Consider the following 104,939-nt stretch of genomic DNA (forward strand, 5'->3'; position numbering starts at 1 on the left):
CCTCCGCCACACCGGCCGCGACTACCACCGGCCCCTACGAGCCCTCGGCCTCACCTGACGAACCCAGACAGATCCCGATCATGCAATGACCCTGGCGACGATACCGTCCGGAAAAGATTCGCTATCAGCCCTTACTTCTTCATACGTTGCGACTGACGATTCTGGCCGCAGGTATGGAGCGGAAGCGCATGAGTTGGGATTGCATATTCGGAGTGCATTTACGAATTTCGAGGCGTTGATTATCTCCGGGACGTACTTCGGATGCTGCGTGGCACCTTCCACACGGCCGTTGAGCATGGTGTCAGCGGGGGGGGGTGCCTCTATGTCTTTCGTCAAGCGAGGCGTGGGGTTCTGGGTTCGTAGAAGGTGCTGTCGCGGAGCATCGCGAAGAGCACGTTGATCCGTTGCCGGGCAAGGCGGAGGAGGGCCTGGGTGTGGGTCTTTCCGCGGGCCCGGCAGCGGTCGTAGTAGGTGCGGGAGGCGGGGTCGTGCAGGGCGGCGAACGCGGAGAGGAACATCGCGCGTTTGAGCTGTCGGTTGCCGCCTCTGGGTGCGTGTTCGCCGTGGATGGAGGTGCCCGACGACTTCGTCGTTGGGGCGAGGCCGGCGTAGGAGGCCAGGTGGGCGGCGGTGGGGAAGCTGGTGCCGTCGCCGACGGTGACCAGCAAGGTGGCGGCGGTCCTGACCGCGCCCCTGGAATCGAGGTCAGGACCGGGGAAAGAGGGTGAGCCTCCAGCAACTGCCCGATCTGCGCTTCCAGAGCTCGCCGTTGCTCATGAACAGTGCCGAGCGAACGGGCCAGGGATGGGATCACGACGTCGAGGGTGCCGGTGCCCGGGACGACGACGGTCTGCTCGTCGAGCGCGTCAAAGACCTCGTCGATCAGCCTGGTGGCCATGCGGGGGGCCTTGGGACGGATCACCTCGACGAGCCGGCGGCGACCGGCTTTGCGCAGGGCGGCTGGAGATCCGTGGCGTTCCAGCGGCCAGGTCACCGCGCTGTGGTCCAGACGGGGGCCAGGAATGCGCTCCAGGCTGGGGTGGAACTGGGTGAGCAGGCCGCGGATCCGGTTGGAGGTGCGGGTGGCCTCGGTCGCGAGGTCCTGGTCGAGGCCCACCAGCACGGTCAGTTCGGCGGTGATCTCGTCGGTCAGCTGAAGCGAGCGCAGGGTGTGGGGCATCGTCCGGGCGGCGTCCGCGATCACCGCGGCGTCTTTCGCGTCGGTCTTCGCCTCGCCGGGGTAGAGGTCGGCGATCCGCCGCATCGCAAGCCCGGGCAGGTGGGCGACCTTGCAGCCGGCATCCCGGGCGACCGTCAGGGGCAGGGCGCCGATCGAGGCGGGCTGGTCCACGACCACCAGTACGGTGCCGAACGTCGCGGCCGGCTTGTCGAACACGGCCCGCAGCTTCGGTTCGGTGTTGGGTGGTTGCTTGTCGAAGACCTTCTTGCCGGCCGGGGTGAGCCCGTGCCCGTGATGGGCGCTCTTGCCGACGTCCAGGCCGAGGAAGACGCCTATCTCGTCGTTGTCGTTCAAGCCGTCCTCCCGAACGGGGTTGGCGCGGTGCCGGCCGGGGCGTTGGCGTCGTATGCGCGCATCCACGTTATGCAGACCTGCCGCCCGAGCGGCCGGGTGTTGCGCCGGGTCAGGCGGTAGTCGGGCCTCTCATCAGCGTCTCCAACGACGCCTCTCGGGCCCGGTGACACCACCCCCCCCAGGTCATCGGTTCGACAGGGGGGAACAGTCATGCCGGGCCCGGAGGCCAGCGGCCCTCTTGCAGGACCGCGAAGAACATAACGGGGGGGGGCAGGCAGAGCGGCAGCGGCAAGACCGTCTCGGACGGTAGGGGGCGATCCTGGAGCCGGATCAACGCGATCACAGCGAGGTCAGGGCAGGGGCAGATTCTGTTCGGGAGCAAGCGGTTCTGAAGCAAAGCGGGCCCGCCCGGCACTCCAGTAGTGAGCATGCAGTGTCACATAGGGGCGCCCCTCTGGCCTATGTACGCTGAGCAGGCTTGCAACTCCTAACATAATGAGCGGAGTTGTCGGTGGGTGCTGAGGTAGCAGGCGAGTTTGAGGAATGCCTCGTGTATTTCGGCTCGCCGTTCCCAGCGAATGCGCAGGCGGCGGAAGCCGTCCAGTCAGGCGAAGGTCCGCTCAACCGCCCACCTGTAGGTGCCCAGCCCGGTGCCGTGCCGCGGTGAGCAACGGCCGGCACGATGCTGCGGGCGCTGAGACCTGGGCACGGTAGACGTCGTGGTCGTGGAGGTGCCATGCTCGCCGGTGATCAGGTGATGTTTCGAGCCGGCCCTGACGTCTCAGCACGATTCAGTTCCGGCTCCTGCCAGCAAACTCGGTAGCCATTTTAAATGACATCTCACCCGCAGGATTCGAGTGACCTTTCTTCGAGATCCTCCCATTGCCACTTCGGGGCAATACTGCTGTCTATGTCGCGATCCAATTTTTCGGTCGACGAGTTTCCCACCATGTGCCACAAATGATCTACGGTATCACGGTAAGTGAGCACCCAAGAGTACTTCTCCTCAGGGTCAGGGTTGGATCCTGGACTATACAAGAGGTGGTAAGCAGTACACGGGCGCAGCACGTCGATAAATATTTGCTTTACGACGAGAGAGCTGACGTTGGCACGCTCATGCAGGGTCACCTTCGTTTTGCGGACGGCATACAATTCACGATTTTCCAGCACTATTTTTGCTCGAGATTCCGTAGCGTTCGGCGGACTTGAGTACATCGACACCTTAGGGACTGCCTCCGCCTGCGCCAGACTCTCTTGCCGCTTTTCGAGCTGATTCTGCTCATGAGATATTCTCTGCTGGTCATCGGATACTTTTTGCTGATTTGTGCAGGTTGCGGCGGCCACTATTAGAGCGCCAATTGCAGCCAGGGCAGCGACTACCTCCGAAGGTGCACGAAGAGTGCTGCCAATACTGCGCATCCGGTCAGAGACGCTTCGCTGAGGAGGAGGATCGGACATTGAATTCTCCTATTCCACAGGCTGCATTCCATTTTACACTGGTCGCCTCAATTCGGCATGCGGATCAAGGGGTCTGCTGGCCCCTTGACTCCCCAGGGCTGCTCTAACGTGCGCGGATGCAAACCCACGCGTAGTATCTGCAACCGGCCCCATGAACCCGTTTATCGAATTCAGGCCTAGTAACGCAAAGAAGCTCCCGATGAGGCTTCGCCCCGTTCCTTCACCTGCAGTGGCCCCGAGACCCGAAGGCCAGCCTCGGGGAGGGGAAGAACAGGCTCATGGGGCAGTGGACAGTGTCGACCGCAGTCGCCGCACTAGGCATGCCGGTCCAGGGGGCCGAACAGGGGACCAATCGACGCAGTCAGCCCCGGACCCTCCTGGACGGTAACGGACCGTGCCAGCCAGAGGATACGCAGGTCGACGAGCCCACAGGCAGGTCATGGGTGGGCTGATCGCGTTCGGGACGCAGACGTCATGGACTGTGGTGCCGCCGGGCCGTCTGTGGGCCGTCGAGGGGCGGCCCACAGCGACCAACAACGACCAATGACGGCCGTTCGATCACAGGTCAGCGCTGCACCGACGTCGATCGTGGGAGGTCGCTCTGGGCCGCCGCCACTTCCTCCGCAGCAAGCGCCAGGAGTGGGAGGAGTACCGCTCCGAGGTGACGGCTTTCGAGCTGCGGAAGAACTTGCCGGTGCTGTAGGGGCAGGTCACGCGGATACCTTGTTGGTTTGACTTCTCAGGGCCGGCGATCTATATCCGCCGGCCCCGAGGCTGCTTTCTGGGCTCGGGCCGTCTCTATGGGCTGTCCCGCAACGATCTTGGCTCTGAGCTGAGTTGAAGCGCGATAGGTGTCACAAAGGCAGGCTTGTTGTCACCGAGGTCGGCGGCCCCTCTCCCTTTACGGAGAGCCTTGACCGCTGAACCCGGAGTCGTGTCCCCCGGCGGGCCGATGTGGTCGGCGCTCCGGAAGCCGTGTGATCGCGGCGCTCACTGCCAGCCCGAGCGTGACACCGACAGCGGAGCCAACGCTCTGCGCCCAGGCATCGTCGAGGGAGCCGGGCAGGACGGCTCTTGTGAGCCGGCCGGCAGCCGACAGGACTGTTACCGCGGCCAGTGTGGCCGTCCAGCGGTACCGCACCCCGTCGATGATGTCGCCATAAAAGATGAGCAGCAGTGCCATGCCGAACTCGTCGTCCCAGCCGATCGCGGTGAGCCCGGCCCCGAAGGCAAGCGCGAACAGCCAGAGCCCCACCAGTTGCCGGGCGAACGTGGGCGGCTGCCGTCTTGCACCACGCGGGGGCCAGAAGAACCGTGTGATGCGCTGGACGATCGCGTACTTCTGCATGACTCGCGTCCCGATCCCCCGGGGTAGCCGACTTCTGCCGGCGCTCAGTAGTGGGACGCACAGGAGCAGGACGCGGTTGTGGTGAAGTGTCGTCTCGGGGAGCCAGAGTCTGTCGATCTTCGCTTCTGGTGACAGAAGGGCTGCCGAATGAGCATGTGTGACAAGCCGCGTGCCTTGCTTGTGACAACCAGGCCGCTTCAACCGGTCCTGTACACCGGATCTTCTGCCTCCCCTGGTGACAACTTCCGTCCTTCGGCTCACGAGTACACCGAAGTGGTACACATCCTGTACCTTGGGGGTATGGCCCTGAAGCGCACGAACGTCTACGCCGACGACAGCGACCTTGCCCTGATCAAGGAAGCCGCCGCCCGTCTGGGCGTCTCCGAGGCCGAGATAATCCGCGAGGGCATCCACCGCATCGCCTTGGCACGCCGCGTGTGGGACGAGCCGTTCGTCTCCGACGAGGAGACCTTCGACCTGGGCGGGCCCGTCGCAAGGGACGACGCCCGGACGGCTGTGACGCACGGCTACGAGGCGCGGGAGCGCAGGAACGGAGGGCGCGCGGCGTGATCGCCGTCGCCGACACCTCCGGAATCCTGACGCTCTTCAACCGCTCCGACCCCGACCATCAGGCAGCCAGGAAGGCCGCTGACCAGTGCGGCTTCCTCGTCGCCACGCCCTTGGCGCTGACCGAGGTGCACCAGGTGGCCACCAGTCGCGCCGGACGCGCCGCGGCAGATGGGATCCTCCGCTCGCTCACGGCACGGGTCCGGCAGATGCGGCTGGTCCTGGCGCCGTCCACGCCGGAGATCCTCGACGCGGCTCTCGACGTACGAGCACGGTACGCATCGCTGGACCTCGACCTGGTGGACGCGGTGAACGTGGCGCTTGCCGCCGAGTACGGCACGGACGCCGTCCTGACCCGGGACCTTCGTGACTTCCGGACCGTCCGTCCGCTCGGCGGCAGGCACACCCACTTCCGGATCCTCCCCGACGATCTCTGAACGTGGGGTCAGCCGGTGAGTGGATCCGTCACGGTGTCTGCTCCGCCGAGTCCGTCATGAGTTTGTGCAGCGGCTTCGTGGCGCGTTCGCGGTATTCCTGGATGGCCCAGCCGTTGCCGTCCGGGTCTGTGAAGTGCATGAAGGTGCCGCCGTCCTGGGGGGCGTACTGGACGGGCTCGCTGACATCGAGGCCCCGGGCGGTCAGCTCCTCGTAGGCCGCCTTGGCGTCCGCCACGACCAGTTGCAGGCCGTGGTACGTGCCCGGCTGCGGTGTTCCCGTCGGGATGGGGATCCCGTCGGCGAGCGCGATCGAACAGCCGGAACCGGGGGGTGTCAGCTGGACCACGCGGGCGCCCGGCATCACCTCGGTGTCGAGGTCGACGTGGAATCCGACCTTGTCCTGGTAGAAGGCCTTCGCCCGGTCGATGTCGGTGACGGGAAGCGTGATCACTTCAAGGGCCATGTCCATGGAACGACTCCTTTGTCGTACGCATTGTCGTAGGCGTTTGTCGTAGGCGTTTGTCGTAGGTGTTCGTCGTGAGTGTTCGTCCTGGGCTTTGTCGTAGGCGTTGTGCCGTCAGGTCGAGCGTTCGTCGAACCGCCAGCGGGTCTGACTGAACGGCTCTCCCTTACCGAAGCCGAAAACGGTCCCGGGCGCCACCGAGAAAACAAGGGCCTTCCCGGCGCCGTGGTGGAAGTGCCCGTCGCCGACCTCGAAGTGCCAGAAACTGCCGTACTTGCGCTCCCACGCCCCGGCCAGCGCACGCAGCCTGTCGTCGTCGGAGACCCGGACCGCCTCGCCCTCCACCACGAGGTCGTACCCCTTGTCCCAGGTGTTGGTGCCCGTGGTCAGTACGACGCTCGGGTTCAGGGCGAGGTTGCGTGCCTTGCGTTCCTCCGGCCCGGTGCAGAAGTGCAGCGCCCCCTCCGCCCACACCGTCGGCAGCGGGGTGACGTGGGGCCGGCCGTCGGGGCGTACCGTCGAGATCCAGAACAGCTCGGCCTCGGCCAGCATCGCCTCGGCCTCCGACCAGGGGCGTGCGGTGGCGGTCTCGTCGCTGTAGCGCGCGTCTACTTCGGCCCGTGGTTCCATGAGCTCTCCTCCTGCGACCTGGCGGACCCTGCGGCCTGGCAGATCCCGTGCCCTGGCGGATGACTGGATGATTCCTCACCGGGACAGACCCCGCCCGCCGACGGAACTCATCGGTCCGGCGGCCACCGAGAGGGCCGACGGTCACCGCGTGGGCCGACGGCCGGTCACTGGACCTCCGCCTCCGGGAACATCCGGGCCACGGCGGCCGTCCGGCTCGACACGCCCAGCTTGCCGAAGGCGTTCTCCAGGTGCTTGCGGACGGTGCTCGGGGAGACGACGAGCTGCTCGGCGATCTGCGGGGTGGCCAGGCCGCGGGCCACGCAGCGCAGGACGTCCAGCTCGCGCCGGGTCAGCCGCACACGCGGTCCGCGCCTGAGGGCGGCCTCCTGGTAGAGCGTGTACAGGTGCGGTGCCATCAGCCGCAGCGTGGTCATCTCGTGCTCGGTGAAGGGCTTCGCGTCCTCGCGCAGGAACTGGAAGACCCGGGTGCGGTTGGGCGCCGTGGGCAGGGCGACGGCCGCGATGCACTTGAAGGGGCTCAGGCACTCGGTGTAGATCGGCAGGTTCGTCAGCTCGCGCACCGACATGAAGTCCGTCATCTGGTGCGCTTCGGGGCTGCTGTGCGGGCCCGCGACCCACGTGCACTGCAGATGCTGGTGCCGCCAGCGCCAGTACCCGTCCAGCGAGCCGTCGTCCCCACCCATGTTGCCCCAGTTGTCGTACGGGGTCTCCTGCTCGTTGACGTGGATCCGCGTCGGGATGTCCAGCTCCGAGAAGCAGGCGCAGTCGCAGGGGATGAGGCGCTGCAGCCCGAGCAGCAGTGACTGCGGAGGTACCGCGTCCGAGAGGTCGTGGCGGGCCTCGTCGAGGACGTCCGCCATCCGCCGCAGATGGGTCTCGGCCGTCGTGCCGGTCGCTGTCATGACGGCCTCCCGGGGCCGGTTCTCGCCTGTCGCGAATGTACTCCCCTTGCGTGCCGCGGTGGGCGGGAGATTCGCCAAATGACGAATGGGCCAAGGCCGTTGGCGGGCGCAGTCTCGAAGAAGACGGCCACCTCGACCGTCGGAAGAGACAGCCGAGACTGACAGGACAGAAGAGACAAGTGCATCCCATGCATGCTCACCAGCGCACCCATGACGCCCGTACGCACCCGTACTCGTACCCCCGACTTCGCCATCCCGCGACCCTCGTCGGCGGCGCCACCGCTCTCGTCGCCGCGCTGCTCGCCGCCGGGTGCGACAGCGCGCCCGACGCCACCACCGGGGCGGCGGACGACCCGGCGTTCTCGACCGTGCGGTTCGAGCTCGGTCCCCGCGGTGGCATCCAGGTCTCCGGGGCGTCCCGGGACGCCGTCGCACCGGCCGGCGCCCACCCGGCGTCCGCGGGCCGGGCGCACGCGTTCGACCGGCCTGACGGCAGACTCCTGGTCGTGCTGCGGCACTGGCCCGAACCGGGCGCCGAGCGGGCCTCGCGCGGCCGGGTGCCGCGGCTGCCGCCCCTCGACGAGGCCGCGGTCGAGACCGCGTTCCTGGTCGACACCGCGAACTGGGTGCGGGCCGACCTCGACGGACACCCGCTGCAGTGGCTCCGCCGGGACACCATCCGGATCGACACGACGAACGTCGCCACCGGGGACACCACCCGCCTCACGCTGTCCGCGCCGCACGGGGGTCGGTACGGGCAGCCCGCACCGCCGGCGGGCAACCGTTCGTGCGAGGGCCTGGACGACTGGGCCACGCGCGACGCGGTGCTCCCGGAGGTCGAGGCGGGCGCACCCCTCGCCGACGTACTGGCACGGCTGCGGAAACAGTGCCTCGACGTGCAGTACGCGTCATTGCCGGGCAGCGCGCGCCCCGGCACCGTGGAACAGGTCCTGGTCCCGCTCGCCGGCCGGCCGGACGCGCTCGTGGCCGTGCCGCCCGTCGGTGGCGTCGAACTTCCGGGCCGTACGGCGGGCAGCACGGTGCCCGTGGACCCCCGCCGACCGGCGACGATGGTCGTGGCCCGCTGAAACCGCCGGCCCGCGTCCAGGCGCTTCCCTCAGGCTCTCCGGTTAGGCTCAGGGCCGTACGACCTTGATCCCGTGGGAGGAACTGGAGGCCGGGGATGATGGTGCCGGGGCGCCGGAGCAGTACCTTCTCGCGGCTGCTGCGGCACGGGTTCACCGATCCGTCCGCCGCCGAGCGGCTCATGGAGAGCGCGGAACTCGCGCCGATACGGAACGATCCGGTGCTGCTCGACGCGCTCGGAGCCACCGCCGATCCGGACCTGGCGCTGCTCGGGCTCGTACGGCTCGTCGAGGCGCAGGACGGTCACACGGCCCAGCGGGAGCTGCTCGACACGCTGATCGCGGCCAAGCCGCTGCGCGACCGGCTGCTCGGGGTGCTCGGCGCGTCCGCCGCGCTCGGTGACCACCTCGCGCGGCATCCGCTCGACTGGCAGGCCCTCGTGATGTACGAGCCGCAGGACCTGCACCCGGGCACCCCGGAGTTCGAACGCGGGCTCGCCGAGGCCTCCGACCCCGTGACACTGCGCGTCGCCTACCGGCGGTGCCTGCTGTCCATCGCCGCGCGTGACGTGTGCGGGACGACCGATGTCGCGCAGACCGCCGCCGAGCTCGCCGATCTGGCGACCGCCACCCTGCGGGCCGCGCTCGCCATCGCCGGGTCGGCCGCGCCGGAGGACGCCGCGTTGTGCCGGCTCGCGGTGATCGCCATGGGCAAGTGCGGGGGACACGAGCTCAATTACGTCTCCGACGTGGATGTCATCTTCGTCGGGGAGGCCGTCGACGGAGCCGACGAGGGCAAGGCGCTGCGGGCCGCCACCCGGCTGGCCTCGCATCTGATGCGGATCTGTTCGGAGACCACGGTGGAGGGGACGATCTGGCCCGTCGACGCCAACCTTCGGCCCGAGGGGCGGAACGGGCCGCTCGTCCGCACGCTCAGCAGCCACCTCGCCTACTACCAGCGGTGGGCCAAGACCTGGGAGTTCCAGGCCCTGTTGAAGGCCCGGCCAGTCGCCGGGGACCTCGACCTGGGGGAGACGTACGTCGCCACGCTCGCGCCGCTCGTCTGGCAGGCCGCCGAGCGGGACAACTTCGTCCCCGACGTGCAGAAGATGCGGCGGCGGGTGGTCGAGAACATCCCCGTCGCCGAGATCGAGCGTGAGCTGAAGCTCGGTCCCGGCGGTCTGCGGGACGTCGAATTCGCCGTGCAGCTGCTGCAGTTGGTGCACGGGCGGGTCGACACGTCGTTGCGCAGCGGGACCACGCTGGACGCGCTGAAGGCGCTGGCCGCGGGCGGGTACGTGGGGCGCGTCGACGCCGTGCTGCTGGAGGACGCCTACCGGTTCCTGCGTTCCATGGAACACCGCATACAGCTCTTCCGGCTGCGGCGTACGCATCTGGTGCCCGAGGACGACGTCGATCTGCGGCGTATCGGGCGGTCGTTGGGGCTGCGCACCGACCCCATCGCCGAGCTGAACCGGGAGTGGAAGCGGCACGCCTCCGTGGTGCGGCGGCTGCACGAGAAGCTCTTCTACCGGCCGTTGCTGGACGCCGTCGCCCAACTCGCGCCCGGCGAGAGCCGGTTGAGCACGAACGCGGCTCGGGAGCGGCTGGTCGCGCTGGGGTATGCCGATCCCGCCGCCGCGTTGCGGCATCTGGAGGCGCTCGCCTCCGGGGTTTCCCGGAAGGCCGCCATCCAACGGACCCTGTTGCCTGTTCTGTTGGGCTGGTTCGCCGACTCCGCCGACCCCGACGCCGGACTGTTCAACTTCCGCAAGGTGTCCGACGCGCTGGGCAAGACCCCTTGGTATCTACGGCTGTTGAGGGACGAAGGGGCCGCCGCCGAGAACCTCGCCCGGGTGCTGTCCGCCGGGCGGCTCGCGCCCGACCTGCTGATGCGGGCACCCGAGGCCGTGGCGCTGCTCGGGGACGGGGACGGCGGCGGGCTCGAACCCCGCAGCCGGGCCCATCTGGAACAGGAGATCCTCGCGGCCGTCGGGCGGGCCAGCGGTGGCGAGGCCGCGGTCACCGCCGCGCGTGGCGTGCGGCGGCGGGAGTTGTTCCGTACGGCCGCCATCGACATCGTGAACTCCTACGGGACCGACGAGACGCCGGCCAACGCCGACCAGGGCGCGCTGGTGGATCTGGTCGGCGGGGCCGTCTCGGATCTGACGGCGGCGACGCTCGCGGGCACGTTGCGGGCCGTGGTGCGGGACGGGTGGGGGGACAGCCTGCCCACCCGGTTCGCGGTCATCGGCATGGGCCGCTTCGGGGGCCATGAGCTGGGCTACGGGTCCGATGCGGATGTGCTGTTCGTGCACGAGCCCCGGGAAGGGGTCGACGAGCAGGAGGCGTCTCGGGCCGCGAACTCCGTTGTCTCGGAGATGCGGCGATTGCTGGAGGTGTCCAGTGCGGATCCGCCGCTGCTGATCGACGCGGATCTGCGGCCCGAGGGGAAGTCCGGGCCGCTCGTGCGGACGCTGAAGTCGTACGAGGCGTACTACCGGCGGTGGTCCCTCGTGTGGGAGGCGCACGCCCTGCTGCGGGCCGAAGTCGTCGCCGGGGACGAGGAGTTGGGGCGGCGTTTCATCGAGCTCGTCGATCCGTTGCGGTATCCGGCGGAGGGGCTCGGTGAGGACGCCGTGCGGGAGATCCGGCGGCTGAAGGCTCGGATGGAGTCCGAGCGGATGCCTCGCGGGGCGGACCCGACGCTGCACTCCAAGCTGGGGCGGGGTGGGCTGTCCGATGTGGAGTGGACCGTTCAGCTGTTTCAACTGCGGCACGGGTGGGCGGAGTCCGGGTTGCGGACCACTCGTACGCGGGAGGCTCTCGCGGCGGCCTGCGCGGCGGAGCTGATCTCCGGTGAGGACGCTTCGACTCTCGACGAGGCCTGGGTTCTCGCCACTCGGGTGCGCAACGCGGTGATGCTGGTGCGGGGGCGGGCGGGGGACACGTTTCCCTCCGACAGTCGTGAACTCGCTGCCGTGGGGCGGTACCTGGGGTACGGGCCGGGGCATGTGGGGGACATGCTCGATGACTATCGGCGTACTACTCGGCGGGCGCGGGCTGTTGTCGAGGAGTTGTTCTACGGGGCGGCTGAACGGTAACGGCAGCGGAGTCTCCGTCCTCGGTCCTGCGCGTGCGGGTCATCGCCACGCCGGTCAGGACCACTGCCATGCCCGCCCAGATGCGGGCGCCCGTGGACTCGTCGAGGACCAGGGCGCCCAGCGCGACGGAGACGACCGGTAGCAGGTAGCCGACCGTTGCCGCGCTGGTCGGGCCCTCGTCCGCGATCAGGCGGTAGTTGAGGTAGAAGGTGACGCCCGTGCCGAGGACGCCCAGGGCGGTGAGCGCCAGGAGGCCCGTGGCGTCGGTGTGCAGGGGGCCGGCGGCGGGGACGGAGAGAGTCGTCCAGGCTGTCGCGGCCAGGAGTTGGGCCGCCGACATGGCTATCGGCACGCCACGGTCGGTGAGTTTGCGGGCCATGTACGCGAAGGCGACGGCGTAGCTCGCCGCGGCGGCGAGGAGGGACAGCGCGCCCCAGGTCAGCAGGCCGGCCGAGCGCTGCCAGGGGGCGAAGATCAGGAGTGTGCCCGCGAAGCCGAGGAACAGGCCGGTCAGGCGGGTGCGGCCCAGTCCGCGGTCGGTGCCCAGGAGGATGCCGAGCAGCAGGGACCACAGGGGAGTTGTCGCGTTCAGCACGCCCGCGATGCCCGAGTCGACCGTCTGCTCGCCGATGCTGAACAACGCGAAGGGGATCGCGTTGCAGAAGAGGGCGGCGATGGCGAGGTGGGTCCAGGTCGCGCGGTCGCGGGGGAGGCGCTGGCCCGCCGAGCGGGCCAGGAGGAGGAGTACCCCCGTGCCCAGGGCGCAGCGGGTGATCGTGATCTGGGCAGGGGACAGGCCGTGGTTCAGGGCCAGCTTGATCCAGAGGAAGCCGGATCCCCAGAGGAGGGCCAGGGCGGCCATGCGCAGGGTCGATGTGAGCGGCATGCGTCCACGGTCCGGCAACTCTGGAATAAGGACAAGTGAAGGATCTTTCAGACACTGTTAACCTCTCCTACATGCTTGATGTGCGACGCATGCAGATGCTGCGGGCCGTGGTGACCAGTGGGTCCGTGACGGCGGCCGCCGCGCGGCTCGGCTACACGCCGTCCGCCGTCAGCCAGCAGATCGCGGTCCTGGAGAAGGAGGCCCGTACGCCCCTGCTCGAACGGGTCGGGCGCGGTGTGCGGCCCACCGCGGCGGGGCTGATGCTCACCGAGTACGCGGACGTCATCGGGCGGCAGGTCGCCGAGGCCGAGACCGCGCTCATCGACTTGTTGGAGGGGCGTACGGGGCGGCTCGCCGTGCGGTACTTCGCCACGGCGGGGGCCGCGCTGGTGGCTCCCGCCGTGGCGAAGGTGCGGGCCGAACACCCCGGCGTGCAGGTCGAGTTGAAGCTCGTCGACTACGAGGACTCGCTGCCGGACGTGAAGGAGGGGCGGGCCGATCTGGCGCTCGTGGTCCGGCCCACGGAGGAGGCCGGGACCGACGGGGTGCGGCTCGTGCGGCTGCTCGACGATCCCTACCTCGCCGTGCTGCCGAAGGGGCATCCGCTGGCCGGGCGGCGGACCGTCGCGCTGGCCGACCTCGCCGAGGAGCCGTGGGTGGGCAGCGAGTGGCCCGGGCCGTGTCTCGACGCTCAGCTCTCGGCGTGCGAGGCCGCCGGGTTCCGGCCGCGGTTCGTGGTGGACAGCGGGGACTACGCGACCGCGCAGGGGTTCGTCGCGGCCGGACTGGGCGTGAGCCTCGTGCCCCGGCTGGGGCTGGGCAGCCGGCATCCGGGCGTTGTGGTGCGGGAGGTTCGGGGACCGGAGCCGGTGCGGTCGATCTTCGCCGCCGTGCGGGAGGGTGCGCCGCGGTCACCGGCCCTGCGGAGCTTCCTGGATGCGCTGCGGGAAGCCGGGGGCGCGACCTGAAGGCGGCTTGAGGAGGGGCGTGCCTAAGTCTTTGTCGGCAGCAACGACCGCCTCCGCGGCGCCTCCGGGACCAGTTGCGGCAGCGCGTACGGCATGGATCCGTACCAGAGCCTCGCCACCGCGTAGCCGAAGGCCAGGCAGATCATGCCGCCCACCGCGTCCAGCCAGAAGTGGTTGGCCGTGGCGACGATGACCACCAGGGTCAGCGTGGGGTAGAGCAGGCCCAGGACACGGACCCACGGCACCGAGGCCAGGGCGAAGATCGTGAGGCCGCACCAGAGGGACCAGCCGATGTGCATGGACGGCATCGCGGCGTACTGGTTCGACATGTTCTTCAGGTCGCCGGAGGCCATGGAGCCCCAGGTCTGGTGGACCACGACCGTGTCGATGAAGTCGCTGCCGTTCATCAGACGGGGCGGCGCCAGCGGATACAGGTAGTAGCCGACCAGGGCCACACCTGTGGTGGCGAAGAGGACCATGCGCGTTGCCGCGTAACGGCCGGGGTGGCTGCGGTAGAGCCACACCAGGACGCCCAGCGTCACCACGAAATGCAGCGTCGCGTAGTAGTAGTTCATGCCGACGATCAGCCAAGTCACCGAGTTCACGCCGTGGTTGACGGACTCCTCCACGGCGATGCCGAGGTGGTGCTCGACCTTCCAGATCCAGTCGGCGTTCTCCAGCGCCTTCGTCCGCTGCTCGGGGACAGCGTTGCGGATCAGTGAGTACGTCCAGTAACTCACCGCGATCAGCAGGATCTCGAACCAGAGCCGGGGGCGGCGAGGCGTACGCAGGCGGCGCAGGAAACCCTGCCCCGCGCGGCTGTTCGCCTCGCCCGCGACGGGCTGGTGTGCGGCCTGCTCCTGGCCTTCCAGTGTCGTCACGGTGCTCTCACCCATAGAGACAGAGTCTGCCAGATAAGCCCTTCCCGACCGATCATCCCTCGGGTGGGTCCTGGCCGCACGTTCTACGCCCTGAGTAGGTGGGGCACTACCCCTCAGGCACGATTTCGGTCCCCAGGAGCCGAAGCGGTGGAACCCCGCACCACCAGTTCCGGCATGAACACGAACTCGCTGTGGGGCGCCGGTGTCCCGCCGATCTCCTCAAGCAACGTACGCACCGCGGCCTGGCCCATGGCCGGGACCGGCTTACGGACCGTCGTGAGGGGCGGATCCGTGAACGCGATCAGGGGGGAGTCGTCGAAACCGACGACGGAGATGTCCTTGGGGACGTCGAGCCCACGCTGCCGCGCGGCCCGTATCGCACCGAGCGCCATCATGTCGCTCGCGCAGACGACGGCCGTGCAGCCGCGGTCGATGAGCGCCGCGGTGGCCGCCTGGCCGCCCTCAAGCGTGTACAGCGAGTGCTGGACCAGACGCTCTTCGATGTCGGCCGCGGCCAGCCCCAGCAGGTCCTGCATCGTCCGGACGAAACCCTCGATCTTCCGCTGGACCGGCACGAACCGCTTCGGGCCCAGCGCGAGCCCGATGCCGGTGTGTCCCAGCGACACGAGGTGGGTGACCGCGAGCGCCATCGCCGCCCGGTCGTCCGGCGAGATGAAGGGCGCCTGCACCTTCGGCGAGAAACCGTCCACGAGGACGAACGGCACACCCTGGCCGCGCAGTTGCTCGTAGCGCTGCATGTCCGCGGAGGTGTCCGCGTGCAGCCCGGAGACGAAGATGATGCCGGCGACGCCCCGGTCGACCAGCATCTCGGTCAGCTCGTCCTCGGTGGAACCGCCCGGAGTCTGGGTCGCGAGGACCGGCGTGTAGCCCTGCCGTGTCAGCGCCTGGCCGATGACCTGGGCCAGGGCCGGGAATATCGGGTTCTCCAGCTCCGGGGTTATCAGCCCGACGAGCCCCTCGCTGCGCTGCCGCAGCCGTACGGGCCGTTCGTAGCCCAGCACGTCGAGCGCGGCGAGAACGGACTGGCGGGTGGTGGCGGCGACGCCCGGCTTCCCGTTCAGGACGCGGCTGACGGTCGCTTCGCTCACCCCCGCCTGGGCTGCGATGTCGGCAAGCCGTGTGGTCACAGGACTGGACTGTACCGGCCGGGTCTCGCCCTGCCCACCGAACGAACGACGGGTGCGGGCACTTGACCGGCCCGCCCGGGGCTGCTGCGTCATCGCGTTCCCTCGTGATTCTGGTCGGCATTGCGGTCCGTGCCCGTTGCGTACGCCGTGTGCGCCCGCGGGAAATAGGGGGCCCTGCGAGGGTTCCCTGCAAGACGCCGACGGGCCGATGATCCCCGTGACCGATCGGTATGGCAAGACCTTGCAGAGTCTTGCACAGCGGTCCCGTGCCCGGTGAACGCCCATGAATCAAGGCGCAGGACGGTCGAGAAGAGGTCACGACCGAGTAACTGTCGGTCGGTCTTGCATATTTTTGCTGCAAGGCCTTTCGCGACGCTTTCATCGCTGTTACGTTCACGTCGCCCGGCGGCGGCAACGGTGCGGTCGGAGAGTCGGCGGGGACGGCGGACGGGGCCGTTCCCTCAAGCACACGGGCTTTCACCCTCAAGGAGAACTCATGCGGCGTGGCATAGCGGCCACCGCACTGGTGGCGTCCCTCGCCCTCGCGGCGACGGCCTGCGGCGGCGACAGCGACGACAGTGGCAACGCGGACGGCCCGGTCACCATCACGTGGTGGGACACGTCCAACGCCACCAACGAGGCACCGGTCTACAAGTCCCTCGCGAAGGAATTCGAGAAGGCCAACCCGGGCATCAAGGTCAAGTACGTCAACGTGCCGTTCGACCAGGCGCAGAACAAGTTCGACACCGCCGCCGGTTCCAAGGGCGCCCCGGACATCCTGCGCTCCGAGGTCGGCTGGACCCCCGCGTTCGCCAAGAAGGGCTTCTTCCTGCCGCTCGACGGCACCGAGGCCCTCACGGACCAGGCCAAGTTCCAGCCCAGCCTGATCGAGCAGGCCAAGTACGAGGGCAAGACGTACGGTGTGCCGCTGGTCACCGACACCCTCGCGCTGGTCTACAACAAGAAGCTCTTCGAGAAGGCCGGCATCGACGGGGCGCCCACCACCTGGGCCGACCTCAAGACCGACGCCGCCACCATCGAGAAGAAGACGGGCGTCGACGGCTACTGGGGCTCCACCCAGGCCTACTACGCGCAGTCGTTCCTCTACGGCGAGGGCACCGACACGGTCGACGCCGACGCCAAGAAGATCACTGTCGCCTCGCCCGAGGCCAAGAAGGCCTACAAGACCTGGCAGGGCCTCTTCAGCGGCAACGGCCTGCACAAGGCCGACACCACCGCCGACGCGTACGCCCACATCCAGGACGCGTTCGTCAACGGCAAGGTCGCCTCGATCGTCCAGGGCCCCTGGGAGATCACGAACTTCTACAAGGGCTCGGCCTTCAAGGACAAGGACAACCTCGGCATCGCCAAGGTCCCGGCCGGCTCCAGCGGCAAGGCGGGCGCCCCGACCGGCGGCCACAACCTCTCCGTCTACGCGGGCTCGGACAAGGCCCACCAGGAGGCCTCGCTCAAGTTCCTGAAGTTCATGACCTCGGCGAAGTCCCAGGAGACGATCGCCCTCAAGAACTCCACGCTGCCGACGCGCGACGACGCCTACACCACCGAGGTCAAGTCCGACCCGGGCATCGCCGGCTACCAGGGCGTGCTCTCCGCCGCCCAGCCGCGCCCGGCGCTCCCCGAGTACAGCTCGCTGTGGGGTCCGCTCGACACCGAACTGCCCAAGATCGCCGGTGGCAAGGAGTCGCTGGACAAGGGCCTGGGCACCGCGGAGACCGCGATCGCCAAGCTGGTGCCCGACTTCAGCAAGTGACCCGTGTGGCCGTCGGATCCGCCGGGCCCCTGCGAGCCAGGAGTCAGAGGGGACGGATCCGGCGGCCACCGGCCGTGTCTCCACAACGTGCGCCCAACCCCTGATTTTCCAGAAGGTGTCGAACCATGACAGTCGTCATCGACCGCGCGACCGGCAAGCGCCGCGGTGAGCGGGCTCCGCGCCCCGGCCCGCTCCAGCGCCTGAAACACTCGTACCAGCGGTACTGGTACGCGTACGCGATGATCGCCCCGGTCGTCGTCGTGCTCGGTGTGCTGGTGCTCTATCCGCTGGCGCGGGGCATCTATCTGACGTTCACCGACGCCACGAGCCTCAACTCGGCCCGCACGATCGGCGTCAACCACATCGACGCCACCTACAAGTTCATCGGCCTGGACAACTACGCCGACATCCTGTGGGGCCCCACCGCGTACGACCGCTTCTGGTCGCACTTCATCTGGACGATCGTGTGGACGGCCCTGTGCGTGCTGCTCCACTACGTCATCGGCCTCGGCCTGGCGCTGCTGCTCAACCAGAAGCTGCGCGGCCGGACCTTCTACCGGCTCATCCTCGTGCTGCCGTGGGCGGTGCCGACCTTCGTCACCGTCTTCGGCTGGCGGTTCATGCTCGCCGACGGCGGAGTCATCAACTCCATGCTCGACGCGGTGCATCTGCCCACACCGCTGTGGCTGGAGGACACCTTCTGGCAGCGGTTCGCCGCGATCATGGTCAACACCTGGTGCGGTGTGCCGTTCATGATGGTCTCGCTGCTCGGCGGCCTGCAGTCCATCGACGGAGTCCTGTACGAGGCCGCCGAGATGGACGGGGCCAACGCCTGGCAGCGTTTCCGGCACGTCACTCTGCCGGGGCTGCGGTCGGTCAGCTCCACCGTCGTCCTGCTGGGCGTCATCTGGACGTTCAACCAGTTCGCCATCATCTTCCTGCTCTTCGGCGACACCGCCCCGGACGCGCAGATCCTCGTCACCTGGGCCTACTACCTGGGCTTCGGCCAACAGCCGCGCGACTACGCGCAGTCCGCCGCGTACGGCGTGCTGCTGCTCTCCATCCTGATCGTCTTCACCTCCGTCTACCGCCGCTGGCTGGCCCGCAATGAGCAGCAGCTCGCGATCTGAGGCAGGAGTCCCCATGAGCACCACCACAGTCAAGCCCCCCGCCCCGGCGGACCGGGACCCCGCGGACACCGCCCCGGCGGGCCAGGGTCCGCGGCGTGGCGAGCGCGGCCTCGCCGGCTCCCTGACCTCGCACGGCATCCTCGTCGTCGCGAGCCTGATCGCGCTCTTCCCGATCGCCTGGCTCGTCTATCTGTCCCTCGGCCCGGACAAGGACGACTACCTGCACCCCGGGGGCATCCTCGGCAAGATGACGTTCGACAACTACTCGTTCGTGCTCCAGCACACGCCGTTCTTCGACTGGCTGTGGAGCACGCTCCTCGTGTCGCTCGGCACGACCGTCATCGGCGTCCTGGTCGCGGCAACGACGGGTTACGCGGTCTCCCGCATGCGCTTCCCCGGCTACAGGAAGTTCATGTGGGTCCTGCTCGTCACCCAGATGTTCCCGGTCGCCGTGCTGATGGTCCCGATGTACGAGATCCTTTCCGAACTCCAGCTCATCGACAACTACTTGGGCCTGATCCTCGTCTACTGCTCGACCGCCGTGCCGTACTGCGCCTGGCTGCTCAAGGGGTACTTCGACACCATCCCCTTCGAGATCGACGAGGCCGGGCGCGTGGACGGGCTCTCGCCCTTCGGTACGTTCGCGCGGCTGATCCTGCCGCTCGCCAAGCCGGGCCTGGCCGTCGCCGCCTTCTACAGCTTCATCACCGCGTTCGGCGAGGTCGCCTTCGCCTCGACGTTCATGCTGTCCGACACGAAGTACACCTTCGCCGTCGGTCTGCAGAGCTTCGTCAGCGAGCACGACGCTCAGCGCAACCTGATGGCCGCCACCGCGGTGTTGGTGGCGATCCCGGTCTCCGCGTTCTTCTACCTTGTGCAGAGGAACCTGGTGACCGGGCTGACCGCGGGCGGCACGAAGGGGTGACCTTCGCGTCGGCGCCCCGGGCCGGCGGTCGCGGTGTCCTCCCCCAGCCTCCGGCCGGGGGGACCCCCAGACCCCGCTGACACCGCGGCCGCCTCTCAGTCGTCCCACAAACGAAGAAGACATGCGCCACCACGGCGACTCCATGACCCGATCCCTGACCGAACTCCTTTACGCCTCAAGGATGTTATGAGCCTGCACTCCGCCGACCCGGCCCCGGCCTCCGCCCTCACCACCGTCGTCGACCGTCGCGACTGGTGGCGCGACGCGGTGATCTACCAGGTCTATCCGCGCAGCTTCGCCGACAGCAACGGCGACGGCATGGGCGACCTGGAGGGCGTACGTTCCCGACTCCCGTATCTGCGCGACCTCGGCGTGGACGCCGTGTGGCTCAGCCCCTTCTACGCCTCGCCGCAGGCCGACGCCGGCTACGACGTGGCGGACTACCGGGCCGTGGACCCCATGTTCGGCAACCTGCTCGACGCCGACGCGCTGATCCGCGACGCCCACGACCTCGCCCTGCGGATCATCGTCGACCTCGTGCCCAACCACTCCTCGGACCAGCACGAGTGGTTCAAGCGGGCCCTCGCGGAGGGACCGGGCTCACCGCTGCGGGAGCGCTATCACTTCCGCGCGGGCAAGGGCGCGGACGGTGAACTGCCGCCCAACGACTGGGAGTCCATCTTCGGCGGCCCCGCCTGGACGCGGGTGACCGAGCCGGACGGTACCCCGGGCGAGTGGTATCTCCACCTCTTCGCGCCCGAGCAGCCCGACTTCAACTGGGACCACCCGGCCGTCGGCGACGAGTTCCGCTCGATCCTGCGGTTCTGGCTCGACATGGGTGTCGACGGCTTCCGTATCGACGTGGCCCACGGGCTGGTCAAGGCGGACGGACTGCCGGACCTTGGATCCCACGACCAGGTGAAGCTGTTGGGCAACGATGTCATGCCGTTCTTCGACCAGGACGGCGTCCACGAGGTCTACCGGGCCTGGCGGATCGTCCTCGACGAGTACGCGGGCGACCGTATTTTCGTAGCCGAGGCATGGACGCCGACCATCGAGCGCACCGCCAACTACGTGCGCCCCGACGAGCTGCACCAGGCCTTCAACTTCCAGTACCTGAGCACCCATTGGGACGCCGAGGAGCTCCGGTCCTGCATCGACCGCACCCTCGACGCGATGCGGCCCGTGGGCGCGCCCGCCACCTGGGTGCTGTCCAACCACGACGTGACCCGGCACGCGACCCGGTTCGCCAACCCGCCCGGGCTCGGCACCCAGATCCGTACCGCCGGAGACCGCGAGCTGGGGCTGCGCCGGGCGCGCGCTGCCACGCTGCTGATGCTCGCGCTGCCCGGGTCCGCGTACCTGTACCAGGGCGAGGAGCTGGGCCTGCCGGACGTCGTCGACCTGCCGGACGAGGTGCGCCAGGACCCGGCGTACTTCCGGGGCGCGGGCCAGGACGGGTTCCGCGACGGGTGCCGGGTGCCGATCCCGTGGACCCGGGACGGCTCGTCGTACGGCTTCGGCGGCGGAGGCAGCTGGCTTCCGCAGCCGTCCGGCTGGGGCGAGTTGAGCGTCGAGGCGCAGAGCGGCGTCGCGGGCTCGACCCTTGAGCTGTACCGGTCCGCGCTGGCCGTACGGAGCGAGCAGGGCGACCTCGGCGCGGGCGACCGTGTCGAGTGGCTGACGGCGCCCGAGGGCGTACTCGCCTTCCGCCGCGGGGCGTTCGTCTGCACCACCAACACCGGCGGACAGGCGGCGACCTTCCCGGCGTACGGGCGGGTGCTGCTCACGAACGGCGAGGTGACCGTGACGGACGACGGCGAGGCGAAGCTGCCGGCCGACACCACAGTGTGGTGGATCGCTGACTGACCGTTCATCAACTCGGGGGTTCTGCAAGAACTTTCCGGAATTTTCAGAAGCCCGCCTTCCGCTTCGGGAGGCGGGCTTCTACTATCTGGCGCACCGCATGGCTGTTGAATCTTGCAGCAAGAACCTTCAATGGAGAAGGGACCCCCACACATGGCCAAGTACACGGCCAGGAGAGCTCTGTCCGGAGCGCTCGCACTCGCCGCCGCCGCGTTCGTCGTCCCCGCGAGCACCGCGGGCAGCGCGTACGCCTCCCCGCCCGGCACCAAGGACGTCACCGCCGTCCTCTTCGAGTGGAACTTCGCCTCGGTCGCCAAGGAGTGCACCAACCGACTGGGCCCCGCCGGTTACGGATACGTCCAGGTCTCGCCGCCCGCCGAGCACATACAGGGCTCGCAGTGGTGGACCTCGTACCAGCCCGTCAGCTACAGGATCGCCGGCCGGCTCGGCGACCGTACGGCCTTCCAGAGCATGGTCAGCACCTGCCACGCGGCCGGTGTGAAGGTCGTCGCCGACACCGTGATCAACCACATGTCGGCGGGCAGCGGCACCGGTACGGGCGGCTCGTCCTACACGAAGTACGACTACCCGGGCCTGTACTCCTCGCCCGACTTCGACAACTGCACCTCGCAGATCAGCAACTACCAGGACCGCGGCAACGTCCAGAACTGCGAACTGGTCGGACTCGCCGACCTGGACACGGGCGAGGAGTACGTCCGCGGGGCCATCGCCGGGTACATGAACGACCTGCTCTCCCTCGGTGTCGACGGCTTCCGCATCGACGCGGCCAAGCACATCCCGGCCGCCGACCTCGCCGACATCAAGGGCCGGCTGAGCAATTCGTCCGTGTACTGGAAGCAGGAGGCCATCTACGGCGCCGGCGAGGCCGTCCAGCCGACCGAGTACACCGGCACCGGCGACGTCCAGGAGTTCCGGTACGCGTTCGACCTCAAGCGGGTCTTCAACAACGAGAACCTCGCCTACCTGAAGAACTACGGCGAGGGCTGGGGCTACATGAGCAGCGGCGTCTCGGGCGTCTTCGTCGACAACCACGACACCGAGCGCAACGGCTCCACGCTCAGCTACAAGGACAACTCCAACTACACCCTGGCCAACGTCTTCATGTTGGCGTACCCGTACGGCACGCCCGACATCAACTCCGGCTACGAGTTCTCCTCCACGGACGCGGGCCCGCCCAACGGCGGTACGGTCAACGCCTGTTGGCAGGACGGCTGGAAGTGCCAGCACGCCTGGCCGGAGATCCAGTCGATGGTCGCCTTCCGCAACACCGCCCGGGGCGAGTCGCTCACCAACTGGTGGGACAACGGGGGCGACGCCATCGCCTTCGGCCGCGGCAGCAAGGGCTTCGTGGCCATCAACCACGAGTCGTCCGCGCTGACGCGCACCTACCAGACCTCGCTCGCGGCGGGCACGTACTGCGATGTGCAGGCGGGCGCCACGGTGACGGTGAACAGCTCGGGTCAGCTCACGGCGACCCTCGCCGCGAACACCGCGCTCGCGGTGTATTCGGGCAAGTCCAGCTGCTGACAGCCGAGGTGCGCGGCTCCCCGCGCCCCTACTTCAGGGGTGCGGGGAACCGCGCGGTCTTCTGTCTGTGACCGGTGCCGACCGGGACAGTCGCTGAAACTTCTTTCCACCCTTTGCAGGCCTCTTGCTGAAAGTGTTTCAGCGGCGATACGGTCACGCGGATCCGTAACCGCAAGGAGTTCAGGCCTGTGATACCAAGATGGCCGGCGCCCAGGGTGCGCCGTACCGCGCAGCGCAGACGGATCGCGGCCGTCGCCGTGGCCGCTCTCGCGGCAGCGCTCGTCCAGCCCCTCGCCGCGCGCGCCGCGGCCCCGCCCGCACCCCCGTCGGACGCGGCACTGGCCAAGACGTCCGCCCGCAACGACCTGACCCGCGAGCAGTTCTACTTCGTCCTGCCGGACCGTTTCGCCAACGGCGACACGTCGAACGACAAGGGCGGCCTCACGGGCTCCCGCCTCGAAACCGGGTACGACCCCACCGACAAGGGCTTCTACCAGGGCGGCGACCTCAAGGGTCTGACGAAGAAGCTCGACTACATCAAGGGTCTCGGCACCACCGCCATCTGGCTCGCGCCGATCTTCAAGAACCAGCCTGTGCAGGGCACCAGCAATGGGGGCACCTCCCAGACGGAGTCTGGGGGAGCCTCGGCCGGCTACCACGGTTACTGGATCACCGACTTCACCCAGGTCGACCCGCACTTCGGCACGAACGCGGACCTGGAAAAACTCATCGACAAGGCCCACGACAAGGGCATGAAGGTCTTCTTCGACGTCATCACCAACCACACGGCCGATGTCGTCGACTACAAGGAGAAGTCCTACTCGTACCTCTCCAAGGGCGCCTTCCCCTATCTGACGAAGGACGGCGAGCCCTTCGACGACGCCGACCACGCGGACGGGGCAGCCGGTCAGGCGGACTTCCCGTCCGTCGGCTCCGGCTCCTTCCCGCGTACGCCCGTCGTGCCCGCCGCGAAGAAGAACGTCAAGGTCCCGTCGTGGCTCAACGACACGTCGATGTACCACAACCGCGGCGACTCGACCTTCGCCGGCGAGAACTCCACGTACGGAGACTTCGGCGGCCTCGACGATCTTTGGACCGAGCGTCCCGAGGTCGTCAGCGGCATGGAGAAGATCTACCAGCGGTGGGTCAGGGACTACGACATCGACGGCTTCCGGATCGACACGGTGAAGCACGTCAACACGGAGTTCTGGACCCAGTGGGCCACCGCCCTCGACGCGTACGCGGCCGAGCGGGGGCGTGACGACTTCTTCATGTTCGGCGAGGTGTACTCGGCGGACACCTCGATCACCTCCCCGTACGTCACCGAGGGCCGCCTGGACTCGACGCTGGACTTCCCCTTCCAGGACGCGGCACGGGCGTACGCCTCCCAGGGCGGCAGCGCGAAGCGGCTCGTCTCGGTCTTCGGGGACGACTACAAGTACACGACCGACAAGGCCAACGCGTACGAGCAGGTCACCTTCCTCGGCAACCACGACATGGGCCGCATCGGCACCTTCCTCAAGCAGGACAACCCGAAGGCGTCCGACGCCGAGCTGGTGAAGAAGGACAGGCTCGCCAACGAACTGATGTTCCTCGGCCGCGGCAACCCGGTCGTCTACTACGGCGACGAGCAGGGCTTCACCGGCGCGGGCGGCGACAAGGACGCCCGTCAGACCATGTTCGCGTCCCGGACGGCCGACTACCTGGACGACGACGAGCTGGGCACGGACCGCACGCACGCCGAGGACGCGTACGACACGAGTGCGCCGCTCTACAAGCAGATCAGTGCTCTCGCAAAGCTGCGCAAGGCCAACCCGGCCCTCGCGGACGGCGTCCAGACCGAGCGGTACGCGGCCGACGGCGCCGGCGTCCACGCCTTCTCCCGCACGGACGCGAAGACCGGCATCGAGTACGTCGTCGCCGCGAACAACGCCGACAAGGCGAAGGAGGCGACCTTCGCGACCGGTTCGGCGGGCATGACGTTCCGCGGGATCTACGGGACGGACGGCACGGGCGACGGGGGCGAGTCCCTCAAGAGTGGCTCCGACAAGAAGGTCACCGTCACCGTCCCGGCCGGTTCCTCGGTCGTGTTCAAGGCCGCGGGCAGGCTCGCCCCGCCCGCGACCAAGCCGACTCTCACGCTGAAGGCCCCCGCCGAGGGAGCCACCGGCACCGTCGAGATCTCCGCGGACGCCGACGGCGGACAGCTCAACCGGGTCGTCTTCGCCGCCCAGGTCGGGAACGGCAAGTGGAAGACGCTCGGCTCCGCCGACCACGCCCCGTACAAGGTCACCCAGGTCGTCGGCAAGGACGTACCGGCCGGAACAGCCCTGCGCTACAAGGCAGTTGTGATCGACTCCGCCGGGCGTACGGCGAGTACGACGGCAGCCTCCACCACCGGCACCCCGCCCGCCGAGGAGATCCCGAGTGCCTCCTCGCGCGAGTACGCGGTCGTCCACTACAAGCGCGAGGCCGGCGACTACACCGACTGGCGGCTGTACGCCTGGGGCGACCTCGCCGACGGCGAAGCGACCACCTGGCCCGAAGGGCACGACTTCGTCGGCCGGGACGCCTACGGGGCTTTCGCCTACGTGAAGTTGAAGCCGGGCGCCTCGAACGTCAACTTCCTCGTCATCGACAAGGACGGCAACAAGGACGTCTCCGCCGACCGCACGATCGACGTCACCAAGACCGGCGAGATCTGGGTCGAGCAGGGCAAGGAGGCCGTACGGACCGAACGGCCGGCCGCCGACTACCCGGCGCCGGACAGGACCAAGGCCGTACTGCACTACCAGCGCGCCGACGGCAACTACGACGGCTGGGGACTGCACACCTGGACCGGCGCCGCGGACCCCACGGACTGGTCGAAGCCCCTGGAACCGGTGAAGACTGACTCCTATGGCGCTGTCTTCGAGGTGCCGCTCACCGAGGGTGCCACCAGCCTCAGTTACATCATCCACAAGGGCGACGAGAAGGACCTGCCCACCGACCGGTCGCTCGACCTCACGGCCGACGGTCACGAGGTGTGGCTCTTGAACGGCCAGGAGAAGTACCTCCTTCCGCAGCCCGCGGGCAGCGCCGCCGCGCTCGACCTCACCACCTCCAAGGCGGTCTGGATCGACCGGAACACGGTCGCCTGGAACGGCAACGAGGCTGCCGCGTCGACCCAGTTGCTCTACTCGCGCGACGGATCCATCAAGGCCGAGGACGGCGCACTCACGAGCGACGACGAGCGCTGGCTGCGGCTCGGCAAGGTCACGCTCACCGACGCCCAGAAGGCGAAGTTCCCGCACCTCAAGGACTACCGGGCCTGGTCCGTCGACCCGCGTGACCGCGACCGGGTGCGCGAGGCGCTGCGCGGCCAGCTCGTCGCCTCCCAACGGGCCGCGAACGGAGCCGTGTTGGCGGCCACCGGCGTCCAGATCGCGGGCGTGCTCGACGACCTGTACGGCGGCGCCACGAAGGCGGAACTCGGGCCGACGTTCGACAAGGGGCGGCCGACGCTCTCCGTGTGGGCGCCCACCGCGCAGGACGTGAAGCTGGAGATCGGGGACACCGGCACGTCACCGAAGACCGTGCCGATGAAGCGGGACTCCGCCACCGGCGTCTGGTCCGTGTCCGGCCCCAAGTCCTGGCAGAACAAGGCCTATCGGTACGTCGTGAAGGTGTGGGCGCCCAGCGTCCGCGAGGTCGTCACCAACAAGGTCACCGACCCCTACTCGGTCGCCCTCACCGCGAACTCCGAGCACAGTCTCGTCGTCGACCTGGGCGCCAAGTCCCTTGCCCCGAGCGGCTGGTCGGGCCTGCGGAAACCCAAGGCGGTCCCGCTGAAGGACGCGCAGATCCAGGAGCTGCACATCCGGGACTTCTCCGTCGGCGACAGATCGGTCCCGGCGAAGGACAAGGGCACCTACCTCGCCTTCACCGACAAGGACAGCGCGGGCTCCAGGCACCTCAAGAAGCTTGCGGAGTCCGGGACTTCGTACGTCCATCTCCTGCCCGCCTTCGACATCGCCACCATCCCGGAGAGGAAGGCCGACCAGTCGACGACCGACTGCGACCTCTCCTCCTACGCCGCCGACTCCGAGAAGCAGCAGGAGTGCGTGGCGAAGGTGGCCGCGAAGGACGCGTACAACTGGGGCTACGACCCGTACCACTACACGGTGCCGGAGGGCTCGTACGCCACCGACCCCGACGGGACGGACCGTACGGTCGAGTTCCGGAGGATGGTCAAGTCGCTGAACGAGGACGGTCTGCGGGTCGTCATGGACGTGGTCTACAACCACACCACCGCGAGCGGCCAGGCCGACACGAGCGTGCTCGACAAGGTGGTCCCCGGCTACTACCAGCGGCTCCTCGCCGACGGCAGCGTCGCCACCTCCACCTGCTGTGCCAACACGGCGACCGAGAACGCCATGATGGGCAAACTGGTGGTCGACTCGATCGTCACCTGGGCCAGGGAGTACAAGGTCGACGGCTTCCGCTTCGACCTGATGGGCCACCACCCGAAGGCCAACATCCTGGCGGTCAGGAAGGCCCTCGACGCGCTCACCCCCGCCAAGGACGGTGTCGACGGCAAGAAGATCGTCCTCTACGGAGAGGGCTGGAACTTCGGTGAGATCGCGGACGACGCCCGTTTCGTCCAGGCCACCCAGAAGAACATGGCCGGAACCGGCATCGCCACCTTCTCCGACCGGGCCCGTGACGCCGTGCGCGGCGGCGGTCCCTTCGACGAGGACCCGGGCGTCCAGGGCTTCGCGTCCGGCCTCTACACCGACCCCAACTCCTCGGACAGCAACGGCACTTCGGCCGAGCAGAAGGCCCGCCTCCTGCACTACCAGGACCTGATCAAGGTGGGACTGTCCGGCAACCTCGCCGAGTACACCTTCACCGACACCGCCGGCAAGGAGGTCAAGGGCTCCGAGGTCGACTACAACGGGGCGCCCGCCGGCTACGCGGACGCGCCCGGCGACGCCCTCGCGTACGTGGACGCCCACGACAACGAGTCACTGTTCGACGCGCTCGCGTTCAAGCTGCCCAAGGGAACCTCGGCCGCCGACCGGGCCCGGATGCAGGTCCTCGCGATGGCCACGGCCTCGCTCTCACAGGGCCCGGCACTGTCCCAGGCGGGCACCGACCTGCTGCGTTCCAAGTCGCTCGACCGCAACTCGTACGACAGCGGCGACTGGTTCAACGCGATCCACTGGGACTGCCGCGACGGCAACGGCTTCGGGCGCGGGCTGCCGATGGCCGCCGACAACGAGTCCAAGTGGCCATACGCCAAGCCCCTGTTGACGTCCGCAGGCCTCAAGGTGGGCTGCCCGCAGATCGAGGGCGCCGCCGCCGCGTACCAGGACCTGCTGAGGATCCGTACGAGCGAGAGCGTCTTCGGGCTGGGCACCGCCGAACAGGTGCGGTCGAAGCTGTCCTTCCCACTGTCCGGGAAGGACGAGACACCCGGGGTGATCACCATGCAACTCGGCGATCTCGTCGTGGTGTTCAACGCGACCCCCGAGAAGCAGGAGCAGCGGATCGCCTCCCTGGCCGGGACGGCGTACGGACTGCATCCGGTGCAGCGGACGGGAGCGGACTCCACCGTCAAGTCCTCTTCGTACGATCCGGAATCGGGCAGTTTCGCCGTTCCGGGGCGCAGCGTGGCCGTATTTACCCGGACCGCCTGACAAGGCACTATTTTGGTGGGGCGGAACCCGAACTCTGTTCCGCCCCACCACCGTGCCCCGGGGGCCGCGCAGATGGACGGCAACGCCAACAGGACGCGCACCACCGTGCTGATCGTCGACGACGTGCCGGCCAGTCGCTATGCCCTGGGGGCGGTGCTGCGCCGCGCCGGTCACCGGATCGTGCCCGTCGCCACCGCCGGCGAGGCGCTCGTCGAACTCGACGTACGGCTGCGCGCGGGATCCCTGCCCGACGTGGCCCTCATCGACGTCGGCCTGCCGGACATGAGCGGTTTCGAACTGTGCCGCAGGCTCAAGGCGCAGCCGCCCATGTCCACGCTGCCCGTCGTCCACTTCTCCGCCGCCGCCGTGGCACCCGCCGACCGGTGCGAGGGCCTGGAAGCCGGCGGCGAGGCGTATCTGACGGTGCCCGCCGAACCCGAGGAGATCCGGGCCGTCGTACGGGCCGCGGTGCGCGCGGCCCGGATGCGCTCGGGCGCCGAGACGCTCGTACGCCGGCTGACCCTGCTGTCCGGGATGATCGTCACCGTCCAGGCCGCGCGCAACCTCACGGAACTCGCCGACGCGTCCGCCGAGGGCGCCGCCCGGCTCACCGGCGGCCCGGCCGTCGTCTTCGTCCTCGGCCCGGACGGCGAGCTGTACTACAGCACCTCCAAGGGCCGCAGCGTCTTCGCCGTGCCGGACAGCGACGCGCAGGAGGCCGTCGTCCGGCTGATCGGCCAGATCGGCAAGGGGCGCACCGGGGTGTTCCGCACCGTCGTGCCCGCGCACCTGTGGCCCATGGGCTTCTTCCGGCCCGGCGTCCGGGACGACGCCCGCCTCGTGCTCACCCTGACTCAGGACGGCAGCGCACCGGTGTGCTTCGCGACGCCCCTGTACATACCGCGGGCCGGTGAACCCGACGACGCGGAACTGGTCGGCCGTCTCGCCCAGGCCACCGCGCTCGCCGCCGAACCCCTGCTGATGTACCAGGTCGAGCGCCATGTCGCCCTCACGCTCCAGCACAGCTTCCTGCCCCAGCCGCACCGGCTGCCCGACCTGCCCGGCGTCGACGTCGTGGTGCGCTATGTGCCCGCGTCCCAACAGACCGAGATCGGCGGCGACTTCTACGCCGCGCTGCGCACCGACGACGGGGTGCTCACCGCGGTCGGGGACGTCGTCGGGCACTCGCTGGAGGCGGCCACCGTCATGGTCGAGATGCGGCACGCCCTGCGCGCCTACTGCGTCGAGGAATCCGATCCGGCGGTGCTCGCCGACCGGCTCGACCACATGCTGCAGCGCTACCACCCCGAGGTCACGGCCACCGTCTGTCTGGTCCACGTCGACCCGGCCACCGGGCGCACCCGGATAGCCAACGCGGGCCACATCCCACCGCTGATCGTCCGCGACTCGGGCAACGCGGAGTACGCCAAGGCCGCCGGGCCGCTGCTCGGGCTCGGGCTCGGTCTGCCGCGACAGCCGCCCGTGGAGCTGTTCCTCGATCCCACGGACCGCCTCCTCATGGTCACCGACGGTCTCATCGAGACCCGCGGCATCGATCTGGCGGTCTCCATGGAGGAGCTCCGCACGGCCGCGGCCGAGGCGCCGCCCGGGGTGTCCGCCCTGTGCGACACCCTTCTGGAGCGGTTCGGCGGGGCGCCGGAGGACGACATCGCGCTGCTTGCCCTGCGGTTAGGGTGAGCGCGTTGACCTAGAACAGGAGTGCCCGTGCCGCAGATCACCGTTGACTACTCGACGTCCCTCTCCGACGCGTTCGACCGGCAGGGGTTCGCGGTCGCGCTGCACGCCGTGGTGGTGGAGACGGCCGCCGCGAAGATCGAGGCGTGCAAGACGCGGTTCCGGCCCGCGGAGGACGTTGTCGTGGGGACGGAGACGGCCGGGCACGGGCTCGTCCATGTCACGCTCGCGCTGCTGGCCGGGCGGTCCGAGGAGACGAAGCTCCTGCTGACCGAGCGGACGCTTGAGCTTCTGCGGGCGCATGTGAAGCCGGTCGACGGTGTGGCGCTGCACGCGTCCGCGGAGGTGCGGGACCTTGACGCGTCCTACCAGAAGTTCGTGGACTGACGTCCGGGCCTGTTCGTCGGGTGCGGGTGGGTGGGGCTGGCCGCGCCGTTCCCCGCGCCCCTTAAAGACGCGCCGTTCCCCGCGCCCCTAAAAGCCAAAAGATTGCGCCGTTCCCCGCGCCCCTGAAGGGGCACCCCCCGCCTACGACGCCAGTGAGACCAAGCGGCCGATCAAGTCCGTGAACGGGCCCTCCGCCGGTTCATCCGCCAGCATGTGGCGTAGCAGGTCGGCCATCTCGGGGTCGTAGGCCGCGCTGACGGCGGCGAGGGCCGCGAAGTCGTGGACGAGTTGGGCCTCCAGCTCGGCGCGGGGGATCCGGCGGCCGTCCAGCCAGATCAGGGCGGTCGCCTCGGCCAGGGAGATCCAGGAGCGGACGACCAGTTCGAGCCGGGCGGGCGGCCGGTCGATCCGCAGATGCGCCAGGATCTGGAGGTACGCGGCCTGCCGTACGCCGTCGATGAGGGCGTTCGTGTTGGTCGAGCCGACCGAGGGGCCGCCGCGCATCAGGGCGGAGAAGCCGGGCCCGTGCTGGTCGACGAAGTCGAAGTACCGCCGCATGACCCTCAGCAGCCGCGCCCCCAGCGGACCCTCCTGAGGTTCGATGAAACGTTCCGCCAGATCGTCCGAGGCGCGCTTCAACGCGGCCTCGTACAGGCTGAGTTTGCCGGGGAAGTAGTGGTAGACCAGCGGGCGCGAGATACCCGCGGCGGCTGCTATCTCGTCGATGGAGACGTCGTCGGGCGAGCGTCGGCTGAACAGGTCGAGGGCGACGCCGATCAACTGCTGCCGCCGCTCCTCGACACCCATCCTGCGGCGTACCCCGGTTGTCATACGAACACCTTACCGATCGGATCCGGCCGCGAACGGGTAGGTGCCGCACGGGTGTTCACCGTGTCAGCGCAGGCCGCCGATCGACCTCCCGTCGGCCAGGGTCCCCTTCAGGCCCGCCTGCGCGCCCTGTTCGGCCCGTACGGCAAGGAGATTCCCCTGCGTGGATCCGTCGACTCCGCCCGTCGCGCGGATCGACGCGGTGTCCTTGCTTCCGGCGGCGAGGAGATACCAGTCACCCGTACCGGACTTCCACAGCACGCCCGCCAGGACATGGGAGTCCTTCGCTCCGCAGGCGGCCACGTTCTCCGCCTTCGCCGCGACCGCGCCGTACGGCTGCCCCTGGGCGTGGAACTGGGCCAGCACCCGTGTCCCGCCGCCGCGCCAGGTGTCCGCGCGGGTGCACAGCCAGTTCGCGGTGCCACCCGCGTCGGGCAGCGGCTGCCGGGCGTACTGCCAGGCGTTCACCGTGCGTACGCCCTGGCCGCGGACGGCCGCCAGGGAGCAGGCGAGCGGGGCCCAGGTCGCCGCCGACGCCTCGTGCGGCTGTCCGGGGCGGCCCGAGGTGAGGTGGGCCGGGGTCAGCTCACCGAGGTCGGTCGTCAGCCGGGTGCCCGAACGGTCCGTGAGCTCCAGCGCGTTCCACGAGCGGCACTCACCGGTCTGCAGAGCGGGGCTGGCGAACGGCTCGGTCACCCCGTCCGCCGACCGGCCGAGACGCGTCGCGGAAGCACCGGCGGCGTCGGACGCGGCTGAAGCGCCCGTCGCGACCTTCAGCAGGTCGCGGACCGTCGCCGTACGCACCCAAGGCGCCGTCAGATAGCGGACGTTGCCGTCGGAGCGGCCGAGGACCACCGCGTTCGCCTCGGCACCGGTGGCGCCGTCGACCCGGGCGAAGTCCAGTGCGGCGCCCTGCGTGCCGTCCTTCGCCTCGGCGTAGCGCACGATGCGCAGTCCGTCGTAGAGCAGCACGACCCGGCTCTGGTCGACCTCGCCCGCGTACAGCAGCTGGGGCGGTCCCGGCGGGGCGCCCGACGGGGTGCCGGGGGTGGCCGAGACCTGCACGGACTCACCGGGGCGTGCCCAGACGGCGAGCGCGCGGCGCAGCAGTGCCCTGTCATCGGTGAGGGTGCCGCGCGCGGGCCACACGGAGAAGTCGGTGCGCGTGGACGACTGCCACGCGGCGGCCGGAACGAGGGTCAACTTGCCGGGGTCCAGGGCGGCCTGGGCGGAGGGGTTGCGCGCGTACGAGGGGGCGGCGGCGCCGTCGGGGCCCCAGCCGTCGCCGGGCATCCCGAGCAGCGCCCCGCACACCGCGACGGCGGCGGTCGCGGCGAGCGCCGCCTTCATGTGCTGGCGGCGCCGCATCAGGTCCGGCGGCCGGGCCTGCAGCGAGCACGGGTCGAACTCGGGGGAGGTCAGCAGCCCGTACTTCGCCTCGATCTCGTCGGCCTCGTCCAGTGCGTCGGCCGGGTCCTCCTCGCCCGCCGCGGCCAGCACCCTGCGCACGTCCGCGTCGGCGAGGCGCTCCAGACCGCGCAGGACGTAGGCGGCGCGGGCCGGGGCGGACAGGGCCGACAGCCGTTGGTCCAGGGCGAGTTCGTCGGCGCCGCCCGAGCGCGGGAAGAGCCGCAGGCCCCACACCTGGGGGAGCAGCGGCGGCAGTTGCGCCCGCTTCGGCCAGGCCCTGAACGTCAGCGGCCGGCCGGCCTCCAGCGCGGTACGCAGTACCCGCAGGCGTACGTACGCGTATCCGGGATCGGCGTCGCGGCCCTCGGCGGTCTTCTGGGCGGGGAGGACCGAGGCGTCGCCGGACATCCGGCCCCGGGGCAGCGCGCGCTGGGTGAGCGCGTGCGCGGTGAGCACCCGGCGGTTGCGGCCGAGGCTCGGTGGCAGCACCAGATAGGCGAGCCGGACGAGCCGCGGATAGTGCTCGACGAGCGCGGCCTCGGCCTGCTCGACGTCGACGGCCGGTCCGGGGCGGGGGTCCGGTGCGGGGCGCGGGGCGACATCCTGTGACTGCACGTTCAGCAGAACGAGCGAATCCGCGGTTGGTCACCTGGACTGCCCCGAGTCCACGGGGAGTTACGCCTCCGGCTCCACGAGCAGACGGGCGTAGTTCGCCATGGACCGCTGGTATCGCGGCAGATGAGGGGCCAGGGCGCCCAGTACGAGCGCGAGCCCCTCGCGCTCCCGGCCCAGGTCCGCCAGGCACAGCGCGAGGGTGGCGCGTACGGCGTCGTCCAACTCGTCGGAGGGCGCGACGAGTTCCGGCGTCAGCAGCTTGACGCCCTCCTCCGGCTGCCCGGTGTTCCGCAGCGAGCTGGAGAGCTGGATCTTCGCACGCCGGCCGCGATAGCCGTCGAGCCCGCGCGCCAGCGCCTCCCGGTACAGCGGCACGGCCCGGTCCGAGTGGCCCGTCGAGTCCCAGGCACAGGCCTGCTCGAACGGGCCGACCGGGCTGTCGGCGGGCAGCTCGGCGACCAGCGCGTCGATCACCGCGCGGAAATCGGCCTCCTGCGCCTCGGCGTAGTCGTCGAAGGTGGCCCAGGCGGCCGTCACTCGCTTGTCCCAGTCAGCATCGATGGTGGTCACGGGCCCACCCTCGCACAGGCGTGCCCGCGAACGACATCGGCTTTACGCGCTCGTCGACAGCCCTGTGCCCCGGCCCTGTCCGACAACGGGGGCCACCGATGTGGCGTGCGTCACTGTGATGCGTCCGGTGATGCCGTAAACACGGAGGCGATTGAGCGCCGGGCGTGCGGGAGCCGTATCCGAAGGCAGAGCCTCTGACCGGGGCTCTCAACGGCGTGGGCCGGAACCGACCCGGAGGTACGTACGAATGCGTTTGACGAGGAAGAGGCTCGCGGTCGGTACGGCCGGGGCGGTCACGGCACTGCTGGCGGTGACCGGCTGCGGCTCGGACGGCGGCGGGGAGAAGAAGGTCCCCGAGACCGCGAGCGGGAGCCTGGAGCAGATCGCGAGCGAGGCGGGCTGCAAGCCGGACATGCAGACGGACGCCGACACGATCCGGCAGGCCATCTGCAAGACCTCCGGCGGCAAGTACATCCTGGCGACGTTCGCCACCGACCGCGGCCAGCGCGAGTGGCTGAACGGGGCGAAGGACTACGGCGGTTACTACCTCGTCGGCCGCAAGTGGGTCGCCGTCGGCGAGCAGAAGACGGTCACGGCACTGCGCGGCGAGCTCGGCGGGACCATGGAGGAAGGGTCCGAGCACATGAACCCCGGTGGCAGTCACAACAACAGCGGCGGTCACAGCAGCTGACCGCATCGACCGCGCCGGTCACGCCGACGGCGCGGGTTCGGGAGCAGCGGGTTCGAGAACAATTGAGGGCAAGCGAAAGCCGGCGGTGGGAAATCCCACCGCCGGCTTTCTCGTGCTTACTGCTTCTTGCTCAGTGCGTCTTGCTCACTGCCCTGTGTCACGTGCAGTCCTGACCGCTGTTGATGCAGTCGACCACCTGGTTCATCGTGTTCTCGTCGAAGAAGTTGATGAAGTCGTTGTGGTCGGTGATCGGCTTGTGCAGCTGGTCCGGGAAGGAGTCCACCGCGAACGGGTTCGTGACCTGATCGCCCTGGATCTGCGGGGCCGCTACGTCGTAGACCAGACGGACCTGCAGCTGGGGGATGGCCTGGAAACCGTTGCCACAGGTGCCGTCCGCCTGGACGAAGGACACGTGCGTGCGGTGGTTGGCCGAGTCGATGTTCTGACCGTCCCAGCAGCTCTGGAAGTTGGTCGTCCGTACCACGGAGCTGCCCTCGGGGCAGATCGGGTACTTGTCCGTCAGCTGACGGTCCTCGAGGCCGGTGCAGCTCCAGTTGGTGTTGGCGTTGGCGAGGCCGTTCACGAAGGCCTTGGCGTCACCGGTGATGATGCGCAGGGCCGTCGGCATCGCGACGACATCGCCCTTCTGGTTGCCGACGAACTTCAGCTGAGCCTCGCTGGCCTGGACGATCGTGCCGACGTTGCCGTCCTGACCGCCACCGGGCGCGTTCGCGTCGATGTCGTCCTGACCGTCCTGCACACGCAGCACCGGCCAGAAGTACGAGGACTTGTCGCCCTGGTTCTGGCAGGAGGTGTCAGCCGCCGCCAGGTCCTGGTCGCTCGCGAACGCGTCGTTGTCCTGGTTGCCGACGTAGTCGTGCTGGTGCTGGGCACCGTTGCTGACACCGGGAGCGACGATCACGTTGTCCGAGTTGCGGTTCTCGTTCTCGTTCGTGCCACAGTTCGTGGTGAACGTGCCCGTGGACCCGGCGTCCCCGTTCGCGGGAAGCCCGTTCGGACCGACGCCCTTCGCGCCACCGGTCGGCTGGACCTGGTTGATGTCCTGGAAGTCGGCGGCCGCCGGACCGTTGCCCTCCTGGCCACCGTTGCCCTGGTCCTGACCCTGGTCCTGCCCTTGGTCCTGACCCTGGCCTTGGTCCTGACCCTGGTCCTGCCCTTGGCCCTGGTCCTGGCCTTGGTCCTGACCCTGGCCTTGACCGTTGCCCTGACCCCCACCGGCGGCGGGCTGGTCGGCTGCCACACCCTCGCACCCGGCGAGCTGGCCGGCCTGCTGCGGAGGCTTACCGCCCGCGCGCTGGATGTTGTTGCCGATCCGGTCGATCGTGGCGGTCCGCTTGGACTTCAGCGGGCTGAGGATGGCGTTGTTGACGTAGCCGGAGTCCCCCGCCTGGGCCTGTCGCGTGTCGGCGAGGCGCTTGTAGGCCTCGGTGACCTGCTGGTCGAGCTTGGCCAGCTCCTTGTCGACGCCGGCGCGTGCCCCCTTCGGCACGTCGGTCAGTTGCTGACCGACGTCCGGACATTTGATCGTCGCCACTCCGGCGGCCGTCGTCTGCGCGTTCTGGGGTGAGTTCTTGCCCTCGCCCGCAGAAGCGTAGATGTTGGCCGCCAGCAGACCGCCGCCACCCAGCGCGAGAGCCGCCGATGCGGCTATCGCCCGGTTGGCGAGCGTGGAGCGGCGTTTACGGTTTGTGCGTCCCATGGAACTCCTCTGGCTTCCTTGCGGGGGCATTGAGGCGCCCGACAGGAGGTGAAGCGGCTCCGTTCAATACGGAGGTGGCTCCTGAGGTGTTCAGTGGTCCAAGAAATTGGTGAGAGTCCGGTGACGCAATCCCGGCACAAGGGGCCCAGAAGCCCCTGAAACAACGGCGGTTGAGCGGGATTTACTGAATATCATTCAGCGAAAGCGGAACTTCGGCCCCGCCCCCCGACGGCTGTCCGGACGACCGCCGCCGATCTTTTCCGATCCTCGTTCGGGACCCTTTCGGCGGTCCTGGTCCAATTCAGCGGTCCTGGTCCAAATAGGCGAGAACGGCCAGGACGCGACGGTTGTCGTCGTCCGAGACCTCAAGGCCCAGCTTCGCGAAGATGTTGGACGTGTGCTTGGCGATCGCCCGCTCCGTGACCACCAGTTGGCCCGCGATCGCCGCGTTCGACCTGCCCTGTGCCATCAGTTCCAAAACCTCCAGCTCGCGCGGAGTCACCCGGCCCAGCGGCCGGTCGTCCGCCTGCCGCCGCGTCAGCAACTGCTGGATGACCTGCGGATCCATCGCCGTACCGCCCGCCGCGACCCGCCGCACGGCGTCGATGAACTGCTCGGCGTCGAACACCCGGTCCTTGAGCAGATAGCCGACCCCGCCGGCCCCGTCGGCGAGCAACTCGCGCGCGTACAACTGCTCCACGTGCTGCGAGAGGACCAGCACCGGCAGCCCGGGTCTCGCCCGCCGGGCCGCCAGCGCGCACTGCAGCCCCTCGTCCGTGTGCGAGGGCGGCAGCCGTACGTCGACCACGGCGATGTCCGGGTTCAACTCGGCCAGCGCCCGGGTGAGTTCGGGCCCGGTCTCGACGGCCGCGGCGATCTCGAAGTCGTACGCCTCCAGCAGCCGGACCAGTCCGTCGCGCAGCAGGAACAGGTCTTCGGCTAGGACAACTCGCAAGGGATCTCCATGGTCACCATGGTGGGGCCGCCCGCGGGACTGCTGACGGCCAGGACGCCGTCGAATGTACCGAGTCGCCGCTCGACTCCGGAGAGTCCCGAACCCGCGCCGATCGTGGCGCCGCCACCGCCGTCGTCGGTGACGGCGATCCGGAGCATGCCGCCGTGCTCCGGGGCGTGGTGGACGTCGACCCAGATGCGGTCGGCCCCCGAGTGTTTGACGGCGTTGGTGAGGACCTCGCTGACGGCGAAGTACGCGGCCGCCTCCACCGGTTCGCCCGCCCGGCCCGGCAACTCCACGTCCACCTCCGTGCTGATGGGCAGCCGCAGCGCCAACGCCCGTACGGCGTCGCCGAGTCCGCGCTCCGCGAGCACGGGCGGGTGGATGCCGCGTACGAGGTCACGCAGTTCCGTGAGCGCCTCGGCGGAGGACTTACGGGCCTGTGCGAGCAGTTGCCTGGCCTTCGCCGGGTCCTTCTCGATCAGGGCCTCGACCGTGCCGAGGTCCATGCCCATCGCGACCAGCCTGGCCTGTGCCCCGTCGTGCAGGTCCCGTTCGATGCGGCGCAGTTCGGCCGCCGAGGTGTCGACGGCATCGCGCCGGGTCTCCGTGAGCACCCGGACGCGCTCCGTCAACTCGCCCTGGCCGGACCCGAGGACGGACCGGGTCAGCAGGAAGTGGACCCGCAGCAGCAGGGGAACGGTGTAGACGCCGGTGACGAGCAGGGCCGCTCCCAGCGCGGCCGCGGCGAGGGCGCTGAGCTGCCCGCTGACCGGCACGAACCCGTACCACCAGCCGACACGGGTGCCGTCGGTGAAGACCCGCCACAGCCCGGCACCGAGCGCGAACCCCTCGAAGGGGTAGGTGAGCAGCGCGGCGGGCAGCAGCGCCGTCACGAAACCCGCGGTCATGTCGACCGGCAGCCACATCAGGTCCCGCCAGGTCGCCGGATCGCCGAGCAGCCGGAAGCACCGCGTCCAGAGGTTCGCGTCCTTCGGGACCGGCCGGTACGCGGGCGGGATCCGCACCCCGCACCACTGGGCCGCCACCAGCCGCCGCCAGTTCGCGAAGCCGCGTACGCCCGCCAGCACCCACGGTGTCGTGACGATGCCGACGCCCAGCGGCACGAGGACGATCGACACGACGGACAGGACGAAGAGGGTGATCGACCCGGCCGGCACCACGACGGCCAGCACCAGCGCCCGCGCCCCGGCGAGCGCGGCGGTACGCACCCTGTCGCCGACGGTCCGGTCGTCCCCGTTCGTGTGGTCCCCGTTCGTGTTCATGCCCTCAGTCTCGCCGAGCCCGCCGCCGCGGTCACTGGGCCGAACCACCCGGCGGGGGTGGTGCCAACGCCACCCCCCTCGCGGCGCTCAGCCGCCCAGGACCTTCGCCTCCACCGCGGGGTCGAGCCCGACCACCGGCCGGTCGGAGCGCTGGGGAGCGGTACCGCCGATGCTCCGGAGCCAGCTCCAGGTGTCGGCCACCGTCTCGGCGACCGGCCGGCACCGCAGCCCGTCCCGCACCGCCCTGGACACGTCCGCCCGGTGCATCGCGTCGTGCGACTCCGAGCCGGGCGGCAGCCACACCGGCAGCTGGATCCACGGCTCGATCCCGGCCGCGAGAACCACCTCGGAGTCGGTCCACCGCAGCTCGGCCGGACCTCCCGCGGCTGTGCCTCCGGCAGCCGCGCCTCCCGCGACGTGGACGCACGCGTCCAGCAGCGCCCCCATGGTCGCGTGCCCCGACGGGCTGATGACGTTGTACGCCCCGTCCGCGCCCGCCTCCACCGCCCCGAGGGTCCACTCGGCCAGATCGCGGACGTCGACGTACTGGAGCGGCAGTTCACGGGGCCCTGGCGCGAGGACGGGTCCGCCGCGCGCCATCCGGTCCAGCCACCACGGCAGGCGCCCGATGTTCTCGTACGGGCCGAGGATCAGGCCGGCCCGTACGAGAAGCGCCCGCTCCGCACCGAAGGCCTCCAGCACGGCCAGCTCGCCGCCCCGCTTGTCACGCGCGTAGTCGGTGCCTTCCGCGTCCGGGGAGGCGCCCTCCACCAGTGGGCTGTCCTCGTCGAAGCCCGCCGCGGGCGGCCAGGCGTACACGGAACAGCTCGACACGTACACGTACCGCCGGACGCGGTTCGCCAGCAGCCGTGCCGCGTCCCGGACGACCCGCGGGGCCGCGGACCAGGTGTCGACGACGACGTCCCACTCCTCCTCGGTACCGGCCAGGGCCGCGAGCCCGTCGGGCGCGGTGCGGTCGCCGTGCAGGAACCGCGTCCCCGCCGGAGGTTCGTGGCGTCCCCGGTGGAAGACGGTCACCTCCCAGCCGCGGGCGAGCGCCGCCTCCACGACGGCCCGGCCCACGAACTCCGTACCACCCAGCATCAGAAGTCTCATACGGCCGACTCTGCCCGGCGGCCCGGCGCGAGGGAACGGGAATCTGCCGACAGGCGAACCGTTCCGCCGACGGACGAATCCGCAGGCTGTACGGACGGGTACCGGTCCGGGATCAGCTCGCGGTCGGCGGCGTGTACTTGTACCCCACGCGCCGCACCGTCTGGATCGCCTCCCGGTGCTCCGCCCCGAGCTTGCGGCGCAGCCGGGCGATGTGGACGTCCACGGTCCGGCCGTCGCCCACATGCCCGTAGCCCCACACCATGGTGACCAGCTGGTCGCGGGTGTGCACCCGGTGCGGATGCGCCACGAGATGCGCGAGCAGCTCGAACTCCAGATACGTGAGGTCCAGCGGCCGCCCGCCGACCTCGGCGGTGCGCTGCACGGTGTCGACGCGTACGAGGGAGTCGTCGCCCTCGCCCTGCGACTTGGCCGGGTCCGCGTCCGGCACGGCGACCGGCAGGAACGACGGCTGGTCGGCCGGCACGAGGACCAGGTACCCGATCATCGGCGGCCGGCCCGGCAGCGTGGGCAGGGTGTGCGGGGGAGCGGGCAGCCAGGAGGCGCCCGGCGGGAGGAGGGCCGTGACGTCGACCACCTCGTCCGGGTCGACCGCACGCAGCCGATGGCGGGCCGAGCCCGTCGAAGGGACCGAGGAAGGGACCGAGGAGGGGACCGCGGAGGGCGCGGTGGCAACGGACGAGAAGGAACGGGTGTTCGCCATGAGAGGTCAGCTCTTTCGCGCGAGAGGTCGTCGGAGGACGTACGTCGTGCGCGCTGGCCGAAGGCCGGGATGTACGGCTTTAGAGGGCCCGCGCGTTCACCGCGCGACAACACACCCGGTCGAAGTCATGATGCTGCCGGGACGGCCAGAAGGGCTCAAGGTCACGACGACCCGTCGCGGTGAACTCCTGGAAGCCGGTCATGCCCTTATTGAAGCAGACACGCGATCGCAACAGCACCCTCCTCTCACTGGTCGGACGCCACCCTGACCGAACGCGGAAGGGGCGCCCACCACAAAGGCGGGCGCCCCTTCCGAAGAACAGCCGAATCAGACCTGCCCGGCCTTCTCCAGGGCGGAGCAGCACGTGTCGACGATGAGCCGCGTCACCAGGTACGGGTCGACGTTGGCGTTCGGACGACGGTCCTCGATGTACCCCTTGCCGTCCTTCTCGACCTGCCACGGGATCCGCACCGAGGCGCCGCGGTTGGACACACCGTAGGAGTACTCGTTCCACGGGGCGGTCTCGTGCAGACCGGTCAGCCGGTCGTCGATGCCGGCGCCGTAGTTCTTGACGTGGTCCATCGGCTTGGAGCCCTCGCCGAGCGACTCGCACGCGGTGATGATCGCGTCGTAGCCCTCGCGCATCGCCTTGGTGGAGAAGTTGGTGTGCGCCCCCGCGCCGTTCCAGTCGCCCTTCACCGGCTTCGGGTCCAGCGTCGCGGAGACGTCGAAGTCCTCGGCGGTGCGGTAGAGCAGCCAGCGGGCCACCCACAGCTGGTCGGAGACCTCCAGCGGGGAGACCGGGCCGACCTGGAACTCCCACTGGCCGGGCATGACCTCGGCGTTGATGCCGGAGATGGCGAGACCGGCCTTGAGACAGTTGTCCAGGTGGGCCTCGACGATCTCACGGCCGAAGATCTCGTCCGAGCCGACACCGCAGTAGTAGCCGCCCTGCGCGGCCGGGAAGCCCCCCTCGGGGAAGCCCAGCGGGCGCGAGCCCTTGAAGAACGTGTACTCCTGCTCGATGCCGAAGATCGACTCCTGCGCGGCGAACTTCTCCGCGACCTCGGTGAGCGCGGCACGCGTGTTGGACTCGTGCGGCGTCATGTCGATGTTGAGGACCTCGCACATGACGAGCACGTCGTCGCCGCCGCGGATCGGGTCCGGGTAGACGGCGACCGGCTTGAGCACGCGGTCGGAGGCGTGACCCTCGGCCTGGTTCGTGGAGGACCCGTCGAAGCCCCAGATCGGCAGCTCCGCACCCTTGGCGTCGTCGGCCATTATCTTCGTCTTCGAACGGAGCTTGGCCGTCGGCTCGGTGCCGTCGATCCAGATGTACTCAGCCTTGAAGGTCACGGGCCACATCCTTCGGGGTGGGTCTCTCAGCGCGATGCGGGTGCTGCGGCGCTGCGGCACCGGGGCGCCGCGGGGATGCCGGAAAGCCTGTCAACAGGCGATTTCCCGATCATTGCTCGAATGTGAACCCCGTGTTACCTGGTGCCTCTGTGCTGCGACTCACTCGCCGAGAGCGTTCGCGCGCCGCGTACCAGCCTCCCGAACAGCGGGTTCCGTACGACGCCCGCTCCGCCCGGACCCTCGTATGCGATGGGTTTCGCCCGAACCTCCGCAGCGGCCTCTCCGGGTCAGACCTCCGGCTCCGCGCCCGACGCCGCCTCCCGTACGCCCGTGAGGAAGCCCCGGATCGCGGCCAGTTCGCGCTCGTCGTACCCCTGGAGCAGTTCCACGGACCGGCCGATCAGCGAGCCGAAGAAGGTCTGGCCCAGTTCGACCGCCCGCTTCTCCACCTCGACGAGCACCCGGCGCCGGTCGCGCGGATCCCGTACCCGCCGCGCGTGCCCGAGCCGTTCGAGCCGGTCGACGACGGCGGTGGTCCCCGCCGAGTTGAGCCCGAGCAGGCCGCCGAGCCGTCCCGCCGTCATCTCGGTCCCGTCCCTGTGGGCGTCCATGAGGCAGATCAGTGCTCTGACATCCGTGGCGTGCATGCCGTGGTCGTTCGCGAACCGGGCACTGTGCAGGGCGAGTTCGACGGCGACCGCGCGCAGGAGATGGACGATCTCCATCTCGGGTCCCTGGTTCTTCACGCGGCTCCCCGTCTATCATCTCGATGAGTGAGTATCTCGTTCAGCGAGATAATAGAGGGAGGGGAATGGGGAGCATGAACTTCTGCGTGGCGTACGACAAGGTCATGGCCAGGTGGCCGGCCGACCGGGAGGAGATCAGCGTCCGTACGGCCTTCGGTGAGACGGTCGTCAACGTCTGCGGTCCGCGCGACGGCATCCCGCTCCTCCTGTTACCGGGCGGAGGCGGCGCCACCTCGGCCTCCTGGTTCGCCAACACGGCCGAACTCGCCCGTACGCACCGGGTCCACGCCGTCGACCTGCTCGGCGAACCGGGCCGCAGCGTACGCGATGCCGAGAGCCCCCTGCGCACCGTCGAAGACCTCACCGCGTGGCTCGACGAACTCATCGGCGCGCTGCTGCACGACATGGGCGCCGCCGCGGCCACCCGGATCCACCTGGGCGGGCACTCGTACGGCGGCTGGATCGCCCTGCAGTACGCGCTGCACGCGCCGGAGCGGGTGAGCCGTCTGTTCCTCCTCGACCCGACGAAGTGTTTCGCCGGGTTCGGGACGGCGTACCTGCTGCGCGCCGGGTCGATGATGCTGCGGCGCTCGCCCCGCCGTCTGCGTGCCTTCCTGGAGTGGGAGACCGGGGGCGTCCCGCTCGACCACGACTGGCTGCGTCTCCAGGAGGAGGCGGGCAGCTTCCCGCTCGTACGACCGGTGACGGGACCGGCCCCCGAGCCGGACGCCCTGCGCGCCCTCGACCTGCCGGTCCTGGTCCTGTTCGCCGAGCGGAGCCGGGCCCATGACGCGCGACGGGTGGCGGCCCGCGCCGCCACCCTGTTGCCGCACGCCGAGGTGACCGTCCTGCCGGACGTCTCGCACCACGCGCTGCCCCACACGGACCCCGCCGAACTGAACCGCAGGCTGACCGGCTTCCTGACGGCCTGAACCGTCACCGCGGCGGGGTCTCACCGACGGGAGCCGTCCCGTCAGCCCACCTTCTCGATGAGGGCCTTGCGGATCAGGAACTTGCCGGGCTCGCGGACCTGCTCGAAGGCCGCGTTGTTCAGCAGCGCGCAGCTGCCGGAGACCGAAGTGACCTCCACGGTCGTGGACTTGTCGTTGTCCAGGTTCGTGACCTTCAGCTTCGTACCGGCCGGGAACTGGTTGCTGGACGCCGCGGGGGCGCCGTCCTCGCCGGAGAGGGTGACGGTGGAGCCGTTGCAGACCTGCTCGCCGCCGACAGCGTTGTCACCGGCGGCGGGCGCGGAGGCGCCCTGCGAGGGCTGCACGGCGGGGTCCGCGGGGTCGGCGGCGGGCGGGGCCGACTCGGCGGGCGCCCCCTGAGGCGCTCCTGCCTGCGAGGACTCGCCGACCTCGCAACCGGAGGCCTCCTGCTGGACCTTGATCTGGGCGATCACGGCTTCCCGGTTGGCGATCCGTGCCTGGGACTGGGCGTCCGGGGCGGTGCGCTGCCCCTCGATGAACTTCTCGTTGTTGCCGAGCGCGGTGGCCAGGCCGTCGCAGACCACCGAGGACTGCGCGGCCGGAGCGTTGGCGGCCGCGTTCGTGGTGCTCGCGTTCGAGGTGGCGGCGAAGGCGAAAGCGCCGCCACCGGCCACGGCCGCGGCGCTCACCAGCAGCGCGATCTTCTTCTTCGGGCCGAGGGTTCTTCTGCGTGACATGAACGGCTCCTGTCCCCGGCCACCCCTTGACGGTGGCCGTCCGCCGCTATGTACGAGATACCGAACAGGGTTACTCACTGGTTCACACGAGTCACCTGAGTAACGTAGATCACACAGAAGTTGAGGGATCCTCAGCCCTGACTTCGCCCCAACGCGTCCCGCACGGCCTCGTCCGTGCGTGCCACCACGGCGGTTCCGTCCTCCGCGGTGATGATCGGCCGCTGGATGAGCCGAGGGTGCTCCGCCAGCGCCGCGACCCACCGCTCCCGCGAACCGGCGTCCCGGGCCCACTCCTTCATCCCCAGCTCCTTCGCCACGGCCTCCTGGGTCCGGGTGATGTCCCAGGGCTCAAGACCGAGCCGCTCCAGGACCTCCCGGATCTCGGCCTCGCTCGGCACGTCCTCCAGGTACCGCCGCACCGTGTACGCGGCCCCCTCCTCGTCCAGCAGGCTGATGGCGCTGCGGCACTTCGAACATGCCGGATTGATCCAGATCTCCATGCGGCACAAGGTACGCGAAACACCGCGCCGCACACCCGTCACGGCATGCCTCAAAACGCTTCTGGCCAGGGGTGATTGTCAGTATCCCGGCGGGATCCGGTCCTGCGGCCCGTCGGCCGCCTCCGCCACGCGGTCCTCGGGCTGCACCGCGCTCTCCTCCAGCTCCGCAGAGCCGTCCTCCGGCTGCGCCCCCTCGGCCACGGCCGGGTCGGCCGAGTCCGAGACCAGCTCCACGACGCGCAGGGTGCACTCCCACTCCGACAGCCTGCCCTTGATCACCACCAGGTACGACTCCTGGTCGGCGAAGCGGTACACGCGGCGCCGCTTCTCGACGATGCTCTTGCTCGGCAGATACGTGTACAGGGCAGCACGGAGTGCCTTCAGTGCCTGGTCCTTCGTCTCCTGCCCACGGCAGATGAACTCGGTCCTGTACGTGTCGTTGGAGTACTGCGCGATCACGGCCCAGTCGCCCATGCCCATTCCCCCTCGGTGCCGTCGCCAGTCAGCCACAGCTCGGCCGCCGGGACAAGAACCACGCAGAGCGAGGGGATGGCTCTGTTCGAATTTTTGCCGTCCCACGCACATCTCGCAAACCATGTGTGACACGGCGCCAATTACCCTGCCCACCAGGCCATTTACTGGACGTCCTGGGCTCGCTCGATGTCAGTGGCGGTTGGTAAACTATAAGTAGTGTTCGAGGGGATCGCCGGAGACGCCGGACGGTTCCCTGACCGCGACAGGAGGATGCCTGTGCCCGCTGCCGCACTCAGCCCGCTGCCCACCCAGTCCACATCCAAGAGGGCGGTCCTGCTCGACCTGCCGTACGAGCCCGTCGAGAAGCGTCCGCTGCCACCGGGCCGTCCGCGCGACTGGTACGTGACGCACAACCGCCGTCTGAAGGCGATGCGACTCGCGATCGCCCTCCTCGACTCGGGTGTGTACGTACCGAACCAGGCCCGAAACGAGAAGATCCGCAGCACGGCCCAACTCATCGGGATCCACCCGCCGTCGGACACCACGTGCCACATGGTCCGAGCCCTGATGAGGTACGCCCGCTGAGGTCGCACTCGCTGAGCTCACGCCCGGTGCGCCGCCCGTTCGTCGGGGCGGACGGCGCACCGGGTCGTGGCCCTGGGATGTGCCACGAGTGGGCGGGGGCGGTGGCTCCCGCCCGTCAGGCCGACGCCAACTCCCGTTCCAGCGGCGTCCGGAAGCGCGGTGTCACCCGGGTCGGGCCCACCCAGGCGTGCAGCCGCGTGATCTCCGCCTCGATCGCCTCCCGCGCCTCGCGGCCCGCACCCTCGGTGTCCAGCAGCCGCCAGACGATCTCGCCGTCCGGCCGCTGGGCCCACCCGCCGACGATCCGCCCGCCCCACCACACGGTGGGCCCGATGTTCCCGCTGCGGTCGAAGAGCGCGGACCGCAGCTCCGGCGGGCAGTACCAGTCCCGCTCCTGCCATCCCATGGCCGTCGGATCCAGGGCGGGCAGCAGCGCGGCCCACGGCTCGACCGCCCCGACCGGCTCCACGGCGTCGGCGAGGACGTACCCGACGCCCTCGCCCACCGACACGGTCACCGCCCCGACCGCCTTGAGCGCGGCGCGTACGTCAGTGACCTTCCAGCCCGTCCACCACTTCAGGTCCGCCTCCGTGGCCGGCCCGCACGCGCCGAGCCACCGCCGGACCAGCTCCGACTGGGCCTCGGCGACCGGCAGTTCGGGGGAGGGCGGGGCCACGGCCCACCGGAACTGCGTGGACGTCCACGAGCCCAGCGGCCGTCCCCGTACGACCCGGCCCTCGACCCCCAGCACCCTCCACAGCCGCGAGGAGACGGTGTGCACGCCCTCGTAGCTCTTCCCCGCCGCGTACGTGAACTGTTCCCTCAACCGGGGCTCGTCCTGGGACAGTTCCACCGCGGTGGCCTCCCCGCGCCGGGCCAGCGCGGCCAGCGCCGACGCCTCCACCTCCGCGAGCCACCGCGCGTCCGGTGCCCCCGCCTTGGCCATGTCCTTGATCAGCGCGGCCCGCGCCCGGGCGGCGACGGTGAGCCCGGTGGACGCGTGCACGACCGGAACCAGCCCGGTGGGGAACACGAACACGGTGTGCCGCATGCCGTGCATCCGCACCAGCGTCCGGTCCTCGTACAGCGCGCGTTCCGTCTCCGGCACGGTCTTCGCCGCGTCCGCCAGGCGCGCGCCCACGGCGAGGAAGACGCTCGCGGGATCCGTCCCGTGCAGTGCCACCAGCGACTCCGCGACCTCCTCCGGCGACTCCGCCCGCGCGGTCCCGGCCAGCCGCTGCCCGACAGCCAGCCGGGCCCGCCGCTCCGCCACCTCGATGTACCGTCCCTGTCCGCTCACTCGGCCCCCTACGTCGTCCCGTAGCCGTACCGTGCCGTGTTCTGTCCGGCCCCGCCCCTGGATTCTCGCCCCGAGCGACGATTTCTTTCGACTTCAGGAGTTCTGTGAGCGTTCGCCACCGGACTCCGGCGTTATTCGTTTCCGTCGGGCAGGCATCACCCGGCACTCTGAGGGCTACTCTCAACGCACCGACGGACGGGTGCCCGCCCCCAGCGCCGCGTCGGACATCTCAAGGTCCCAACACCCACGCACAAGGAGACCCATCATGGGTACCTTGATCATTTTGGCGATCCTCGCTCTGGTCGTCCTCGGTTTCAACAACCCCGTCTGGTGGCTCGCCGGAGCCGCCCTGCTCTACCTGAACTTCCGTTACGGCCGCACGGGCCAGGGGACGACGGGCTCCTCGTCGGCACGCGGACCCTCGGGTTCGTCGCCGCGCGGGGACAACGACTACCGCGCGTACCGCCAGCGCCGTGACCAGCAGGCCAGGTGGGAGCGCCGCTACCGCCGCGAACACCCCTGGACGACCCGCCAGAAGCGGAACTAGCCCAGGCCCGGCGCTCCCCACAGCGGGAACCACCGGCCCAGGTCCTGCTCCACCCGCAGGTCGTTCCCGAGGGCCGCCCTGACCTGCAGTTCCAGCGCGTTGTCGCGCCGCTCGCCGTCCCCGGGCAGCGGCGCGAACGGGTAGAAGGTCCCGCGCTTGTAGAGATAGACGAGCCCCAGCCGCCGCCCGTCGCCGTGGTGGAACCCGACCACCGAACACAGCAGTTGCGGGCCGAACCCGCTGCCCTCCAGCGTGCTGTTCACCGCGTGCAGATCACCGACGAGCGCGGGCAGATCCTCCGGCTCCCGCCGCGACACCAGCCAGGTGTACCCGAAGTCGTCTCGGCTCACCTCCACCGGCGGCTCCGAGTCCGCGTCGAGCAGCTCCCGCACTTCCTCCCGTACGTCGTCGAAGGCGGCCCCCTCGACGGACGCGAAGCACACCGAGCCGTGCCCGGTCGGCGTGAACCCGGCCGCCGCCTCCAGTGTCACGGCCGCCGACGGCAGCCCGAAGAGCTGGTCGAGATCGGGCGCGACGGGCCTGCTGCGGCCGAGGAGGATGTCGAGGAACCCCATGCTCAGCGGGCCTTCCCGGGGGCCGGCGCCTCACCCAACTCGCCGGAGATACGGCCGAGTTGATCAAGCCGGTCCTCCAGGCTCGGGTGCGTCGACAGCAGCGAGGAGAAGAGCCGCCGGCCGCCCGGCACGGCACCGAACGCGGGCGTGAAGTAGAAGGCGTTGAAGGCCTGCGCGGTCCGCAGATCACGCGTGGGGATCTTCGCGATGTCCCCGGTCAGCTTGGTCAGGGCGGAGGCCAGCGCCGAGGGACGCCCGGTGAGCATGGCCCCGGCCCGGTCGGCGGCCAGTTCGCGGTACCGCGACAGGGCCCGGATCAGCAGGAAGCTGAGCGCGTAGACGGCCGCCGACACCGCCATCACCGTCATCAGGACGACGACCGTGTTCTGGTCCTTGCGCCCCCGACCGCCGAACACCTGCGAGTAGAGGGTGAAGCGCACGACCAGCCCGGCGAGCACTCCCAGGAACGAGGCCACGGTGATCACCGCGACATCGCGGTGCGCCACATGCGACAGCTCATGGGCGAGTACGCCCTCCAGCTCGGCCGGGTCGAGTCGGCGCAGCAGCCCGGTCGTGACGCAGATGGCGGCGTGGTCGGCGTTGCGCCCGGTGGCGAAGGCGTTCGGCATCTCCATGTCGGAGACGGCGACCACGGGCTTCGGCATGTCGGCGGTCGCGCAGAGCCGGTCGATCACCCCGTGCAGCTGCGGATACTCCTCGCGCTCGACGACCCGCCCGTGCATCGCGTACAGCGCGATCCGGTCCGAGAACCAGTACTGCGCGCCGAGCAGTGCCGCGGCGACGACCACGACCAGCACCCAGGACTTCAGCAGCACGATCAGCGCGGCCACGAAGGCCACGTACAGCAGCCCGAGCAGGAACAACGTGACGCCCATCCGCGCGGTCAGCTGCCGGTCGGCCTGGAAGCGGCTCTGCATATCGATCACCTCGAAATCGGGCACTCGTCCCGATTCCAGTGTGCACCCGGGTATTTCCACGAATGGATCCGGATCAGTCCTCCACCAGGCAAAGAACGACAAAGCCCTGTCACCGCCCGAGGGCGGTGACAGGGCTTCGCTTCGTCAGCCGTTCGTCAGCCGTGACGCGCTACGCGTACGTGTCGGTCACGGAGCCGATCACACGTCGTAGTAGAGCTCGAACTCGTGCGGGTGCGGGCGCAGCTGCAGGGGAGCGATCTCGTTGGTGCGCTTGTAGTCGATCCACGTCTCGATCAGGTCGGGCGTGAAGACGTTGCCCGCGAGCAGGAACTCGTGGTCGGACTCGAGGCGGTCCAGGACGGCCGGGAGGGAGGTCGGGACCTGGGCGACGCCCGCGTGCTCCTCGGGGGCCAGCTCGTAGAGGTCCTTGTCGATCGGCTCGGCCGGCTCGATCTTGTTCTTGATGCCGTCGAGACCCGCGAGCAGCAGCGCCGAGAAGGCGAGGTACGGGTTGCCGGAGGAGTCGGGCGCGCGGAACTCGACGCGCTTGGCCTTCGGGTTCGAGCCCGTGATCGGGATACGCATGGCCGCGGAGCGGTTGCGCTGCGAGTACACCAGGTTGATCGGGGCCTCGAAGCCCGGGACCAGGCGGTGGTACGAGTTCACCGTCGGGTTGGTGAAGGCCAGCAGCGACGGGGCGTGCTTGAGGATGCCGCCGATGTAGTAGCGGGCGGTGTCCGACAGGCCCGCGTAGCCGGCCTCGTCGTAGAACAGCGGGTCGCCGTTCGTCCACAGCGACTGGTGGACGTGCATGCCCGAGCCGTTGTCACCGAAGATCGGCTTCGGCATGAAGGTCGCGGTCTTGCCGTTGCGCCAGGCGACGTTCTTCACGATGTACTTGAAGAGCTGGAGGTCGTCGGCCGCGGCGAGCAGCGTGTTGAACTTGTAGTTGATCTCGGCCTGGCCGGCGGTGCCCACCTCGTGGTGCTGGCGCTCGACCTGGAGGCCGGACTTGGCCAGCTCCAGGGAGACCTCGGCACGCAGGTCGGCGAAGTGGTCGACCGGCGGGGTCGGGAAGTAGCCGCCCTTGTAGCGGACCTTGTAACCGCGGTTGTTCTCGACCGCACCGGTGTTCCAGGCGCCGGCCTCGGAGTCGATGTGGTAGAAGGACTCGTTCGCGCTGGTCTGGAACCGCACGCTGTCGAAGACGTAGAACTCGGCCTCGGGGCCGAAGTACGCGGTGTCGGCGATGCCGGTCGACGCGAGGTACGCCTCCGCCTTCTTCGCCACGTTGCGCGGGTCACGGGAGTACTGCTCGCCCGTGATCGGGTCGTGGATGAAGAAGTTGATGTTGACCGTCTTGTCGCGGCGGAAGGGGTCGACGCGCGCGGTGGACAGGTCGGCGCGGAGCGCCATGTCGGACTCGTGGATGGCCTGGAAGCCGCGGATGGAGGAGCCGTCGAAGGCCAGTTCCTCGGTCGGGTCGAAGGCCTCTGCCGGCAGCGTGAAGTGCTGCATCACACCCGGCAGGTCGCAGAAGCGGACGTCGACGAATTTGACGTCTTCGTCCTTGATGAACTTCTTGGCCTCGTCGGCGTTCTGGAACATCCAGCTCCTCCTACTCCCGACCATGTCCGACCGGGGTGGTAGTTCGTTTGTGCGGCCAGTGCGGTGGCACACGCTGAGCCCGACCTTAGGGACGGGTGATTTCTCAAGCGTGACCCATTTGTTTCGCCCAAGTTAACCGGACCCGGCCCGGAACACCCCACCTGTACGCATGCCAAAACGGGCGCAGTACCGTGGACGGGTGGACAACAGGCAAGCAATCGGATCGTGGCTCTCCGGACCCCGCGCGGCGGCGGAGGAAGCCGGTGCCGACTTCGGATACCGCGGCGAGCAGCTGGGTCTGCCCGAGTCGGGCCCCGGCTCGATCGCCCGCCCGGGAAGGCGCCTCGGCGCCCTCGCCGTGGACTGGGGCCTGTGCCTCTTGATCGCATACGGCCTGATCACCGACGGCTACGGCCAGGCGACCGGCAACTGGGCTCTGGCCGTCTTCTTCGTCGTGAGCGTCCTGACCGTCGGCACGATCGGCTTCACCCCGGGCAAGCGCCTGTTCGGCCTCCGCGTCGTCGCCCTGGACACCGGCACGGTCAACCCGCTCCGAGCTCTCCTCCGCACGGCCCTCCTGTGCGTCGCCCTCCCCGCGCTGATCTGGGACCGCGACGGCAGGGGACTGCACGACCGCGTGGCCCGCACGGTCGAGCTCAGGACCTGACGGTCCCGTTCGGCGGCGTACGGGCCAAGGCCGTACGCCGCGGCCGATGTCGTACGACGAAGGGGGCGCCCGGATCACTCCGGGCGCCCCCTTCGTCGTACGGGAGGAGGAGCTACCTCATCTTCGGGCCGCCGCGCGGCATCCGCATTCCCTTGGGCATCGGGCCCTTGGGGAGGGGCATGTTGGACATGAGGTCACCAAGGGCGCGCAACCGGTCGTTGGTCGCGGTGACCTGGGGGCCGGACAGGACGCGGGGCAGCTTCAGCATCGTCGTGCGGAGCTTCTTGAGCTCGACCCGGCCCTCGCCCGTGCCGACGAGGATGTCGTGCACCGGCACGTCCGCGACGATGCGGGCCATCTTCTTCTTCTCGGCGGCCAGCAGGGTCTTCACCCGGTTCGGGTTGCCCTCGGCGACCAGGACGATGCCGGCCTTGCCGACGGCCCGGTGGACCACGTCCTGGCTGCGGTTCATCGCCACCGCCGGGGTTGTCGTCCAGCCGCGCCCGACGTTGTCGAGTACCGCGGCGGCCGCACCCGGCTGGCCCTCCATCTGCCCGAACGCCGCACGCTCGGCCCGGCGTCCGAAGACGATCGCCGACGCGAGGAAGGCGAGCAGGAGGCCGAGAATGCCGAGATAGATCGGGTGACCGATCAAGAAGCCGATCGCGAGAAAGACACCGAGGGTGCCGATTCCGACAGCCGCGAGTACAAGACCGATCATCTTGTCGGCCTTGCGGGTCATCTTGTAAGTCAGGGCGATCTGCTTGAGTCGCCCGGGGTTCGCAGCGTCCGCTGCGGATTCCTTCCTCGCCATGCCGTGAAGTCTACGTGGCGTGGGAAGCGCCGACGACGGCGGTGCCGGGTCGGACCCGGTTCAGGGGCGACCGGTGAAGCTCTGCTCCAGGACGTGCTGCGTCTCGACCCGGTCCTTGGCGCGGCGGCGGTCCTCCAGGACGGAGGTCCAGGCGTTGCGGCGGGCGGTGCGCTGGCCGCTGCTCAGGAGCAGTGACTCGACGGCACGGAGTGCATCGCTGAACGACGGAATCGCTGTGGCGCGTACGGGAGCGGTCTGCATGATGGTGGTCCCCCCTCGGGATGGCGGCTCTGGCTAGGGCTCTACGTGGCGTAAGACCAGGGTCACTGAATGGTGTTACCAGGGCGTGACCGACCGGTCAAACGCCAATGAAGCCTTGATGCGCGGGCCGAAAACACTGACGCGGCCCTGATGGGGCCCCCATCTGCGGGGACGGTCAGGACCGCGTCGTATTGGCCACTACTGGCGGGTAGTTACTTGTGCTCGGATTCACACGCTTGGGTGGCACTGCGTGCCATCCCGCAGGTCGCGCGACGTGTCGCGCGACCCCCTCTCGCCTCGTCTCAGACGGCCTGTGAAGCGACGTACGAGCCGCGCTTCTCGATCGCCATCTGGTACAGGCGGCCCGCGCGGTACGAGGAGCGGACCAGCGGGCCCGACATGACTCCGGAGAAGCCGATCTGGTCGGCCTCCTCCTTCAGCTCGACGAACTCGTGCGGCTTGACCCAGCGCTCCACGGGGTGGTGGCGCACGGAGGGCCGCAGGTACTGCGTGATGGTGACGAGCTCGCAGCCGGCCTCGTGGAGCTGGCGCAGGGCCTCGCTGACCTCTTCACGGGTCTCGCCCATGCCGAGGATCAGGTTCGACTTCGTGACCAGGCCGTAGTCGCGGGCGTCGGTGATGACCTTCAGCGAGCGCTCGTAGCGGAAGCCCGGGCGGATGCGCTTGAAGATGCGGGGGACCGTCTCGACGTTGTGCGCGAACACCTCCGGCCGGGAGGAGAAGACCTCGGCCAGCTGCTCGGGGACCGCGTTGAAGTCGGGGGCGAGGAGTTCGACCTTGGTCCGGCCCTCGGCGCGGTCCGTGGTCTGCGCGTGGATCTGGCGCACGGTCTCGGCGTACAGCCAGGCGCCGCCGTCCTCCAGATCGTCGCGGGCGACGCCCGTGATGGTCGCGTAGTTGAGGTCCATGGTGACCACGGACTCACCCACGCGGCGGGGCTCGTCGCGGTCCAGCGCCTCGGGCTTGCCCGTGTCGATCTGGCAGAAGTCGCAACGCCTCGTGCACTGGTCGCCGCCGATGAGGAACGTGGCCTCGCGGTCTTCCCAGCATTCGTAGATGTTGGGGCAGCCCGCCTCCTGGCAGACCGTGTGCAGGCCCTCGCTCTTCACGAGATTCTGCATCTTCGTGTATTCGGGGCCCATTTTCGCCCGGGTCTTGATCCACTCGGGCTTGCGCTCGATGGGGGTCTGGGCGTTCCGGACCTCCAGGCGCAGCATCTTGCGTCCGTCGGGTGCGACTGCGGACACATCGGCTCCCTGTAGCTTCGATTCTTCGGCGTACACCAGGGTACGCCCGTTCGCTTCTCGGCCCCCGGGGTGGGCAACCTTCGGGACCGGGGGTGCATTCCCGCCTTTCGGGGACTCCGCCCCCGAACCCCCGCTCCTCAAACGCCGGAGGGGCTGGTGGTGAGAGCCGGCTCCACCTCCCGCGGCCTCAACTCCGCGTTCCCGAGGACGTCCCGCAGGTGCCGCTCGGCCACCGGCAGGACCTCCGCGATGGTGAGGTCGCGGCCCAACTCGTGGGCGAGCGACGTGACACCGGCGTCACGGATGCCGCAGGGGATGATCTTGTCGAAGCTGGACGTGTCGGGGTTCACGTTCAGTGCGAAGCCGTGCATCGTGACGCCCTTGGCGACCCGGATGCCCATGGCGCAGATCTTGCGGTCCTCGCGCCGCTGCCCCGCGTTGGACGGCGCGTACTCGGGCCCGTCGAGCCGGGGGTCGAACTCCTCGTCCGCCAGCCGGGGGTCGAAGTCGAGGGAGAGCCCGCCGAGAGAGGGCCGCTCGGCCACCGGGTCGCCCAGGACCCAGACACCGGCCCGCCCCTCCACCCGGCTCGTCCCGACGCCGAACTCGGCGCAGACCCGGATCATCGCGTCCTCCAGGCGGCGGAGGTGGGCGACGACGTCGACCGGGCGGGGAAGTTTCTGGATCGGGTAGCCGACCAGCTGCCCCGGTCCGTGCCAGGTGATCTTGCCGCCGCGGTCCACGTCGACGACCGGCGTGCCGTCGAGGGGCCGCTCACTGTCCGCCGTACGCCGGCCGGCCGTGTAGACCGGCGGGTGTTCCAGGAGCAGACAGGTGTCGGGGATCTCGTCCTGGAACCGGGCCGTGTGCACACGGCGCTGCTCGTCCCAGGCCTCCTGGTACTCGACGGCGTCCGCACCGAAACCCATGCGGACGAACCGCAGCTCACTCACGGCAAGCGCCTCCCTGAAGAGTCGTAAGGCTCATAACAGCCTCACGCCACTGTACGTCCGGTCGAACCTCGTCAGCCCTGGGGGCAATCCTCACACGATCGGATGAATGCGCGTCGAAGTGTGCGATCGGGTGCTTACGGACCGCTACATTCGCGCCGTTCACGAGGCTTTCAAGGGCTGCTCAAGGCATGGCGGCCGACCTCGCCCGGGCCTGTTCCCGCAGGCCCCCAGCCCGGAAGGCAGGAGTTCGCACCGCAGATGACGGAACGACCCGCGCAGCGCACCCCCAACCGTCAGCTCGCCGCACTAATCGCAGAAGCGGGGTTCTCCAACGCGGGGCTAGCCCGCCGAGTGGACCAGCTCGGCCTCGAACACGGGCTCGATCTCAGATACGACAAGACATCCGTGACCCGCTGGCTGCGCGGCCAGCAGCCAAGAGGCACCACACCCGCGCTGATCGCCGAGGTCTTCACCCGCCGCCTCGGCCGCAGGCTCACCGCCCAGGACCTCGGACTCGACGCGTGCGCCCCGGTGTACGCCGGGCTCGAATTCGCGGCCACCCCAGAGGAGGCCGTCGACATCGTCGGCGGACTGTGGCGCAAGGACTCCGGCAGTCACGCGGAGCTCCGCAAGATCGCGTTCACCCCGGCGGGGCTCGTCGTGCCCAGCCGGGACTGGCTGATCGGCCGGGCCGACGACCGGGTGGGCCGCGGCGACCCCGGTGCCGTACGGATCCCCGTACAGGGCCGCCCGGCCGTGCCCCGGCAGCGCGCACAGACCGAACGCGGCCCCGGGCAGCGGGTGACCGCGGGCGACATCGCGGCGCTGCGCTCGGTCGGGGAACTGTTCCGCACACTCGACAACGCGTACGGCGGAGGGCACGCCCGGCAGGCCCTCGTGCGGTACCTGGAGCACGAGCTGGAGCCGATGCTGCGCGGCACCTACGGGGAGCAGACGGGGCGCCGCCTGTTCGCCGCCGCGTCCGATCTGACCCGCCTGGCGGGCTGGACCTCGTACGACATCGCCGCGCACGGACTGGCCCAGCGGTACTTCGTACAGGCGCTGCGGCTCTCGCAGGCGGCGGGGGACCGGGCGTACGGCTCGTACGTGCTCGTGACGATGAGCCGGCAAGCCGTCTATCTGGGGCACGGCCGGGAGGCGGTGCAGCTGGCCCGGGTCGCCCAGCAGGGCGTGGGCTCGTCGGCCCCGCCCGTCGTCCAGGCGCTGCTGTACGCGGTCGAGGCGCGGGGGCACGGGGTGCTCGGCGAGGTGCGGGCGGCCACGGCCTCGCTGGTACGGGCCGAGCGGGCCCTGGAGACCGCCCGACCGGGGGACGAAGTGCCGTACTGGGCGCGGTTCTTCGACGAGGCGCAGCTCGCGGACGAGTTCGGGCACTGCCACCGCGACCTCCAGCAGTACCGGGCGGCCGCACAGCACGCCGAGCGGTCCCTGCAGTTGCGGGCCCCCGGGTACGCGCGCAGCCGTCTCTTCTGCCGGGTCGTCCTGGCCTCGGCGCGGCTCGGGCTCGGCGAGCTGGATCAGGCCTGCCAGCTGGGTGCCGAGGCGGCGACGCAGGCTTCGGAGATGCGGTCGGTGCGGGCGGTGGAGTATGTGCGGGACTTCGAGCGACGGCTCGAACCGTACAAGGACGCGGCGCCGGTCAGGGGGTACCGCGACAAGGTCGCCGCGCTCGGCTGAACGGCACCGCCGGATGGGGCGCGGTGGATGGGGTGGAGGTCCTGCCCCGCGGGGCAGGACCTCCACCCCCTGGCTCTCGTACGCCTACGCGGCGGTCGAGGCCGTCAATGGGGGCGCCGTGGGCGCCGAGTCGACGCCCAGGTCCGTCAGGAGGGCTGTTGCCGCTCGGTGGCCCGAGTGGAGGGCGCCCTGGACGGTGCTGGTGTCGCGGTGGTCGCCGCAGACGTACAGGCCGGCGAGGAGGCGGACCGGGCGGCGGAGGTCGTGCGGGGGCGGCATCGCGGGGACCGCGTCGGGGGTGTGGTGGACCGCGAGCAGTTCCCAGCGGTGCGTGGCGGTGCCGTAGAGGGCGGCCAGGTGGGCGCGTACGGCCCGGTCCGTGTCCGCGGGGGGTGCGCCGAGGATCGTCGAGGAGATCAGGGCGCGGCCCACGGGGGCGCGGGTCGGGTCGACCTGGCTGATGACCGCGGTGTGGGCCACCGGGCCCCGGCGGTCCGCGTCCAGAAGCAGCGCGGGCTCCGTCAGGGGTGGCTCGTCGGCCGTGTGGTGCACCACGGTGAGCTGGTGGAACGGCGGCACCCGCAGGCCCGGCAGCAACTCGGCGGCGGCGTGGGCGTCGGTCGCCACCAGGATGGCCCGGCAACGCAGTTCGCCGTGGTCCGCCGTCGTCACCGAGGTCGTGGACACGGACGTGACCCGCACTCCGGTGCGGACCGTCCCGGGCGGCAGGGCTGCCGCCAGCAGCTCAGGCAGCGTGTCGGCGCCGCCCTCCGGGACGCACAGCCGGCCGGAGGCGAAGGCGCGCAGCGCGAGGTCCGCGCACCGGCTCGACGTCGTCAGATCCGGATCGCAGAGCAGCGCGGCCAGCAGCGGGCGCAGAAACCCCTCGACCGTACGGGCCGGCATGCCGCGGGCCGCGAGCGCGCGCCCCGCGGGCCGCTCGGGCCGGGCCAGCAGCCGTTCCACGGGGACGGTCGCGATCCGTCCGAGGGCCGCGGCGAGCCGGGCCTGGTCGAGGGCGCCGCCGAGCGGCGGGAAGGCCCGCGACACGGGCGGCACGGCGGTCGCCGGTATCTGCCTGACCCTGCGAGGGGGGCTCACCAGGGCGCGCGCCGCGTCGAGTGCGCCCCGTGCGCCCCCGGCGCCTGCGGGCTCGCCGGCCCGGTGGACCCTGCCGTCGGCGTGGACGAGCACGCCGGGGGCGAACGGCCGCAGGGCGAGCCTGTCGAGGCCCGGGGTCAGCCGCAGCTCGGGATAGGACGTGGAGAGGAGCTGGCCGATGCGGTCGAGACGGAAGCCGTCGACCTTCTCGGTCGTCATACGGCCACCCACGTAAGGGGCGGCCTCCAGGACCACGGTCATTACACCTGCGCTGTTCAGCCGATGGGCGGCCGCGAGTCCGGCGACTCCGGCTCCCACGATGACGACGTCCGCCTGATACGCGGGCTCAAGCACGTGCCCCTCCCCGAGGTCGCGTGACTGCCGGGGGCGTGATGCCCCCAACGGGCTTCAGGAATACCCGAGTTCGGCACGAGGGTAGGGCCGCCGACGGTCAGTGGAAGTCGCGCATGAACAGGGCACGGTCGCACACGGGTCGCATGGGTCGGTCCCGTCGGCCGGGGACCCGGCGGAGCGCCTGCCCTAGCGAACCGCCCGGATCGCCTCCTCGATCCCCGGAAAGGCGAAGGTGAACCCCGACTCCAACAGCCGGGCCGGCAGCACCCGTTGGCTCCCCAGCACCTCCTGCGCCATCTCCCCGAGCACGAGCTTCAGCACGGGCGCGGGCACCGCGAAGACCGCGGGCCGGTGCAGCACGCGCCCCATCGCGGCCGTGATCTCCCGGTTGGTGAGCGGCTCCGGAGCCGTCAGGTTGAAGGGTCCTGACAGCGACTCGGAGTCCAGCAGAAACCGCAGCGCGGCCACGTGGTCGTGCAGCGCGATGTAGCTCCAGTACTGCCGCCCGTCGCCCATCCGCCCGCCGAGCCCCGCCTTGAACAGCGGGAAGAGCCGTCCCCAGGCGCCGCCCTTCGCGGCCACCACCAAGCCGGTGCGCGCGAAGACGGTCCGTACGCCCGCCTCCTCCGCGGGAGCCGCCGCCTCCTCCCACTCGACGCACAGCGAGGGCAGGAACCCGATCGCGGGAGGCGCGCTCTCGTCCACGGCCCGCTCGCCGGTGTCTCCGTAGATGCCCATCGCGCTGCCGTTCAGGAAGACGCGCGGCGGCCGGTCGAGCGAGGCGACGGCCTCCGCCAGCGCGGCCGTGCCGAGCAGCCGGCTGTCCCGGATCCTCCGCTTGTACGCGTCGGTCCAGCGGCGGTCCCCGATGCCGGCGCCCGCGAGGTTCACCACGGCGTCGCAGCCGATGAGCCCCGCCGCGTCGACGTACTGCCGTTCGGGGTCCCACTCGACCTCGTCCTTCGCCCGGGGCGTACGGCGCACCAGCCGCACCACCTCGTGCCCGTCGGCGGTCAGCGAGCGCACCAGGGCGCTGCCGATGAGGCCGGACGCGCCGGCCACGGCGATTCGGGAAGTCTCCATGGCCCCATCCTCCGCCGTCCGCCCCGGGAGCGTTGCGCCGAGGGGTGTCCGGCATACCGGACGGTGTCGCGGGCGCCGGTCGTAAGATCACGCCATGCCTGAGCCGTCCATACGCACCGCCCGGCCCGACGACGAAGAGGCGCTGGGCCGTCTCGACCGCGCGATCTGGTCCTACCAGCACGCCGTCAGACCTCAGGACCAGCCGCCGTACGAGCCGTTCTTCAACGAGCGCTTCGGCCCCCGCGACCACCTGGTGGCGGAGCTGGCCGGGCGCGTCATCGGCTATGTACGGCTCGGCTTCCCCACCCCGCTCGTCTCGAACGCGCACGTACGGCAGATCCAGGGCCTCGCCGTCGCCGAAGAGGCGCGCGGCCACGGCGTGGGCCGTGCCCTGATCCGCGCGGTCGTCACCGAGGCCCGCCGCCAGGGCGCCCTGCGGATCACCCTGCGCGTCCTCGGCCACAACACCCCGGCCCGCGAGCTGTACGAGTCGGAGGGCTTCGTGGTCGAGGGGATCCAGCCTGGGGAGTTCTACCTCGACGGGGAGTACGTGGACGACGTACTCATGGGGCGCGGCCTCTGAGCCCGAACGGACCGCGGTCTCCGGGCTGTTCGGGCTTCGGGCTGCGGGCTTCCGGCCGGTCCGCGCGCCGGCTCCCGGCCAGACCGCGTCCTGAGCCCTCGGCCGGGTTCGTGGATCAGCCCCGCCGCGGCTCCGCCGGCAGCCGCGTCCCGCCCGTCGGTTCCCGCAGGCAGCGCAACGCGAGTTCCGCGGGTGAGCCCGGGCCCTCGACGCCCGCGTCCGGCCGCCGCGGCGAGGCGGATCTCCGGCGGGTCGGCGGTGTCGCCGGCCGGCCGGGCCACGGGGGAAGGGGGAGTGCGGAACCCGCTTCTGAGGCTCGGGAGCGGTCAGTGCGGTTCCGGGCTCAGGAGGTGATGAGGTCGCCCGTGTCCACCGCCGCCTTGGCCTTCGCCGCGCGCTGGGCGTCGGCCGCGACCTCGTCGGCGGTCAGCACGTAACCCGTCTCGTTGTCGCTCGTGGAGCGGGCGAAGACGACGCCGTAGACCTTGCCGGTGGTGGTCAGCAGCGGGCCGCCGGAGTTGCCGGGACGGACCGTGGAGCGGATCGAGTAGATCTCGCGGGTGACCGGGTCGGAGCCGTAGATGTTCTGGCCCCTGGCGTTGATCTTGTTGGCGACGGTGGCCGCCTGGAGGTCGAGGCCGCCGTCCTGCGGATAGCCCGCGACCACGGCCGCGTCGCCGCGGGTCGCGCTGTCGTCGAAGGGCAGCACGGGCGCCTTCAGACCCGGCACGTCGAGCACGGCCACGTCCTTGTCCGGGTCGAAGAGGACGACCCTCGCCTCGTACGCCTTGCCCGTGCCGCCCACCCGGACGGTCGGCTCGTCGATGCCCGCCACCACGTGCGCGTTGGTCATCACGTGCTCTGGCGCGTACACGAAGCCGCTGCCCTCGCGGCCCTGGGTGCCGACAGCGCCCTCGACCTTCACGGTGGAGCGCTGGGCGGCCTGGGTGGCGGCCGCGGTGACGCTGTCCCCCGAGGGCTTGGCGACGCTGGCCGCCGGCTCGTTCTCGAAGGGGTTGAAGACCTGCGGGAAGCCCGCCTCCGTGAGCGCCGAGGTGGCCCGGGAGAACCAGGCCGGGGTGGCATCCGGCATCGAGTCCTGCACCGCGCCGAGCAGCGCGGAGTTCCGGATCGACGAGGTGACCACCGGCGAGGCGGAGGCGCCCAGGACGCTCGCGGCGACCCACGCCACCAGCATCACGGCGACCGCGTTGGCCGCCGCGCCGCCCACGCCGTCGACCGCGCGCAGGGGACCCCGGTCCAGTTCGCGCCGGAGCTTCACACCCAGTCGGCCCGCCAGCTCGTGGCCCGCGGCGGCGGGCAGCAGCACGGTGAGCACCGCGGTGACCGTCGCCGTCGTGGTCCCCGCCTCCACCAGGTCCATCATCCAGGGCAGCACCCATACGCCGATCACGGCACCGCCCACGAAGCCGGCCAGGGACACACAGCCCGCGACGAGCCCGCGCCGGTAGCCGGACGCCGCATAACCGAGGATCACCAGCAACAGCAGGATGTCGAGCAGGTCCACGGAGCTCCCTTTCTCTTGGGTCTCCTAGTACGTGCCGGGAGGGCCCAGTGATCAGGTACGCGCGCGTGGAAACCGGCCATCCGGCACGCGTGCGTGGACCTGTAGAAACGTCTCGGACCGGGACGTTGGTTCCACCGGGTGGCACAGCACACATCGCGGACGGCCCGACTGTCCCGGAGAGTGGATCCCATGTGCGCCCATCGAACCCCTCCGCCACACCGCGCCCGTGGCGCGCTGCGGGGGGTTCGCGCACGGTGGCGCAGGGTGCTCCGGCGGACCGGACCCGATGCCGACGGCGACACCGGGCCGCGTCCCTCGGCCGGCACCGGGCTCCTTCCGTCGGTCCTGGCCCGCATACCCCGCCCCGCGCGCGTGGCCCTCGCCTGTGTCCCCGGCCTGGTCGCCGTCACCGGTCTCGTGCTGTGTGCCGTGGGGGTCGACCGCACGCCGGGTGAGGCCCGGCGGCCCGTCGCGGCGCGGGCCGCAGTGGGGCACCAGGCCGCCCGGCCCCCCATCGTGCCGCGGGAACGCTGGCTGGCCGACGCCGCCTACACCCGGCCGCCGACCCGGTACGCCGGCCGCGTGACCGCCGTCTTCGTGCACCACACCGACTCGCCGAACGGCTACGACTGCGCCGACGCACCCAAGATCATCCGCTATCTGTACGCGGGACAGGCCGGGGTCCGGCACTGGGACGACATCGGCTACAACTTCCTCGTCGACCGCTGCGGCACGATCTACGAGGGCCGGGCGGGCGGCATCGACCGCGCCGTCGTCGGCGCGCACACGCAGGGCTTCAACGTGGGCACGGCGGGCATCGCCGCGATAGGCACCTTCACCGCGGGCGTGCCGGTTCCCAAGGCCATGACCGACGCCATAGCGGCCGTCGCCGCCTGGAAGCTCGGCCTCGTGGGCATCGACCCCCGGGCTCCGGTGCGGCTCGTCTCCACCAACAGCCTGAGCAAGTACCCGGCCGGCACCCGCGGAACCTTCACCGCCGTCTCCGGCCACACCGACGGCTACTGGACCGCCTGCCCGGGCGCCGCCCTGATGGCCAGGCTGCCCGAGATCAGGGAACACGCGGCCCACCTCCAGGGCAGGCGCTAGGGGCCGTCGCGCCCGGCTTCCGCCCGCCCGGCGGCTCCCCGTAGCGCTTCACAGGTACGCCACAGGCAGCTCACGGATCACCCCGAGCCACGCCTCCTAGCGTCGAGGCACGCACTGACCGGAGGTGGGGATCATGAGCAGTCGCAAGGAGCAGCAGACCCGGGGGACTTCGCTGTGGGCACGGGCCGCACGCAGCCCGTGGACCGTGGCCTGTGTGGTGGCAGCCGTCGTGGTGGGGCCGTCCGCCGCCACCGCGTCCGCACTGGACCGGGCGAACGCGGCACCGCCGATCGGCGCACGGAAGGACGGCACGCCCACGGCAGCCGCCTGGCCCACCGCCGCGACGGCCCCCGCCCACCAGATCCGTACGGCAGGCCCGCGCGGCTCCTCCTGGTGAGACGGGCTCTCCTGGTGAAGAGGGTTCTCCCGGTGGGACCGCCCGTCAGTCCGCGAACCGGTCCCACAGCTGTGGGAAGCGCTCCGCCAGCTGTGCCTGGTTCTCCAGGTTCAGCGCGGTGCCCAGCGGCTCGGGCGGCGCGGCCGGAATACCGAGGTCCGGGGCGACCGTGCCGGTGAGCTGCTCGTACGCCTCGTCCGCCGCGTAGCCCAGCTCCTCACCGTCCCCGTCGACCTCGTCGTCGAAGTCCGTGAGGAGCTCGGCGAGCTTGTCGGGATCGTGCACGGCGGCCTCGTACACCTCCCGGCCCTGGCCGATCAGCCAGCAGCGGAAGAAGTCGAAGGCGTCGTCGCTGGCTCCGTCGAGCAGGATCCAGGCCGCGCCCCACAGGTCCCACATGTACGCACGGTTGTAACGGGCCTCGAAATGACGGGCGAAGTCCAGGACCATCTCGGGGTCCAACTGGACGAGCCGCTCCACGAGCACGTCGGCCTGCTCCTCGGGGTCGCCCTCGGCGGCCTCGCGGGTCGCGTCCACCAGCTCCCAGAACTCCGTCTCGTCCATCACGGGACAAGCATCGGGCCTGGACCGGGCCCGCGCACCCGGGGACAGGCAGATCGTTATGCGCGCACATGCCCACGGAATGCGCGCACATGCCCACGGAAAGCCCGACAGCAGATGTCCGCATTCGGCGCGATGCTCGGACCATGGAGACGACAGCACAGACCACAGCGCAGCAGTCCGCCCCGCGACTGAGGGGAAAGGTCGCCCTCGTCGCGGGCGCCACACGCGGCGCCGGACGGGCCATGGCGGTGGAACTGGGCCGCGCAGGAGCCACCGTGTACGTGACGGGACGCACGACCCGCGAGCACGTCAGCGAGGTCGGCCGGACCACCGAGACCATCGAGGGGACGGCCGAACTGGTCGACGCGGCCGCGGGCGCCGCCGGGCGGGGCATCGCCGTCCCGACGGACCACCTGGAGCCCGGCCAGGTACGCGCCCTCGTCGACCGCGTCGACCGCGAACAGGGCCGCCTCGACATCCTCGTCAACGACATGTGGGGTGGTGACGTCCTCCTCGACTGGTCGGCGGAGAAGCAGCCCGACATGTGGGACATGGACCTCGACAAGGGGCTGCGGATCATGCGCCTCGGCATCGAGTCGCACGTCATCACCAGCCATGTCGCCCTGCCGCTCCTCGTCCGCAACCCCGGCGGGCTGCTCGTCGAGGTCACCGACGGCACGGAGGAGTACAACCGCCGCTACCGCAAACCGTTCTTCTACGACCTCGCCAAGACGACCCCCATCCGCATGGCCCACGACCTCGGGGAGGAGCTCAAGGAACACGGCTGCACCGCTGTCTGCCTCACCCCGGGCTGGCTGCGCTCGGAGGCGATGCTCGACACCGCCTTCAAGGTCACCGAGGAGAACTGGCGGGACGCCTGCGCGCACGTCCCGCACTTCGCGATCTCCGAGACGCCCACCTATGTGGGGCGGGCCCTGGTCGCGCTCGCCGCCGACCCTGACGTGGCCCGCTGGAACGGGCAGTCGCTCTCCAGCGGCGGCCTCGCCCAGGAGTACGGCTTCACGGACGTCGACGGCTCGGCGCCCGACGCGTGGCGCTACCTGATCGAGGTGGAGTCACAGGGCAAACCGGCGGACGTGACGGGCTACCGGTAGCCCCCGGCGCTCGCTTCTCAGTCCTGCCTGTCGTAGTACGCCGCCGTCCGGGCCGCCGCCTCGGTGAAGCGCTCGCGGAGTTCGGACGGCTCCAGGACCTCCACCTCGGGGCCGAGGGAGAGGAACTGGCTGTACGCGACGTCGTACGACTCGACCGGCAGCGTGAGAGTCACCCGGCCCGTGTCGTCTGGCGGGCCGGCCGCCGCCAGGGCCTCCTGCGCGGAGAGCGGATCGACGGTGTGCCTCAGCCGCCGCGCGCCCGCCTCGGTGAGCCGCACGACGACCCTCGCCCGCAGGAGCGAGCGCGCGAACTGGGCCGCCCGCTCCGCCCAGAAGCCCGGCAGGTCGAACCCCTCGTCGCGGCTGAAGCGCTCCTCGCCGGGCTCGACCGACGTGAACCGGTCGATGCGGTACACGCGGAAGGATCCGGGATCGGTGACACGGGCGCACACGTACCAGACACCCGCCTTGAGGATGAGCCCGTACGGCTCCAACTCGCGCTCCACGTCGGTCTCCTGGCGCCGGTAGCGCGCGGTGATCCGACGGTCGTCCCACACCGCCTCCGCGACCGCGGGCAGCAGCTCGGGTGTCTTCGGCTCGGCGAACCAGGCGGGGGCGTCCAGGTGGAAGCGCTGGGACGCGGTGCGGGAGGCGTCCTTGAGGGAGGGGAGGAGGGCCGCGGACACCTTCAGCCGGGCGGCGGAGGCGGCGTCCTCAAGGCCCATCTCCCGGAGCGCGCCGGGCACGCCCGAGAGGAACAGGGCCTCGGCCTCACTCCTGGCGAGCCCGGTCAGCCGGGTCCGGTACCCGCCGATCAGCCGGTACCCGCCGGCCCGGCCGCGGTCCGCGTACACCGGGACGCCCGCCTCCGACAGGGCCTGCGCGTCCCGGGTGATCGTCCGCTCCGACACCTCCAGCTCCCGAGCGAGCTCGGAGGCGGTCATGGAGGGCCTGGCCTGAAGAAGCAGCACCATCTTGATGAGGCGGGCAGCACGCATGTGTTCATGATGCCGGGTGGCCCGGTGGGGGTGGGTGGGGGCTGCGCGACCAGCCCCCACCCACCCCCACCGGCAGTCGAACTACAACCCGTACCGCTCCCGCGCTTCCTTCACCGCGGACGCCGGCACCTCGCCGCGCCGCGCAAGCTGCGCCAGCGCCGCCACGACGATCGACTGCGCGTCGACACCGAAGTGCCGGCGGGCGGCCTCACGGGTGTCGGACAGGCCGAACCCGTCCGCGCCGAGCGAGGAGTAGTCCTGCTCGACCCACTGCGCGATCTGGTCGGGCACCTGCCGCATGTAGTCGGAGACCGCGAGGACGGGCCCCTCGGCACCCTGCAGCGCCTGACGGACGTACGGCATCCGGTCCTCGCCGCGCAGCAGCGCCGCGTCGGCCTTCAGGGCGTCCCGCCGCAGCTCCGTCCAGGACGTGGCGGACCAGACGTCCGCGGCCACGCCCCACTCCTCGGCGAGCAGCTTCTGCGCCTCCAGGACCCAGTGGATCGCCGTACCGGAACCGAGCAGCTGGATGCGCGAGGCGTTGGCGGCGTTCACCTGGACGCCCGCCGACTCCGCCGTGTTGAAGCGGTAGAGGCCCTTGACGATGCCCTCGTCGATACCGGAGGACGCCGGCTTGGCGGGCTGCGGGATCGGCTCGTTGTAGACGGTGAGGTAGTAGAAGACGTTCTGGTCCTCGCCGGGCGCGGCCTCGCCGTACATCCGGCGCAGACCGTCCTTGACGATCGTCGCGACCTCGTAGGCGAACGCCGGGTCGTACGACAGGGCCGCCGGGTTGGTCGCCGCGATGACCGGCGAGTGGCCGTCCGCGTGCTGCAGGCCCTCGCCCGTCAGCGTCGTACGGCCGGCCGTCGCGCCGACGAGGAAGCCGCGGCCGAGCTGGTCGCCGAGCTGCCACATCTGGTCGGCCGTGCGCTGCCAGCCGAACATCGAGTAGAAGATGTAGAACGGGATCATCGTCTCGCCGTGCGTGGAGTACGCGGTGGACGCGGCGATGAAGTCGGCCATCGAACCGGCCTCGGTGATCCCCTCGTTGAGGATCTGGCCGTCCTTGGCCTCCTTGTAGTACATCAGCTGGTCACGGTCGACCGGCTCGTACGTCTGGCCCTTCGGCGAGTAGATGCCGAGGGACGGGAAGAGGCTCTCCATACCGAAGGTGCGCGCCTCGTCGGGGACGATCGGCACCCAGCGCTTACCGGACGTCTTGTCGCGGACCAGGTCCTTGACCAGGCGTACGAAGGCCATGGTCGTCGCGACGTTCTGCGAGCCGGAGCCCTTGTCGAAGGCCGCGAACGCCTTGTCGGCGGGGGCGGGCAGCGGGGCGACCGCGTGCGTACGGCGGGCCGGGGCCGGGCCGCCGAGGGCCGCGCGGCGCTCCTGGAGGTAGCGGACCTCGGGGGAGTCGGCGCCCGGGTGGCCGTAGGGGACCACGCCGTCGACGAAGTCGCTGTCCTTGACGGGCAGTTCGAGCAGGTCACGCATCTGCTTGAACTCGTCCGTCGACAGCTTCTTCATCTGGTGGTTGGCGTTCTTCGAGGCGAAGCCCTCGCCGAGCGTGAAGCCCTTGACCGTCTGCGCGAGGATCACGGTGGGCACGCCCTTGTGCTCGACGGCCGCCTTGTAGGCCGCGTACACCTTGCGAGCCTCGTGACCACCGCGCGAGAGGTGGAAGCACTCCAGGATCTTGTCGTCGCTCAGCAGCTTCGCCAGTTCGACGAGCGCCGGGTCGGCGCCGAAGAAGTCCTGGCGGATGTAGGCGGCGTCACGGGTCTGGTACGTCTGCACCTGCGCGTCCGGGACCTCACGGAGGCGGCGGACCAGGGCGCCGGTGGTGTCCAGCTGGAACAGCTCGTCCCAGGCGTTGCCCCACAGCGACTTGACGACGTTCCAGCCGGCGCCGCGGAACTGGGCCTCCAGCTCCTGCACGATCTTGAAGTTCGCACGGACCGGGCCGTCGAGGCGCTGGAGGTTGCAGTTGATGACGAAGGTCAGGTTGTCCAGGCCCTCGCGGCTCGCGAGTGCGAGTGCCGCCGTCGACTCCGGCTCGTCCATCTCGCCGTCACCGAGGAACGCCCAGACGTGCGACTGCGATACGTCCTTGATGCCGCGGTTGGTCAGATAGCGGTTGAAGCGCGCCTGGTAGATGGCCGACAGCGGGCCGAGGCCCATCGACACCGTCGGGAACTCCCAGAGCCACGGCAGGCGCCGCGGGTGCGGGTACGACGGGAGGCCGTTGCCGCCCGCCTCCTGGCGGAACTTGTCGAGGTGCTGCTCGTTCAGCCGGCCGTCGAGGAAGGCGCGGGCGTAGATGCCGGGGGAGGCGTGGCCCTGGATGTAGAGCTGGTCGCCGGACCCGTCGGCCTCCTTGCCCTTGAAGAAGTGGTTGAAGCCCGTCTCGTAGAGCCAGGCCGCGGAGGCGAAGGTGGCGATGTGGCCGCCCACGCCGTGTTTCGCGCCCCGGGTCACCATCGCGGCCGCGTTCCAGCGGTTCCACGCGGTGATCCTGCGCTCCATCGCCTCGTCGCCGTCCACTACGGGCTCGGCGGCGGTCGGGATGGTGTTGACGTAGTCGGTCTCAAGCAGCTTGGGCAGCGCCAGACCGCCCGCCTCGGCGCGCTCCAGCGTGCGGCGCATCAGGTACGCGGCACGGTGCGGCCCGGCCGCCTTGGTGACGGCGTCCAGGGAGGCCTGCCATTCGGCGGTCTCCTCGGGGTCGCGGTCCGGGAGCTGGTCGAGCTCGCTCGGCTGGATTGCGGTGGGGTCGGTCATTGCGCCGCCTTCCGGATGCGGAGGGGGGTTCCCTCGTCGGTAAGGGGTTTCGGGGGTGCCCTTGGTCTTTGGCAGGACAGGGCGGCGGGCTCTGGTGGGAGCCCGCCGCCGACTCTAACTCGCTGATCGATGATCGATCAAAGGGTTGAAGGGCAAAACCTCTTGATCACGAGAAAGTAGGCACGGGGTGCCTTGGCGCCAGGCACCGGGTGCCTTGTTTTCGCAGGTCGGAGTGCGTCAGGAAGGCGTCAGGAGGGCTCGTTGCCCGTCCTTGGGGCGCAGCCCAGCACATGCGCCTTCACCAGCTCCGCGATCAGCGGGTCCCGGCGGCGGAACGCCTCCACCAGGGCCTCGTGCTCCTCCGCGTACGACTGCTGGACCGTGCCCAGCCAGCGGATCGACAGGGCCGTGAAGACCTCGATGCCGAGGCCTTCCCAGGTGTGCAGCAGCACGGAGTTGCCCGCGGCGCGGACCAGCTCGCGGTGGAACGCCACCGTGTGGCGGACCTGGCCGGTGCCGTCGGCCTTGCGGTCGGCCTCGTACAGGGCCGTGACGTGCGGTTCCAGCGACGAGCAGTCGGCTGCGAGCCGCTCGGCGGCCAGCTCGGCGGCGATGGCCTCCAGACCGGCCCGCACGGGGTAGCTCTCCTCCAGGTCCGCCGCGGTGAGATTGCGTACGCGTACGCCCTTGTTGGGGGCCGACTCGATCAGGCGCAGCGACTCCAGCTCGCGCAGGGCCTCCCGCACGGGGGTCTGGCTGACCTCCAGCTCGGTGGCGATCCGGCGCTCCACGATCCGCTCGCCCGGCTTCCAGCGACCGCTCACGATCCCCTCCACGATGTGCTCGCGGATCTGTTCGCGGAGCGAGTGGACGACGGGCGCGGTCATTGAAGCTCCTTCGGCGGGGGCACTTCGGCCCCGAGGGCGTTGACTTCTAGACAATAAGGCCGGGAGTCCGTCCGGGAAGGGCGCGCGGGGGTGCTTTGACGCAGGTGAGATGAGCCGCACACGGGGCTCCGCCCTGGTTCGCGGTGCGCGTCAGGGGCAGGGGGGACGGCTTCTGGTAGGGCGGCTGCGGGCCTGTGGGGGCGTTTGCGCAGTTCCCCGCGCCCCTGAGAAGCGGGGCTGCGCCCCTGTCGTTCAGGGGCGCGGGGCTGTGCGTTCGCGGTCCTGCCGCGGGGCGCGATCAGCCCTCACCGGCCCGCAGGTGGTCTCCCCGCGGTCGGGGAACGCAAAGGGCCCCCGTCCGGCGACGGACGGGGGCACCTCGTCGTGCGTTGCGGCGGCGGAGCCTACAGGCCGAGTTCCACCTCGAACTCGCCCGCCTCCAGGATCGCCTTGACCGCCGTCAGGTAGCGGGCGGCGTCGGCGCCGTCCACCAGGCGGTGGTCGTAGGAGAGCGTCAGGTAGGTCATGTCGCGGACGCCGATGACCGTGCCCTCCTCCGTCTCGATGACGGCCGGACGCTTCACCGTGGCACCGATGCCCAGGATCGCGACCTGGTTCGGCGGCACGATGATCGTGTCGAAGAGCGCGCCGCGCGAGCCGGTGTTCGAGATCGTGAAGGTCGCGCCGGACAGCTCGTCCGGAGTGATCTTGTTGGCCCGGACCTTGCCCGCCAGTTCGGCGGTGGCCTTCGCGATGCCGGCGATGTTGAGGTCGCCCGCGTGCTTGATGACCGGGGTCATCAGGCCCTTCTCGGAGTCCACCGCGATACCGACGTTCTCGGTGTCGAAGTAGGTGATCGTGCCCTCTTCGACGTTGATCCGGGCGTTGACGGCCGGGTGGGCCTTCAGCGCCTGGGCCGCCGCCTTCACGTAGAACGGCATCGGGGAGAGCTTGACGCCCTCGCGGGCCGCGAAGGAGTCCTTGGCCTGCGTGCGCAGCCTCATCAGCCGCGTGACGTCGACCTCGACGACCGAGGACAGCTGGGCCTGCTCGTGCAGGGCCTTCACCATGTTGTCGCCGATGACCTTGCGGATGCGGGGCATCTTGACGGTCTGGCCGCGGAGGGGAGAAGCCTCCAGGGTCGGCGCCTTCTTGGCGGTGCTCGGGGCGGCCGCGGCCGGAGCCGGAGCAGCCGCGGCGGCCTTCGCGGCCTCGGCGGCGGCGAGGACGTCCTGCTTGCGGATACGGCCGCCGACGCCGGTGCCCTTGACGGTGCCCAGGTCGACGCCGTTCTCGGCGGCGAGCTTGCGCACCAGCGGGGTCACGTACGCGCCGTCGTCACCGGAGGTCGCGGCCGGAGCCGGGGCCGGGGTGACGGGAGCGGCCGCGACCGGCGCGGGAGCAGCCGGGGCGGGCTTGGGAGCCGGAGCCGCGGGCTGGACCGGAGCCGGTGCGGCGGCGGCCGGGGCGGCCGGAGCAGCGGGGGCCGGAGCCGGAGCCGGAGCCGGAGCGGGAGCCGCGGGAGCGGCCGGTGCCGGGGCAGCGGCGGCGGGCGCCGGAGCCGGAGCAGCGGGCGCCGGAGCGGCGGCCGGAGCCGCGCCCGGGGCGCCGATGACGGCGAGCTTCGCGCCGACCTCGGCGGTCTCGTCCTCGCCGACCACGATCTCCAGCAGCACGCCGGCGACCGGCGCGGGGATCTCGGTGTCGACCTTGTCCGTGGAGACCTCGAGCAGCGGCTCGTCCTCCGCGACCTCCTCGCCGACCTCCTTGAGCCACCGGGTGACGGTGCCCTCGGTGACCGACTCGCCCAGTGCGGGCAGCACGACGTCGGTACCGGAGGCGCCACCTGCCGGGGCGGCGGGGGCGGGCTCGGTGGCGGGCGCCGGAGCGGCGGGGGCCTCGGCGACCGGCGCCGGGGCGGGCTCGGCCGCAGGGGCCGGAGCCTCGGCGGCAGCGGGGGCCGGGGCGGCAGCGGGTGCGCCGGAGCCGTCGTCGATGACGGCCAGCTCGGCGCCGACCTCGACCGTCTCGTCCTCGGCGACCTTGATGGAGGCGAGCACACCGGCTGCGGGGGAGGGGATCTCGGTGTCGACCTTGTCGGTGGACACCTCGAGCAGCGGCTCGTCGGCCTCGACGCGCTCGCCCTCGGCCTTCAGCCAGCGGGTGACAGTGCCCTCGGTGACGCTCTCGCCGAGCGCCGGAAGGGTTACGGAAACCGCCATGGTTTCGGTTGCTCCTTACGAATTGCGGAAGTCTGTGTCGTCGCGGCGATGTGTTTCGACCGAGGGTCGGTCAGTCGTGCGAGTGCAGCGGCTTGCCGGCCAGGGCGAGGTGGGCCTCGCCCATCGCCTCGTTCTGGGTCGGGTGGGCGTGGATGAGCTGCGCGACCTCGGCCGGCAGCGCCTCCCAGTTGTAGATCAGCTGGGCTTCGCCGACCTGCTCGCCCATGCGGTCGCCGACCATGTGGACGCCGACCACGGCACCGTCCTTGACCTGGACGAGCTTGATCTCGCCCGCGGTCTTGAGGATCTTGCTCTTGCCGTTGCCCGCGAGGTTGTACTTCAGAGCGACGACCTTGTCCGCACCGTAGATCTCCTTGGCCTTGGCCTCGGTGATACCGACGGAGGCGACCTCGGGGTGGCAGTACGTCACCCGCGGCACGCCGTCGTAGTCGATCGGAACGGTCTTCAGACCGGCGAGACGCTCCGCCACCAGGATGCCCTCGGCGAAGCCGACGTGCGCGAGCTGGAGCGTCGGGACCAGGTCACCGACGGCCGAGATCGTCGGCACGTTCGTGCGCATGTACTCGTCGACGAGGACGTAGCCGCGGTCCAGCGCGACGCCCTGCTCCTCGTAGCCGAGACCGGCGGAGACCGGTCCGCGGCCGATGGCGACCAGGAGGATCTCGGCCTCGAAGGTCTTGCCGTCGGCGAGCGTCACACGGACGCCGTCCTGCGTGTACTCGGCCTTGTCGAAGAACGTGCCGAGGTTGAACTTGATGCCGCGCTTGCGGAAGGCGCGCTCAAGAAGCTTGGAGCTGTTCTCGTCCTCCACCGGCACGAGGTGCTTGAGACCCTCGATGACCGTGACGTCGGTGCCGAAGGACTTCCACGCGGAGGCGAACTCGACGCCGATGACGCCGCCGCCCAGCACGATCGCGGACTGCGGGACGCGGTCCAGCGTCAGCGCGTGGTCCGAGGAGACGATGCGGTTGCCGTCGATCTCCAGGCCCGGCAGCGACTTCGGCACGGAGCCGGTCGCGAGGAGCACGTGACGGCCCTGGACGCGCTGTCCGTTGACGTCCACGGAGGTGGGGGACGAGAGCCGGCCCTCACCCTCGATGTACGTCACCTTGCGCGAGGCCACCAGGCCCTGGAGGCCCTTGTAGAGGCCGCTGATCACGTCGTCCTTGTACTTGTGGACGGCGTTGATGTCGATGCCCTGGAAAGTCGTCAGGACACCGTACTGCTCCGCCTCGCGTGCCTGGTCGGCGATCTCGCCGGCATGCAGCAGGGCCTTGGTGGGAATGCAGCCGTTGTGCAGGCAGGTGCCGCCGAGCTTGTTCTTCTCGATCAGGGCGACGTCCAGGCCCAGCTGCGCTCCGCGCAGGGCCGCGGCGTAGCCGCCGCTACCACCGCCGAGGATCACTAGGTCGAAAACGGTGCTGGCGTCGTTCGCCACGTCACGTCCTCCATGCATGTGCGCCGTACGCCGGTCTGCGTCGACCGGGCGGCGGCTGGTGTCCGGCCGCTCTTTCTTCGGCCCTGAGGTGGGCCCTGTCCTGCCGAGAACCCATCTTCGCACTTGTCGGCGCCATGCGGGACGCCGGGCCTGGCTGTGAGACGTCTGATCGATCACACGGTGCCCCATAAGGGGCGCGGTGCCGAGTCGGAGCCGCCGTGTGGGCGCGATCAGCCCCACCGGTCCGCACCCGCAGTGCAACGGGTGCGGACCGGTGGGGCCGGGCGGGCGTCAGCCCAGGTCACCCGCGGCCGTGATCTCCGCAAGCCGCACCAGCGTCCGCACGGCCGACCCCGTACCGCCCTTGGGCGTGTAGCCGAAGGGACCCTGCTCGTTGAAGGCGGGACCCGCGATGTCCAGGTGCGCCCAGGTGATCCCCTCGCCGACGAACTCCTTGAGGAAGAGTCCGGCGACCAGTCCGCCGCCGTACCGCTCGCCCATGTTGGCGATGTCGGCGGTGGGGGAGTCCATCCCCTTCTTGAGGTGGTCGGGCAGCGGCATCGGCCACGCCGCCTCGCCGACCTCCTCGGCCGCCTCGTACACCGCCGTACGGAACGAGTCGTCGTTCGCCATGACGCCGAACGTCCGGTTGCCCAGCGCCAGCATCATCGCGCCGGTCAGCGTCGCCACGTCGACGATCGCGTCCGGGGTCTCCTCGGAGGCCTTGGCGAGCGCGTCGGCGAGGACGAGCCGGCCCTCGGCGTCGGTGTTGAGGACCTCGACGGTCTTGCCGCTGTACATGCGCAGCACGTCGCCGGGGCGGGTCGCGGAACCGGAGGGCATGTTCTCGGCGAGCGCGAGCCAGCCGGTCACGTTGACCTCGAGACCCAGCCGCGAGGCGGCGACGACCGCGGCGAACACGGCGGCGGCGCCGCTCATGTCGCACTTCATCGTCTCGTTGTGCCCGGCCGGCTTCAGTGAGATGCCGCCCGAGTCGTAGGTGATGCCCTTGCCGACGAAGGCGAGGTGCTTCTTGGCCTTGGAGGAGGTGTACGACAGCTTCACCAGGCGGGGCGCGGACGCGGAACCGACACCGACGCCGAGGATGCCGCCGTAGCCGCCCTTCTCCAGGGCCTTCTCGTCGAGCACCTGCACCTTGATGCCGTGCTCCTTGGCCGCGGCCTGCGCGACGGCCGCGAAGGCCTCCGGATTCAGGTCGTTCGGCGGGGTGTTGATGAGGTCACGGGCGCGGTTCAGCTCCTCGGACACGGCGGTGGCGCGCTCGATCGCGGCCTTGAACGCCCTGTCGCGGGGCTTGCCGCCGAGCAGCGTGACCTCGGCGAGCGGGGCCTTGCCGTTCTTGGCGTCCTTCCCGCCGTTGCTCTTGGCGGTCTCCTTGTAGACGTCGAAGGAGTACGCGCCGAGCAGCGCGCCCTCGCCGACGGCGCCCGCGTCGGCGGCGTCCTCGATCGGCAGGGCGAAGGCGGCCTTCTTCGAACCGGCGAGGGCACGTGCGGCGACACCGGCCGCCCGGCGCAGGGTCTCCCCGGAGAAGGAGCCGTCCTTCTCCGGCAGAGCACCGAGACCGACCGCCAGCACGAGCGGTGCCTTGAAGCCGGACGGAGCCGGCAGCTTCGTCACCTCGCCCTCGCCGCCCGAGGCGCCGAGGGTCTCCAGAACGCCGGCGAACTTCCCGTCGTACGCCTTGTCCACGGCCTCGGCGCCAGGTGCCACGACCAGGTCCCCGGACTTGGGCCCGGTGCCCTTGGCGACACCGACGACGATGGCGTCGACCCGCAGGCCGGGCGCCGCGGCGGTGCTGAGAGTGAGAGCAGTCACGGTGGTGAAATCTCGCTTCCATTGAGTTGCTGTGGCCGTCAGGGGTGACGTCGGCCGGGGCGGTGGAGTCCCGGGCACGAGCCTACGCGCGGTGGCGCGTTTCGCTCATTCCAGCGGCCGTTCATCCCCATGCGGTGCCCTGGCCGCTTATCACCCCTCACTTCTGTGACCTGAGCCACGCTCCTGCCGTTTGCGATGAGTAACCCACTCGTTGCTTTGCGTGATTTCCGCGGATCCTCCTCGAAACGACCATCAGGGGATCTTGTTGGGGTAGGGGCGAACATGGCGCAGAGTGCGCGCAGATGGAGAAACGCGGCCGTTGTCATGGCGGCCGCCGGTCTGCTGAGCCTGGGGCTGGGCACCCCCGGAGCGTCGGCGGCGGAAGAGCCGCGCATCGATCTGTTGGTGCTCGTCGTCGACAACGGCGACAGCCCCGTGGAAGCCGTCACGGAGGAGCTGAAGACCACCGGCATCCCGTACACGACCGTCGACCTGAACGACTCCGACCGCCCGGCCATCACCGAGGCGTTCCTGAGCGACACGGTGAACGGCACGCCGCGCGCCAGGTACCAGGGCGTCGTGCTGCCCAACGAGGCGCCGTTCGGGGCGGGCTATCTCGGCTGCCTCGACGGACCCCTCGCGTTCGAGGACAACTCATCCTCCGTCCAGGAGAGTTACGGCTACGTGGCCCGGCCCCGCGCGGGCTTCACCAGCCACGTCGACACCGCCGTGCCCGGCGGAAGCGGCCGTCGCAGCCTGGTCGGCGAGTACGCGCACGACGGACGCCGCGAACTCGTCGTGACCTTCGCCCACAACCACTACCAGCAGCAGTTCCGCGTCCTTGCCCGCGGCGTTGTCGAATGGCTGACCCAGGGCGTACACCTCGGTCAGAACAGGAACTATTTTTCTGTCCATGTCGACGGCGTCTTCGCGCCCGACAGCCGCTGGGACACCGAACGCAACTGCACACCCGGCGACTTCGACTGCGTGGGCGATGACGGTGAGAGGACCACGCCGATCCGTATGACGGCGGCCGACGCGGTGTACGCCGCCCAGTGGCAGCGGGACAGCGGCTTCACCCTCGACATGGTCTACAACGCCGGGGCGGGGGAGGAGCGGAAGAGCGAGAACGGCGACGGCTCGACCCGGTACGTGAGCCGCGCCGACATCTCGACCGAGATCAGCGCCAACAACCTGTGGGCGGCGAGCCACGGACTGCCCGTCGACACCAGCGAGTTGGTGACCGGCTTCGAGTCGTACATCCTCCCGCAGGAGGCCCGCACCGCCCTCGGCCACGCCGTGGGCAACGACCCGCGCCCGCACTACGTGCACCGGTCCAACCTGGCCGAGGACCGGCTGCTCCACCCGGTCCTGGACAAGGTGCTCGCCGACCACCGCGCGCTCTACGCCGACAACGCCCTGCTGGAGAACCCGCGGCAGAGCGCCGTCGGCACCGAGCTGAAGCGCCGCGCCGCCTGGCAGGAGGCCGTCGCCGGCGGTGACGTCACCGCGTACCGCGTCGGCACCACCGTCACCGCCCCGTCCGGGACGCAGATCCCGGTGACCGCACCCGAAGGGACACTCAAGCAACTCCTGCTCGGCACCACCGCGTTCGGGACGCCCTACGCGGGAGAGCGATCGGCCTGGACCACGCCGGACGCTCTGCAGACAGCCCTCACCCCGAGACTGCCCGCATAACGGAGACAAGCGCCGCAGCACGACGCGCGCCCCGGCCAAGACCGGCCGGGGCACGCCACCGAGCCGTAAGAAATGTTCCAGGGGGAACACGCATGATGAGCACAGGACGTCATGTCACCATGCTCACGGAGGGCACGTATCCACTGGTCCACGGCGGGGTCAGCACCTGGTGCGACCAGCTCGTGAAGGGGATGCCCGAAGTCGGCTTCAACGTCGTCTCACTCTCCGGCAACGGCCGCGAGCCCGTGACCTGGGAGCTGCCGAGCAACGTCTACCAGCACACGTCCGTACCGCTGTGGGGCACGCTGCAGGGATCGCGGCGCGCACCGCGTGGCCCCGCCCGCCGCCGCTTCGTCGACACCTACGAGCGGTTCCTGCTGTCCTTCCTGGACCCGGAGGCGCACTGCGACTTCGGCGAGGCCTTCTACGAACTCGCCCAACTCGCCCGTGACGGACGGCTGTCGGCGGCCCTGCGCACCGAGACCGCACTGCGCTCGCTGATGTGGATCTGGACCATGCCGCACCTCCGGATCGCCCAGGCCTGCCCCACCGTGCACGACGCGCTGACCGCCACCGACCTGCTGGAGCACGCGCTGCGCCCGCTGGGCGTCCGGCTGCCCGAGAACTCCGTCTCGCACGCCACCGGCAGCGGTCTGGCCACCCTTCCCGCCCTGGCCGCACGGCAGTTGGACGGCACCCCGTTCCTGCTCACCGAACACGGCATCCATCTGCGCGAGCGCTACCTCGGCTATCGCAGCGACGCGCAGCGGTGGCCCGTCAAGGCCCTGATGCTCGGCTTCTACCGAGAGCTCAACACCCTCGGCTACCAGGCGGCCGACCTCATCACCCCGTGCAACCAGTACAACCGCCGCTGGGAGGAGCGCGGCGGCGCCGACCCGGACAAGATCCGTACGGTCTACAACGGCGTCGACCCGGCCGCCTTCCCGCACGCCGGACCCGAGCCGGACGTACCCACGCTCACCTGGTGCGGCCGCGTCGACCCCATCAAGGACCTCGAAACGCTGCTGCACGCGTACGCCATGGTGTGCGCCGAACTCCCCGAGACCAGGCTGCGGTTGTTCGGCCCGGTGCCGGCCGGCGGAGAGGCGTACAAGACGAAGCTGGAGAAGCTCGCCGCCGAACTCGGCGTCACGGACGGGCTCAGCTTCGAGGGCCGGATCAGCGAGGTGTGGCGGGCCTACGCGGCCGGCCATGTCGTGATGCTCTCCTCCATCTCGGAGGGCTTCCCCTTCGCGATCATCGAGGCCATGTCGTGCGGCCGGACCACGGTCTCCACCGACGTGGGCGGCGTCAGCGAGGCGGTCGGCGACACCGGGCTCGTGGTGCCGCCGCGCGAGCCCGAGAAGATGGCCGCCGCCGCGCTCGTCCTGCTGCGGGACGACGAACGACGCCTGGAACTGGGCCAGTTGTCCCGCCGGCGCGTCATCGAACGCTTCACGCTCCGACGCTCCGTGGACGCCTTCCGGACGATCTACCAGGAACTCGCGGGCCTGCCCGAGGTGTACGAGCCCACGCTGGAGACCGTCGCCGACTGGACCCTCGAACTGCGCGACCCCTGGTACCAGGCCGTCGCGACGGACGGGACCGGCTGGTGAGCGGATCGATCCGGATGCCGCCGGGCTCGCGGTCCGACACCCTGCCCCATGTGCCGCGCCAACGCCGTCCCAGCTGGGCGGAGCCCGACCCGGTGGACGAACTCGCCGGACGACTGGAGGAGTTCATAGCCGCCGCCGTCCACCCGGACGAGATAGCCGCGCTCCTGGAGTCCGACGGCATGTCGGACGACCGGATACGCGAGAAGTACGGCTGCAAGGACTCCTTCTCGCTCGCCGAGGAACTGTACGAGCGGTCGAGCGCCGCCATCCCGAACCCTCGGTACCGGCCCACGACCCCTGGGAGATCGGCCTGCCGGGCTGCCTGTTGAGAGGCGTCGTCTTCGCACTGCCCGGCCTCGGCCACGTCCTCGGAGCCCCTCTCCTCGCGGGCCCGCAGGACGGCCTCGGGCTCCCCGCCGGTACGGTCCCGCTGCTGGCCGGGGCCCTGTGCGGCTACGGCCGCAGACCGCGCGCGGAGGTCGTCCGGGACCTCACGCGGTATCGCGACTGGTACGGCGTGGACGGCGCCTTCCTCGACCAAGTCACCTCAGGGCTGGGCGACTTCGGCTACTACCAGCGGCTCGCCACGGCCGCCTGGGGGCGGGCTGCACCACCCTCGCCCTCAACCACGGGGCGCCGCCGCATCCCGCGTACGCCCGCCTCGCCGACGTCCTCGTCACCTTCGAGGGCACGTGGGAGACGTACCGCACCCTCCGCCCGGCCCCCTTCACGGGGGGCCGTACCCGCCAGTGCCACCTGGTCCACGGCGTGCCCCCGGGCGAGGGGGCCCACCCGTGGGGCGCACTGCCGCATGCCTTGCAGGCGGGCTGAGCTCTTTGGCTGGGGGTGAGGGTTTCGGCGGTTTGCGATGTGAAGGTCGTCCGTTGCTGGAGTGCGCAGTTCCCCGCGCCCCTGAAACCGAGGCTGAGCCCCTGTGCTTTTGTCTTTTAGGGGCGCGGGGAACTGCGCAACCAGCCCCCACCGCGGGCCCGCGCTGTCACCACACCGCAAAAACCACCAGCGCCGCCGTAGCGGCAGTTTCGGCCAGACCTCCGAACACGTCCCCGGTGACCCCGCCGAACCGGCGAACACAGTGCCGCAGCAGCAGCTCGGCGCACCCGCACGCGGCGGCCACGGCGGCCACGCCCAGCCCGAGCCCGTACGTCCCGAAGAGCAGCCCCGCCCCCGCCGCGAGGGCGGCCACACCGGCCATCACCGGCACAGCCCCCCGCAGGGGAACCGTGCCCGCGACCGCGGCCCCCAGCCCCTCGGGCCGAGCCGGCGGCACGCCGACACGCGCGGCCAGCGTGAGCGCGCCCCGGGCGACGGTCGCCGACACGACGGCAGAGAGGGCCCCCCAGGCCCAGGAGGCCCCGTACGCCTCGGCCAGCGCCGCCACCTGGGCGAACAGCACGAACACAAGGGTGATGACACCGAACGGCCCGATGTCCGACTGCTTCATGACGCGCAGCGCGTCCGCCGCCGGCTTGCCGCTGCCCAGCCCGTCGGCGGTGTCGGCGAGCCCGTCGAGATGGAGGCCGCGGGTCAGCACGGCGGACACGGCCACCCCGGCCACGGCCGCGAGCAGCGGCCCCGCGCCGAGGACCAGCAGGAACAGACCGAGCGCCGCGGCGGCGAGACCCACGACCAGCCCGGCGACGGGCGCGCACAGCATCCCGGCCCGCGCGGCCTCACGGTCCCACCGAGCCACCTTCACGGGCAGCACGGTGAGCGTGCCGAAGGCGAAACGGAGGCCGTCGGGCCAGGAGGCTCCGGGAGTTTCCGGCGGGGGCATGGACACCGGCGCAGGTTACCCGGCGGCCCGGGAGCCGCCCACGGCAGCCGCGGATAAAGTGCGCACATGGGGCATTGGTGGACACGGAACATCACCGAACCGGGAAAGCTGCCGCTGCTGCTGGCGCTCTCCTCCTTCGTACTGACCTTTGTGATCACCCGGATCGTCGTCCGGATGATCCGCGCGGGCAAGGGCCCCTTCGGCAACGTCGAGGCCGGCGGCGTCCACATCCACCACGTCGTCCCCGGAGTCGTCCTGACCGTGATCGGCGGCTTCGGCGCGGTGGCCAGCGGCCGGCACGGCTTCGGCTCGGCCGCGTTCGCCGTGGTGTTCGGCATCGGCGCGGGTCTTGTCCTCGACGAGTTCGCGCTGATCATGCATCTCGACGACGTCTACTGGAGCGAGGAGGGCCGCAAGAGCGTCGAGGTCGTGGTGGTCACGGCGGCCCTGGTGGGCCTGATGCTCAGCGGTTTCCTGCCGTTCGGCGTCAACGACCTCACCGAGGACGAACTGCAGGACCGTGCGGGCGTGGTCGTGAGCATCGGGCTGAACTTCCTCATCTCGCTGCTGGCCCTGAGCAAGGGCAAGGCACGTATGGCGATCTTCGGCGTGATCGTCCCGCTCGTCGCCCTGGTCGGCGCGATCCGCCTCGCCCGCCCCGGCTCGCTGTGGGCCAAGCGCTTCTACCGCAGACGGCATCGCGCCCGGGCCAAGGCCCAGTTGCGGGCCTACCACCACGACCGCCGCTGGGCGGGCCCCCGCCGCAGGGTTCAGGACTGGATCGGCGGCAAACCGGATCCGGAGCCCGTCCGGTCCCTGCCCGGCGGCCGGTGACGCAGCTCGGAGATCCCGCACAGCACCAGCACGGCCGCGATCGCGGCCAGATGCTCCCTGCCCGCCAGGTTCTCCTTCAACAGCACCTCCGCCACCATGGCCGCGACGACCACCCCCGCGGTGACGTACGCGTGGTATCGCCAACAGAGGAAGACCGCGAGCCCGACCACGGCCGCCGACGGCCCGGTGTCCACGACCAGTGAGTCCGAGGCGGGCAGCCCCAGAAACCCGTGCGGGCCCAGCGCGATGCCCACGCGCGCGTAGAGGGTGCCGGCCAGCGTGGCGACGTACGCGATGAGGAGCGTGCGCCACCGGCCCAGACAGATCTCGGCGATCCCGAACACGAGCAGGATCTGCGCGAGCGCACCCCACACGGGCAGGTCCAGGGCCGGTACGAAGAGGGAGAGCGGGGTGCGCAGCAGGGCGAGCCAGAGCGGGTCCTCGGCGCGGACGGCACCGACGTTCTGGACGAACCGGTAGCCCCAGGCCTGGTTCTGCACGTACTGAGTGAGCGCTGTCAGGCACACCGCGGCGAGGGTCATGGGGATCGCACTCCATATCGCACGCCCGCGCCGCTCGACGAGGCCCGCGCGTACGGTCGCGTACAGCGGGCCCCATTCCGCGCGGGCCAGACGGGCGAGGGTGCTCATCGGCGGGGGACCGCAGGTCCGTGCGTACTCATCTGTGCGACTCCAGGTGCTTGCGGTGCAGCCACTTCGGCAGGCCCGGCGCCTCCAGGAACCCCTCCGCGCGGGCCGCGGCGATGCCGATGCGCGGCAGGTCACCGCTCTTCTCGAAGAGCAGGAACCGCGGTTCCCAGATGGGCCGGTACTTGGCGTTGGCGCGGTACAGCGACTCGATCTGCCACCAGCGCGAGAAGAAGCTGAGGAGTGACCTCCACAGCCGCAGTACCGGGCCCGCGCCGAGACGCCCGCCACGTTCGAAGACGGAACGGAACATCGCGAAGTTGAGCGAGACCTGCGTGATCCCGATCTCGGGAGCCTGCTGGAGGAGCTGGATGACCATGAACTCCATCAGCCCGTTCTCGGAGTCCCGGTCCCGCCGCATGAGGTCGAGGGAAAGCCCGTGCGGCCCCCAGGGCACGAAGGAGAGCACCGCTCTCAACTCGTCCGTGCCTTCCCCCGCCCGGCTGTTCGTGCATTCGAGCATCACGCACCGCCCGTCGCCCGGATCCCCGAGCCGTCCGAGCGCCATGCTGAAGCCCCGCTCGGTCGCCCCGTCCCGCCAGTCGTCGGCCCGCTTCAGCAGGTACGTCATCTCGTCGGCCGGGATGTCCTCGTGGCGCCGGACGCGGACCTGGTAGCCCGCGCGCTGGACGCGGTTGTAGGCCTGGCGGACGGTCCGCATGGCCCGCCCCTCCAGCGTGAACTCGGCCGTCTCGACGATCGCCTCGTCGCCGAGCTCCAGCGCGTCGAGGCCGTGGCGTGCGTAGATGGTCCCCGCCTCCTCGCTCGCGCCCATCACCGCCGGGATCCAGCCGTGGGCGCGCGCCTCGGCGAGCCAGGGGTCGATGGCGCCGGGCCACGCCTCGGGATCGCCGATCGGGTCGCCGGAGGCCAGCGAGACGCCGCTCACGACGCGATAGACGACGGCCGCCTTGCCGGTCGGCGACCACACCACGCTCTTCTCGCGGCGCAGCGCGAAGTAGCCGAGGGAGTCGCGGTCGCCGTTCCGGTCGAGCAGTGCCCGCAGCCGTTCCTCGTCGCCCTCGGTGAGCGGGTCGACGGCGCGGCGGGAACGGAAGGCCGCGTAGAAGACGGCCAGGACCAGCAGGGTGCTGAGCACGTTGATGGTGACGTTCGCCCAGTTGGGAGTGGTGATCCCGGGGAAGCGGGCGTCGTCGGCGGCGACCGAGATCAGCCGCAGGGTGCCGTAGCGCCAGCGGTCGGGGAACGTCGAACGGTCGGCGTCGTGCGCGTCGTTCGTGACGGTCACCAGGAGCGCTGCGAGCAGCGAGCAGAGCAGCAGTCCGCCCACCGCGACGGCCGCCGCCAGCTTCGGGTTCGAGCGGTCGCCCTTCGCGTAGAACTCACGCCGTCCGACGGCGAGGGACGCCACGAAGGCGGCCGTGAGGACGAGGGAGATCCAGTTCTGCGGGTACTCGTGGATCTCAGGGAAGACCATCGCGAAGGCGAGCAGCAGCAGGAAGAGCCCGCTGAGTACGAGGTTGAGGATCCAGGCCGCTCGTTTGCGGCGGCGCATCGTGATCGCCAGGAACATCGTGAACGCGCCCGACGCGAAGCCCGCCGTCAGGAGGTACGGGGTGAAGTAGTTCTCGGTGTTGTGGCGGCGCACGTCCTGGCCGAGGGAGACCCATACGGCACTCAGGAAGTTGAGGAACGCGACGAGTCGGAGGTACCAGACGGCGAACGCGGCGGCTCGCCGTGAGGCGGGGGTGGTCGGGCGGGCGACGTCGCCTGTGCGGGCGGGGGCCCGCTCTGGCTCGGGAGCCGGGCCTTGCTTGACGGCGGTTCGGGCGCTTCCCATGAAACGGGATCATATGGGGCACTACGGTGTGTGAGCGTTCATGGGGAGCGGTGGTTCGGTCGGGGGGCGGGTGCGGGTGAGTGCGGGCAACCCCAACCGGCCCGCACCCGACGAACTACCCCAGCAGCTGTTCCTTCTCGGGGTCCTCGGAGCCCTCCGGGCTCTCCGGCAGCTCCGCTGCCAAGGCGGCCGCGGCCTGTACCAACGGCAGTGCGAGCAACGCCCCCGCGCCCTCCCCGACCGTCACCCCATGGTCGAGCAGCGGCTCCAGTGCCATGCGGTCGAACGCCTTCGCCTGGGCGGGCTCACCGCTGGTCTGCCCCGCCAGCCACCAGTCCGGCGCCCGGAAGGCGACCCGCTGCCCGACCAGCGCGCACGCGGCCGAGACGACCCCGTCGAGGATCACCGGCGTCTTCCGCGCGGCACTCTGCAGCAGGAACCCGGTGATCGCGGCAAGGTCCGCCCCGCCCACCGCCGCGAGCAGCTGCAGCTGATCCCCGAGCACGGGCCGAGCGCGACGCAGGGCGTCGCGAACCGCCGCGCACTTCCGCATCCAGGCGAGGTCGTCGATGGCCCGCCCCCCGCGCCCGGTGACGACCGACGCGTCGGTGCCGCACAGCGCCGCGATCAGCACGGCCGCGGCGGTGGTCCCCCCGACGCTCACGTCCCCGAGCACGACCAGATCGGTGCCGGAGTCGGCCTCCTCGTCCGCGACGGCGACGCCCGCGAGGAAGGCGGCCTCCGCCTCCTCCGGGGTCAGCGCGTCCTCCACGTCGATCCGCCCGGAGCCGCGCCGCACCCGGTGCCGTACGACCTCGTCGGGCAGGCTCTCCGGCTCGCAGTCGAGGGCCATGTCCACCACGCGCACGGGTACGCCGAGCCGCCGGGCCAGTACCGCGACGGGGCTCGCGCCGTCGAGCACGGCGCGCACCAGCTCGTCCGCGCTCCCCGCGGGCCGCGCCGACACCCCCAGTCCGGCGACCCCGTGATCACCCGCGAACAGCACCACGCGCGGACGCTCGATCGCCCGCACCGGCACGGCCGACTGTGCGGCCGCCAGCCACTCACCGAGGTCGTCGAGGCGTCCCAGGGCCCCGGGCGGCACGACCTGCCGCTCCCGGCGTGCCTCGGCGTCACGGCGTACACCGCCGTCGGGGCGCTCGATCAGATCGGTGAAGTCGTCGAGATTAAGCGAGCTCATTCGCCGAACAGTACCGGCAGTGATCGGGCCGGTCTCCTGACGGTCGGTCAGTGCTCTTCGCATGGTCGTTGCATCGAAGATCTCTATCCCATACGTTCCGGTTTGCAGTGGATTGTCATACCGGTTTGTATCGACCGGTAGTAGCTCATATCAGCCTCTACAGGGTCGTACCGCGTCGGACCGGCAGGAGCAGACAGACCATGCCCCCCACACCCGCAACACCCCCCACACCTCCCGCACCCGCCACATCCCCCGCCCAGCAGACCGTCGCCCGGCGCCGCGCCGCGTATCTCAGCGAACTCGCCCAGGGCACCGACCACTTCCACGAGCCCCGCCGGCCCGACTGCCCCTGGTGCGGCTCCCGGCGGCTGCGCACCCGCCTGCGCACCCCGGACCTGCTCCAGCACAAGCCCGGCACCTTCGTCGTCGACGAGTGCGAGGACTGCGCCCACGCCTTCCAGAACCCCCGCCTCACCGCAGAGGGCCTGGCCTTCTACTACCGGGACTTCCACGAGACCCACGAGGGCCAGTCCGGACACGAGGGCTTCGCCGAGCGGACCCTGCGCGCCCGCGCCGGACGCAGACGTCACGAGGCCGCCGCCCGCGCGATGCTCCCGTACCCCGAGCCCGAGAGCTGGCTGGACGTCGGCACCGGCCACGGCCACTTCCCGGCGGCGGCCAAGGAGTTGTACACGTACACGTCCTTCGACGGGCTCGACCCCACCCCGCGCGTCGAACAGGCGCGGACGGCGGGCCGGGTCGAGGAGGCCCACCACGGCCGGCTGCCCGACCTGGTCGACCGGCTGCGCGCCCGCTACGACGTGGTCAGCATGTTCCACCACCTGGAGCACAGCCCCGACCCGCGCGAGGAACTGCGCGCCGCGCTCGCCGTGCTGCGCCCCGGCGGGCACCTGCTCGTCGAAGTCCCGGACCCGGACTGCGCGTTCGGCGCGCTGCTCGGCAAGTGGTGGGTGTCCTACTGCCAGCCGCAGCACCTCCACCTCATGCCGCTGCGCAACCTGCTCGACGAACTCGACGAGCTCGGCTGCACGGTCGTCTCCACCGACCGCCGCGAACCGCACATCCCGTACGACCTCACGGGCGCCCTCGCCCTCGCGATCGGCAACCGGCTGCCGGGCGGCGACGAGCCCTGGCGCCCGAGCCCGCCGACCGACCTCCAGCGCACCCTCCGTACGGCCCTGACCCGGGCCACCACCCCGCTGCTGGCCTCCGCCTTCGCCCTGGACCACGTCCTGGCCCCGCTCCTGCGCCGCACCCGCTTCTCGAACGCGTACCGCATCATCGCCCGCAAGACGGCAGGCAGGCACACTCCCCGCCCTTCGGCCGCCTAGTCCTTCAGGCCCGGCCCTTCAGCGGGAGTGCCTGCCCCGCCACCACCAGCAGCACGTGCTCGCACTCGGTCGCGAACGCCGCGTTGAGGCGGCCGAGTTCGTCGCGGTAGCGGCGGCCGGAGGGGGTGGCGGGGACGATGCCGGAGCCGACCTCGTTGGAGACGGCGACCACCGTGCGGCGGGTCTCGCGGACGGCGGCCGTCAGCTCCTCCACCCGGGCCCGCAGCGCGCGCTCGCCGCCACCGCCCCACTCGTCGTCGTCCCACGCGTTCACGGCGTCCATCGCGTCCGTCAGCCACAACGACAGACAGTCGACGAGCAGCGGCGCCCCGTCGTCCTTCAACAGGGGCACGAGGTCGCAGGTCTCGGTGGTACGCCAGGAGCCGGGCCGCCGCTCACGGTGGGCGTGCACCCGGGCCGCCCACTCGCCGTCGCCGTTCCGCGTCCCGCCGGTGGCCACGTACAGCACGTCCGGGAAGGCCTCCAGGCGCCGCTCGGCCTCCACGGACTTCCCGGACCGGGCCCCGCCGAGCACCAGGGTCCGCCGGGGCACGTCGGGCACGTCCTCGTACACCCCCACGGTCAGCGTCGTACCGTCCGGCACCGCACGCGCCCCCGCCGCCGAGAGCCGCCGCCGCAGCTCCCGGCCGGGCGGCACGTCGTGGTCGAGGTGGACCGCGATCACGTCCGTGGCCGGCCCGACGGCCCCCACCACCCGCAGCCGGGCCAGCGCGTCCGGCCGCCCGACGACATCGGCGAGCACCATGTCGTACGCACCGGCCGCCTCCTCAAGACCCGCGGGGGCCGCGCCCGGCGGCAGATACAGCAGCCGCTGCCCGTCGGGCCCCGTCACGGCGTACCCGGTGCCCGGCGCGTCCATCGGCACCGCCCGCACCCGATGCCCCGTCAGCAGAGCCAGCTCCCGCCCGTCCGGCACCCGCCCCGGCTGCGGCAGCCCCGCCGGCACCTCCACCGCGGGCCCGTTGTGCGGATGCGACAACAACACCTGCCGGGCCCCGCCCAACGACCGCCCGGCCCGGGCGGCGGCAAAGGCCGCCCCGGGCGTCAGGTCCAGCAGCAACGCCCCGTCCACCAACAAGGCGGTGGCCGCCCGGGCGTCAACCCCGAGCGCCACCGCACAGGCGGCACAGGGACAGTCGGGCCGGGGCAGCCCCGAGGGTCCACCGGTACCAAGCAAAGTAACTTCCACGGTTCTGATTTTTCCGTGTAGCTCCCGGTCCTGCGCGTCAGGGGGTGTACAAAGGCGCCTCCCTCGGGGCGCGGGGCTGTGAGATTCGCGGCTCCGCCGAGGGGCGCGACAAGCCCCCGCCAACCCGCGGACAGCACACAACACTTCTCGACCTGCACCTTTGAACACCGGACAACCAGCGGAGCGCCTAGGCTTCGGGGCGAGAGCCCGATCTTGCTGGGAACTTTGGGAGGCTGACATGGCGGCATGGACGTGGCGGTTCGAGAAGGCCGACGGGACGGAAGTCCAGCCCGCGGTCCAGCCCGAGGAGTTCACCACCCAGGGCGACGCGGAGTCCTGGCTCGGCGAACACTGGAAGGCGCTGGCCGAGGCGGGGGCGGACCAGGTCCGGCTCTCCGAGGACGCCACGGAGATCTACGGCCCGATGAGCCTGCACGCAGAGGCTTCCTAGGCCCCCGTAGCCCGAACGCGTGAGGGCCGCGGCCGTACGAACGACCGCGGCCCCCGCGCCGCCCGCCTCACCACCGGCCGAAGGCCGTGTCACGGCCGGCCGACCGCCGGTCACTGCTCGCCGAGTGTCACCTCGGCGCTCTTCTCGTCGCCGTCGCGGGTGTACGTCACCCGTACCTTCCCGCCCGGCTTCTGTGCCGCGAGCGCCTCGGAGAGCGAGTTGACCGTGGTGATCCCGGTGTCATCCAGCCCGGTGATGACGTCCCCGCGCTCGATCCCCGCGTTCGAGGCCGCACCGCCGTCCTTGACCTCGACCACCGCGACCCCGGCAGGCCGGTAGTCGGCGCCCACCACGGTCCGGGCGGTGATGCCGAGCGCGGCCCGCCCCGAATCGGTGACCCTGCCGTCCTCGACGATCTGGTCGGCGACCGTACGCACCATCGACGCGGGAATCGCGAAGCCGATACCCGGCGCCGCGCCCTCGCCCATGCCGGGATCGGTCGCGGCGAGCGTCGGGATGCCGATGACCTGCCCGTCGAGGTCGACGAGGGCGCCACCGCTGTTGCCCGGGTTGATCGCGGCCGACGTCTGCACCATGTTGGCGATGGTCGCGCCCGTGCCTCCGTCCGTACTGCCCTCGCTGACAGTGCGCCCGGTCGCCGACACGATGCCCTGGGTGACGCTGGACGACAGCCCGAGCGGCGAGCCCATCGCCAGCACGATCTGGCCGACGTCCACCTTCGAGGAGTCCCCGAAAGAGGCCGCCCTCAGCCCCTCCGGCCTCCGGTCCAGCTTGATGACCGCGAGATCCTGCTGCGGGTACGTGTAGACGAGCTTCGCGGTCAGCTCGTCCTCGCTGTTGGCCGTCGTCACCTTGAAGGTCTTCTCGTCCCCGACCACATGCGCGTTCGTGACGATGTGCCCCTTGTCGTCGTACACGACCCCGGAGCCCAGATCACGGGTCGCCTGGATCTGCACGACCGACGGCAGGACGTCCTTGATCACCTTCTGGTAGTCGTCCTGCAGATCGTTCGCGGCCCGGGGAGCGGCGGCCCGGGCCGCCTTGGTGCCACCCTCGGTCCCGGTCGACGTCCCACCGCCGGAACAGCCGCCGAGCAGGACGACGCAGCAGCCGGCGATCAAGGGAAGGACACGGGCAAGGGCGCGGCCACGGGGCCGGGCAGGCGACGCGACATCCATGCCCCGAGTCTTGCCCCGGGGCGGTGGGTCCGGCCTGCGGTGCGGGGCCGAACAGGGGGTTCTCAGCCGCGTACGCCGCACAGGTGAAGCAGGGCGGCCACCCGGCGGTACGGATCCGTCCGCCCGGCCCGCTCCTCCGCGGCCAGCAGCGTCCGAACGTCGTCCGGGACGGCCGCGTCGTCCGCAGCGGTGTCCGTGAAGACCCGCACGCCGTACCAGGCGTGAAGGGGCGCCCCGATCCCGGCGAGCGTGCCGGTGAGCGCGTCGAGCCGGTCGGCCCGTACGTCGAGTCCGAGACGGTTCGTGTACGTGCTGGTGTCGAAGGACGTCAGCGTGCCCGCCCAGTCGCCGGCCAGCCCCGGCCGCATGGCCAGCGCGTCGGCGTTCCGTACGAGCAGGGAGAGCAGTCCGCCGGGGGCCAGCATCCGGGCGAGCCCGGCGAGGAGGGGGTCGGGCTCCTCGACGTACATCAGCACGCCGTGGCACAGCACCACGTCGAAGCTGCCCGGCAGGAAGTGGACCCCGGTGTCCCGCCCGTCGCTCTCGACGAGCCGCACGCGGCCGCGGATCCCCTCCGGCTCGGCGGCGAGGCTCTCACGCGCGACGGCGATCATCTTGGAGTCCTGCTCGACCCCCGTGACCTGGTGGCCGGCCCGGGCCAGCCGCAGCGCCTGCGTGCCCTGGCCCATGCCCACGTCGAGCACGCGCAGCCGCTGCCCGACCGGGAACCGCCCGGCTATCTGCTCGTCGAGCTGCCGGGCGACCAGTTCCTGCCGTACGACATCACGCAGACCGCCCAGCTTGCTCAGCCAGGCATCGGCCGCGCCCCCCGCGAAGGACGCCGCGCTCAGGGCCGCTCTCCGCGCTTGACCTGCGGCTTCGGCAGCCGGAGGCGACGCATCTGGAGGCTGCGCATCAGCGCGTAGGCGACCGCGCCGCGCTTGGGCTCGTCCGGGAAGCGCGCGTTCAGCTGCTTCTTCATGCGGATCGCGATACCGATCGAGTCCACCACGATCATCACGATCACGAAGAGCCACAGCAGCAGCGCCACGTTCTGCAGCTGGGCGATCTGGACCATGCTCAGGACGAGGATGATCACCGCCAGCGGCAGGAAGAACTCGGCGATGCAGAACCGCGAGTCGATGAAGTCGCGTGCGAACCTGCGCACGGGGCCCTTGTCACGGGCGGGCAGATAGCGCTCGTCCCCACTGGCCAGCGCCTCGCGCTGCTTCGCCATCTGGGTACGGCGATCGTCACGCTGCCGCTTGGCGGCCTCCTTGCGCGTCGTCGGCGTATTGGCCACGCTGCGGCGCTGAGACTGGGCCTCACTGCGCTTGGGCGTGGGCCGACCCTTGGGGGCCTGCGGGTCACGGGGCTGAGTGGAGTCGGTCAGCGCCTTGTCGGCGGGGACCTTCTCATCCTTGGCGCGGCTACGGAACACAAAACCCAAGGGTAATGGGTACGGAGGCATGGACGTCAGCCCCGTGGGGAACGATCCGGCAACACCGGTCGTCTGTAGGGGGACAGAGAGCCTGAAAAGAGGTGGCCGCCCACGGTTCTCCCGGCCGACCCCGGGACGAACCCAGGGGGACACCTACTCCCTACGCCGGAGCGGGATCATTCACAGTCGTCCTTGGGGATGAGCGCATCCGTCCCCGAACAGTGCGGTAATGGATGCAGGGCCCGTACTGTGGGTTCTGTTGTAGTCGCTGGAGCTGGAGTCCGTCAGAAGGGGGCGCGCGAAGCCCATGAGCGGTGTCATGAAGCGTATGGGGATGATCTTCCGCGCGAAGGCGAACAAGGCCCTTGACCGGGCCGAGGACCCGCGCGAAACCCTCGACTACTCGTACCAGAAACAGCTGGAGCTGTTGCAGAAGGTACGCCGGGGTGTCGCCGACGTGGCGACCTCCCGCAAGCGCCTGGAACTGCAGCTGAACCAGCTCCAGAACCAGTCCTCCAAGCTGGAGGACCAGGGCCGCAAGGCGCTCGCGCTCGGCCGCGAGGACCTGGCCCGTGAGGCGCTGTCGCGCCGTGCCGCGCTCCAGCAGCAGGTCACCGACCTGGAGACGCAGCACCAGACCCTCCAGGGCGAGGAGGAGAAGCTCACCCTCGCGGCGCAGCGGCTCCAGGCCAAGGTCGACGCCTTCCGGACCAAGAAGGAAACGATCAAGGCGACGTACACGGCCGCCCAGGCGCAGACCCGCATCGGCGAGGCCTTCTCCGGCATCTCCGAGGAGATGGGCGACGTCGGCATGGCCATCCAGCGCGCCGAGGACAAGACCGCGCAGCTCCAGGCGCGCGCCGGTGCCATCGACGAGCTGCTCGCCTCCGGCGCCCTCGACGACTCCTCCGGGCTCGCCAAGGACGACATCCAGACCGAGCTCGACCGGCTCTCCGGCGGCACGGACGTGGAGCTGGAGCTCCAGCGCATGAAGGCCGAGCTGGCCGGCGGTTCCTCCTCCCAGCAGGCGATCGAGGGCGGCAAGGACCAGACTCAGTCCAAGCAGCAGCCGCAGGACACTCCGCGCTTCGACAAGCAGTAGCCGCAGGCAGCAGTCCCACGCCGAGGAGGGCGTCATGATCGTACGGATCATGGGGGAGGGACAGGTGAGGCTGGACGACGGCCACCTCACCGAACTGAACAAGCTGGACGACGAGCTCCTCGCGGAGATGGAGTCCGGTGACGAGGAGGGCTTCCGGCGCACGCTGGGGGCGCTCCTCGACGCGGTCCGCCGCCTGGGCGTGCCACTCCCTGACGCCGCCCTCGAACCCTCCGAGCTGATCCTCCCGTCCCCGGACGCGACGCTCTCGGAGGTCCGGGAGATGCTGAACGACGACGGCTTGATCCCGGGCTGACGCCCCCAGACTCCCACTTGGACTTCAGCCCCTCCGGCGTTTGAGGAGCGGGGGTTCGGGGGCGGAGCCCCTGAAAAGGGACGGGAATGGCTAAGGGCGGCGGGGGCGAAAAATGTGGGCCCCGCCCCGATTCCAGGTGGCACCAGTTCCGCCCCCCGCAGGGGCCCCGTACCGTAAACAGTCGTGAGCACACTGGAGCGCGCCCGAACCCGCCTGCGGGCATACCCGCTGGTGGTGGACGGCGCCCTCGCGGCAGCAGTCCTCGCCTGCATGGTCGTCGGCTCGTTCGCGGAACCGAACGGAAGACACGGCGGCCCGGACTGGGGCGCCCGCACCCCCGACGCCCTCAGCCTCACCCTGATGCTGCTGGCCGCCACCGCCCTGGTCTTCCGCCGCGGCCACCCCCTGAGGGTCCTCGCCGCGACGAGCGCCCTGTCGGTCCTGGAGTTCGTGACGAGCGACCCCAGGGCCCCCGTGGTGATGTCCGCCGTCGTCGCCCTCTACACGGTGGCGTCGGCGACCGACCGGCCCACCACCTGGCGCGTGGGCCTCCTCACGATGACGGTCCTGACCGGCATCGCCATGCTCGCCGGCCCCCTGCCCTGGTACGCGCAGGAGAATCTCGGCATCTTCGCCTGGACCGGCATGGCCGCCGCCGCGGGCGACGCGGTCCGCAGCCGCCGCGCCTTCGTGCACGCGATAAGAGAGCGCGCCGAACGCGCGGAGCGCACCCGCGAGGAGGAGGCGAGGCGCCGCGTCGCCGAGGAACGCCTGCGCATCGCCCGCGACCTGCACGACGTCGTCGCCCACCACATCGCCCTCGTCAACGTGCAGGCCGGAGTGGCCGCGCACGTCATGGACAAGCGCCCCGACCAGGCCAAGGAAGCCCTCGCCCACGTCCGCGAGGCCAGCCGCTCCGCGCTCAACGAACTCCGCGCCACGGTCGGCCTGCTGAGACAGTCCGGCGACCCCGAGGCCCCCACCGAACCGGCCCCGGGCCTGCACCGCCTGGAAGAACTCGTCGGCACCTTCCGCAGCGCGGGCCTGCCCGTGGAGGTGGCCCGCACCGACCACGGCACCACCCTCCCCGCAGCCGTCGACCTGGCCGCGTACCGCGTCATCCAGGAAGCCCTCACCAATGTGCGGAAGCACGCGGGCCCCGAGGCGAAGGCCGAGGTCAGCGTCGTACGCGTGGGACCGAACGTGGAGATCACCGTCCTCGACAACGGACCGGGCGACGACGCGGCGGCCCGGCTCGAGGAGAACAGCGGCCACGGGCTGCTCGGCATGCGCGAGCGGGTCACCGCGCTGAGCGGTGTCTGCACCGCCGGACCCCGCTACGGAGGCGGCTTCCGGGTCCATGCGATCCTGCCGCTCAAGAGCCGCACCGGTAGCACCGCGTCCACCGCGGCGGCACCGGCACCCGCACCGGCATCCAAGTCGGCGGCCTCGACCACGGCACCCACGGGGGACCCCGCATGACCATCCGCGTCCTGCTCGCCGACGACCAGGCACTGCTGCGCAGCGCGTTCCGCGTGCTGGTCGACTCCGAGGCCGACATGGAGGTCGTGGGAGAGGCCTCGGACGGGGCGGAGGCCGTGCGGCTGGCCCGCGAGGAGCGGGCCGACGTCGTGCTCATGGACATCCGCATGCCCGGCACCGACGGTCTCGCCGCGACCCGGCTCATCAGCGCCGACCCGGGCCTCGCCCACGTACGGGTCGTGATGCTGACGACCTTCGAGGTCGACGAGTACGTGGTGCAGTCGCTGCGCGCCGGAGCCTCCGGGTTCCTCGGCAAGGGCTCCGAGCCGGACGAACTGCTCAACGCGATCCGGATCGCGGCGGGCGGCGAGGCGCTGCTGTCACCGGCCGCCACCAAGGGGCTGATCGCGAAGTTCCTCGCACAGGGCGACGGCGATGACGACGACCAGGATCGTGGCCGCGCCGAACGCCTCGAAGCGCTGACCGTCCGCGAGCGCGAGGTTCTCGTCCAGGTCGCCGGTGGGCACTCCAACGACGAGATCGCCGAGCGTCTCACGGTCAGCCCGCTCACGGTGAAGACGCACGTCAACCGGGCCATGTCCAAGCTGGGAGCCCGCGACCGGGCACAGCTGGTGGTCATCGCGTACGAGTCCGGACTGGTACGCCCAAGGGTGGAGTGAGCTCCACCCGTACATACTGCGGTCGCGGTATGCGCCGTATAAGGAACGGGACCTGGGGGCGACGGTCGGGGTCCCGGCGATGGCTCAGAGTGATAGGCGGACGCTCACATGAGCCCATTTGGCCGCTCCAAAGACTCGAGCCACAGAAGAGAGACCCGTCACCCATGTCCCGGCTGTCCCGCTTCAGCCTCGCCCAACGCGCGCTCATAGGGCTGATGTCGATCATCGCCCTGGCCTTCGGGGCGATAGCGATCCCGCAGCTCAAGCAGCAGCTGCTGCCCACCATCGAACTGCCCATGGTGTCGGTGATCGCGCCGTACCAGGGCGCGTCCCCCGACGTGGTCGAGAAGCAGGTCGTCGAGCCCATCGAGGACAACCTCGAAGCGGTCGACGGGATCTCCGGCGTCACCTCCACGGCCAGCGAGGGCAACGCCCTGATCATGGCCTCCTTCGACTACGGCAACGACTCCGCCCGGATCGTCGCCGACGTCCAGCAGGCCGTGAACCGCGCCCGTGCGCAGCTCCCGGACGACGTGGACCCGCAGGTCGTCGCCGGTTCCACCGACGACATCCCGACCGTCGTCCTCGCGGTCACCTCCGACAAGGACCAGCAGGCCCTCTCGGACCAGCTCGACCGCACGGTCGTCCCCGCGCTGAAGGACATCGACGGCGTCGGTCAGGTCACCGTCGACGGTGTACAGGACCTCCAGGTCGCGGTCACGCCCGACGACGCGAAGCTGGCGAGGGCCGGGCTGACCACGGCCGCGCTCGGCCAGGCACTGCAGGCGGGCGGCGCGACCCTCCCGGCCGGTTCCTTCGACGAGAACGGCAGCAACCGCACGGTCCAGGTCGGCGGCGGCTTCACCTCGCTCAAGCAGATCCAGGACCTGATGGTCACCGGCGAGGGCGGCAGGAAGCCCGTACGCCTCGGTGCCGTCGCCACCGTCGAGGAGGAGCCCGCGAAGGCGGACTCCATCACCCGCACCGACGGCAGGCCCAGCCTCGCCGTCTCCGTCACCATGGACCACGACGGCAGCGCGGTCGCGGTCTCCGACGCGGTCCAGGACAAGCTGCCCGGCCTGCGCAAGGACCTCGGGTCCGGCGCCACGCTGACCGTCGTCAGCGACCAGGGCCCGGCCGTCTCCAAGTCCATCAAGGGCCTGACCACCGAGGGCGCCCTCGGTCTCCTCTTCGCGGTCCTGGTCATCCTGGTCTTCCTGGCGTCGATCCGTTCGACGCTGGTCACCGCGGTCTCCATCCCGCTGTCGGTCGTCCTCGCGCTGATCGTGCTGTGGACCCGCGACGAGTCGCTCAACATCCTGACGCTGGGCGCCCTGACCATCGCCATCGGCCGGGTCGTCGACGACTCGATCGTGGTCCTGGAGAACATCAAGAGGCACCTCGGCTACGGCGAGGAGCGCCAGGAGGCGATCCTCAAGGCCGTACGCGAGGTCGCGGGCGCGGTCACCTCCTCGACGCTCACCACGGTCGCGGTGTTCCTGCCCATCGGTCTGACCGGCGGCATGGTCGGCGAGCTCTTCGGCTCGTTCTCCCTGACCGTAACGGCGGCCCTGCTGGCCTCGCTGGTCGTCTCGCTGACGGTCGTACCGGTGCTCTCGTACTGGTTCCTGCGCGCCCCCAAGGACGTGCGCGGCATCGACCCGGAGGAGGCACGCCGCAAGGCCGAGGAGAAGGAGGCGCGCAGCCGCCTCCAGCGCTTCTACGTGCCCGTGCTGCGCTTCGCGACCCGCCGCCGCCTCACCAGCGTGGCGATCGCGGTGGTGGTCCTCGTCGGTACGTTCGGCATGACGCCCCTGCTGAAGACGAACTTCTTCGACCAGGGCGAGCAGGAAGTCATCACGGTCAAGCAGGAGTTGAAGCCCGGGACCAGCCTGGCGGCGACCGACGCCGAGGCCAAGAAGGTCGAGAAGATGCTCGACGGCGTCAAGGGCGTCGAGGACTACCAGGTCACGGTCGGCTCCTCCGGCTTCATGGCCGCGTTCGGCGGGGGCACGGACACCAACCAGGCCTCCTACACCGTCAAGGTCGCCGACTCGGCCTCCTTCGACGACGTCCAGGACGGTATCGAGGAGGGGCTCGGCAAGCTCTCCGGGATCGGTACGACGACGGTCGCGGCCGGTGACGGCTTCGGCAGCCAGGACCTCAGCGTCGTGGTGAAGTCGGCCGACGCCGCCGTACTGCGCGAGGCCGCCGAGGAGGTCCGCGACGCGGTCGCCGGGCTCGACGACGTCACCGACGTGACGAGCGACCTCGCCCAGTCCGTGCCGCGGATCTCGGTCAGGGCCAACGACAAGGCCGCCGCGGCCGGGTTCAACGACACGACCCTCGGCGCGGCCGTCGCCCAGGCGGTGCGCGGCACCACCAGCGGCAAGGCGATCCTGGACGACACCGAGCGCGACGTCGTCATCAGGTCGGCGAAGCCGGCCGAGACGCTGTCCCAGCTGAGGAGCCTCAGCCTCGGGTCCGTGAAGCTCGGCGACATCGCGACGGTGAAGCTGGTCGACGGGCCGGTCTCGATGACCCGTATCGACGGCCAGCGCGCCGCCACCATCTCGGCGAAGCCGACCGGTGACAACACGGGCGCGGTCAGCGCCGACCTCACGGCCAAGCTCGACAAGCTGAAGCTGCCGGCCGGTGCCACGGCCGCCATCGGCGGTGTGTCCGAGGACCAGGACGACGCGTTCGCGTCCCTCGGCCTCGCGATGCTCGCGGCGATCGCGATCGTCTTCATGCTGCTGGTCGCGACCTTCCGGTCGCTGATCCAGCCGCTGATCCTGCTCGTCTCGATCCCGTTCGCGGCGACGGGTGCGATCGGTCTGCTGGTCATCACCGGTACGCCGATGGGTGTGCCGTCGATGATCGGCATGCTGATGCTCATCGGCATCGTCGTGACCAACGCGATCGTGCTGATCGACCTGATCAACCAGTACCGCAAGCAGGGGTACGGGGTTGTCGAGGCCGTGGTGGAAGGCGGCCGGCACCGGCTCCGCCCGATCCTCATGACGGCCCTGGCGACCATCTTCGCCCTGCTGCCCATGGCACTCGGCATCACCGGCGAGGGCGGCTTCATCGCCCAGCCGCTGGCGGTCGTGGTGATCGGCGGCCTGATCACGTCGACGCTGCTGACGCTGCTCCTGGTGCCGACGCTCTACGCGATGGTCGAACTCCGCAAGGAGCGCCGCGCGAAGAAGAAGGCCGTGAAGCGGGGGGAGAAGGCCGAGGCCTCCGACTCCTCCAACTCGGGTGACCCGGAGCCCGTGGGGGTGTAGGTGGGGGCTCCGCCCCCGAACCCCCGTTGCGCAGTTCCCCGCGCCCCTAAAAAAGGGGCGCGGGGAACTGCGCAGTCTTTTTGGCCCTACGGCAGCGCCAGCATCCGCTCCAGCGCCAGCTTCGCGAACTGCTCGGTCTCGCGGTCCACCTCGATGCGGTTGACGAGGTTGCCCTCGGCCAGGGACTCCAGGGTCCAGACCAGGTGGGGGAGGTCGATGCGGTTCATGGTCGAGCAGAAGCAGACCGTCTTGTCGAGGAAGACGACCTCCTTGTCCTCGCTCGCGAAACGGTTCGCCAGCCGCCGTACGAGATTCAACTCCGTGCCGATCGCCCACTTGGAACCGGCCGGGGCCGCCTCCAGGGCCTTGATGATGTACTCCGTGGAACCCACGTAGTCGGCCGCCTCGACGACCTCGTGCTTGCACTCGGGGTGCACCAGGACGTTCACGCCGGGGATCCGGGCGCGCACGTCGTCGACCGAGTCGACGGAGAAGCGGCCGTGCACCGAGCAGTGGCCCCGCCACAGGATCATCTTGGCGTCGCGGAGCTGCTCGGCCGTGAGCCCGCCGTTCGGCTTGTGGGGGTTGTAGAGGACGCAGTCCTCCAGCGTCATCCCCATGTCGCGGACGGCCGTGTTGCGGCCCAGGTGCTGGTCGGGCAGGAAGAGCACCTTCTCGCCCTGCTCGAACGCCCACTCCAGGGCCTTCTCGGCGTTGGAGGAGGTGCAGATCGTGCCCCCGTGCTTGCCGGTGAACGCCTTGATGTCCGCAGAGGAGTTCATGTACGAGACGGGCACGACCTGCTCGGCTATCCCGGCGTCGGTCAGCACGTCCCAGCACTCGGCGACCTGCTCGGCGGTGGCCATGTCGGCCATCGAGCAGCCGGCGGCCAGGTCGGGCAGGACGACCTTCTGGTCGTCGGAGGTCAGGATGTCCGCCGACTCGGCCATGAAGTGCACACCGCAGAACACGATGTACTCGGCCTCGGGGCGCGCGGCGGCGTCCCGGGCCAGCTTGAAGGAGTCCCCCGTGACGTCCGCGAACTGGATGACCTCGTCGCGCTGATAGTGGTGGCCGAGGACGAAGACCTTGTTCCCGAGCTTCTCCTTGGCCGCGCGGGCGCGCTCGACCAGGTCCGGGTCGGACGGCGAGGGCAGGTCACCGGGACATTCGACGCCGCGCTCGCTCCTGGGGTCGGCCTCACGGCCGAGGAGCAGCAGGGCGAGGGGCGTCGGCTGTACGTCGAGCTCCTGGGTCTGGGCGGTGGTCACGACACGCACCCTTTCTGTTCTGCGGCCCGCTTGGATCGACCGGCTGGGACGATCAAGCAGAACAAGCCTTTTCGTCGAAATGACGTTATCTATCATAACCGCTTCATGTCAGTTTGACGATGGTCGATAGCGTCCATGTGACGTGAATCCCGTGCGGTGGTTGTCCACAGGCCGTTTTCCGCTTCCGGGTGGGTGTGCGAGCATGAAGAGAGAAGCCAAGACGTAACGCTCGGCCCGGAATGAATCCGCGGCCCCGCCGGTTGCAACCGTCGGCAAGCAGTCTCCGTACAACCCGGGAGAGAAGCAGATGTCCGTATCGGACGAGACCACCACCGTGAGCGACGGCATCCTCCTGTCGGACGCCGCCGCGGCCAAGGTCCAGGGCCTGCTGGAGCAGGAAGGCCGCGACGACCTGGCGCTGCGTGTCGCCGTTCAGCCCGGCGGCTGCTCCGGCCTGCGGTACCAGCTCTTCTTCGACGAGCGCTCCCTCGACGGTGACGTCGTCAAGGAGTTCGGCAGCGTGAAGGTCGTCACCGACCGCATGAGCGCTCCGTACCTGGGCGGCGCCTCCATCGACTTCGTGGACACCATCGAGAAGCAGGGCTTCACGATCGACAACCCGAACGCGACGGGTTCCTGCGCCTGCGGCGACTCCTTCAGCTAAGCCTGCTGCTTGCGTTTGACGGATGACGGCCGGGTCCGTCGTCCGGGACGAACCGCACGACACCGAAAGGCGGCGCCCCCTCCAACAGGGCGCCGCCTTTCGCGTATCAGCGGGTTGTCGCGTACCGGCGGGTGCGCGTCCTCCGCGTACCGGTGACCGGGTGTGTCCGGCTACCGCGCCTCGGTCGGGTTCGGCAGGTCCTTCTCCAGCGGGACCGCCTTGCCGTCCGTGTCGACGACCTTCCGCTCCCCGAGCGATGCCTTGAGCTCGACCTTCTCGTGGAAGACCTTGGCGATCAGGATGCAGACCTGGTCCGTCTTCAACGTCTCGGTCACCCGGACCGTCACCTTGCCGCCGGACTCCTGCGCCGAGGCCTTGTAGTCACTGCACACCCCGCCCGTGAAGCGCACGGTCACTTCCTTGCCGTCCGCGCTGTAGCCCTCGACACGGACATCCCGGGTCTCGGTCTTCGGCGCCCCCGTCGTCCCGCCGCCCGGCTCGCTCGTCCGCGGGCTCGGAGCCGTCGTCGGGTCGTCGCTCGGGCTGTCGGCCGGAGGCTTCGGAGAGGTCAGATACCGCGGGTCGACCGCGGGATGCGTGACCGTGAAGCCGGCGCCCGCCCCCGAGGGCCGTACCTCGAAGAGCCAGGACGGCACCAGCGCCTGCCGCCCGTCCACGAAGTGCGTGGCCAGACCGAACACGGCGTCCTCGACGACGACCGGCTCGGGCTTCGGCGCCGCCGTCGACGCCTCGCACGGCTTCTCGTCCTTGTCCTTCAGCGGTACGGGACTCGCGCAGCCGCCGATACCCACGCGCCCGCCGCCCGTCCCGGACCCGTTCAGCAGGGCGAGCGTCTTCTCGGCACTGAGGACGGGGTACGTGTCGCTCTTCACCGGGGTCTTCAACTGGCCGCTGCCGCCGACAACTTGGCCGTCGGGGCCGATCTGGAGGCCGGTCGACCAGCCGTACGTCGGCAGCCCGCCCACCTTCGGATCCGCGTTCACCACGCGTACGGCGTCCATGAGCTGGCTCGCGTCGAGCTTCGCGTCGTCCTGGCCGACCGCCTTGAGGACCGGCGCGGCGGCCTTCTTCGCCGCCTTCACGCTCACCGGGTCGGTCTCGGCACCCTTGGTGCCGGCGCCGGTGCCCTTGGCCGTCCCGCCCGCGCACACCGTGGTGCTCTTGCAGTTGTCGGTGCCGGGCACGAAGCGGTTGAACGTCCAGGTGCCGGGGGCCTTCTTGTTCACCCGCAGGCCCGGGCCGGAACCGTCCTTCGCGGCGCCGACCAGCCAGGCGTCACCCTCCGCCTTCGGAGTGCCCTCCACACCCAGGGCCTTGGCCAGCTTCGCCACCTCGGCCGCGGTGACCTCGCCCTTGGCGCGGTGGACGGCCGCGGAGGAGGGGCCGTCGGGGAGTTCGCCCTCGGCGCGGTAGGCCGCCCCGTTCGGGTCGGGCTCGCCGGGCGCGATGCCGTTCGTGCCGTCCGTGCCCTTCGCTCCGCCCTCGGAGTAGCCGTCCAGGGCGAGCGGCGGCGGGGTGTCGTCGTCGCCCGGCGTACCGGAGCTGTCCCTGCTTCCGCCGCCGCCGGACGCGGTCGTGGCGAAGTACGCCCCGCCGCCTCCGGCGAGCAGCACGGCGGCCGCGACCGAGGCGACGACCACCGGCGAATGCCGCCTGCGCGGCTTGTCCTCGTCGGCGGCCTCGGCCGCGTCGTTGTCGGGTCGCTCGCTGTCCACCGCATCGCTCCTTCTGCCGCACCGCTGTCCCATGAGACCCGCCCTTGACCGGGTCAGGACACAGCAGGGTCGTATCCTGCCTCCCCTTTACGGGGGACAGCGATGGGACGCGACGGGGGAGCGCACGGTTCCCTCCGGGGGGAGCGGGTTGAAACTGCGGGCCCTCTGTGGCTGGTCGCGCAGTAGTCCGCGCCCCTTCGGGGGCGTGGACTAGTCGCCGTAGTCCGACATCGCGTCCAGCATCCGGGCGGAAGTCGACGGCACCGTCACGCCGTGGATGAGTGACGGGGACACCGGAAGAGCGGTGATCCTGGCGGGAGCCGACCAGTGCGGGACCATACGGGCGCAGTCGCCCCGCAGCTCGGCCAGACCGCCTTCGGGGTCGAGCGGAGCGTCGCCATGGATCTTGAGGTTCGTCATAGCGGAACCGTATGCACCGCATGCCCTGCGAAAAAAGCCCTACTATTGGGTAGTTTTGTCTACTTCGAAGCCGCGGCGCGGACCCGATAGCGTTAGATGTCAATCTCCCTCCTCGCAGGAGCGTGTCCTAGCCGTGCGTATCGCAGTCTCGGGCTCCATCGCCACAGACCACCTCATGACCTTCCCCGGCCGCTTCGCCGACCAGCTGGTCGCGGATCAGCTGCACACGGTCTCCCTCTCGTTCCTGGTCGACAATCTCGACGTACGCCGGGGCGGCGTGGGTGCGAACATCGCCTTCGGCATGGGCCAGCTCGGCACCTCGCCGATCCTGGTCGGGGCGGCGGGCTCCGACTTCGACGAGTACCGCGCCTGGCTGGACCGGCACGGCGTCGACACCGCGTCCGTCCGGATCTCCGAAGTGCTGCACACCGCGCGCTTCGTCTGCACCACGGACGCCGACCACAACCAGATCGGCTCCTTCTACACCGGCGCCATGAGCGAGGCCCGCCTCATCGAGCTCAAGGCGGTCGCCGACCGCGTGGGCGGACTCGACCTGGTCCTGATCGGCGCGGACGACCCCGAGGGCATGCTCCGGCACACCGAGGAGTGCCGGACCCGCTCGATCCCCTTCGCCGCCGACTTCTCCCAGCAGATCGCGCGGATGAACGGCGACGAGATCCGGCTGCTGCTCGACGGCGCGACGTACCTCTTCTCGAACGAGTACGAGAAGGGGCTCATCGAGTCCAAGACCGGCTGGACCGACGCGGAGATCCTTTCGAGGGTCGGCCACCGGGTGACCACCCTCGGGGCGCGTGGTGTGCGGATCGAGGGCGTCGGGGCGGACCCGATCGAGGTCGGTGTGCCCGAGGAGACGGCGAAGGTCGACCCCACCGGGGTCGGGGACGCCTTCCGGGCCGGGTTCCTGTCGGGGCTCGCCTGGGGCGTCTCGCACGAGCGGGCCGCGCAGGTCGGGTGCATGCTCGCGACGCTCGTCATCGAGACCAAGGGCACGCAGGAGTACCAGTTGCGGCGGTCGCACTTCCTGGACCGGTTCACGAAGGCGTACGGGCATGACGCCGCGGCGGAGGTTCAGGGGCACCTGGCTTAGTGCCGGTGCCCTGCTGGCGGGGCGCGTCGGTTCGTTGGCGGCTGCGGGTGCGTGGGGGCTGGTTGCGCAGTTCCCCGCGCCCCTAAAAGATCTGGGCTGGTCGCGCCTCCGCGGCGGAGCCGCACATGGATACAGCCCCGCGCCCCTAAAGGGGCGCTCTCCGGCGGACCACGTACGCCGTTCCGCCCTCTGTCGGTTCCTCTCCCACGTACTCCTGGTTTCGCATCTCGCACCAGGCCGGGATGTCCAGACGGGCCGCCTCGTCGTCGGAGAGGACGCGGACCGTGCCGCCGACGGGGACGTCGTTGATCACCTTGGCGAGTTCGATCACCGGGATCGGGCAGCGTTTGCCGAGGGCGTCCACGACGAGGGAGTCGTCCTGGACGACGGTCACGGCGGGGGCGCCCGCCGGGGCGCCCAGCTTCTCGCGGACCGCCGCGACCGTGCGGGGGAGGACGCCCAGGAAACGGTCCACGTCCTCCGCCGGGGTGCCGAGGGGGAGGGACACCCGGACGTTGCCCTCGCTCAGCACGCCCATGGCCTTGAGGACATGGCTCGGCGTCAGCGTGCTGCTCGTGCAGGACGATCCGGACGAGACCGAGAAACCCTCGCGGTCCAGCTCGTGCAGCAGTGTCTCTCCGTCGACATAGAGACAGGAGAAGGTGAGGAGATGGGGGAGCCGGCGCACCGGGTCGCCCACCACCTCCACGTCCGGGACCAGTTCGGGAACCCGCGAGCGGATCCGGTCCGTCAGCTCCCGCAGCCGGGCCGACTCGGCGACCGCCTCCGCGCGTACGGCCCGCAGTGAGGCGGCCGCGGCGACGATCCCGGGGATGTTCTCGAAGCCGGGAGCGCGCCCCGACTCCCGTTCGTCGGCCGGGCCTTGAGGGGCGTACCGCACCCCCTTGCGCACGACGAGCAGCCCGACCCCGGCGGGGCCGCCCCACTTGTGGGCGCTGCCCGTCAGCACCGACCAGCCGCCCTCGACCCGGCCCCAGGCCAGCGACTGCGCCGCGTCCACCAGCAGCGGTACGCCCGCCGCGCGGCACGCCTCGGCGACGGCGGCCACCGGCTGCTCCGTACCCACCTCGTGGTTGGCGGACTGGAGGCAGGCGAGCGCGGTGTCGGGGCGCAGGGCCTCGGCGTACGCGTCGGGGGAGACCGCGCCCGTGCGCAGAACGGGCACTTCGGACAGCGTGCCGCCCCGGTTCCGGTGCGTCTCGGCCGAATGGAGCACCGAAGAATGTTCGACCGCGGACACGATCAGGTGGCGTCCGACGCGGTGGCGTCCCGCGAGCGTGCCCTCCATTCCCGTGTGGACCGCCCGTGTGCCGGAGGTGGTGAACACCAGCTCGTCCGGGCGGCAGCCGAGCGCCTCGGCGGTTGCCTCGCGGGCGGCGTCCAGGAGGAGCCGCGCCCGCCGTCCCTCCCGGTAGAGCCGGGCCGGGTCGGCCCAGCCCTCGTCCAGGGAGGCCTGGAGGGCCTGGCGGGCCACGGGGTGGAGGGGAGCGGACGATGCGGCGTCGAAGTAGGACACGGGGTCACGCTATGCGGTGTGGCGGGGTACGGGTGCATGGGGCTTGCTCGCGGGGTGCGGGTCGGCGGGGGTCGGCCGCGCCCACGCGGCGGAGCCGCAAAATGTCGCGGCCCCGCGCCCCTGAAGACACCGGTGCGGAGCCGCATATGGACACAGCCCGGCGTCCCTGAAAAGAACAAGGCCAGGGGCGCAGCCCCGCTTGCAGGGGCGCGGGGAGCCGCGCGACCAGCCCTCACCGGCCCGCACCCACCGACGAACCGAACTGTCCCAGTTCACAGGCCCCCACGACGGGCCGTCACATACGGCTCGGAGCCCCGCATTCCACCCCTTCGGGGTGAGCCGCGGCGCGTTGGGGACCCTCCCCGCGCGACCCCAAAAAGCGTCCAGTAGGGTTTGGTCCGCATAAACATCCAAACCCCTGCCCGACGCAGGGCGGCGACCGACCAGCGAGAAGGCCGCAGCCAACAGCGCGGGCGAGACTCTCGGGAAGGCGCTACGTGAGTCCCTACGGCTCCGACCTCCCCCACGCCCCAGGGGGCGCGGGCGGTACCCCCATGCCGCGGCGCCCGATGCGGCGGAAGCTGCTGCAGGCACTGACTGCGGGCCTGGTCCTTGCGACCGCCACCGGTTGCACATACAAGGACTTCCCCCGCCTTGGTATGCCCACCCCGACCACGGAAGAGGCTCCGCGGATCCTCTCCCTGTGGCAGGGCTCGTGGGCAGCAGCGCTCGTCACGGGCGTGCTGGTCTGGGGCCTGATCCTGTGGAGTGCGTTCTTCCACCGGCGCAGCCGCAGCAAGGTCGAAGTTCCTCCGCAGACCCGGTACAACATGCCCATCGAGGCGCTCTACACCGTGGTCCCGCTCATCATCGTCTCGGTGCTGTTCTACTTCACGGCCCGCGACGAGACGAAGCTCCTCAGTCTCGACAAGAAGCCCGACGTCACGGTCAACGTCGTCGGCTTCCAGTGGAGCTGGGGCTTCAACTACATCGAGAACGTCGACGGCTCGACCGGTGACGCGAAGACCGACAAGAACCTCGACGCGATTCCGGACAGGTTCAAGAAGCAGTTCCCGGCGAACGCCGGTGGCGTCTACGACGTCGGTACGCCTGCCACGAAGAACCCGCAGAACGGCAACCCGGGTCCGACCCTCTGGCTCCCCAAGGGCAAGACGGTCCGCTTCGTCCTCACTTCGCGTGACGTCATCCACTCCTTCTGGGTGGTGCCGTTCCTCATGAAGCAGGACGTCATCCCGGGCCACACCAACTCGTTCCAGGTGACCCCCAACAGGGAGGGCACCTTCATGGGCAAGTGCGCCGAGCTCTGCGGCGTCGACCACTCCCGAATGCTCTTCAACGTGAAGGTCGTCTCTCCCGAGCGCTACGAGGCCCACCTCAAGGAGCTCGCCGAGAAGGGTCAGACCGGTTACGTCCCGGCCGGTATCGAGCAGACGGACCACGAGAAGAACCGGGAGACGAACAACCTGTGAGCATCCTCAATGAACCTCAGGGTGCCGCCGCGGCCGAAGACTCGTACGAGAACGAGCTACCGGTACGGCGCAAACAGCCCGGCAACGTTGTGATCAAGTGGCTGACCACCACGGACCACAAGACGATCGGTACGTTGTACCTGGTCACGTCGTTCGCGTTCTTCTGCATCGGCGGCGTGATGGCGCTGTTCATGCGCGCCGAGCTGGCCCG

The 104,939-nt window shown here is 70.4% G+C and carries 88 protein-coding genes and 4 pseudogenes; 39 read left to right on the forward strand and 53 right to left on the reverse strand.

Annotated features, from left to right (window positions below):
* Positions 1 to 332: 332 nt before the first annotated feature.
* From ACH4YP_RS43785 to ACH4YP_RS43795, 3 genes and pseudogenes are all read right to left on the reverse strand, one after another.
* Positions 333 to 1,534, reverse strand: a pseudogene (locus ACH4YP_RS43785) (IS110 family transposase).
* Positions 1,535 to 2,021: 487 nt separating this feature from the next.
* Positions 2,022 to 2,192 (reverse strand): annotated as a pseudogene (locus ACH4YP_RS43790) (transposase); the annotation flags it as partial.
* Between the two features lie 182 nt (positions 2,193 to 2,374).
* The gene (locus ACH4YP_RS43795; RefSeq protein WP_361061130.1) at positions 2,375 to 2,992 is read right to left on the reverse strand and encodes a hypothetical protein; all 618 of its coding nucleotides are present in this window, start codon (positions 2,990 to 2,992) and stop codon (positions 2,375 to 2,377) included.
* A gap of 616 nt (positions 2,993 to 3,608) precedes the next feature.
* Between ACH4YP_RS43795 and ACH4YP_RS43800 the strand changes: the two are divergent.
* Positions 3,609 to 3,695 (forward strand): annotated as a pseudogene (locus ACH4YP_RS43800) (glutamine synthetase); the annotation flags it as partial.
* 198 nt (positions 3,696 to 3,893) lie between these two features.
* Here the strand turns inward: ACH4YP_RS43800 and ACH4YP_RS43805 are convergent.
* Positions 3,894 to 4,340, reverse strand: a complete 447-nt coding sequence (locus tag ACH4YP_RS43805; protein WP_398496907.1) for a hypothetical protein — start codon at positions 4,338 to 4,340, stop codon at positions 3,894 to 3,896.
* Between the two features lie 300 nt (positions 4,341 to 4,640).
* Between ACH4YP_RS43805 and ACH4YP_RS43810 the strand changes: the two genes are divergently transcribed.
* The gene (locus tag ACH4YP_RS43810) at positions 4,641 to 4,910 is read left to right on the forward strand and encodes a CopG family transcriptional regulator (RefSeq protein ID WP_361061134.1); all 270 of its coding nucleotides are present in this window, start codon (positions 4,641 to 4,643) and stop codon (positions 4,908 to 4,910) included.
* Positions 4,907 to 5,344 (forward strand): PIN domain-containing protein, encoded by a 438-nt coding sequence (locus ACH4YP_RS43815; RefSeq protein ID WP_361061136.1) that lies wholly within the window; start codon positions 4,907 to 4,909, stop codon positions 5,342 to 5,344. The genes ACH4YP_RS43810 and ACH4YP_RS43815 overlap by 4 nt, the downstream gene beginning before the upstream one ends.
* A gap of 28 nt (positions 5,345 to 5,372) precedes the next feature.
* On the opposite strand, the gene ACH4YP_RS43820 is transcribed toward ACH4YP_RS43815, so the two are convergent.
* The 3 genes from ACH4YP_RS43820 to ACH4YP_RS43830 form a co-directional block, all read right to left on the reverse strand.
* Positions 5,373 to 5,813, reverse strand: a complete 441-nt coding sequence (locus tag ACH4YP_RS43820; RefSeq protein WP_361061138.1) for a VOC family protein — start codon at positions 5,811 to 5,813, stop codon at positions 5,373 to 5,375.
* 108 nt (positions 5,814 to 5,921) lie between these two features.
* Positions 5,922 to 6,437 carry a pyridoxamine 5'-phosphate oxidase family protein gene (locus tag ACH4YP_RS43825; protein ID WP_398496909.1) on the reverse strand — a complete coding sequence of 172 codons (516 nt, stop codon included), beginning with the start codon at positions 6,435 to 6,437 and terminating at the stop codon, positions 5,922 to 5,924.
* 164 nt (positions 6,438 to 6,601) lie between these two features.
* Positions 6,602 to 7,360, reverse strand: a complete 759-nt coding sequence (locus tag ACH4YP_RS43830; RefSeq protein ID WP_398496911.1) for a response regulator transcription factor — start codon at positions 7,358 to 7,360, stop codon at positions 6,602 to 6,604.
* Between the two features lie 188 nt (positions 7,361 to 7,548).
* Here ACH4YP_RS43830 and ACH4YP_RS43835 point away from each other — a divergent pair, with 188 nt between their 5' ends.
* Together ACH4YP_RS43835 and ACH4YP_RS43840 are read left to right on the forward strand one after the other, a co-directional pair.
* The gene (locus ACH4YP_RS43835) at positions 7,549 to 8,448 is read left to right on the forward strand and encodes a hypothetical protein (RefSeq protein WP_398496913.1); all 900 of its coding nucleotides are present in this window, start codon (positions 7,549 to 7,551) and stop codon (positions 8,446 to 8,448) included.
* Positions 8,449 to 8,543: 95 nt separating this feature from the next.
* Positions 8,544 to 11,549 (forward strand): bifunctional [glutamine synthetase] adenylyltransferase/[glutamine synthetase]-adenylyl-L-tyrosine phosphorylase, encoded by a 3,006-nt coding sequence (locus ACH4YP_RS43840; RefSeq protein ID WP_398496914.1) that lies wholly within the window; start codon positions 8,544 to 8,546, stop codon positions 11,547 to 11,549.
* Here the strand turns inward: ACH4YP_RS43840 and ACH4YP_RS43845 are convergent.
* Positions 11,491 to 12,435: a DMT family transporter gene (locus ACH4YP_RS43845; protein WP_398496916.1), complete on the reverse strand. Its 945-nt coding sequence runs from the start codon at positions 12,433 to 12,435 to the stop codon at positions 11,491 to 11,493. The two genes, ACH4YP_RS43840 and ACH4YP_RS43845, sit on opposite strands and share 59 nt — an antisense overlap.
* 71 nt (positions 12,436 to 12,506) lie before the next feature.
* On the opposite strand from ACH4YP_RS43845, the gene ACH4YP_RS43850 reads away from it, so the two are divergent.
* Positions 12,507 to 13,403: a LysR family transcriptional regulator gene (locus tag ACH4YP_RS43850; RefSeq protein WP_361061149.1), complete on the forward strand. Its 897-nt coding sequence runs from the start codon at positions 12,507 to 12,509 to the stop codon at positions 13,401 to 13,403.
* Between the two features lie 23 nt (positions 13,404 to 13,426).
* On the opposite strand, the gene ACH4YP_RS43855 is transcribed toward ACH4YP_RS43850, so the two are convergent.
* Positions 13,427 to 14,299 carry a phosphatase PAP2 family protein gene (locus ACH4YP_RS43855; RefSeq protein WP_361061151.1) on the reverse strand — a complete coding sequence of 291 codons (873 nt, stop codon included), beginning with the start codon at positions 14,297 to 14,299 and terminating at the stop codon, positions 13,427 to 13,429.
* Between the two features lie 98 nt (positions 14,300 to 14,397).
* Positions 14,398 to 15,432: a LacI family DNA-binding transcriptional regulator gene (locus ACH4YP_RS43860; RefSeq protein WP_361061153.1), complete on the reverse strand. Its 1,035-nt coding sequence runs from the start codon at positions 15,430 to 15,432 to the stop codon at positions 14,398 to 14,400.
* Between the two features lie 496 nt (positions 15,433 to 15,928).
* On the opposite strand from ACH4YP_RS43860, the gene ACH4YP_RS43865 reads away from it, so the two are divergent.
* The 8 genes from ACH4YP_RS43865 (at position 15,929) to ACH4YP_RS43900 (ending at position 30,435) form a co-directional block, all read left to right on the forward strand.
* Complete coding sequence (locus ACH4YP_RS43865; protein ID WP_398496919.1) at positions 15,929 to 17,203, forward strand: extracellular solute-binding protein; 1,275 nt, start codon at positions 15,929 to 15,931, stop codon at positions 17,201 to 17,203.
* 125 nt (positions 17,204 to 17,328) lie between these two features.
* The gene (locus tag ACH4YP_RS43870) at positions 17,329 to 18,333 is read left to right on the forward strand and encodes a sugar ABC transporter permease (protein WP_361061157.1); all 1,005 of its coding nucleotides are present in this window, start codon (positions 17,329 to 17,331) and stop codon (positions 18,331 to 18,333) included.
* 13 nt (positions 18,334 to 18,346) lie between these two features.
* The gene (locus ACH4YP_RS43875) at positions 18,347 to 19,258 is read left to right on the forward strand and encodes a sugar ABC transporter permease (RefSeq protein WP_398496920.1); all 912 of its coding nucleotides are present in this window, start codon (positions 18,347 to 18,349) and stop codon (positions 19,256 to 19,258) included.
* Between the two features lie 186 nt (positions 19,259 to 19,444).
* On the forward strand, positions 19,445 to 21,127 hold the full coding sequence (locus ACH4YP_RS43880; protein ID WP_361061161.1) for a glycoside hydrolase family 13 protein: 1,683 nt from the start codon (positions 19,445 to 19,447) through the stop codon (positions 21,125 to 21,127).
* A 150-nt stretch (positions 21,128 to 21,277) separates the two neighbouring features.
* Positions 21,278 to 22,672 (forward strand): alpha-amylase family protein, encoded by a 1,395-nt coding sequence (locus ACH4YP_RS43885; RefSeq protein WP_398496922.1) that lies wholly within the window; start codon positions 21,278 to 21,280, stop codon positions 22,670 to 22,672.
* A gap of 188 nt (positions 22,673 to 22,860) precedes the next feature.
* Positions 22,861 to 28,353, forward strand: a complete 5,493-nt coding sequence (pulA, locus tag ACH4YP_RS43890; RefSeq protein ID WP_398496924.1) for a pullulanase-type alpha-1,6-glucosidase — start codon at positions 22,861 to 22,863, stop codon at positions 28,351 to 28,353.
* 72 nt (positions 28,354 to 28,425) lie between these two features.
* Positions 28,426 to 30,051, forward strand: a complete 1,626-nt coding sequence (locus ACH4YP_RS43895; protein WP_398496925.1) for a SpoIIE family protein phosphatase — start codon at positions 28,426 to 28,428, stop codon at positions 30,049 to 30,051.
* Positions 30,052 to 30,078: 27 nt separating this feature from the next.
* Entirely contained in the window at positions 30,079 to 30,435 is a 357-nt protein-coding gene (locus ACH4YP_RS43900) for a 5-carboxymethyl-2-hydroxymuconate Delta-isomerase (protein ID WP_398496927.1), read from the forward strand.
* A 141-nt stretch (positions 30,436 to 30,576) separates the two neighbouring features.
* Here ACH4YP_RS43900 and ACH4YP_RS43905 read toward each other — a convergent pair whose 3' ends face one another.
* The 3 genes from ACH4YP_RS43905 to ACH4YP_RS43915 form a co-directional block, all read right to left on the reverse strand.
* Positions 30,577 to 31,266: a TetR/AcrR family transcriptional regulator gene (locus tag ACH4YP_RS43905; RefSeq protein WP_361061170.1), complete on the reverse strand. Its 690-nt coding sequence runs from the start codon at positions 31,264 to 31,266 to the stop codon at positions 30,577 to 30,579.
* Positions 31,267 to 31,329: 63 nt separating this feature from the next.
* Positions 31,330 to 33,288, reverse strand: coding sequence for a hypothetical protein (locus tag ACH4YP_RS43910; protein WP_398496929.1), 1,959 nt, complete (start codon positions 33,286 to 33,288; stop codon positions 31,330 to 31,332).
* Between the two features lie 60 nt (positions 33,289 to 33,348).
* Complete coding sequence (locus ACH4YP_RS43915; RefSeq protein ID WP_398496992.1) at positions 33,349 to 33,876, reverse strand: tetratricopeptide repeat protein; 528 nt, start codon at positions 33,874 to 33,876, stop codon at positions 33,349 to 33,351.
* Positions 33,877 to 34,105: 229 nt separating this feature from the next.
* On the opposite strand from ACH4YP_RS43915, the gene ACH4YP_RS43920 reads away from it, so the two are divergent.
* Positions 34,106 to 34,549, forward strand: a complete 444-nt coding sequence (locus ACH4YP_RS43920; protein ID WP_361061174.1) for a hypothetical protein — start codon at positions 34,106 to 34,108, stop codon at positions 34,547 to 34,549.
* Positions 34,550 to 34,706: 157 nt separating this feature from the next.
* Here the strand turns inward: ACH4YP_RS43920 and ACH4YP_RS43925 are convergent, their stop codons facing one another.
* The 7 genes from ACH4YP_RS43925 to ACH4YP_RS43955 all read right to left on the reverse strand — a co-directional run bounded on the left by ACH4YP_RS43925 (position 34,707) and on the right by ACH4YP_RS43955 (position 42,428).
* On the reverse strand, positions 34,707 to 36,269 hold the full coding sequence (locus ACH4YP_RS43925) for a DUF1996 domain-containing protein (RefSeq protein WP_398496931.1): 1,563 nt from the start codon (positions 36,267 to 36,269) through the stop codon (positions 34,707 to 34,709).
* 301 nt (positions 36,270 to 36,570) lie between these two features.
* The gene (locus ACH4YP_RS43930) at positions 36,571 to 37,224 is read right to left on the reverse strand and encodes a response regulator transcription factor (protein WP_307525239.1); all 654 of its coding nucleotides are present in this window, start codon (positions 37,222 to 37,224) and stop codon (positions 36,571 to 36,573) included.
* On the reverse strand, positions 37,209 to 38,510 hold the full coding sequence (locus ACH4YP_RS43935) for a sensor domain-containing protein (RefSeq protein WP_361061178.1): 1,302 nt from the start codon (positions 38,508 to 38,510) through the stop codon (positions 37,209 to 37,211). The genes ACH4YP_RS43930 and ACH4YP_RS43935 overlap by 16 nt, the downstream gene beginning before the upstream one ends.
* Before the next feature lie 87 nt (positions 38,511 to 38,597).
* Positions 38,598 to 39,626 (reverse strand): SDR family oxidoreductase, encoded by a 1,029-nt coding sequence (locus ACH4YP_RS43940; RefSeq protein ID WP_398496933.1) that lies wholly within the window; start codon positions 39,624 to 39,626, stop codon positions 38,598 to 38,600.
* Positions 39,627 to 39,738: 112 nt separating this feature from the next.
* Positions 39,739 to 40,347, reverse strand: coding sequence for a winged helix-turn-helix domain-containing protein (locus ACH4YP_RS43945; protein ID WP_398496935.1), 609 nt, complete (start codon positions 40,345 to 40,347; stop codon positions 39,739 to 39,741).
* Between the two features lie 327 nt (positions 40,348 to 40,674).
* Complete coding sequence (gene glnII / locus ACH4YP_RS43950; protein WP_361061181.1) at positions 40,675 to 41,703, reverse strand: glutamine synthetase; 1,029 nt, start codon at positions 41,701 to 41,703, stop codon at positions 40,675 to 40,677.
* Between the two features lie 287 nt (positions 41,704 to 41,990).
* A complete protein-coding gene (locus ACH4YP_RS43955) occupies positions 41,991 to 42,428 on the reverse strand; it encodes a MarR family transcriptional regulator (RefSeq protein WP_398496994.1) in 438 nt (145 codons plus the stop codon).
* Between the two features lie 86 nt (positions 42,429 to 42,514).
* On the opposite strand from ACH4YP_RS43955, the gene ACH4YP_RS43960 reads away from it, so the two are divergent.
* Entirely contained in the window at positions 42,515 to 43,381 is an 867-nt protein-coding gene (locus tag ACH4YP_RS43960; protein WP_361061183.1) for an alpha/beta hydrolase, read from the forward strand.
* A gap of 41 nt (positions 43,382 to 43,422) precedes the next feature.
* Here ACH4YP_RS43960 and ACH4YP_RS43965 read toward each other — a convergent pair whose 3' ends face one another.
* From ACH4YP_RS43965 to ACH4YP_RS43975, 3 genes are all read right to left on the reverse strand, one after another.
* Entirely contained in the window at positions 43,423 to 44,118 is a 696-nt protein-coding gene (locus ACH4YP_RS43965; RefSeq protein ID WP_398496938.1) for a hypothetical protein, read from the reverse strand.
* 131 nt (positions 44,119 to 44,249) lie between these two features.
* The gene (locus ACH4YP_RS43970; RefSeq protein ID WP_361061187.1) at positions 44,250 to 44,618 is read right to left on the reverse strand and encodes an arsenate reductase family protein; all 369 of its coding nucleotides are present in this window, start codon (positions 44,616 to 44,618) and stop codon (positions 44,250 to 44,252) included.
* Between the two features lie 78 nt (positions 44,619 to 44,696).
* Positions 44,697 to 45,092 (reverse strand): hypothetical protein, encoded by a 396-nt coding sequence (locus ACH4YP_RS43975; RefSeq protein WP_361061189.1) that lies wholly within the window; start codon positions 45,090 to 45,092, stop codon positions 44,697 to 44,699.
* A gap of 276 nt (positions 45,093 to 45,368) precedes the next feature.
* On the opposite strand from ACH4YP_RS43975, the gene ACH4YP_RS43980 reads away from it, so the two are divergent.
* The gene (locus tag ACH4YP_RS43980; RefSeq protein WP_143631201.1) at positions 45,369 to 45,677 is read left to right on the forward strand and encodes a hypothetical protein; all 309 of its coding nucleotides are present in this window, start codon (positions 45,369 to 45,371) and stop codon (positions 45,675 to 45,677) included.
* Positions 45,678 to 45,792: 115 nt separating this feature from the next.
* On the opposite strand, the gene ACH4YP_RS43985 is transcribed toward ACH4YP_RS43980, so the two are convergent.
* Positions 45,793 to 46,977 (reverse strand): winged helix DNA-binding domain-containing protein, encoded by a 1,185-nt coding sequence (locus tag ACH4YP_RS43985; protein ID WP_398496940.1) that lies wholly within the window; start codon positions 46,975 to 46,977, stop codon positions 45,793 to 45,795.
* 265 nt (positions 46,978 to 47,242) lie between these two features.
* On the opposite strand from ACH4YP_RS43985, the gene ACH4YP_RS43990 reads away from it, so the two are divergent.
* Positions 47,243 to 47,524, forward strand: coding sequence for a hypothetical protein (locus tag ACH4YP_RS43990; protein WP_361061194.1), 282 nt, complete (start codon positions 47,243 to 47,245; stop codon positions 47,522 to 47,524).
* On the opposite strand, the gene ACH4YP_RS43995 is transcribed toward ACH4YP_RS43990, so the two are convergent.
* The 3 genes from ACH4YP_RS43995 to glnA all read right to left on the reverse strand — a co-directional run bounded on the left by ACH4YP_RS43995 (position 47,521) and on the right by glnA (position 50,645).
* On the reverse strand, positions 47,521 to 48,099 hold the full coding sequence (locus ACH4YP_RS43995) for a hypothetical protein (RefSeq protein ID WP_361061196.1): 579 nt from the start codon (positions 48,097 to 48,099) through the stop codon (positions 47,521 to 47,523). The genes ACH4YP_RS43990 and ACH4YP_RS43995 overlap by 4 nt on opposite strands.
* Before the next feature lie 2 nt (positions 48,100 to 48,101).
* On the reverse strand, positions 48,102 to 49,037 hold the full coding sequence (htpX, locus tag ACH4YP_RS44000) for a zinc metalloprotease HtpX (RefSeq protein ID WP_361061215.1): 936 nt from the start codon (positions 49,035 to 49,037) through the stop codon (positions 48,102 to 48,104).
* A 198-nt stretch (positions 49,038 to 49,235) separates the two neighbouring features.
* On the reverse strand, positions 49,236 to 50,645 hold the full coding sequence (gene glnA / locus ACH4YP_RS44005; protein ID WP_361061197.1) for a type I glutamate--ammonia ligase: 1,410 nt from the start codon (positions 50,643 to 50,645) through the stop codon (positions 49,236 to 49,238).
* Positions 50,646 to 50,844: 199 nt separating this feature from the next.
* Between glnA and ACH4YP_RS44010 the strand changes: the two genes are divergently transcribed.
* Positions 50,845 to 51,312 carry an RDD family protein gene (locus ACH4YP_RS44010; RefSeq protein WP_361061199.1) on the forward strand — a complete coding sequence of 156 codons (468 nt, stop codon included), beginning with the start codon at positions 50,845 to 50,847 and terminating at the stop codon, positions 51,310 to 51,312.
* Positions 51,313 to 51,424: 112 nt separating this feature from the next.
* On the opposite strand, the gene ACH4YP_RS44015 is transcribed toward ACH4YP_RS44010, so the two are convergent.
* The 4 genes from ACH4YP_RS44015 to lipB form a co-directional block, all read right to left on the reverse strand.
* Positions 51,425 to 52,126, reverse strand: a complete 702-nt coding sequence (locus ACH4YP_RS44015) for a DUF4191 domain-containing protein (RefSeq protein WP_361061201.1) — start codon at positions 52,124 to 52,126, stop codon at positions 51,425 to 51,427.
* Positions 52,127 to 52,186: 60 nt separating this feature from the next.
* Positions 52,187 to 52,387: a hypothetical protein gene (locus tag ACH4YP_RS44020; RefSeq protein WP_361061203.1), complete on the reverse strand. Its 201-nt coding sequence runs from the start codon at positions 52,385 to 52,387 to the stop codon at positions 52,187 to 52,189.
* A gap of 302 nt (positions 52,388 to 52,689) precedes the next feature.
* Positions 52,690 to 53,655, reverse strand: a complete 966-nt coding sequence (gene lipA, locus ACH4YP_RS44025) for a lipoyl synthase (protein ID WP_361061205.1) — start codon at positions 53,653 to 53,655, stop codon at positions 52,690 to 52,692.
* 137 nt (positions 53,656 to 53,792) lie between these two features.
* The gene (gene lipB / locus ACH4YP_RS44030; RefSeq protein ID WP_398496943.1) at positions 53,793 to 54,608 is read right to left on the reverse strand and encodes a lipoyl(octanoyl) transferase LipB; all 816 of its coding nucleotides are present in this window, start codon (positions 54,606 to 54,608) and stop codon (positions 53,793 to 53,795) included.
* Positions 54,609 to 54,866: 258 nt separating this feature from the next.
* Between lipB and ACH4YP_RS44035 the strand changes: the two genes are divergently transcribed.
* Positions 54,867 to 56,306: a hypothetical protein gene (locus ACH4YP_RS44035; protein ID WP_055616296.1), complete on the forward strand. Its 1,440-nt coding sequence runs from the start codon at positions 54,867 to 54,869 to the stop codon at positions 56,304 to 56,306.
* An 84-nt stretch (positions 56,307 to 56,390) separates the two neighbouring features.
* Here the strand turns inward: ACH4YP_RS44035 and ACH4YP_RS44040 are convergent, their stop codons facing one another.
* Entirely contained in the window at positions 56,391 to 57,761 is a 1,371-nt protein-coding gene (locus ACH4YP_RS44040) for an NAD(P)/FAD-dependent oxidoreductase (protein ID WP_398496945.1), read from the reverse strand.
* Between the two features lie 186 nt (positions 57,762 to 57,947).
* Positions 57,948 to 58,844: a TIGR01777 family oxidoreductase gene (locus ACH4YP_RS44045; protein WP_398496947.1), complete on the reverse strand. Its 897-nt coding sequence runs from the start codon at positions 58,842 to 58,844 to the stop codon at positions 57,948 to 57,950.
* A 94-nt stretch (positions 58,845 to 58,938) separates the two neighbouring features.
* Between ACH4YP_RS44045 and ACH4YP_RS44050 the strand changes: the two genes are divergently transcribed.
* The gene (locus tag ACH4YP_RS44050; protein WP_361072382.1) at positions 58,939 to 59,427 is read left to right on the forward strand and encodes a GNAT family N-acetyltransferase; all 489 of its coding nucleotides are present in this window, start codon (positions 58,939 to 58,941) and stop codon (positions 59,425 to 59,427) included.
* A gap of 343 nt (positions 59,428 to 59,770) precedes the next feature.
* Here ACH4YP_RS44050 and ACH4YP_RS44055 read toward each other — a convergent pair whose 3' ends face one another.
* On the reverse strand, positions 59,771 to 60,955 hold the full coding sequence (locus ACH4YP_RS44055) for a MarP family serine protease (RefSeq protein WP_398496949.1): 1,185 nt from the start codon (positions 60,953 to 60,955) through the stop codon (positions 59,771 to 59,773).
* A gap of 372 nt (positions 60,956 to 61,327) precedes the next feature.
* Between ACH4YP_RS44055 and ACH4YP_RS44060 the strand changes: the two genes are divergently transcribed.
* Entirely contained in the window at positions 61,328 to 62,062 is a 735-nt protein-coding gene (locus ACH4YP_RS44060) for a peptidoglycan recognition protein (RefSeq protein WP_388470088.1), read from the forward strand.
* A 133-nt stretch (positions 62,063 to 62,195) separates the two neighbouring features.
* Positions 62,196 to 62,459, forward strand: a complete 264-nt coding sequence (locus tag ACH4YP_RS44065) for a hypothetical protein (RefSeq protein ID WP_398496951.1) — start codon at positions 62,196 to 62,198, stop codon at positions 62,457 to 62,459.
* Positions 62,460 to 62,504: 45 nt separating this feature from the next.
* On the opposite strand, the gene ACH4YP_RS44070 is transcribed toward ACH4YP_RS44065, so the two are convergent.
* Positions 62,505 to 63,023, reverse strand: coding sequence for a DUF4240 domain-containing protein (locus ACH4YP_RS44070; RefSeq protein ID WP_361072399.1), 519 nt, complete (start codon positions 63,021 to 63,023; stop codon positions 62,505 to 62,507).
* 143 nt (positions 63,024 to 63,166) lie between these two features.
* Here ACH4YP_RS44070 and ACH4YP_RS44075 point away from each other — a divergent pair, with 143 nt between their 5' ends.
* Positions 63,167 to 64,138 (forward strand): SDR family oxidoreductase, encoded by a 972-nt coding sequence (locus ACH4YP_RS44075; RefSeq protein ID WP_398496953.1) that lies wholly within the window; start codon positions 63,167 to 63,169, stop codon positions 64,136 to 64,138.
* 17 nt (positions 64,139 to 64,155) lie between these two features.
* Here the strand turns inward: ACH4YP_RS44075 and ACH4YP_RS44080 are convergent, their stop codons facing one another.
* The 6 genes from ACH4YP_RS44080 to ACH4YP_RS44105 form a co-directional block, all read right to left on the reverse strand.
* A complete protein-coding gene (locus tag ACH4YP_RS44080) occupies positions 64,156 to 65,136 on the reverse strand; it encodes a helix-turn-helix transcriptional regulator (RefSeq protein WP_398496957.1) in 981 nt (326 codons plus the stop codon).
* Positions 65,137 to 65,217: 81 nt separating this feature from the next.
* Positions 65,218 to 67,923: a pyruvate dehydrogenase (acetyl-transferring), homodimeric type gene (aceE, locus tag ACH4YP_RS44085; protein ID WP_398496959.1), complete on the reverse strand. Its 2,706-nt coding sequence runs from the start codon at positions 67,921 to 67,923 to the stop codon at positions 65,218 to 65,220.
* Positions 67,924 to 68,171: 248 nt separating this feature from the next.
* The gene (locus ACH4YP_RS44090; protein ID WP_361073125.1) at positions 68,172 to 68,810 is read right to left on the reverse strand and encodes a GntR family transcriptional regulator; all 639 of its coding nucleotides are present in this window, start codon (positions 68,808 to 68,810) and stop codon (positions 68,172 to 68,174) included.
* A 404-nt stretch (positions 68,811 to 69,214) separates the two neighbouring features.
* Complete coding sequence (gene sucB / locus ACH4YP_RS44095; RefSeq protein WP_398496961.1) at positions 69,215 to 71,032, reverse strand: 2-oxoglutarate dehydrogenase, E2 component, dihydrolipoamide succinyltransferase; 1,818 nt, start codon at positions 71,030 to 71,032, stop codon at positions 69,215 to 69,217.
* Positions 71,033 to 71,102: 70 nt separating this feature from the next.
* Positions 71,103 to 72,491, reverse strand: a complete 1,389-nt coding sequence (gene lpdA, locus ACH4YP_RS44100; protein WP_398496963.1) for a dihydrolipoyl dehydrogenase — start codon at positions 72,489 to 72,491, stop codon at positions 71,103 to 71,105.
* A gap of 291 nt (positions 72,492 to 72,782) precedes the next feature.
* Positions 72,783 to 74,330, reverse strand: a complete 1,548-nt coding sequence (locus ACH4YP_RS44105; RefSeq protein WP_361073026.1) for a leucyl aminopeptidase — start codon at positions 74,328 to 74,330, stop codon at positions 72,783 to 72,785.
* A gap of 282 nt (positions 74,331 to 74,612) precedes the next feature.
* Here ACH4YP_RS44105 and ACH4YP_RS44110 point away from each other — a divergent pair, with 282 nt between their 5' ends.
* The 3 genes from ACH4YP_RS44110 to ACH4YP_RS44120 all read left to right on the forward strand — a co-directional run bounded on the left by ACH4YP_RS44110 (position 74,613) and on the right by ACH4YP_RS44120 (position 77,973).
* Positions 74,613 to 76,028, forward strand: a complete 1,416-nt coding sequence (locus ACH4YP_RS44110) for a hypothetical protein (RefSeq protein WP_398496965.1) — start codon at positions 74,613 to 74,615, stop codon at positions 76,026 to 76,028.
* A gap of 92 nt (positions 76,029 to 76,120) precedes the next feature.
* Positions 76,121 to 77,644, forward strand: coding sequence for a GT4 family glycosyltransferase PelF (gene pelF / locus ACH4YP_RS44115; protein WP_398496966.1), 1,524 nt, complete (start codon positions 76,121 to 76,123; stop codon positions 77,642 to 77,644).
* Positions 77,641 to 77,973 (forward strand): hypothetical protein, encoded by a 333-nt coding sequence (locus tag ACH4YP_RS44120; RefSeq protein ID WP_398496968.1) that lies wholly within the window; start codon positions 77,641 to 77,643, stop codon positions 77,971 to 77,973. Before pelF ends, ACH4YP_RS44120 begins: the two co-directional genes overlap by 4 nt.
* 668 nt (positions 77,974 to 78,641) lie before the next feature.
* On the opposite strand, the gene ACH4YP_RS44125 is transcribed toward ACH4YP_RS44120, so the two are convergent.
* Positions 78,642 to 79,439, reverse strand: a complete 798-nt coding sequence (locus ACH4YP_RS44125) for an adenosylcobinamide-GDP ribazoletransferase (RefSeq protein ID WP_398496996.1) — start codon at positions 79,437 to 79,439, stop codon at positions 78,642 to 78,644.
* Positions 79,440 to 79,505: 66 nt separating this feature from the next.
* Between ACH4YP_RS44125 and ACH4YP_RS44130 the strand changes: the two genes are divergently transcribed.
* Positions 79,506 to 80,273 (forward strand): hypothetical protein, encoded by a 768-nt coding sequence (locus tag ACH4YP_RS44130; protein ID WP_361060576.1) that lies wholly within the window; start codon positions 79,506 to 79,508, stop codon positions 80,271 to 80,273.
* On the opposite strand, the gene ACH4YP_RS44135 is transcribed toward ACH4YP_RS44130, so the two are convergent.
* From ACH4YP_RS44135 to cobT, 3 genes are all read right to left on the reverse strand, one after another.
* Positions 80,210 to 80,923, reverse strand: coding sequence for a hypothetical protein (locus tag ACH4YP_RS44135; RefSeq protein ID WP_398496970.1), 714 nt, complete (start codon positions 80,921 to 80,923; stop codon positions 80,210 to 80,212). The two genes, ACH4YP_RS44130 and ACH4YP_RS44135, sit on opposite strands and share 64 nt — an antisense overlap.
* Before the next feature lie 28 nt (positions 80,924 to 80,951).
* Positions 80,952 to 82,781, reverse strand: coding sequence for a phosphatidylglycerol lysyltransferase domain-containing protein (locus ACH4YP_RS44140; protein WP_398496971.1), 1,830 nt, complete (start codon positions 82,779 to 82,781; stop codon positions 80,952 to 80,954).
* A 115-nt stretch (positions 82,782 to 82,896) separates the two neighbouring features.
* A complete protein-coding gene (gene cobT / locus ACH4YP_RS44145) occupies positions 82,897 to 83,982 on the reverse strand; it encodes a nicotinate-nucleotide--dimethylbenzimidazole phosphoribosyltransferase (RefSeq protein ID WP_398496973.1) in 1,086 nt (361 codons plus the stop codon).
* Positions 83,983 to 84,182: 200 nt separating this feature from the next.
* Between cobT and ACH4YP_RS44150 the strand changes: the two genes are divergently transcribed.
* Positions 84,183 to 85,334 carry a class I SAM-dependent methyltransferase gene (locus ACH4YP_RS44150; protein WP_398496975.1) on the forward strand — a complete coding sequence of 384 codons (1,152 nt, stop codon included), beginning with the start codon at positions 84,183 to 84,185 and terminating at the stop codon, positions 85,332 to 85,334.
* A gap of 4 nt (positions 85,335 to 85,338) precedes the next feature.
* On the opposite strand, the gene ACH4YP_RS44155 is transcribed toward ACH4YP_RS44150, so the two are convergent.
* Positions 85,339 to 86,544: a bifunctional adenosylcobinamide kinase/adenosylcobinamide-phosphate guanylyltransferase gene (locus ACH4YP_RS44155; protein ID WP_398496977.1), complete on the reverse strand. Its 1,206-nt coding sequence runs from the start codon at positions 86,542 to 86,544 to the stop codon at positions 85,339 to 85,341.
* A 238-nt stretch (positions 86,545 to 86,782) separates the two neighbouring features.
* On the opposite strand from ACH4YP_RS44155, the gene ACH4YP_RS44160 reads away from it, so the two are divergent.
* Positions 86,783 to 86,995: a hypothetical protein gene (locus ACH4YP_RS44160; RefSeq protein WP_055618417.1), complete on the forward strand. Its 213-nt coding sequence runs from the start codon at positions 86,783 to 86,785 to the stop codon at positions 86,993 to 86,995.
* A gap of 110 nt (positions 86,996 to 87,105) precedes the next feature.
* Here ACH4YP_RS44160 and ACH4YP_RS44165 read toward each other — a convergent pair whose 3' ends face one another.
* From ACH4YP_RS44165 to ACH4YP_RS44175, 3 genes are all read right to left on the reverse strand, one after another.
* On the reverse strand, positions 87,106 to 88,194 hold the full coding sequence (locus tag ACH4YP_RS44165) for a S1C family serine protease (RefSeq protein ID WP_398496979.1): 1,089 nt from the start codon (positions 88,192 to 88,194) through the stop codon (positions 87,106 to 87,108).
* A 62-nt stretch (positions 88,195 to 88,256) separates the two neighbouring features.
* The gene (locus ACH4YP_RS44170; protein WP_361060677.1) at positions 88,257 to 88,961 is read right to left on the reverse strand and encodes a methyltransferase domain-containing protein; all 705 of its coding nucleotides are present in this window, start codon (positions 88,959 to 88,961) and stop codon (positions 88,257 to 88,259) included.
* Positions 88,962 to 89,041: 80 nt separating this feature from the next.
* A complete protein-coding gene (locus ACH4YP_RS44175) occupies positions 89,042 to 89,665 on the reverse strand; it encodes a DUF3043 domain-containing protein (RefSeq protein ID WP_361060590.1) in 624 nt (207 codons plus the stop codon).
* Between the two features lie 277 nt (positions 89,666 to 89,942).
* On the opposite strand from ACH4YP_RS44175, the gene ACH4YP_RS44180 reads away from it, so the two are divergent.
* The 5 genes from ACH4YP_RS44180 (at position 89,943) to ACH4YP_RS44200 (ending at position 96,502) form a co-directional block, all read left to right on the forward strand.
* On the forward strand, positions 89,943 to 90,737 hold the full coding sequence (locus tag ACH4YP_RS44180; RefSeq protein WP_361060591.1) for a PspA/IM30 family protein: 795 nt from the start codon (positions 89,943 to 89,945) through the stop codon (positions 90,735 to 90,737).
* 34 nt (positions 90,738 to 90,771) lie between these two features.
* On the forward strand, positions 90,772 to 91,050 hold the full coding sequence (locus ACH4YP_RS44185) for a hypothetical protein (protein ID WP_361060593.1): 279 nt from the start codon (positions 90,772 to 90,774) through the stop codon (positions 91,048 to 91,050).
* Between the two features lie 183 nt (positions 91,051 to 91,233).
* Positions 91,234 to 92,532, forward strand: coding sequence for a sensor histidine kinase (locus ACH4YP_RS44190; RefSeq protein ID WP_361060595.1), 1,299 nt, complete (start codon positions 91,234 to 91,236; stop codon positions 92,530 to 92,532).
* A complete protein-coding gene (locus ACH4YP_RS44195; protein ID WP_361060597.1) occupies positions 92,529 to 93,212 on the forward strand; it encodes a response regulator transcription factor in 684 nt (227 codons plus the stop codon). The genes ACH4YP_RS44190 and ACH4YP_RS44195 overlap by 4 nt, the downstream gene beginning before the upstream one ends.
* Before the next feature lie 164 nt (positions 93,213 to 93,376).
* Positions 93,377 to 96,502: an efflux RND transporter permease subunit gene (locus ACH4YP_RS44200; RefSeq protein WP_398496982.1), complete on the forward strand. Its 3,126-nt coding sequence runs from the start codon at positions 93,377 to 93,379 to the stop codon at positions 96,500 to 96,502.
* Between the two features lie 86 nt (positions 96,503 to 96,588).
* On the opposite strand, the gene nadA is transcribed toward ACH4YP_RS44200, so the two are convergent.
* On the reverse strand, positions 96,589 to 97,773 hold the full coding sequence (nadA, locus tag ACH4YP_RS44205) for a quinolinate synthase NadA (protein ID WP_398496984.1): 1,185 nt from the start codon (positions 97,771 to 97,773) through the stop codon (positions 96,589 to 96,591).
* A gap of 307 nt (positions 97,774 to 98,080) precedes the next feature.
* Between nadA and ACH4YP_RS44210 the strand changes: the two genes are divergently transcribed.
* Entirely contained in the window at positions 98,081 to 98,437 is a 357-nt protein-coding gene (locus tag ACH4YP_RS44210) for an iron-sulfur cluster assembly accessory protein (protein WP_055617203.1), read from the forward strand.
* A gap of 170 nt (positions 98,438 to 98,607) precedes the next feature.
* On the opposite strand, the gene ACH4YP_RS44215 is transcribed toward ACH4YP_RS44210, so the two are convergent.
* Together ACH4YP_RS44215 and ACH4YP_RS44220 are read right to left on the reverse strand one after the other, a co-directional pair.
* Positions 98,608 to 100,173, reverse strand: coding sequence for a hypothetical protein (locus ACH4YP_RS44215; RefSeq protein ID WP_398496986.1), 1,566 nt, complete (start codon positions 100,171 to 100,173; stop codon positions 98,608 to 98,610).
* Positions 100,174 to 100,383: 210 nt separating this feature from the next.
* A complete protein-coding gene (locus tag ACH4YP_RS44220; RefSeq protein WP_361072516.1) occupies positions 100,384 to 100,593 on the reverse strand; it encodes a hypothetical protein in 210 nt (69 codons plus the stop codon).
* A gap of 133 nt (positions 100,594 to 100,726) precedes the next feature.
* Between ACH4YP_RS44220 and ACH4YP_RS44225 the strand changes: the two genes are divergently transcribed.
* Positions 100,727 to 101,701 (forward strand): carbohydrate kinase family protein, encoded by a 975-nt coding sequence (locus tag ACH4YP_RS44225; RefSeq protein WP_361072519.1) that lies wholly within the window; start codon positions 100,727 to 100,729, stop codon positions 101,699 to 101,701.
* A gap of 145 nt (positions 101,702 to 101,846) precedes the next feature.
* Here ACH4YP_RS44225 and ACH4YP_RS44230 read toward each other — a convergent pair whose 3' ends face one another.
* On the reverse strand, positions 101,847 to 103,238 hold the full coding sequence (locus ACH4YP_RS44230; RefSeq protein WP_398496988.1) for a cysteine desulfurase/sulfurtransferase TusA family protein: 1,392 nt from the start codon (positions 103,236 to 103,238) through the stop codon (positions 101,847 to 101,849).
* Positions 103,239 to 103,735: 497 nt separating this feature from the next.
* Between ACH4YP_RS44230 and coxB the strand changes: the two genes are divergently transcribed.
* Both coxB and ACH4YP_RS44240 read left to right on the forward strand, forming a co-directional pair.
* Positions 103,736 to 104,728 carry a cytochrome c oxidase subunit II gene (coxB, locus tag ACH4YP_RS44235; RefSeq protein WP_398496990.1) on the forward strand — a complete coding sequence of 331 codons (993 nt, stop codon included), beginning with the start codon at positions 103,736 to 103,738 and terminating at the stop codon, positions 104,726 to 104,728.
* Positions 104,725 to 104,939, forward strand: a pseudogene (locus tag ACH4YP_RS44240) (cytochrome ubiquinol oxidase subunit I); the annotation flags it as partial. The gene coxB and the pseudogene ACH4YP_RS44240, both read left to right, overlap by 4 nt.

It is taken from the genome of Streptomyces sp. NPDC020747 (assembly GCF_044334695.1).
Classification (GTDB): Bacteria; Actinomycetota; Actinomycetes; order Streptomycetales; family Streptomycetaceae; genus Streptomyces.

Bases quoted from the DNA above. Each gene is read 5' to 3' on its own strand.
- ACH4YP_RS43795 (WP_361061130.1), bottom strand. From the start codon at position 2,992: ATGTCCGATCCTCCTCCTCAGCGAAGCGTCTCTGACCGGATGCGCAGT.
- ACH4YP_RS43805 (WP_398496907.1), bottom strand. From the start codon at position 4,340: ATGCAGAAGTACGCGATCGTCCAGCGCATCACACGGTTCTTCTGGCCC.
- ACH4YP_RS43810 (WP_361061134.1), top strand. From the start codon at position 4,641: ATGGCCCTGAAGCGCACGAACGTCTACGCCGACGACAGCGACCTTGCC.
- ACH4YP_RS43820 (WP_361061138.1), bottom strand. From the start codon at position 5,813: ATGGACATGGCCCTTGAAGTGATCACGCTTCCCGTCACCGACATCGAC.
- ACH4YP_RS43825 (WP_398496909.1), bottom strand. From the start codon at position 6,437: ATGGAACCACGGGCCGAAGTAGACGCGCGCTACAGCGACGAGACCGCC.
- ACH4YP_RS43830 (WP_398496911.1), bottom strand. From the start codon at position 7,360: ATGACAGCGACCGGCACGACGGCCGAGACCCATCTGCGGCGGATGGCG.
- ACH4YP_RS43835 (WP_398496913.1), top strand. From the start codon at position 7,549: ATGCATGCTCACCAGCGCACCCATGACGCCCGTACGCACCCGTACTCG.
- ACH4YP_RS43840 (WP_398496914.1), top strand. From the start codon at position 8,544: ATGATGGTGCCGGGGCGCCGGAGCAGTACCTTCTCGCGGCTGCTGCGG.
- ACH4YP_RS43845 (WP_398496916.1), bottom strand. From the start codon at position 12,435: ATGCCGCTCACATCGACCCTGCGCATGGCCGCCCTGGCCCTCCTCTGG.
- ACH4YP_RS43850 (WP_361061149.1), top strand. From the start codon at position 12,507: ATGCTTGATGTGCGACGCATGCAGATGCTGCGGGCCGTGGTGACCAGT.
- ACH4YP_RS43855 (WP_361061151.1), bottom strand. From the start codon at position 14,299: ATGGGTGAGAGCACCGTGACGACACTGGAAGGCCAGGAGCAGGCCGCA.
- ACH4YP_RS43865 (WP_398496919.1), top strand. From the start codon at position 15,929: ATGCGGCGTGGCATAGCGGCCACCGCACTGGTGGCGTCCCTCGCCCTC.
- ACH4YP_RS43870 (WP_361061157.1), top strand. From the start codon at position 17,329: ATGACAGTCGTCATCGACCGCGCGACCGGCAAGCGCCGCGGTGAGCGG.
- ACH4YP_RS43875 (WP_398496920.1), top strand. From the start codon at position 18,347: ATGAGCACCACCACAGTCAAGCCCCCCGCCCCGGCGGACCGGGACCCC.
- ACH4YP_RS43880 (WP_361061161.1), top strand. From the start codon at position 19,445: ATGAGCCTGCACTCCGCCGACCCGGCCCCGGCCTCCGCCCTCACCACC.
- ACH4YP_RS43885 (WP_398496922.1), top strand. From the start codon at position 21,278: ATGGCCAAGTACACGGCCAGGAGAGCTCTGTCCGGAGCGCTCGCACTC.
- ACH4YP_RS43895 (WP_398496925.1), top strand. From the start codon at position 28,426: ATGGACGGCAACGCCAACAGGACGCGCACCACCGTGCTGATCGTCGAC.
- ACH4YP_RS43905 (WP_361061170.1), bottom strand. From the start codon at position 31,266: ATGACAACCGGGGTACGCCGCAGGATGGGTGTCGAGGAGCGGCGGCAG.
- ACH4YP_RS43920 (WP_361061174.1), top strand. From the start codon at position 34,106: ATGCGTTTGACGAGGAAGAGGCTCGCGGTCGGTACGGCCGGGGCGGTC.
- ACH4YP_RS43925 (WP_398496931.1), bottom strand. From the start codon at position 36,269: ATGGGACGCACAAACCGTAAACGCCGCTCCACGCTCGCCAACCGGGCG.
- ACH4YP_RS43935 (WP_361061178.1), bottom strand. From the start codon at position 38,510: ATGAACACGAACGGGGACCACACGAACGGGGACGACCGGACCGTCGGC.
- ACH4YP_RS43940 (WP_398496933.1), bottom strand. From the start codon at position 39,626: ATGAGACTTCTGATGCTGGGTGGTACGGAGTTCGTGGGCCGGGCCGTC.
- ACH4YP_RS43945 (WP_398496935.1), bottom strand. From the start codon at position 40,347: ATGGCGAACACCCGTTCCTTCTCGTCCGTTGCCACCGCGCCCTCCGCG.
- ACH4YP_RS43955 (WP_398496994.1), bottom strand. From the start codon at position 42,428: ATGGAGATCGTCCATCTCCTGCGCGCGGTCGCCGTCGAACTCGCCCTG.
- ACH4YP_RS43960 (WP_361061183.1), top strand. From the start codon at position 42,515: ATGGGGAGCATGAACTTCTGCGTGGCGTACGACAAGGTCATGGCCAGG.
- ACH4YP_RS43965 (WP_398496938.1), bottom strand. From the start codon at position 44,118: ATGTCACGCAGAAGAACCCTCGGCCCGAAGAAGAAGATCGCGCTGCTG.
- ACH4YP_RS43970 (WP_361061187.1), bottom strand. From the start codon at position 44,618: ATGGAGATCTGGATCAATCCGGCATGTTCGAAGTGCCGCAGCGCCATC.
- ACH4YP_RS43975 (WP_361061189.1), bottom strand. From the start codon at position 45,092: ATGGGCGACTGGGCCGTGATCGCGCAGTACTCCAACGACACGTACAGG.
- ACH4YP_RS43990 (WP_361061194.1), top strand. From the start codon at position 47,243: ATGGGTACCTTGATCATTTTGGCGATCCTCGCTCTGGTCGTCCTCGGT.
- ACH4YP_RS43995 (WP_361061196.1), bottom strand. From the start codon at position 48,099: ATGGGGTTCCTCGACATCCTCCTCGGCCGCAGCAGGCCCGTCGCGCCC.
- htpX (WP_361061215.1), bottom strand. From the start codon at position 49,037: ATGCAGAGCCGCTTCCAGGCCGACCGGCAGCTGACCGCGCGGATGGGC.
- glnA (WP_361061197.1), bottom strand. From the start codon at position 50,645: ATGTTCCAGAACGCCGACGAGGCCAAGAAGTTCATCAAGGACGAAGAC.
- ACH4YP_RS44015 (WP_361061201.1), bottom strand. From the start codon at position 52,126: ATGGCGAGGAAGGAATCCGCAGCGGACGCTGCGAACCCCGGGCGACTC.
- ACH4YP_RS44020 (WP_361061203.1), bottom strand. From the start codon at position 52,387: ATGCAGACCGCTCCCGTACGCGCCACAGCGATTCCGTCGTTCAGCGAT.
- ACH4YP_RS44035 (WP_055616296.1), top strand. From the start codon at position 54,867: ATGACGGAACGACCCGCGCAGCGCACCCCCAACCGTCAGCTCGCCGCA.
- ACH4YP_RS44045 (WP_398496947.1), bottom strand. From the start codon at position 58,844: ATGGAGACTTCCCGAATCGCCGTGGCCGGCGCGTCCGGCCTCATCGGC.
- ACH4YP_RS44050 (WP_361072382.1), top strand. From the start codon at position 58,939: ATGCCTGAGCCGTCCATACGCACCGCCCGGCCCGACGACGAAGAGGCG.
- ACH4YP_RS44065 (WP_398496951.1), top strand. From the start codon at position 62,196: ATGAGCAGTCGCAAGGAGCAGCAGACCCGGGGGACTTCGCTGTGGGCA.
- ACH4YP_RS44070 (WP_361072399.1), bottom strand. From the start codon at position 63,023: ATGGACGAGACGGAGTTCTGGGAGCTGGTGGACGCGACCCGCGAGGCC.
- ACH4YP_RS44075 (WP_398496953.1), top strand. From the start codon at position 63,167: ATGGAGACGACAGCACAGACCACAGCGCAGCAGTCCGCCCCGCGACTG.
- ACH4YP_RS44080 (WP_398496957.1), bottom strand. From the start codon at position 65,136: ATGCGTGCTGCCCGCCTCATCAAGATGGTGCTGCTTCTTCAGGCCAGG.
- aceE (WP_398496959.1), bottom strand. From the start codon at position 67,923: ATGACCGACCCCACCGCAATCCAGCCGAGCGAGCTCGACCAGCTCCCG.
- ACH4YP_RS44090 (WP_361073125.1), bottom strand. From the start codon at position 68,810: ATGACCGCGCCCGTCGTCCACTCGCTCCGCGAACAGATCCGCGAGCAC.
- sucB (WP_398496961.1), bottom strand. From the start codon at position 71,032: ATGGCGGTTTCCGTAACCCTTCCGGCGCTCGGCGAGAGCGTCACCGAG.
- ACH4YP_RS44110 (WP_398496965.1), top strand. From the start codon at position 74,613: ATGGCGCAGAGTGCGCGCAGATGGAGAAACGCGGCCGTTGTCATGGCG.
- pelF (WP_398496966.1), top strand. From the start codon at position 76,121: ATGATGAGCACAGGACGTCATGTCACCATGCTCACGGAGGGCACGTAT.
- ACH4YP_RS44125 (WP_398496996.1), bottom strand. From the start codon at position 79,439: ATGCCCCCGCCGGAAACTCCCGGAGCCTCCTGGCCCGACGGCCTCCGT.
- ACH4YP_RS44130 (WP_361060576.1), top strand. From the start codon at position 79,506: ATGGGGCATTGGTGGACACGGAACATCACCGAACCGGGAAAGCTGCCG.
- ACH4YP_RS44135 (WP_398496970.1), bottom strand. From the start codon at position 80,923: ATGAGCACCCTCGCCCGTCTGGCCCGCGCGGAATGGGGCCCGCTGTAC.
- ACH4YP_RS44140 (WP_398496971.1), bottom strand. From the start codon at position 82,781: ATGGGAAGCGCCCGAACCGCCGTCAAGCAAGGCCCGGCTCCCGAGCCA.
- cobT (WP_398496973.1), bottom strand. From the start codon at position 83,982: ATGAGCTCGCTTAATCTCGACGACTTCACCGATCTGATCGAGCGCCCC.
- ACH4YP_RS44150 (WP_398496975.1), top strand. From the start codon at position 84,183: ATGCCCCCCACACCCGCAACACCCCCCACACCTCCCGCACCCGCCACA.
- ACH4YP_RS44160 (WP_055618417.1), top strand. From the start codon at position 86,783: ATGGCGGCATGGACGTGGCGGTTCGAGAAGGCCGACGGGACGGAAGTC.
- ACH4YP_RS44165 (WP_398496979.1), bottom strand. From the start codon at position 88,194: ATGGATGTCGCGTCGCCTGCCCGGCCCCGTGGCCGCGCCCTTGCCCGT.
- ACH4YP_RS44175 (WP_361060590.1), bottom strand. From the start codon at position 89,665: ATGCCTCCGTACCCATTACCCTTGGGTTTTGTGTTCCGTAGCCGCGCC.
- ACH4YP_RS44180 (WP_361060591.1), top strand. From the start codon at position 89,943: ATGAGCGGTGTCATGAAGCGTATGGGGATGATCTTCCGCGCGAAGGCG.
- ACH4YP_RS44185 (WP_361060593.1), top strand. From the start codon at position 90,772: ATGATCGTACGGATCATGGGGGAGGGACAGGTGAGGCTGGACGACGGC.
- ACH4YP_RS44195 (WP_361060597.1), top strand. From the start codon at position 92,529: ATGACCATCCGCGTCCTGCTCGCCGACGACCAGGCACTGCTGCGCAGC.
- ACH4YP_RS44200 (WP_398496982.1), top strand. From the start codon at position 93,377: ATGTCCCGGCTGTCCCGCTTCAGCCTCGCCCAACGCGCGCTCATAGGG.
- ACH4YP_RS44210 (WP_055617203.1), top strand. From the start codon at position 98,081: ATGTCCGTATCGGACGAGACCACCACCGTGAGCGACGGCATCCTCCTG.
- ACH4YP_RS44220 (WP_361072516.1), bottom strand. From the start codon at position 100,593: ATGACGAACCTCAAGATCCATGGCGACGCTCCGCTCGACCCCGAAGGC.